Below are 114,000 nucleotides of genomic sequence, written 5' to 3'. Positions count from 1 at the left end.
CATGCAGTGGTACTTCCCGGCCATCCGCGCGATCAGCCAGGCGAAGTACTGGGATGACCTCGATATCCGCTTCCCCATGGCCTACCGCAACACCCTGGTGCGCGAGGCGCGCAATCGCGGCCTGCACTCCAGCTGGGTGTTTGCCATCACCCGCCAGGAAAGCGCCTTCATGTCCGATGCGCGCTCCGGCGTCGGTGCCACCGGGCTGATGCAGCTGATGCCGGCCACCGCCAAGGAAACCTCGCGCAAGTTCGGCATCCCGCTGGCTTCGCAGCAGCAACTGATCGTGCCGGACGTGAACATCCAGCTCGGCGCCGCCTACCTGAGCCAGGTGCACGGCCAGTTCAACGGCAACCGTGTGCTCGCCACCGCCGCCTACAACGCCGGCCCCGGCCGTGTGCGCCAGTGGCTGAAGGATGCGCGTCACCTGGCCTTCGACGTCTGGGTCGAGACCATTCCGTTCGACGAGACCCGCTCCTACGTGCAGAACGTGCTGTCCTACGCGGTGATCTACGGGCAGAAGCTCAACGCGCCGCAACCCATCGTCGACTGGCACGAACGCTTCTTCGACGAGCTCTGATCCCTCCCCCGCCCGGCACCGCCGGGCGGTCTTCATCCCTTCAAGGAAAAGGAAATTCCATGCGCCAGTCGCTCCTCTCCCTCACCGTCCTGGCCGCCGGCCTGCTCAGTGCCGATCTGGCCCTCGCCGCCTGCGAGAAACCGCGCAACGCCTTCGACAGCGTGTACTGCCTGAGCACCGAATACGCCCAGGTGGACCGCGAGCTGAACAATGAATTCGGCACCCTGCGCAAGATGCTCAACGACGGCCAGAAGGCCGCACTGAAGAAGAGCCAGATCGCCTGGATCAAGGACCGCGACGCCCAGTGCAGCTACGAGCGCGACGGCGGCTATTTCGTCAACCTGCAGTGTGCCGTGGACAAGACCAACGAGCGCCTGGTCGTGCTGCGCGAGCGTGAGCGCGAGTGCCAGAGCACCGGTTGCGTCGACAGCAAGCTGTAAATCCCGCGTCATCCGGCGCGCCCGTCCGGGCGCGCCGCCTCAGCGTCGTTCCAGCGTTATTCCAGCACTTCCACCGGCATGCCCAGTTTCAGCTCGCCACGGTTCTCCGCCAGCAGATTCTGGCCGAACAGAGCCTCGCCATTGACGTTGCGATAGCCCAGCAGGGTCGCCAGCGGCTCGCGGGCGGCATCGCGCTCGCCGGTGTGCGGGTCGATGGTGGTAAGGATGCAGCGCGAGCAGGGCTTGGCCACCTTGAAGGTGACGTCGCCGATGCGGATGCGTTTCCAGCCGTCTTCGGCGAAGGGTTCGGCGCCGGTGACCACCAGATTCGGGCGGAAGCGCAGCATCTCCAGCGGGCGACCGACCTTGGCCGACAGATCATCCAGCGAACCCTGGCCGATCAGCAGCAGCGGGAAGCCATCGGCGAAATGCACGTGCTCACCGGGTTCGGCGTAGGCGGTATCCACCTGGCGCGCGCGCTGCTCGGGCATCTGCACCAGGCGCACGTCGCGGCCGAGGAAGCTGCTCAGCCACTGTGCCGCCTCATCGCCGGCGTCCGGCACTTGCAGCATGTCGCGCCAGATCAGCACGCCGCGCAGGTTGGCGTCGCTTTCAGGCACTGACACGAAGATATCTTGCGCTCCCGGCGCACGCAGGCGCAGACCATGGAAGTCATCCTGCCAGCGCGCCTCGATGCGCCCCATCTGCGGCAGCAGGCGCTGGGTCAGGAAGCGGCCATTGGACGCCTCCACCACCATCCAGCGGCGATCCCCTTCCAGGCCCAGGGCGTCCAGGCGGACGGACTCCAGGGGCTCGTAGGCGGTGGACTTGACCGGGTAGCGGTAGAGCTCGCTCAGGCTGTACATCGGAAGCTTCCTTTCATGCAGGCGGAAGCGACCTTATACGGCGTGGGACGGGCGTCTAGCAATGGGGGCGCATTTGTCGCGGGCATGGCCCGCTCCTACGAAAGCGACGCGGGGCTCATCCTGCAGGAGCGGGCCATGCCCGCGAACCGTCGGCAAGGCCGACGGTCAGGCATTGCGATCAGGCGGGGACTTTCTGCAGCCGACGACGCACCACTTCCACCAACTGGTCCGGCTGGAATTTGGAGAGGAAGTCGTCGCAGCCGACCTTCTTCACCATGGCATCGTTGAAGCTGCCCGACAGCGAGGTGTGCAGCACCACGTAGAGGTCACGCAGGCGCGGGTCGTTGCGGATCTCGGTGGTCAGCCGGTAGCCATCCATCTCCGGCATCTCGGCGTCGGTGAAGACCATCAGCAGCTTGTCTTCCATGTCGTGGCCTTCGTCGGCCCAGCGCTTGAGCTGCTGCAGCGCACGCAGGCCGTCAGTGGCCACATGCAGGCGCAGGCCGAGCTGGCCGAGCGTGTCGCGCAGCTGGGAAATGGCGACGCTGGAGTCATCCACCACCAGCACTTCACGACCACGGGTCTGGCTGAGCAGCTTGTCGTCCAGGCGGTCACTGGAGACGCGGGTGTTCATCGGCACGATCTCGGCCAGCACCTTTTCCACGTCGATGATCTCCACCAGGCGGTCTTCCACCTTGGTGATCGCCGTCAGGTAATGCTGGCGGCCGGCGCCACCGGGCGGCGGCTGGATCGACTCCCAGTTGAGGTTGAGGATGCGCTCCACCCCGCCCACCAGGAAGGCCTGCACCGAGCGGTTGTACTCGGTGACGATGATGGTGCTGCTGGCATCCGGGGTCAGTGCGCGCATGCCGATGGCGCGCGACAGGTCGATCACCGGCAGGGTCTGGCCGCGCAGGTTGATCACCCCGCAGATCATCGGGTGGCGCTGCGGGATCAGGGTCAGGCGCGGCAGCTGCAGCACCTCCTGCACCTTGAACACGTTGATCGCGAACTGCTGCCGCCCGGCCAGGCGGAAGACCAGGATTTCCAGGCGGTTCTCGCCTACCAGTTGGGTGCGTTGATCGACAGTGTCGAGAATACCGGCCATGCCTGCTCCAGATTCGGAATGAGTCGTGCGGGAACGCTATCGGCCGCATCTGGCGAAACAAGATACTGGCCGTGCGCCATCATGCACGACTTGCCCGGTCCGGGCCAGACCGATCAGCCCTTCGGCGTGCAGAGCCGCCCAGTGGCCGAGAGCAACGGGGAATCCGCCGGCAGGTGCATCGAGAGCGCCGCCGGGCGCACCTCGAAGCGCAGCTTGCGGCCCTCCAGCGGCTCGCCATCGAGGTTGACGTCCAGCCACTCGCGAGCCTCCACCTCGACCCAGGGCACCCGCGCGCGGATGAACACATCCTGGGTGCCGAAACCGCTGCCGAGCAGTGCGCCGAGCGTGCCGACCATGTCCTGCGGGGTCGGCAGGATGCTCACATCCAGCAGCCCGTCGTCCGCCGTCGCCTGCGGGCAGAGCACGTGCCCGCCACCTGCCTGCCGGCCGTTGCCGATGCCCAGGGCAAGGAACTCGCCTTCCCAGCTGAAGTCCGGCCCGGTGAATCGCCCCTGCGCCGCGTGCACCTCGGAGAAACGCGTCAGCCCGGTGAGCAGGTAGGCCGCGCCGCCGAGCAACTTCTTCAGGTCTTCCGGGGTATTGGCCGTGACCTTCGAGCCGAAGCCACCGGTAGCCATGTTGAGGAACATCTGCCCATCCACTTCGCCCAGGTCGATGGGCCGTGCCGGCACGTCCAGCAGCGCCAGCGCGGCAGCCGGCTCCAGCGGCACGCCGGCAGCGCGGGCGAAATCATTGGCGGTGCCCAGCGGCAGGATTGCCAGGCTGGCCTTGCCGCCGGCCTGAGCCAGCGCCTCGGCGACATCGCGCACGGTGCCGTCGCCGCCGCCAGCGATCAGCGTCGTGTAGCCCGCCGCCAGCCCCTCCTCCACCAGCCGCCGGGCGTCGCCGCCCTCCCAGGTCACCCTGACATCCAGCGCCCGACCCGCCTCGCGCGTGGCCAGCACGGCGGCGCGCACCTCGTCGTTGGCGGCTTGCTTGCCATGCAGGATCAGCAGGGCCTTGGGTTGCGTCATGGCGGGTTTCCTCCCGGTGAGTCCATCGGATATGGACTCAGACTAGCGCGAGGGGATTTCCTCCCACTTGATTTGCCGCTCAGGCCGGATAGCCGGTGATCTCCCGGATGCTCTGGTACAGCGGCTTGAGCTGCTTGTACATGCGCTGGTAGACCTCGCTGTACAGCCGCTCGTAGGTGCGCTGCGCCTCGGGGCTCGGGTGGAAGACCTCGCCGACGCGGGTCATGGCGGCGATGGCGCTGGTGAAGTCCGGATAGAGCCCCAGCCCCACCGCGCAATCGATGGCCGCGCCCAGGCCGGATGCCTCGTAGACGTGCGGGCGCTCTGCCGGCAGGCCGAAGATGTCGGCGGTGAGCTGCATCGCTGCGTCACTCTGCGATCCGCCCCCGGCCACGCGCAGGCGCTGGATGCGGGTGCCGGAGCGCTTCTCGATGCGCTCCTTGCCCTGACGCAGCGCGTAGGCGAGGCCTTCGAGGATGGCGCGGTAGATGTGCGCGCGGGTATGCACGTCGCCGAATCCGATGATCGAGCCCTTGGCTTCCAGCCCCGGCTCGCGGATGCCCGGCGTCCAGTAGGGTTGCAGCATCAGGCCCATGGAGCCGGCGGGCACGCTGTTGACCAGTTCGTCGAACAGCTTCTCCGGCTCGACGCCCAGCTCCTGCGCACGCTGCATCTCGCGCAGGCCGAACTCGCGCTTGAACCAGCTGACCATCCAGAAGCCGCGGTAGATCATCACCTCGGTGTTGAAGTGATCGGGAATCGCCGCCGGGTACGGCGGGATCAGCGGAATGGTCTCCAGGTAGCGCGAGCGGGTGGTGTTGATGGTCGCGGTGGTGCCGTAGGACAGGCAGGCCACGGTCGGATCGATGGCGCCCGCGCCGAGCACCTCGCAGGCCTTGTCGGCGCCGGCGGCGATCAGCGGCAGGCCTTCGGGAATCCCGGTCAGGCGGCTGGCCTCGGCGGTGATCCCACCGAGCTTCTCACCCGGCTTGAACAGCTCCGGAAGCTGCTCGCGGCGCACGTCCAGCACCTGCCACTTCCAGTCGCGCGGCGCCGCCCATTGCAGCTTCTTGTAGTCGAACGGCAGGTAGGCAACGCTGCAGGCGACCGAGTCCACGTAGCGTCCGCACAGGCGCTGGGTGAGGAAGCCCGAGAGCAGCAGCACCTTGTGCGTGCGCTGGTGGATGTCCGGTTGCTGCTGGGCGACCCAGTTCACTTCGGCCTGGGTGCGGAAGTAATCCACTGCGCCCTGCGCGCCCACCAGCTTGAACAGCCAGCCCCAGGGCCCCTTGATCGACCCTTCCAGTTCGGCGCGGCGCTGGTCCAGCCAGATGATCGCCGGGCGCAGGGCCTGGCCGGCCTGGTCGACGTGGATCACCGTGCCGCGCTGGGTCGTCAGCGAGACGCCACAGATGCGGCTGCGATCAATGTCCACGCTGGCCCACAGCCGCTTGCAGGCTTCGCCCAACTGTTCCCAGTAGTAGTCCGGGTGCTGTTCGGCCCAGCCGGGCTGCGAGGAAAAATAGGCTTCCAGCTCGACCTTGCCCTTGCCCACCAGGTTGCCCTGGAGATCGAAGAGCAGCGCGCGCACGCTCTGGGTGCCGTTGTCGATGGCCAGCAGGTAGTTCTTGTTATCCATGGGGCTCTTGGTCAATGAGACGTCGGTCAGATTGGAAGGCTGTAGCAGCGACGCCACAGCGCCAGATAGTCCTGTTCTTCACGTTTCCAGCGCGGGTCGTCCCAGCCCAGGCGTGGCTGGCACAGCGCGCGAATTCTCGGCAGCTCGTGGGCGCCGCCTTCGGCCAGCAGCAGGCCAACGCGGGTACGGCGCAGCAGCAGGTCGTCCAGATGCAGCACCAACTCGCCTTCCGCCGCCCAGGCCAGTTCGGCCCAGAGTGAATCGGTATGGCCGATGCACTCGCTGCCCACGGTTTTCAGTACCCGCGCCAGCTCCGGCAATGCGCGGCCATGACGACCGCGCAGACGGGTCTGTTGCAGCGGAGTCAGCCCGGGCAGATCCACTGCGTCGACAGGTTCGAAGACCTGTTCTCCCGCCGCCTCCAGCGAGCGCTCCAGCATCGGTGCGCAGGCGGCGAGCACCTCCAGCGCCAGCAGGCGGAAGGTTGTGAGCTTGCCGCCGGCCAGGGTTACGCAGCCGGGCTCGACCCACAGCGCATGTTCGCGCTTTTCATCCGAGGGCTTGAGCGACGGTGCGCCATCGCTGACCACCGGGCGCACGCCGGCCCAGGTGGAGCGCACGTCTGCCGCGCTGATATGCGCAGACGGGAACTGCTGCGCACAGGCCGCCAGCAGGTAATCCACTTCCTCGCGGCTGATGGCTGCGTCGTCGTCCAGTGTGTCGCGGTGATCGAGGTCGGTGGTGCCGACCACGGTCGCGCCTTCCCAGGGGAAGACGAACACCGGGCGTTTGTCCTGCCCGTGCATGAAGCTGAAGGCGTGGGCAACCGGCAGGCGCCAGGCCGGCAGCAACAGGTGACTGCCGCGCAGCGGGCGGATGTGCTCGCTACTGTGTTTCTGCCGCAAGGCATCGGCCCAGGCGCCGGTGGCCAGGGCAACGGTGCGCGCACGGAAAGTGAAGCGTTCGCCACTCTCGCTGTCCTCGGCGACCAACCCCTGCACTCGACCGTCGCGGCGATCCAGCTCGATCACTTTCAGGCCGTTCAGCGCTTCGCCGCCTTCAGCGCGAGCCTCTCCGAGCACGCGCATCACCAGGCGTGCGTCGTCGGTGACTGCGTCCTGGAAGCGCGTGCCGCCGAGCAGGCGATCTTCCCTCAAGCCCGGCGCCAGGTAACGCAGCTCTTCCAGGCGATAGAACAGATGATTGCGCCGCCCCGCCAACGCGTCGTAAAGCGACAGCAGCGTGCCGAACACGCGGGGGCCGGGGAAGCCGCCCTGGTAGTGCGGCATGATGAAGCTCAGCGGATCGACCAGCCCCGGCGCCTCGCCCAGCAGGCGCTGGCGCTCGCGAACCGAATCGCGGGTCAGGCCGAACTGGCCCTTGGCGATGTAGCGCAGGCCGCCATGGACCATCTTCGAAGAGCGACTGGAGGTGCCCCAGGCGAAGTCGCGCTGCTCGACCAGCAGGCAACGCCAGCCGCGCCGTGCGGCTTCACGGAGGATGCCGGCACCGGTGATGCCGCCGCCGACCACGATCAGGTCCCAGTCGCGCTCCGCCAGCTCCGGCAGCGCCTTGGCGCGCCACGTCGCATTCCAGCCCATGGGCTCAGTCCTGCAGCAGAGTGCCGGGGTTCAACCGGCCGGACGGGTCGAAATGCCCGGCCAGCGCCTTGATCGCGGCCATGCCCAGCGGGCCCTTCTCCACCGGCAGATAGGGAGCGTGGTCCTTGCCCACGCCGTGCTGGTGGCTGATGGTGCCGCGATTGTTGGCGATGGTCTGGCTGGCGGCGTGCTTGAGCTTGCGCCAGCGCTCGTGGGTTTCCGCGTAGCTGGCCGCCGGGCGGAACACATAGGTGGTGTAGATGCTCGAGCCCTCGCCGTAGACGTGGGACAGGTGGGTGAACACGTGCACGCGCTCGCCCTCCGCGGCCAGGCCATCGCGCAGGCTGGCTTCGATGCGGTTCAGCAGGTTGTCGACGTTGGACCAGTCGGTGGCGGTTTCCAGGGTATCGACCACATAGCCGTTCTCCCACAGCGCCTCGCGCAGGTAGGGGAAGCGGAAGCGGTTCTGCGCCCACTTCCTGCCCAGCAGGGTGCCGGTGAACACGCCGCCGAAGGCCTTGAGAATTCGCCGCGCGGCTCGCAGCGAAGTCGCGTTCTGGGCACGGTCGCCGGTGACGCCAAAGGTCAGCATGCACTTGCCCTCGGCCGCACCGCGCAGCTTCAGGTAGCGCTCCAGCCAGGCAATCTGCCCCGGATGACCGGCCAGCGCGAGCTGGGTGGTGGTTTCCACGGCGTTGGACAGACGCAGCATGGACAGCGGTACACGCGCCTGCACCAGGGTACGGATGCCTTCCAGCGCCTGCTCCCACGACGGCAGGAACACCGCGTAGAAGCGCTCGTCCTCGGCGATGCGCGTGACCCGCACCTTCACCGACGACAGAATGCCGAAGCGGCCTTCGGAGCCCATCACCACTTCGCGCAGGTCGGGGCCGGCGGCGGATGCCGGGAAGGTCGGGATGTCCAGGCTGCCGGCGAAGGTTTCCAGGGTGCCGCCAGCGAACAGTTGCTCGATGCGCCCGTAGCGCAGCGACTGCTGACCGCTGGAGCGGCTGGCGACCCAGCCACCGAGGGTGGAGAGCTCCCAGGACTGCGGGAAGTGGCCCAGGGTATAGCCACGGGCGCGCAGCTGGCTTTCCACCTGCGGGCCGTTGGCGCCGGGGCCGAAGGTGGCGATCAGGCTCTGCTCGTCCAGCTCCAGCAGGCGGTTCATGTGCTCCAGGGAAACGGTGAGCACCGCCTTGTCGGAGGTTGGCGGGTTGATGTGGCCGGCCACCGAGGTGCCGCCACCGTAGGGGATCACCAGGCAGTCCCAGAGCTCGGCGAACTTCAGCAGGTCGCGGATCTGCTCGGCGGTCTGCGGGTAGGCCACGCCATCGGGGAACACGCCGAACTCGCCTTCGCGCATCGCCAGCCAGTCCGGCAGGCTCTGGCCACGGGCGTGCAGCAGGCGGTCGCGGGCCTCGCGCCCCACCAACGGATGCTCGGGCAGGCGCGAGGCCGGCACCTTGGCCAGCACCTGTTCCAGCGTCGCGTCCGGCAGCGTCAGGCCGGGGCCAACCAGTTCGGCGAGAAAATCACGCCCGTTGCCGGGCAATTCCACCACCGTCGTTTCTTCACCCCAGCCGTTCCAGCGTCGCATGCCCGCTCCTTCTTGTTCAGGGTCTGAACCCGCTAATTCGATTGCTATTTCGGTGCCGCTTGATGGCTGCCTATACTAGCCAGCCGCCCTGCCCTGTCACTGTCGGATCAAGACAGGCGCAGTTGCCGATCGAGACACCGAAGAACAAGAACTCACGCCATGCATTCCCTCGGCTATACATCCGTCCCCGCACTGCTGAAATACCTGCGCCACGCCGAGTCTCTCGGCATGGACCTGGACGTCGCCCTCCAGGCGGCGGGCCTGGAACGCTCGCAACTGAGCGACAACAGCCAGCGCCTGCCCAGCGAGGCCCACGAGCGCCTGCTACAGCACCTGTGCGCGCACTCGGGCGATCCATTGTTCGGCCTGCACTCGGCGCGCTTCGTGCAGCCGGGCTCGTGGAGCGTGCTGGGCTACATCACCATGAACTGCGCCAATCTGGGCGAGGCCATGGGCCGCATCATTCCCTACGAGAAGCTGGTCGGCGACATGGGCGTCAGCCGCCTGGAGCCAGGCGAAGGCCACATCAAGCTGATCTGGAACTGCCGCCACGAGGCCGCGCAGATCCGCCGGCACATGGTGGAAAACGTACTGGCTTCCTGGCTGCTTTATGCGCGCTGGATCGCCGACACCAACGGCTCGCCGCAGGAAGTCTGGTTCGAACACGCACAGCCCGAGGGCGCCGACGTCACCGAATACGAGCAGTTGTTCGGCTGCCCGGTGCGCTTCGAACAACCCTTCAGCGCCCTGCTGGTGCCCATGCAGTTGCTCAGCTACCCGCTGCGCCAGGCCGACGCCAACCTGCTGCGCACCCTGGAAGAGCACGCCCTGGCGCTGATGGCCGAACTGGACGACGACGAGCCGCTGCCGCTGCGGGTGAAGAACGCCCTGCGGCTGCTGCTCAAGGACGGCCTGCCGCGCAAGGAGCGCGTCGCTGAGCGCTTCGAGATGACCGTGCGCACCCTGCAGCGCCACCTGCAGCAGGCCGGCACCAGCTACCAGCAGATCCTCGATGAACTGCGCCAGGAACTGGCCGAGCATTACCTGGTGCACAGCGACCTGCCGATCCAGGACATCGCCCAGTACCTGGGCTTCACCGAGTCGCGCTCGTTCCACCGCAGCTTCAAGGGCTGGACCGACCAGACGCCCGGCGAGTATCGCCAGCAGCATAAAAAAACGCCGGTCTGAGACCGGCGTTTTTCATTGCGTTCCTGGCGCTCAGTCCAGCAGTTCGCTTAACGGAATGAAGGTCAGCCAATCGCCTTCGGCCAGCGTCATCCCCTCGCGCACTTCCGCCAGCCCCTCGGCCCAGGCGGCGCTGCGCAGCACACCGGAGCTCTGGTTGGCATAAGGCACCGCACGGCCATTCTCCAGGCGCGCGCGCAGGTACTCGCGGCGGTTGCCCGGCTTGGTCCAGTTGAACCCGGCCGGCACCTGCAGGCGCAGCGGCTCGACTTTCTGCATGCCGAGGCGACGCATCAGGTACGGCCGCGCCAGCAGCGCATAAGTCACCAGGGTGGAGGCAGGATTGCCCGGCAGGCCGATCACCGGCACCTGTTGGTAATGGCCGACGGTCAGCGGCTTGCCCGGCTTGATCGCCAGCTTCCACAGCGCCAGCTCGCCCGCTTCACGCAGGGCCGCACCGAGGAAGTCCGCCTCGCCGACGGAGACGCCGCCGGTGGAAAGGATCAGGTCCACGTTGGACAGGCCGGACAGGGCCGCACGGGTGCGCTCCAGGTCGTCCGGGAGGATACCGGCGTCCACCACCTCACAACCGAAGCGCTGCAGCCAGGTGCGCAGCAGGTGACGGTTGCTGTTGTAGATCTGCCCGAGCGCCAGCGGCTTGCCCGGTTCCACCAGTTCATCGCCGGTCGACAGCAGCGCCACGCGCGGACGACGACGCACAGTCAGCTCGGCCTGGCCGAGCGATGCGGCCAGGCCGATCTCGATCGGGCCCAGGCGCGTGCCGGCCGGCAGCACACAGTCGCCCTTGCGGGTTTCCTGGCCTTGCGGGCGTACGTGCTGACCTACCTTGAGCGCTTCGAGGAAACGCACGCGGCCGTCTTCCAGCACCTCGACGTTTTCCTGCATCTCGACGCAATCGGCGCCGCCAGGCACCGGTGCGCCGGTAAAGATGCGCACGCAGGTGCCCGGCAGCAGCGGCTCGCCCGCCTGCCCGGCGAAGATTTTCTGGCTGACCGACAGCGGCTCGCCCTGCCAGTCGGCCTGGCGCAGTGCATAGCCGTCCATGGCGCTGTTCGGCCACGGTGGCAGGTCCAGCCCGGCGAGCAGCGGCCCGGCGAGCACGCGGCCGTCCGCTTCGCTCAGCGGTAGGGCTTCGGTATCGAGGATCGGCGACTGTTCCGCCAGGCTCAGCAGGCGCGCCAGGGCGTCCTCGACCGGGAGCAGGCCGGGTTTGTCGCAGCAGCTCATCCGCGGCTCTCGCAGGGCGCCGCCTTCTTCAGGTGCGGCACGAAGTTGCACGGGCGGTGGCTGGCGTCCAGTTGCTCGCCGAGGATGCCGTCCCAGGCGGTGCGGCAGGCGTTGGTGGAGCCCGGCAGGCAGCAGACCAGCGTACCGTTGGACAGGCCGGCCAGCGCGCGGGACTGCACGGTGGAGGTGCCGATGTCAGCCACGGAAATCTGCCGGAACAGCTCGCCGAAACCGTCCACCACCTTGTCCAGCAGGCAGGTCACGGCCTCCGGGGTGCTGTCGCGGCCGGTGAAGCCGGTGCCGCCGGTCACCAGCACGACCTGCACTTCGTCCTCTGCGATCCAGGTCGCGACCTGGGCGCGGATGCGGTAGAGGTCATCCTTGAGCAGGACGCGGGCGGCCAGGTTATGGCCGGCGGCCTTCAGGCGGTCGACGAACAGCTGGCCGGAGGTGTCGGTTTCCAGGGTGCGGGTGTCGCTGACGGTTAGGACGGCGATGTTCAGCGGGACGAATGGCTGCTCGGCCTTGTGGCTCATGATGAGGGCCCTTGCTTGTGAGGTTGGAATGCGCGGTGTTATATCACAGGCCCGCCCCGGAGACCCTGACATGCCACAAGCCCCGCTGCCCCTCTGTTCCGTCCTGATTCTCGCCGGAGGCCGCGGCCAGCGCATGGGCGGCCAGGACAAGGGCCTGCTGGAGTGGCAGGGCCGCCCGCTGGTGAGCTACGCCGCCGCCCTCGCCCGCCCTTTCAGCGACGACCTGATCATCTCCTGCAACCGCAACGCGGACGTCTACGCCGGCTTCGCCGACCGTCTGGTACAGGACGACAGTGCGGACTTCCCCGGCCCGCTCGCCGGCATCCGCGCGGGCCTGGCCAGCGCGCACCATACCCACCTGTTGGTACTGCCCTGCGATGCGCCACTGCTGGACGCCGACCTGCTTGAGCGCCTGCTGCGCGCATCGGCCGCAGCGCCGGACGTCGTGCACATGCTGCGCTGCGGCACGCAGTGGGAACCGCTGTTCAGCATCATCCCGGTGGCGCTGCGCGCCCGGATAGAGGAAGCCTGGAACCAGGGCGACCGCAGCCCGCGCCATGTTTTCTCGAACCTCGGCCTGCAGGCGGTGGATTGCCCGGCCAACGACCCGCGACTGGCCAATCTGAACACCCCGGAGCTGCTCTATCACGCCCGATAGCGACAGAGTCGAAAATTTTCCGGGAACTATGCTGCAAGGCACCCGGTCAGACTTTTCGTACTTTTTTGTTCGCTCATCAGGAGATTCACCCATGAACAAACGGATGCTTCCCGCCTTCCTGCTCGCCCTGGGCTTTAGCGTGCTCGCTGGTTGCTCCACTCCGTCCGTCATCACCCTGAACGATGGACGCGAGATTCAGTCGGTCGACAAACCCAAGTACGACGAAGAATCCGGCTTCTATGAGTTCGAACAGCTGGATGGCAAAACCGCCCGCGTGAACAAGGATCAGGTACGGACCGTCAAGGACCTCTGATTCGCCCGGCGGTGAAAACGCCCCGCAGGCCCTGAGCGGTCTGCGGGGCGTTGGCGTTTTCACGGGGGCGAAAAGATTTTTCAAATATTTTTCGCTAACCCCTTGTGCATCAAAAGTTTTTCGGTAGAATGCGCGCCATCAAACGGAGCGTAGCGCAGCTTGGTAGCGCGTCTCGTTCGGGACGAGAAGGTCGCTGGTTCGAATCCAGTCGCTCCGACCAAATCCCGAAAAACCCGCCTAACGGCGGGTTTTTTATTGCCTGCGACTTTTCCCCAGAAGTAGTCACAGGCACAAAAAAGCCCGTCCACCAGGACGGGCTTTTTCATGGGCGAATCAGAGCTGACCGGACTTGCGCAGCGCGACCTGCGACAGGGCGCTCCAGTCCCGCTCGCCATCACCGTGTGCGATGGCTTCGAGCAGATTGTCACGCAGAAGGCTGGCGAGTGGCAGCGGCACGCGCTGCTCATGCCCGGCCGACAGCGCCAGGCCAACATCCTTGAGCCCCAGCACCAGGCGGAAGCCGGCCGGGTCGAAGCGCTGCTCGGCGATCTGCGCGCCGTAGTTGCGGTACACCGGCGCGTTGAACAGCGTGTTGCCCATGATTTCCATGAACTCGCCCGGCGCCACGCCGTAGGTCTTCACCAGCGCCGCGCTCTCCCCCATCGCCTCGATAGCGCTGGCGATCATGAAGTTACCGGCAATCTTCACCGCGACCGCGCGCAGCGGGTCGTCGCCCAGCGGCCAGGTCTTCTGCCCCAGCACGTCGAGTACCGGCTGCGCCTTGGCGATGGCCGCCTCGGGGCCAGCCACCAGGATGTTCAGCTTGCCGGCGGCGGCGACATCCGTGCGCCCGAATACCGGCGCGGCGACGAACTCGACGCCCTGCTCGCGGTGCAGCTCGATCAGCTCACCGACGAAGGCGGTGGACAGCGTGGCCATGCTCAAGTGCACCAGGCCGGCCCTGGCCGATGCCAGGGCACCGCTGTCGAGCAGCACGGCGCGGGTGGAGGCATCGTCGGCCAGCATGGAGATCACCAGCTCGACATCGAACGCCTGCACAGGGGTGGCAGCGGCGATCGCGCCCAGTTCCACCAGCGGCTCGGCGGCGCCGGGCGAGCGGTTCCACACGACGACCTGGTGGCCGGCCCTGATGAGGTTGGCAGCCATGGCAGCACCCATGCCGCCCAGTCCGAGAAATCCGATCTTCATTGCAATGCGCCTCGCATCGGTTGATTGAGGAGAGGGAAAGCCGCCGAAATCTTCAGCAGCCGAGGAAAGCGGCGACCTGTGCGGCGTCGAAGGGCCAGTTGAGCTCTGCGCCGGAATCGCAGCGACGCAGCACGGGAATGCTCAGGCCGTATTGCTCGACCCATTCGTCGCGGTCGGCGATATCCACCAGTTCGACCAGCAGGCCGTGTTCGACGAAGGGCATCAGCACCGCCTCGGCCACTTCGCAGAGATGGCAGCCAAGGGTGCCGAAGAGCTGGCATTCCGGGGGCAAGGTGGGCTCCTGGGTTGGCGACATGGGTTCAGACTCCGGCGTGCTTGAGCAAAGTGTCGGCCACGGCGCGGGCTTCTCGCCCCTGCTGCGCCGGGCCCTGCATGTGCGCCATCACCAGCACGCCTTCGAGCAGGTATTGCAGCTGGCGCGCCAGGGCTTCCGGCTCCGGCGCCCCCAGGTGCAACAGCTGGGCCGCGAAGAAGCGGCCAAGGAAGGCCTTGTGCTCGGCGGCCTGCTGGTGGATGGGGTGTTCGCGGTCGTGGAATTCGCCGGCGGCGTGGATGAAGGCACAGCCGCAGAAGTCCGGGCCGTTGAGCACTTCCTGCAGGCCGTCGAAGACCGCCAGGATCGCCTCGCGTGGCGCGAGGATGCGTTCGGCGACTTCCATGCGCTCGACCATGCGGGCGTGGCGCTCTTCCAGCGCCGCCATGATCAGCTCGTCCTTGGACTTGAAGTGCTTGTACAGCGTCATCTTCGCGACGCCCGACTCGGCGAGGATGCGGTCGATACCGGTGGCGTGATAGCCCTCGCGGTAGAACAGATCCTGGGCGGTGGCGAGCAGCAGCTCGCGTTTGCTGGATGCCATGGCATTACCTCCTGACCGGACATTATGCGCGAGGCTCGGCGCCCGTGGGGAGCGAGAGCGGCAGCGCCAGGTCGAATAGCGGACGGTCATTTCGCTTGAACTATACAGACCTGTCTGTCTAATATCTATTCCACCACTCCACCGCAGCCGTCCCACAACAACATCGCAAAGGACTCCCGCCATGAAACTCCATGACGTCGCGCTTTCCGGAAACTGCTACAAGGTTCGCCTGTTCCTCGGTCTTATTGGCCAGAAGGCCGAGCTGCTGCCGGTGGACCTGATGGCCGGCGCGCACAAGCGCCCGGCCTTCCTGGCGATCAACCCGCGCGGCCAGGTGCCGGCGCTGGAGGATGGCGAACTGCGCCTGGGCGATTCCCACGCCATCCTCGCCTACCTCGCCCGGCAGTACGCCGAGCCGCACTGGTACCCGCAGGACGCCGTCACCCAGGGGCGCATTGCCAACTGGCTGAGCTTCTCGGCCAACGAGGTGCAGCACGGCCTGGCGATGGCGCGGGTGATCCAGCTGTTCAAGCGCCCCGGCGACCTGGCCGCCGCGCAGGCCAAGGGCCGCCACGCACTGGAGTTGCTGGACGCTACTTTGGCCGACCACCGCTGGCTGGCGCAGACGGACAAGCCGAGCATCGCCGACATTGCCGTCTACCCCTACGTCACCCTGGCGACGGAAGGTGGTCTGGAGCCATCCGGCTATCCCTATGTGCAGGACTGGCTGGCCCGCGTGCGCGCCCTGCCCGGTTACGTCGCGCAACCCGCCTTCTGATTTTCTTCTGACTGGCCACGCCGCCGCTTGCACGGCGGCGCGTCCCTCCGCTCACCGAAAAGGAAACTCCGATGCGTCTGCCATCCCTGCTGCTGGCCGGGCTGTTCGCCCTCGCCTGCCTGAATGTCCAGGCCGCCGACCTGCGCTTCTCGTTGATCCGCACTTCCGGTGTCACCACCCTGGATGCGTTCACCGTGGCCGGCGGCAACTGGACCGAGAAAGTCCCGATGAACCACACCGCTGTGCTGATCCAGCACCACGCGGCCACCTTGTTGTTCGACACCGGCCTGGGCAGCCAGGCGGACGCACAGTTCAAGCAGGACATGCCCTGGTGGGACAAGCCTCTGTTCCAGTACGAAGGCCTGAAACCGGCACGCGAGCAATTGCAGGGCAGTGGTATTTCCATCGATCGGATCATCCTGTCCCATGCGCACTGGGACCACGCCTCGGCGCTGTCGGACTTCCCAGAAATCCCGGTCTGGGCAACCTATGACGAAATCAACTACGCCCATATCGCCCAACCGCCGGCAGTGTTCCCCAGCCAGTTCCGCCATCCGGTGAAATGGGTGCCCTTCCAGTTCGATTCCGGCCCCTTCCTGAGCTACGACCGCAGCCTCGACCTGTTCGGCGACGGCAGCCTGGTCCTGGTGCCCATGAGCGGCCATACGCCGGGCGCGGTAGGGCTGTTCATCACCCTCGACGACGGCCGACGCTACTTCTTCAGCGGCGACACCACCTGGCGCCTGTCCGGCTTCACCGGCCCCCGCGAGAAGTTCTGGGTCAGCCGCAAACTGGTGGACAGCAACCGCGACCAGACGCTGGCCGAAGTGGCCCGCGTCCACGAACTGATGCTTGCCTATCCAAAGCTCACCGTTGTCCCCGCCCACGATGCCCAGGTGCAGGACAAACTCGGCTACTACCCCCACTGGATTCAGTGAAAGCCACGCCCGCCGCCCCCCAGCGCTTCAATAGCCAGCTTACTAATCAGCGACTAAGGTCTAAGAGTCGTCAACATTCGGTAATGATTTAGTAGATAGGCTGTAACAGATTGACATGCCGACCCTGATCCAGTCGGCATCATCAAACTGCCCCAAGCGCTCGAGGAGACAATAACAATGAGCAAGACCCCGATCGCCCGTGCCGTGGCTTTGGCCGCGCTGGGTACCAGCTTTATCCTTCCGACACTCGCCCACGCTGACTTCATCAAGGACAGCAAGGCCACCGTCGAACTGCGTAACTTCTACTTCAACCGCGACTTCCGCCAGGACAGCCCGGCCCCTGCCCAGAACAAGGCCGAGGAATGGGCCCAGGGTTTCATCCTCAAATATGAGTCGGGTTACACCGACGGCACCATCGGTGTCGGCGTCGACGCCCTGGGCACCCTGGGCCTGAAACTCGATTCGTCGCCTGACCGCAGCGGCACCGGCCTGCTGCAGCGCTCCTCCAGCGACAAGCGCGCCGAGGACAGCTACGGCGACCTGGGCGTTACCGCCAAGCTGCGTGCGTCCAAGACGACCCTGAAGGGCGGCACCCTGATGCCGAAGATGCCGGTGGTGCAGTTCAACGACACCCGCCTGCTGCCGCAGACCTTCAGCGGCTTCGCCCTGAACTCCGCTGAGCTTGACGGCCTGACCGTCGACGGCGGTCGCCTGTACCAGGTCAACCAGCGCGATTCCTCGGACTACGAGGACATGACCATCACCGGCGGCGGCAAGCGCAACATCAAGCTCGGCGATAGCCTCACCTCCAACAAGTTCCTGTTTGGCGGCCTCACCTACAAGTGGACCGACAGCCTGAGCACCAGCTACCACTACGGCGGCCTGGAAGACATCTACAAACAGCACTACCTGGGCCTGATCCATGTGCTGCCGATCGCCGACAAGCAATCGCTGAAGTCCGACATCCGCTGGGCCAAGTCCGATGACGATGGCGGCAGCAACGTCGACAACAAGGCGCTCAACGCCATGTTCACCTATGCCCTGGGCTACCACGCCTTCGGCCTCGGCTACCAGAAGATGAGCGGCGACACCGGCTTCGCCTACATCAACGGCACCGACCCCTACCTGGTGAACTACATCCAGATCGGCGACTTCGCCAACAAGGACGAGAAGTCCTGGCAGGCGCGCTACGACTACAATTTTGCCGGCCTCGGCATCCCCGGCCTGACCTTCATGACCCGCTACGTGAAAGGCGACAACATCGACCTGATCACCACCGACGGCGAAGGCAAGGAATGGGAACGCGACACCGACATCGCCTACGTCTTCCAGGACGGCCCGCTGAAGAACCTCGGCGTGAAGTGGCGCAACGCGACCATGCGCACCAACTACACCAACGATTACGACGAGAACCGTCTGATCGTCAGCTACACCATGCCGCTCTGGTAACTCCCGCGGCGTGACGAAAAAGCCCGGCATCTGCCGGGCTTTTTCTTTGCCTCACCATGGAGCAATCAGTCCTGGCTGAGCGCTCCGATCTTATGGATCGACAGGTCGGCGCCGTAGTACTCCTCTTCCTTCGTCAGGCGGATACCCACAGCCGCCTTCACCAGGCCGTACACCAGCAGGCCTCCGGCGAAAGCCACCGCCACACCGAGCAGCGTGCCGATCGCCTGGCTGGCCAGGCTGACCCCACCCAATCCGCCCAGCGCCTGCTGACCAAAGATGCCGCAGGCAATGCCGCCCCAGGCGCCGCACAGGCCGTGCAGCGGCCAGACGCCCAACACGTCGTCGATCTTCCAGCGTACCTGGGTCGCGGTGAACGCCCAGACGAACAGCGCGCCGGCCAGCATGCCGGTGGCCAGGGCGCCGATGGGGTGCATCAGGTCGGAACCAGCGCAGACCGCCACCAGTCCGGCCAGAGGGCCGTTGTGCAGGAAGCCCGGGTCATTGCGACCGACCAGCAGCGACGCCACGGTGCCGCCGACCATCGCCAGCAAAGAGTTCACTGCCACCAATCCACTCGCGCCCGCCAGCGACTGCGCACTCATGACGTTGAAGCCGAACCAGCCGACAATGAGAATCCACGAACCCGCCGCCAGGAACGGAATGTTCGACGGCGCGAAAGCGACCAATCGCCCCTCGCGGTACCGGCCATTGCGCTGCCCCAGCAGAACCACCGCCGCCAGCGCCAGCCAGCCGCCGAAGGCATGCACCACGACGGAGCCGGCGAAATCATGGAAGGCAGCGCCGAATTCGGCCTTCAGCCAGGCCTGGAAGCCGAAATTGCCGTTCCAGATCAAGCCCTCGAAGAACGGATAGACGAAGGCCACGATCAGCGCCGTAGCGCACAACTGCGGGCCGAACCGGGCACGTTCGGCGATGCCGCCGGAAATGATCGCGGGGATCGCCGCGGCGAAGGTCAGCAGGAAGAAGAACTTCACCAGCGCGTAGCCGTTTTCGTGCGCCAGCGTCGCCGCCGGCTGCAGAAAAGTGACGCCATAGGCGATCCAGTAGCCGATGAAGAAATAGGCCAGGGTCGAGATGGCGAAGTCCGAGAGGATCTTCGACAGGGCATTCACCTGGTTCTTCAGGCGCACCGTGCCCACTTCCAGGAAGGCAAAGCCCGCGTGCATGGCCAACACCATGACCGCGCCCATCAGGAGGAACAGCGTGTTGGAACCGTGGACCAGCGTCTCTACGGCACTATTGAGGTTTTCCATCGCTACAGGCAGCCCCGGAGGTCAAGGGGAAAGCACCAAAACGGCTCGCGGCGACCCTGCGTCGCACCACACTGAAGCAGCGGCGCACCACAGAGGAGCCGAGCGCTGAACCAGCATGGCTCACAAGCCATCCGACCAGCTTCGCAATTTCTTGTACTTCCTTATGTTTTTCAGTGGTTTGAGCTCATATCCCCGGCCGTTTCAGACACCGGGAACGCCCCGCCATGGGGCGCTCAGCTCTCCATGCGCACCAGAGAAATGCAAGCGGCATACCACCGGAGCAGCATTCAGCGGCTAGGCTTCAACTCGCACGCGAGAGCGGCCCCATGATGAATTTATGAGAAACTTTCCAGCGACCCTGGGGCTCGAAAACTAGGAACCTCAACCCGCACAAGGAGCATCACATGCCTCGCAAGACCGCAGTGAACGCCGCCAAGGATGAACTCCTGGCCGAATTCCAGGCCCTCGTCAGCGACACCGAGAAACTCCTGCAGAGCTCGGCTGACCTGGCTGGCGCCGAAGCCGACCAGATGCGCGCGCAGATCCATGAGAGCCTCAAGCGCGCCCGCGATGCCATCTATTCCACCAAGGACTCCGTGCGCGACCAGGGCAAAGCCGCCGTGGACGCCACCGAAGACTATGTCGGTGATCACCCGTGGCAGGCCGTGGGTATCGCCGCCGGTGTCGGCTTCCTCCTCGGCCTGCTGGTCAGCCGGCGCTGATCGATGAGCGACGGAATGGACGCCGGGCCGAAGTCCTCGGCCAACTCCCCTTCCCCGCGGCGCTTCGGCGCCGCGGTCCTCGGCCTGCTGCACGGGCACGTCGAACTGCTCGGCATCGAGCTGCAGGAGCAGAAGACCCGCACCGTGCAGATGCTGCTGATGGCCGGCCTGGCGCTGGTTTTCGCTCTGCTCCTGCTGGTCGCCCTGTCGGTGCTGGTGCTGATCCTGTTCTGGGACAGCTACCGTTTGCAGGCCGCCATCGGACTGTGCCTCTTCTATGTCGGCGGCAGCCTGTTCTGCGCCTGGCGTCTGCATAGGCTGGTCAACGACGAAAGCTCGCCGTTCAGCGCCACCCTCGAAGAACTGGCCCGTGACCGGGAGCGACTGTTGCCATGAGCGAAATGCCCGACGCCCGCAACCTGACCCGCGCCGAACTGCGCAAGGCGATCGTCCGCCTGCGCCTGGAAATGCAGCGCCAGCAGATCCGCCAGGAAGGCGAACTGCTGCTGCAACCCCTGAAACAGGCACGCAATCTCGGCCAGAACCTGCGCAGTGGCCTGGGCGGCAGCACTCCGCTGTGGGGCGCTGGCGGCGCCGCAGCCCTTGCCCTGCTGTTCGGCCGCAAACGCCGCTGGGTGCGGCTGCTGCGCGTAGGGATCGCCCTGCTGCCGATCCTCCTGCAGATGCGCAGCAAGCCCGAACCCAAGGACCCGCCCGCCCCCTCGACGCACCTCTGACGTCTAGACTGGCCACATTCTTGCTAAGTGACAGTGAGCTGCGCGCGAGCGCTTCCCTGTCACGCCACTAAGGATGTGTCCCTTGATCGACGGGCAACCCATCGCCTGCTTCCAGCCCTTCATCGACACCGCGACCGGCCTGATCGCCGGTGTCGAAGCACTGGGCCGGTTGCGCCAGGACAACGGTGATCTGCAATCGGTCGGCCCGCTGTTCTTCAACCCGCGAGTCGGCCTGGCCGAACTGCGCCGTCTCGACCGGCAGATCCGCGACGCCGCCCTCGCCCGCATCCACGAAGCGCCCAAGGACTGGTTCCTCAGCCTGAATATCTCGCCGCGCTGGATCAGCCGCCTGCGCCCGAACCAGCCGCTGCCCAGCCTCAAGCAACTGCAACAACAGGGCGTACCACCGGAGCGCGTAGTCTTCGAGATCACTGAACTGGGCGGTGCCCACCAGCGCCTGCCGGAAGTAGTGGCTCGCTACCGTGATGCCGGCGCGCGCATCGCCATCGACGACTTCGGTGCCGGCTACTCGCAGCTGGACCGCGTACTGGCGTTGCAGCCGGACATCCTCAAGCTGGACATGCGTCTGTTCCAGGAAGCCGCCCGCGGCGGCCCCAGTGGCGAAGTGGTGAAGGCGCTGGCGCAGATGGCGGAGAAGACCGGCTGCTGGATCATCGCCGAGGGCGTGGAAACCGAAGACGAAATGGACTTCGCCCTGGAGTGCGGCGCACGCTACGTGCAAGGCTTCCTGTTCGCCAAACCGGCTCTGGAGTTCCCTGCCAGCGACGCCTTCCGCGAAGCCTTCGCCCAGCGCCGCGACCACTATGTGCATCGCAAGCTGCAGGAGCGCTCCAACCTCATCCAGCTGCGCCAGCAACTCTCCGAACTGATGAACATGCTGCGCCCCTGGGCCGAAGGCGGCGCCATGCTCAGCAGCCTGCCGCCGGCGCCGGATTCCTTCAGCCGTCTGCTACGCATTTACCAGTGCGACCGCCACGGCACCCAGACTTCGCCGAACCTGGAATGGAACGGCCTGTTCTGGAAGGAGAACCGCCGCTACCTGGGCCACAACTGGTCCTGGCGCCCCTACTTCTACCAGTTGCTCGCCGAGGGCTGGGAAGAGCGTCGCCTGACACTCTCCAACACTTATCGCGATGCCACCACCAACCAGTACTGCATGACCGCCGGCCAGTTCATCGACCAGGGTCGACGCCTTCTGCTCATCGATATCGACGCCGAAGGCCTCTAGCGCCGCGATTGAGATTGCCGGCGCGAACGGCTAGCGTTGCCGGTAACTCTCTGGATTGCGGAAAGAAGAATGGATTGGCACACCCTGCTCCCCCGGGAGCGCCTCGGCAAACCGGTGCACAGCAGCGCCGAACTCGGCCGCAGCGCCTTCCACAAGGACCACGACCGCATCATCTTCTCCGGTGCCTTCCGCCGCCTGGGGCGCAAGACCCAGGTGCACCCGGTATCGAGCAACGACCACATTCACACCCGCCTGACCCATTCACTGGAGGTCGGTTGCGTCGGCCGCTCACTGGGCATGCGCGTTGGCGAGATCATTCGTGACCGCCTGCCGGAATGGTGCGACCCCGGGGACATGGGCGTGATCGTCCAGTCCGCCTGCCTCGCCCACGATATCGGCAACCCGCCCTTCGGCCACTCCGGCGAAGACGCCATCCGCCACTGGTTCCAGCAGGCTGCCGGTCGTGGCTGGCTGGATGGCATGAGCGACGGGGAACGCTCGGATTTCCTGCACTTCGAGGGCAACGCCCAGGGCTTCCGTGTCCTCACCCAACTCGAATACCACCAGTTCGACGGCGGCACACGCCTGACCTACGCCACCCTCGGCACCTACCTGAAGTACCCCTGGACAGCACGCCACGCCGACTCTCTTGGCTACAAGAAGCACAAGTTCGGCTGCTACCGCAGCGAGCTGCCACTGCTGGAGCAGATCACCCAGAAACTGGGCATGCCGCAGCTGGAAGATGAACGCTGGGCGCGCCATCCGCTGGTCTACCTGATGGAGGCCGCGGACGACATCTGCTACGGCCTGATCGACCTGGAAGACGGTGTGGAAATGGAGCTGCTCGACTACAGCGAAGTGGAAGCGCTGCTGCTCGACCTGGTCGGTGACGATCTACCGGAAACCTACCGCCAGCTCGGCCCGAAGGACTCGCGCCGGCGCAAGATGGCGATTCTGCGCGGCAAGGCCATCGAACACCTGACCAATGCCGCAGCCCGCGCGTTCGTCGAACAGGAAAAGACCCTGCTCGCGGGAAGCCTGCAAGGCGACCTGGTAGAGCACATGCATGGCCCCGCCAAGCGCTGCGTGCAACGCGCGAAGGCGATGGCGCGAGAGAAGATATTCCAGGACAAGCGCAAGACCCTGCACGAGATCGGCGCTTACACCACCCTGGAAATCCTGCTGAACTCTTTCTGCGGCGCCGTGCTGGAGCAACACCGCCAGAGCACGCCGTCATTCAAGAACCAGCGCATCCTCGACTTGCTGAGTCACTACGCGCCGGACCCGAGCTGGTCGCTCTATCGCTCCTTCTTGCGTGTAACGGATTTCATCGCCGGGATGACCGACAGCTATGCCACCGAGATGGCGCGCGAGATGACCGGCCGCTCCAGCCCGAGCTGAAGCGGCCGCGCGGGCTAGGCGGCCAGCTTGCGCAATTGCTGCAGCAAATCGTCCTGCAAGGTCGCCATCGCCTGCTCCACCGCCAGTGCCCGGTTGCCCAGCTCCCGGCTGTCGAGACCATCCTTGCAGCCACCTTCAAGCTTGCTGCAGAGGTCCTGGAGCGTGTCCGCATTGACCAATCGCGCTGCGCCCTTCATACGGTGGGCCAGATCGGCAAGCTGCTTCCAGTCGCCGGCCTCCCAGAGCGGCCGGACCTGGTCGATATCGATCCGGTTGCTGCTGTGCAACTCCTCCAGCAGACGGCGGATCAGGCCAGGATTTCCGCCGGTCATCTCCCGTAGGGGCTTCAGGTCGAAGCCATCGACCTGCTTCTCCACAGATTCCTGATCGTCGTGAGCCGCTGACAGCTTCGGCACTGCATCCAGCCGCACACGCAGGTTATCCAGGCCTATGGGCTTGAACAGGCAGTCATCCATGCCGGCCCGCCGACAGTTCTCGATCTCGTCGGGCTGGGCGTTGGCGGTGAACCCGAAGATCACACAGGGTTCGGCTTCCATCTCCGCTTCAAGCTCGCGAACCCGCCGAGCCAGGCCATAGCCATTGAGCACCGGCATATTGCAGTCGGTGATCAGCAGATCGAAGTCACCCGGATGCCACAGCTGCAGTGCCTGGGAGCCGTCGGAGGCGACCTCGACCTGATGCCCCAGATGCTCCAGTTGCTGGGTCAGCAGCATCCGGTTGGCCACATGGTCGTCGACCACCAGAACCTTCAGCGAATGGGCGGTCCTCGGGACCATCACGGCCGGCCCAACTTCGCATTCGGGCAGGCTTTCCAGGGTCTGCAGCAACAGGCGCACCGTGACCGTGGTGCCCTCGCCGGGACGGCTTTCCATGCGTACGGTGCCGCCCATCATCTCCGCCAGCTTGCGGCAGATGGTGAGCCCCAGCCCCGTACCACCTCGACTGGCATCGCCACTGCGGGCCACCTGGCTGAAAGGCTCGAACAACTGGCGCTGTTCATCCTCGGAAATGCCGATCCCACTGTCCTGCACGCTGACCTCGAGGGCCAGGCGCTCGCCGGCGACACGCTCGCCGTAGACGCGAATCTTCACATGCCCGAAGTCGGTGAACTTGATGGCGTTACTGACCAGGTTCGACAGAATCTGCTTGAACCGCAAGGGATCGATCAGCACGTCACAGGCGGCTTCCGCCTCGATTTCCATCCTGAGCTCCAACGCTTTCTGCCGCGCCAGCCCATCGAACACGCGCGCAACGGACTCCACCAACTCGCGCAGGTGGGCGCGCTCCGGCATCAGCGTCAGACGCCCGGATTCGATCTTGGCCACATCGAGGATGTCGCCGATCAGCGTCAGCAGAGAACGCGCCGAGTCGTAAGCCACCTCGACTGGCTCCCGCTCCCAATGCCCCTGATCCGCGCGGGTGAGCGCCAACTCGAGCATGCCGATCACCGCGTTCATCGGCGTGCGAATTTCATGGCTCATGGTAGCGAGGAAGGTACTCTTCGCGCGGTTGGCTTCCTCGGCCAACTCCTTCGCCGCTTCCAGCTGGTGGTGCAGCCGCTCGCGCTCGGTGACATCGATCCAGCCCGTGACTACCCCGGAGATATCACCACCCGACCCACGGTAGGGAGTCGCCCAGTAATGTATTTCCCGAACTTCGTTGTGAATCTGCAGGACCAGATCGGAGGCCACTTTCCCGTCCTGCTCCATGGCCTGCTGATGAATCAACTGCAACGCTAGCGCGTCAGGCGCCTGCAGCCAGGGGTAATCGACGACGCGGGAACCTTCCACCGACTCGCGCGGCATTCCGGTTTCCTTCAGGAAGCCGATATTGCAGGTAACCAGCCGCCCTTCACGATCACGTACCGCCACCGGCTGAGGAATACCATCGATCAATGCACGCTTGAATTCGAGGCGGTAACTGAGCTCTTTCTCCGAATCCCGGCGCCGGCGCACCTTGCGCCAGAGCCACCCGTTCCACAGCAACACGATGAGCAATGCCAGCGCTGCCGCCCAGGCAAGCTGGATGAACTGCTTGCGGTAGCCCTGCCAGACGCTGTCCGGCCTGTCCACGCTGGCAGACCAGCGGGTAGTGATATTGCTCAGGTCTTCGGGCGCGATGGCCAGTAACGCCTTGTTCAGGATACTGAGCAGCTCCGGGTCCGACTGTGACACCGCCAGCGAGAACTGTCCGGGCTCGCGGTCCAGGGCCAGGGCGATCTTGAGGTCCGGGTAATAGCGGGAGATCAGGTAGTTGGCCGACGACAACAGGTGAATGCCGGCGTCCACCTTGCCTTCACTGACCATGGACAGGTCGTCGACATTGTTCTCGACCTCCAGCAGTTTCACCCGAGGGTGGCGGGCACGCATGAAGTCCGCGATGACCGAGCCCCTGGGGACGGCGACAGTGTGGCCATCGAGATCCCCCAGGCTGTGCAACCAGTCGCTCCCCTCTGGAACCAAGACAACGAAGGATGCGGTCATGTAGGGACGTGTGAAACTCAGCCATTCCTCGCGCTGCGCCGTTGGAGTCAGCGCCGCGATCACGTCGGCCTTGCCCGTACGCACCTGCTCCAGCATCGCCGTGACGCTGGCCTGCGGGCGTACATCAAACTCGATCCCGGTTCGGCTCTGGACCAGCTCCAGCAAATCGGCAGCGATTCCGCGGAACTGGCCCTGGGCATCGAAGAACGAAACAGGAGCCAACGCCTGATCGATCACGACTTTCGGTCGCGGGTGACGGTCCACCCAGCGTTGCTCCTGAGGCGTCAGGATAAGGCGCTGGCCGGCAATGGGGCTGCTTCCGCCCGGACTCCAGCGACGCTGAATGGCCGTCTCGCCCTGTCGCGGAATCGCATTCAGGGTATGGTCGATGATGTCCAGCAACGTCCGATCGGATGCATTCAGTGCAAAGCTGAAACCCTGGCCGTTGAAGCTGGCAAAGTTGAGCAGTTTGAGATTGGCCAGGTATGCCTGGCTGATCAGGTACTGCGCACTGAAGGCATCGCCGACGAACAGGTCCGCCTGGCCGAAAGCAACCGCTTCCAGTGCACGGCGCACCGACTGATAGCTCTGTACAGTGGCGCCGGCCAGGAACCTGTCCCGATCATTTGCCGGGAAGTAGTCGGTGACCACCGCAATGCGTTTGCCGGCGAGTTGCTCACTACTTTCCAGACGCGTGCCTTCCGGCCCGATGATGACCGGCTGGTTGGAAAAGTACGGTACGGACAGCACAACGTCCGGTCGCGCAGCCTCATACCCCGTGGCACGGCTCAACAGGTCGATTTCTCCGCGAGACAGCGCGGCCACGGCGGCATCCCTGTCAGGATAACGTCGTACTTCAATTCGAACATTGAGCGAGTCGGCAATGATTCCTGCGACGTCGGCCGTGATGCCCTCAAGGTCCGTGCCGCTGCTGGTGATATCGAACGGGGCGTAATCGGGTGCGGTCACGCCCAGGCGCAGCGTACGTTTGTCCCTGAGCCAGTGCCAGTCGGAGTCGCTGAGTTGCACCTTGACTGGCTCGTCGCCCGAACGAGCCAGCAGGTTGATCGAGGTCCAATCGTGCTGCTCCGCCATCACCCATCCGCAACAGACGAGTAGCAACACACTGACGATGAAGCGGAAGCGGCACATCAAACACCTCAGACCAGCGCGTTCCGCTTGGCGAACTCGATCAGGTCAACCAGCGAATGAGCATTGAGCTTCAGCAGCAGCCGGGTCTTGTAGGTGCTGACCGTCTTGTTGCTGATGAACATCTGTTCGGAGATTTCCTTGTTCGAATAACCGTTAGCGAGGTACTGGAGGACAGCCATCTCACGATCCGAGAGGCGCTGGATCAGCTCCTGATCGTCCATCTGTCCATTGTTGCGACGAGTCTGGCGCACCGCCGTGCTGGGGAAGTAGTTGTAGCCGGCGACCACAGCGTTGACGGCGCTGATCAGTTCGGACAAACCGCCTTGCTTGCAGACGAAGCCTGATGCACCCGCCTGCATGCAGCGCATGGCGAACAGCGAGGCGCTCTGCCCGGTCAGCACCAGCACCTTGAGTGGCAGCTCGAAGGCAGAGATACGGCTGATCACCTCCAGGCCATCAAGCCGGGGAATACCGATATCCAGAACGACCAGGTCGGGAATCAGGTCCTTGACAAGCGAAAGCGCGTCCACGCCATTGTCGGTTTCACCAACGATGACATGGCCTTCCTTTTCCAGCAGCACACGCATTGCCATGCGAATGACTGGGTGATCATCGACAATTAGAACTTTGCTCATCAGCTTCCTCCCTCAGACCCTTCTTAAAAATGTCCTTCGGTAAGATATATGCAGAGCCAGCGCTGTCGAGATTACCCACCCTCAATATTGACCATTAGAGGGCTTTCCTACACAACATCTAAATAATTCCTACAAGTAACCTTAAATATTTTGACGTCACCTCAAAATAGGCAAGGAATTTCTGATGAGAGACGAGCGAAAATCTGACCACGATTCCTGACAATTCGCTTCCCTATCGCTGCTTATCCCATCTACCGAACGCTCGATAGGAGCCTGAGCCTTCCTCGCGACCCGCCCTCCATCACTCCGCCCGCGGGATCAGCGCGCCTTCCCGGCAGCCATTGAAACTACACCACCCGCTCTAGATCAGCTATTTAGCCATAGCTCAGCCTGGCCGCAGTCATTGACGCACTCCTCCAACGCTGCCCTTGATCACACTTTCTGTCGGCCGCCGTCTGACAAGCACCCTGCCTCTTCCCCTCGCCAGACAGATCAGCTATCGAACACTGAACAGTTAATTCAACCCCTCTTCAGTAAACCTCAGCAATCAGGATAAACATGGAACATCCCGAACAAGATCAAATCGTAGAACCAAATAATTACCCAGAATAAACAAGCACAAGAAAGCCCTTCGCCGGAAAACTTAAAACTCACTCAACCAGGTAACCAGCCCGACACATTGACTCATCAACTTACCCATCGGCAATCAAGCTGCATATCGATCGACACACCGAAGATGGAAAGCACCAAACTTATCAACTGCAATTGTCGATCCCCCTGACAGCCTGGAGTTTCTTACGTGCAGGAAAACAAATTCAGCATCCTGATAGTCGAAGACCATCCCTTCCAACTGATCGCTACGCAAATGCAATTGAACAGACTGGGATTCTTCCGATTGACGCCCGCTCTCGATGCCAGTGAAGCGCGTGAGGAGTGTGCACGTCGCAACGAACCTTTCGACTTGCTGCTCTGCGATATCAACCTGCCGGACACTGACGGCATAGAACTGCTCGGCGAACTGGCCGAAGCCGGTCATATTCGCCACGCAGTCTTCCTGAGTTGCCGAGATGCCGATGAATTGCAGGCCTTGCGCAGAACCCTCCGCGACCAGGGACTACGCGTCCTGGCCTGCCTGTCCAAACCACTCGATGAGTGGGCGCTGATGGAGTCCCTGGCAGCGGACGAGAGCCTCAGACTCAGGATGCGGGCAGATTGACTGGCTGGTCCGGGTACCACGCATCGATCAGCGAGCTGAGACTGAAACCTGCGAGCTCCGGCTGCTGCTTGAGCCATCCGTCGATCAACTCGCGCTGCTCCGCACTCACCGAGCCGCGCCGAGCAAGGCAGATGAACCCGTACTCGTCGCAACCGCTATAGACCAGGTCGTTGGGTTCGACCGCGACACCTGCAAAACGCTTGATGAATGCGTCAATAGCCTCTTCGCTCGTTCCTTCCTTGTACAGAAAACTCAGTTCGAAGCCGAGTTCCTGGAACTCATCGACACACAACTTCTTGCGTAAACGACGGGAACGATGGGTCGCCATCTGAATCTCTCCTCAGGAGGGCTTTCGCCGCTCGATGCACGGGTGTGTCCGGAACATATCCGGGACTTGCACGAACAATGACTCGACAAACCTCTCCGAGACGACTGGCATCCGAAGGCCAGCGCATCCTCGAACGGCTTGCGGCATAATGTGCCGCAGCTCCCGGTCCAACAGGGAGTATTTCATCTGTAGTGTTGCGCTTCATCTTTTCATTTTTTCAAGTCAATGCCCGACCACTGGGATGTCATCTTTTCTATGTTCAAGTCTCTGCGTGTCCTCGCTCTCGCTACATTGTTGCCATTCGCCTTGCCGGCCGTTGCCCAGATCAACTCCACCCTGCCCGAGCGCGTACAGAAGGCGCTGAGGGCCAGCAAGCTCACCGACGACGCCCTGTCGCTGGTGATGATTCCCCTGGAAGGTCCCGGCAACGCCACCTATTTCAACGCTGACGTCTCGGTGAACCCGGCGTCGACCATGAAGCTGTTCACCACCTATGCTGCCCTGGAAATGCTCGGCCCGACCTACCAGTGGCAGACCGAGTTCTATACCGACGGCCAGCTCAAGGACGGTACCCTCAACGGCAACCTCTACCTCAAGGGCGGCGGCGATCCGAAGCTGAACCTGGAGAAGCTCTGGCTGATGATGCGCGACCTGCGCGCCAACGGCGTGAACAAGGTCACCGGCGACCTGGTGCTGGATCGCAGCTATTTCAACATCCCGCAATTGCCGGTCTTCAACGACGACGGCGGCGACGACAACAAGCCGTTCCTGGTCGGCCCGGACTCGCTGATGATCAACCTGAAGAGCGTGCGACTGGTGATCCGCACCGAAGGCAGCAAGGCCACCGTGCTGATGGACCCACCGCTGGCAAACGTGCGCATCGACAACCAGATCCAGGTGAGCAAGGCCGCAGCCTGCCCCGCCTGGCCGAAGCTGCGCTTCAACCCGGTGACCCAGTTCGACGGCACCTCGCTGGTCGCCACCGGGCAGATTCCCCAGGGCTGCAGCGCCCAGACCTACATGTCCCTGCTCGAGCACCCTGCCTACACAGCCGGCGCCGTGCGCGGCATCTGGCAGGAGCTGGGCGGCAGCATCCTCGGCAAGGACCGCGAAGGCACCGTGCCGAAGAACGCCACCCTGGTGGCTCGCGCCATGTCTCCGGACGTCGTGGAAATCATCCGCGACATCAACAAGTTCAGTAACAACACCATGGCCCGCCAGCTGTTCCTGTCAGTCGGCCGCCAGTATCGCAATGGTGCCGACGCGGACGATGCCCAGGCTGCCCAGCGGGTGATCCGCCAATGGCTGGCGCGCAAGGGCATTACCGCGAGCCACCTGGTGATGGAGAACGGTTCGGGCCTGTCCCGCGACGAGCGAGTCAGCGCCCGCGAAATGGCGGCCATGCTCCAGGCCGCGTGGCATAGCCCCTACGCCGCGGAGTACATCTCCTCGCTGCCGATCGTGGCGAAGGACGGCACCATGCGCAAACGCCTGCGTGGCACGCCCATGGCCGGAGAAGCCCATGTGAAGACCGGCACCCTGAACACCGTGCGCGCCCTCGCCGGCTTCAGCCGCGACGCCAACGGCCGCACCTGGGTCGTAGTGGCCATCCTCAACAGCAACCGGCCGTGGGGGGCCTCGTCGATCCTCGACCAGGTGTTGCTGGACCTCTACAGCAGCACCAAGCACTGATCCCCACGCGAACCCCGGCCAACTGGCCGGGGTTTTCGCATCAGGCTTCGACCTTCTCCAGACGATCCCGCCCCAGCCGCTTGGCGCGATACACCGCGCGGTCCACCTTGCGCATCAGGTCGTCCGCGCTTTCGCCGGGGCTCCAGGAGGCAACGCCGAAGCTTGCCGTCACCACGCCGACACCCTCCATCGGCTGCCCGCGCAAGGCCTTCCAGAGCGCCTCCGCCAGTAGCCAGGCCTGGTCCGTGGTGCTTCCCGGGCAGAGCACCACCAGTTCCTCGCCACCGATCCGGCAGAACACATCGACTTTGCGCAGGCGCTGCGCAATGCGTTGACACAGGGTGACCAGCACGATATCGCCCGCCTCGTGGCCGAAGCGGTCATTGATGTCCTTGAAGTGGTCGATATCGAACATCACCAGCGACAACGGCTCGCCATTGCGGGAACAGCGCGCCATGGCCTGATCCAGTTGCTCCTTGAAATAGCGGCGATTGTGGATGCCCGTCAGTGCGTCGGTGACCGACAGGCGCCGCAACTCCATCTCCGCCTCCTTGCGCCGGGTAATGTCAGTGGCGATGCCCAGATACGCCGTGGTGTTGCCCGCCGAATCGCGCACACCGGTAATGATCAGGTTGATCTTCAGTTGCCGGCCATCACGGCGCACGCAGGTCCACTCGTGCTCCTCGTGCCCCTCGCCCACGAGGGCGCCGACGACGTCGAAGCCGCGAATCTCGCGCCCGAGGATGCTCGACAGGTCCTGCGCGCGGCGACGGATCTCGTCCCTGACGAAGACATTCTCCGGCACCGGCCGCCCGATCACTTCCTGGGCGCTGTAGCCGAACATGCGTTCGGCGCCCACATTGAAGCTGCGCACGAAGCCACGCAGATCGGTCGAGACGATGGCAACCTGGGTCGCCGCATCGAGCAGGCCGTGCAGGCGACTGTTGACCTCGCCCAGCTCCAGCTCGGCAGCCTTGCGCGAACTGATGTCGGTCTGGGTGCCGATCATGCGTCGCGGCGAACCATCGTTGTCGCGCTCGACCACCTGACCGCGATCCAGCACCCAGAGCCAGCGCCCACTCTTGCAGCGCAGCCGGTGCTCACTCTGGTAAAGCGAGGATTCGCCGCGAAGATGCCGTCGCAGCGCCTCGCAGCGCACGTCCTTGTCATCAGGATGGACCCGGCTCAGGCTCTCGTCGGTGGTCGTGCCCACCTCGCTGTCGCGGTAGCCGAGCATGGCCTTCCAGGCATGGGAATAGAACACGTTGCCGGTATCCAGGCTCCAGTCCCAGACACCGTGGCCGGCGCTGTCCATGGCGAAGTGCAGGCGCGCTTGATTCTCCTGCAGCTCCAGCTGGTTGGCCCGCAACTCGGCGGTGCGCTCGTCCACCAGCTGCAAGGCCCGCTGGCGCTGGCCCAGCAGTGCCAGCACATATCCCGCCAGCAACAGCGAAGTCAGCCCGCCCGCGAACGCCACCCAGAGCTGCGGATGCCCCTGGTTGCGCCGCAGAAAGTCGCTGGAAGGTTCGACGCGCACCAGATAGTCACGACCGGCAAAAGGCAGGTGTCGCTCGGAAACCAGTCCTGCCGTCTGATCAGCCGCTACCTGGCTGCGATACAACGGCACATCCGGACGCGGGTCGCCGGCATCGCGCAGTGTCAGCGCCAGCTGCTCACCGCGCGCTTCCGAACCCTGTTCGATGAGCAGGCGGTAGCTGATCGCCGCCAGCAGGATGCCCTGGATTCCGACGCGGGTTTCGGCTGTCGGGCTGGGCGTCGTACTGCTGCGATAGAGTGGCGCCGCCAGCAGCAGGCCGGTGGAGTCCGCCGGCGGCGCACCAGGCAGGACCACGGGCATCGAGGCAGCCACCGAGCGCGTCTTCATCACACGCTGGGTCAACTCACGCCCCGGCAGGGTCGAGTTCAGATCCAGGCCCAGGGGCATCTCCTCCAGATACTCGGAAGCACCATAGAGGACGGGAAAATAGCGCTCGCGCACCTGCGCCGGAATCGGCTGGCCCTGCAGGTCCAGCTCGAAAAGCATGTAATCGAGCATGCCGGCATCATGGGCGCGGGCTTCAAAGGCGTCGCGCTGACGCTGATCCACGCGCGGCAGCCAAGCGTACCCCAGCGTGTCGCCCAGCAGTGGGCTGACGAAGTGCTCGAACTCCTCACGGGAAACGTTCGTGGAGTTCTCAAAGAAGCGCTGGATCGACTCCAGCTCGCTCTGCTGATTCGATAGCCGCTCGCGCACGCGCTCGATCCGCTCGTTGGCGGCGAGGGAAAATTGCTGTTCCAGAAAGGTGCGGGCGTTGCGCCACACACTCCAGCCGAGCAGCGCCGTCAGCAAGAGGCCAGCCACCAGCACGACGCCGGCGGCACGCAGGGCCTTCTTCTGGCTGGCGACTCCCTGAGCGGCGGGCAACTGCTCATAGGCCGGCAACTGAGTCATGCGCTTTCCCAACTCTCAGGGTGACTCAGTTTTTATAGCAGCCGATGGCCATTTGCCCAGCTTTGGCACGACGCACGGCCCAGGCCGCGCGCCGCTCGGGCCTCAACGTACGCTGATGCGCCAGGCGCGGTGGATCTTGCTGTTGCGGGCAAAATCCTGGTCCAGCGTCTGGGCGCTGATTTCCTCGACCTGGTAACGCGCTGCCAGCCCTTCATCCAGTTCGAACTTGCGGAAGTTGTTGGAGAAGTACAGCACCCCGCCCCTGGCCAGTCGCGCCATGGCCAGGTCGATCAGTTCAACGTGGTCGCGCTGCACATCGAAAACGCCTTCCATGCGCTTGGAGTTGGAGAAGGTCGGCGGGTCGATGAACACCAGGTCGTATTCGCCGCGGTCCTCGCGCAGCCACTCCATGACGTCGCTCTGCACCAGGCGTTGCTTGTCGGAGAAGCCGTTGAGCGACAGGTTGCGCCGCGCCCAGTCCAAGTAGGTCTTCGACAGGTCGACGCTGGTGGTGCTGCGCGCATCGCCCTTGGCGGCATGTACGGTGGCCGTGGCGGTGTAGCAGAACAGGTTGAGGAAGCGCTTGCCGGCAGACTCGCGCTGGATGCGCAGGCGGATCGGCCGGTGGTCGAGGAACAGGCCGGTGTCGAGGTAGTCGGTCAGGTTGACCAGCAGTTTCACGCCGCCCTCTTCGACTTCCATGAAGCGGCCTTCGGCGTTCTGCCGTTCGTACTGCTTCTTGCCGGTCTGGCGCTCGCGACGCTTGATCACGATGCGCTCAGTGGGAATGCCCAGCGCCTGCGGCAACGCGGCGAGCGCGTCGAGCAGACGGATCTGCGCCTTCTCCGGGTCGATGGACTTGGGCGCCGCGTATTCCTGCACGTGAGCCCAGTCGCGGTAGAGGTCCACGGCCAGAGCGTACTCGGGCATGTCGGCGTCATACACCCGGTAGCACTCGATCTTCTCCTTGCGCGCCCACTTGCCGAGCGCCTTGACGTTCTTCTGCAGGCGGTTGGCGAACATCTGGCCGCCTTCGCTCAGGCGAGCCTGTTCGATCACGGCGGCGCCCTGAGCCGGAGCGGCATCGCTGCGTTCGCCACGCTCGCCGGTCACGAACTGGCGCGGCTCCACCTCGAGCATGATCAGCTTGCACGGCAGAGCGCCGTTGAAGAAGGCGTACTGCTTGTGGCTGCGGATGCCCATGCGCTTGCCGAGCTCCGGCGCGCCGGTGAACACGCCGGCGCTCCAGCCCAGGCAGCTCTGGCGCAGACGCTCGCCCAGATGCTGGTACAGGTACAGCAGGCTCGCTTCATCACCCAGGCGCTCGCCGTAGGGCGGGTTGCAGATGATCAGGCCCTTCTGGCCCTTGTCCGGGCGTGGCTCGAAAGTGGCCAGCTCACCCTGGTAGATCTTCACCCACTCGGCCAGGCCGGAGCGTTCGATGTTGTTGCGCGCCGGCTGGATCAGGCGCGGGTCGGCTTCATAGCCGCGAATCCACAGCGGAGTCCTGGCAAGGCCCGCCTCGGCACGCTGCTGGGCTTCCTCTATAAGCTTCTTCCAGATCGCCGGCACATGGCCCAGCCAGTTGCTGAAGCCCCAGCGCTCGCGCTTGAGGTTTGGCGCGATGTCGGCAGCAATCAGGCCGGCTTCGATGAGGAAGGTGCCAACGCCACACATCGGGTCAGACAATGCGCCGCCTTCAGCGGCGATCTTCGGCCAACCGGCGCGGATAAGGACCGCAGCGGCGAGGTTTTCCTTCAGCGGCGCGGCGCCCTGCTGCAGGCGGTAGCCACGCTGGTGCAGGCTGTGGCCGGAAAGGTCCAGCGACAGCACGGCCTGGCCGCGATCCAGGTGCAGGTGCACGCGGATGTCCGGGTTGACCTTGTCCACGGTCGGCCGCTTGCCGAACTCGGCACGCAGGTTGTCGACGATGGCGTCTTTCACCTTCAGCGCGCCGAAGTGGGTGTTGTCGATGCCCGAGCCCTTGCCGCTGAACTCCACCGCGAGGCTGCCGCCGGCATCCAGGTGGTCGCTCCAGGATACGGCGTTGACGCCCAGATAGAGGTCTTCGGCGTTGCTCACCGGGAAGCGCGAGAGCACCAGCAGCACACGGTTGGCCAGGCGCGACCAGAGGCACAGGCGGTAGGCCGTCTCCAGGTCGCCCTTGCCGCGAATGGCCGAAACCTGGGCGCGCGCCTCGGTCAGCCCGAGCGCCTGGGCTTCCTCCAGCAACAGGCCATCGAGCCCTTTCGGGCAGGTGAGGAAGAGATCGTGCAAATCCGACATGCAAATAGTTCCCGGGCCGCAGCCCTTTCATCAAAGCCGCTTATGGCCTTGTCGGCCACCTTGGGTTCATTCGAGTGAACCCAGGCGACCCCTGTAGTCATTTTCAGGGATGGACCGGCTACCGGCCTGCGGCCTCGCGTCGCAGAAAGTCATCCCACTCGTCGGAACGAGAGGTGGTCTCAATTAGACACACATTCCTCTTGATCCTCGGCAAGCTCCCGCCCCTGGCGGGTTATGCCGTACTGGCATTTTGCAAACCGGGCGAACCTTATGGCCCAAACCCATAAGAGTTACGTCCTTATGACAAATTGGTCATTCACAGCCCCGGAACCTTTAGATAGAACTCGGGGTAATCCTTCACCGCAATGGTGTCGGGCGGGGCGCGTCACGCCGGCAATGCGCCCCATTGGCGGAATATTCCGCCCGGCCTCCCTGGGGGGCCAACGGGACATAACAGTCAACAAGTGAGGGCAACACCCTATGAGAAGACTTAAGCGTGATCCGTTGGAAAGAGCCTTTTTGCGTGGTTATCAGCACGGCATTACTGGAAAATCTCGCGACCTCTGTCCGTTTACCCATCCCACTACCCGGCAATCCTGGCTCAACGGCTGGCGTGAGGGCCGCGGCGACAACTGGGATGGTTTGACCGGCGCCGCCGGTATTCAACGAGTGAACCAATTGCAGCACGCAACAGGCTGAATCCAGGGTCACCCACGACTTCCCCAAGCCGCCCCATCCGGGCGGAAAAGGGCGCAAGCCCAAGGGCTCCGAAAGGAGCCCTACTTATTTCTGCTACCTGTCCTTACGCCCGCTTGGCCGCCGCAATGGCGTCCACCGCCTCGCGGATCAGTGCCGGGCCCTTGTAGATGAACCCCGAATAGATCTGCACCAGGCTCGCACCCGCAGCGATCTTCTCCGCCGCATGCGCGCCTTCGGTGATGCCGCCGGCGGCGATGATCGGCAGACGGCCGCCCAGCTCACCAGCCAGCACCTTGACGATATGGGTACTCTTCTCGCGCACCGGAGCGCCCGACAGGCCACCCGCCTCGTTGCTGAACGGCAGGTGCTCGACGCCTTCGCGGCCCAGGGTGGTGTTGGTGGCGATCACCGCGTCCATACCCGACTCGATCAGCGCAGCGGCGACCATCGCGGTCTCCTCATCACTCATGTCCGGCGCGATCTTGATCGCCAGCGGCACCCGGCGGCCGTGCTGCACGGCCAGGTCTTCCTGGCGCAGGCGCAGCGCTTCGAGCAGTTGCTTGAGCGAATCGCCGAACTGCAGGCTGCGCAGGCCGGGGGTATTCGGCGAACTGACGTTGACCGTGACATAGCTGGCGTGGGCGTAGACCTTGTCCAGGCAGATCAGGTAGTCATCGACCGCGCGCTCGACCGGGGTGTCGAAGTTCTTGCCGATATTGATGCCCAGCACGCCCTTGTACTTGGCCGCCTTGACCCGTTCGATCAGGTGATCGACGCCGTGGTTGTTGAAGCCCATGCGATTGATGATCGCGGTAGCTTGCGGCAGGCGGAAGATGCGCGGCTTGGGGTTGCCCGGCTGCGGACGCGGGGTGACGGTGCCGATCTCGACGAAACCGAAGCCCAGCTGGGCGAAGCCGTCGATGGCATCGCCATTCTTGTCCAGGCCGGCGGCCAGCCCCACGGGGTTGGCGAACTCCAGCCCCATGACCTTTACTGGCAGGCTTTTGGGTGCTTGCGTCAACAGCCCGTTGAGGCCCAGACGGCCACCCGCGCCGATCAGGTCGATGGACAATTCATGGGAGGTTTCCGGGGAGAGCTTGAACAGGAGCTCGCGGGCCAGGCTGTACATGGTCGGGCATCGGTCGGCAAAATGGGGCGCTATTATAGCCAGCCCGTCCTCGCTCACGCGAGGCGACGCAGCGCCAGCAGCCGCCCGGAATCGTCGAATTCCAGCTCGAAGCTGCCGTGAACTCCGGAGTGAGTGACGAATGGACGCAGGTGATGCGCCGGCAGATTGACCCGCCGACCATCACGACCGGTCACCTGGACCCGATTGGCATGCCCGCGATAGAGCGCTTGCAGCCGGTCCGCCGACAGGGATATATCCAGCACAACGCAAGCCATGGAGGCCTCCAGCAAGTGAAGGAAAGAATTTTGCCACAACGCATGCGCCCAACAGCGCCAGGGTTTTCTATGCTTAGGGCAATTCGCCGCGCATCGGGCCCGGCGCTTCCTGCACTGACCAGCCGGCCATCGGGAGTCTTGCGTCGTCCATGAGTCAACCACCTCGCCCCCGCAGCGTGACCAGCCGGCTGGCCGCCCTCGCCCAGCGCCTGGGCATCGGCAGCGCCGATGGGCGCAACGTCGCCGAACGCAGTCGGAGCCTGTCCCTGCCCTTCGAACCGCTGCCGGACTGGCCTGCCGGCCTGGGCTGGCATTCCGGCGCGCCGCTCTACCGGCTGATCGACCTGCCGCGTGGCGCGCTGTCCGGGCCGGTGCAGGAAGACAAGGCGCGCATCCATAGCGTTCTCAAGCGCCTGGTGGCCTGCCACCGCGAAGAGCATCCCGCCGTCGATATTCGAAGCATCGATGGTCTCTGCTGCCGCAGCCTGCTCGACAGCCCCCTGGCGGGGCTCGAAGAGCTTTCCAACTGCGAGCAGTGCCGCAAGGTGCGGATCATCAGCTACAACGACTTCACCAAGGTGCTGGGAGTAGCCCTGCCCGGCTTCGAGCGCAAGGCACCTCTGCAATTGCGCAGCGCAGGCTGGCACGGCGCGCGGTTGTTCTGGGACGACGACAATCACCCCTGCGAACTGGCCAATGCGGTGGTCTACGCCCGCCGCCGTGGGCTGGAGATCATCCTGCCCGCGAACATCCAGCGCTTCGAACTGCAAGTCACGGTACTGGATGAGCTGGAGCGCGACTTCCACATCCTGGCCATGCCGGCCAAGGCCTGGAGCGACGCGTCGTTCATGGAGCTGTTGCTGGAGACCGGCATGCCCTATGCCCGTTTCGGCCTGTTCAACTCGGAAACCCCGGAGAGCCTGCTGCTGCCTCGGGACCATCCGCAGTCCGATGCCTTCGGCCAGGGACTGCGGGAGGCTGGCGCGCCGGATGTGATCGCCTACCTGCGCCGCGCTGGCAAGGCGGGTTGACCCGCAGCGTCACTCCTCGAGCGCATCCTCACCGAGCTGGCGCTCTTCCTCGTCCAGGCTTTCCAGCACCTCATGATGCCGGGCTCGCCACTCTTCCAGGCTGAGCCCCAGGGTCGCCAGCAGTTGCGGATTGCTCTTCACCAGGTAGACCGCCGCGCGCTGGGCGGAGTCCTCCACCTTCCAGTTCACCTCGTCCGAATCGATCGGCGCTTCATAAGTGATCCAGCGGGCGAAGTCCGGGTACACGCTGCAGACCTTCTGGAAATCCAGGTCACGCATGCGCTGGTTGCCGTACTCGATGTTCTCCACATCCTTGGCCTTCATGCCGACCGTCTCGGCGAAGGCGCGGCGCGACAGCCCGGTCAACGAGCGAAGCGCCCGTAGTCTTTCTCCCGCAGTAAACAGGAAACGTTTCTTCATCATGCGTCATCCATCTCCGAGACTGCCAAAGCCCGGAAAAACACCCTAACAATTAGGATAAATTCGCGATCCAGGCCGTAGCGGAGGCCGTGGATCAAAGCGACGGGATGGTGCGGGACACAGCATGAACGATGAAAGCGGATTCAGCCCTGACCTGCTCGCAGGTGGCTATTACGTGACGCCTCAGCGCTTTGCGGAGCTGGTCGGTCTCAAAGATCGTCCCGCCATTGTGCAAGGCTGGATCGATGAGGGGGCGATACCGACACGCCGCCTGGGCGGCCAGGTTCTCGTCGACCTGGGCGCCCTGCTGCTGATGACCCAGCCGGATCAGGCCTGATCCGATTCCTGGGCGGCCTGCAGCGCCGGTACGGCGGGAATGCCGATGTCCACGCAGAGTGCCAGGACGCGCTCCAGGTCATTGCGGTAGACCAGCACGCACTGCAGTTCGGTATCCAACGGCTCGCTGAAGTCCACGAGCACGTAGCCGCCTTTTTCCGGGTAAAGCGCGCCGAGCTGGGTCTGGATGCGGTTCAGCGCGGCCAGCGGCTCAGTCTTGCGCAGTTGCTTGGCCTGCAGCACAAAGCTCACGCTCGGGTCGAAGGAAGCGCGGATCTCGCCGAACAGCTCTTCAAAGCTGTCGCCCATGAACAGCACGATTTCCGGCAGGCTGCCCACCACCACCCACTCACCCAGCGGGATGGGGAAGTCCTCGTCGTAATTGATGTCCGGATTGGCGGCGAGGAAGGCCGCCGGATCGGCGTAGGCCTGCGAAGCTTCGTCGGCGATCTGCTGGATCTCCTCTTCGCCCAGGCAGCCGGAGCTGATCAGCGTAAGAAGTTCGGCAAGTTGCGCTTTCATGGGGAGGTCCTGCAGAGAGATGAACAGCCGGAAAGGATATCCGTATTCGCTGTAAAACGCCGCAGCCGGGAACTTTCTGTCAGAAAAAGGCGTCCGAAGTCGCCAGAAACGATACCCACTATTGAACGGGATGATTTCTGCTCGCTTCGAGCGGTTGATAGCCTGACAACCATCCCGAACCAGCCTGCGTGTGAAAACCATGAACCGTGCCCTCGCCCTTCTCTCCATGACCCTGCCTTTGTGGCTGGTGGGCTGCGCCAGCCAGCCGGCGCCGCAGCAAGAGCCCTACAGCGATGAGCAAGTGAAGTCCTTCGCGCTGAAGATGCTGGGTGCCAGCAACATGTCCGACGAGCTGTACGCCAAGTACCGTCGGGCACTGACCGAGCCGCACGAGGATGGGCGGAGCGGGAGCTGATCCTGCTGGTTGTCACTGTTATCCGCTCCGTTCCTACAGAAACGGAGCTTCTCCGCGAAGCCATCGCGGCGGAATGCGCTCCTCCTCTGGAATTCTGAAGTCCTACGTGCCTACTGATTGGCACGCTCTTACCTTGATGTTCGCGAGCAAGCTGCGTCCTGCCGCTGCCACCGGCGGGTGCTTTCGTAGGATGGGTCGAGCCTAGACGATACCCATGCTGTCGGTGCGCCGGATCGATGGGTATCGCTACGCTCCACGCCATCCTACGGTGGCGCTCCATCGTGATGCTGGTGCGGGGCACGGCATGGCCCGCTCCAGCAGGATTCCCCTCATAGCCGAAAAAAAAGCCCCGCATGAGGCGGGGCTGGAGCATGAAAAGGCTTTAAAGGCGTTGAGTGTCAGACCGGGCAGGAGCCCTGCTGGTTGCTCTGCGCCAGGTCGAGCAGCTCGCGGTTGGCCACGGCGTACATGGCGTAGTCGGTGCTGGTGGAAGCCCGCAGCTCGACGAGCATGGCGCGCCAGCGGGCCACCATCGGGGCGTGCTGGTCCAGCCAGAGCGACACGCGCGCATCGATCTCCGCCGGGCCGTCCTGCATCTGCAGCACGGAGACGGTGATCGCCCGCTGCTGCCAGTCCAGGTCGTCGCGGAAGGCTTCGCGGGCCAGCGCCTGCCAGTTGTTCTCCACCGGCAGGGAGCTGATCTGCTGCAGGTACCAGGTCAGTTCCAGCTCGCTGCCCAGGGCGAAGTAGGCGCGCGCCACGTCGGCCGGGTCGCGGCCGGTGACGTCCGCCGCTTCGATGATCGGCAGCAGGGTGTAGAGGTGGCTGGTACCGGCGACCATGCGCGCCAGCAACTCAGGCACGCCAGCGTCGACGTAAGCCTGGTAGCGTGCCTGCCACAGCTCGCGGGTCGGGCCTTCGAGCAGTTCGTTGAGTTTCAGGCCCAGGGCGGCGATACGCGGGCCGAAGTGCGCGACGTCGCGGGCGGCGTCCTGCTCGTTGCGACGGCTGCGCAGGAACCAGCGGGTCGCGCGGCGGCCCAGGCGCATCAGTTCGTCCATCAGGGTCAGCTGCACTTCCGCCGGCACCTGATAATCCAGCGCCTCGATCTGGCGGAACCAGTGCGGCAGATGGAAGACATCACGCACGATAACGTAGGCACCTGCGACGTTCGCCGGCGTCATGCCGGTGGACTCCTTCAGGCGCTGCACGAAGGTGATGCCCATGTGGTTGATCAGGTCGTTGGCGATCTGCGTGCTGACGATCTCGCGCTTCAGGCGGTGCTTGCGCATGGCCGGGCCGAAGGTGTCGACCAGGGTCTGCGGGAAGGCCGTCTCCATGTCGCGGGTCAGGTAGTCGTCGTCCGGCACCAGCGAGCCCAGCAGCTGCTCCTTCAGATCGATCTTGCTGTAGGAAATCAGCACGGCCAATTCAGCGCGAGTCAGACCCTGTCCGGCAGCGATACGCTCGGCGAGGCCTTCGTCGGTGGGCAGGAATTCCAGCGCGCGGTCCAGCTTGCCGCGGCCTTCCAGGTCGCTCATCAGGCGCTTGTACTCGGCAATGCGCTCGCGGGCGCGGCGCTCGGCCAGGGACAGCGCCTGGGTCTGCTTGTAGTTGTTGCCCAGCACCAGGTCGGACACCTGGTCGGTCATTTCCGCCAGCAGCTTGTTGCGCTGCTTGCTGGTCATGTCGCCGGCGGTCACCACCTCGTTGAGCAGGATCTTGATGTTCACCTCGTGGTCGGAGCAGTCCACACCACCGGCGTTATCGATAAAGTCGGTGTTGCAGGCGCCGCCATTGAGGCCGAACTCGACCCGCGCCAGCTGCGTCATGCCGAGGTTGCCGCCCTCGCCCACCACTTTCACCCGCAGGTCGCGGCCGTCCACGCGCAGGCCGTCGTTGGCCTTGTCGCCGACGTCGGCATGGGTTTCATCGCTGGACTTCACGTAGGTGCCGATGCCGCCGTTCCACAGCAGGTCCACCGGCGCCTTGAGCAGCGCGTGGATCAGCTCGGTCGGGGTCAGGCGCTCTGCATCGATGTCGAAGCGTGCGCGCACTTCCGGGGTCAGGGTGATGCTCTTGGCGCTGCGCAGGAAGATGCCGCCACCGGCGGAGATCAGCGAGGCGTCGTAGTCGGCCCAGCTGGAGCGTGGCAGGTTGAACAGGCGCTGGCGCTCGGCAAAGCTCGCCGCCGCATCCGGGTTGGGGTCGAGGAAGATGTGCATGTGGTTGAACGCAGCAACCATCTGCAGCTTGTCCGACATCAGCAGACCATTGCCGAACACGTCGCCGGCCATGTCGCCAATACCGATGACGGTCACATTGTCCTTCTGCACGTCGATGCCGCGCTCGCGGAAGTGGCGCTGCACCGAGACCCAGCCGCCACGGGCGGTGATGCCCATGCCCTTGTGGTCGTAGCCGGCGGAGCCGCCGGAGGCGAAGGCGTCGCCGAGCCAGAAGTTGTAGTCGGCGGAGATGCCGTTGGCGATGTCGGAGAAGGTCGCGGTGCCCTTGTCCGCCGCCACCACCAGGTAGGGATCGTCCGGGTCGTGGCGCACCACGTTGGCCGGCGGCACGATCTGGCCTTCCTTGATGTTGTCGGTGATGTCGAGCAGCCCGGAGATGAAGATGCGGTAGCAGGCGATGGCCTCGGCCTGGATTTCATCGCGGCTGCCGCCGACCGGCAGGCGGCGCGGGATGAAGCCGCCCTTGGCGCCGGTGGGCACGATCACCGCGTTCTTCACCTGCTGCGCCTTCACCAGGCCCAGCACCTCGGTGCGGAAGTCCTCCTCGCGATCGGACCAGCGCAGGCCGCCACGGGCCACGTCGCCGAAGCGCAGGTGCACGCCTTCCACGCGCGGGCAGTAGACGAAGATTTCGAACTTCGGCGTCGGCCGCGGGATTTCCGGGATGGCCTTGGGATTGAACTTGAAGCTGAAGTAGCTCTTGTTCTGCCCGGCGGCGTCCGGCTGGTAGAAGTTGGTGCGCAGGGTGGCCTTGATCAGGTCGAGGTAGCGCCGCAGGATGCGGTCCTCGTTGAGCACCTGGACATCGTCCAGGGCGGTGAGGATGGCCTGCTCCAGCTTCTGCTGCTTGTCTTCCAGGTCCTCGGCGGTGAGCTTGCGGGCCAGGTAGAAGCGGGTCTTGAACAGGCGCACCAGTTCGCGGGCGATATCCACATGGGCGTTCAGCGCGCTGGCGATATAGCCCAGGTCGAAGCCCAGGCGAATCTGCTTGAGGTAGCGGGCGTAGGCGCGCAGCAGCGCCACGTCGCGCCACGGCAGGCCGGCGGTCAGCACCAGGCGGTTGAAGGCGTCGTTCTCGGCATCGCCGTTGACGATGTGGACGAAGGCGTCCTGCAGGGTCTCGTTGAGCTCCTGGATGTTGACGTCCAGGCCTTCGGCGTAGGTGAAGGCGAAGTCATGGATCCAGTATTCGCGGCCGTTGGTGTGGCGCAGGCGGTAAGGGAACTCCCCGAGCACGCGCAGGCCGAGGTTCTCCAGGATCGGCAGGACGTCGGACAGCGCCAGCGGCGTGTCGGCGTGGTACAGCTTGCAGTGCAGCTGCTGCTCGCCCTGGGCCAGCGGCTGGTAGAAGCTCATCACCAGCGGGCGGCTTTCGGACAGGCTGGACAGGTGCTGCAGGTCCACCACCGCGAAGTGCGGGGCGAAGCGTTCGCGGTAGCCCGCCGGGAAGCCTTTCGGGAAATCTTCCAGCAGGTTGTTGCCCTGCCCTTCGCCGAAGTTCTCCAGCACCAGCGCGGCGTAGTCGTCCTGCCAGGAGCGGCAGGCCTGGATGGCTTCCTGCTCAAGCTGGGCGGCGTCGACGTCGATGCGGTTCTTCGGGTCGACGCGCAGGATGAACTGCACGCGGGCCAGCGTGGACTCGGAGAAGAAGGTCCAGAACTCGCAGTCGCTGGCCTTCAGGCGCTCCATCAGCACCTGCTGGATCTTCATCCGCGTTTCGGTGGAATAGATGTCGCGCGGCACATAGGCCAGGCAGTAGGCGAAGCGGCCGTACGGGTCCTTGCGCAGGAACAGGCGGATCTTGTTGCGTTCCTGGATCTGCACGATGGACATGGCGGTGTTGTACAGCTCGTCCACCGGGGTCTGGAACAGGTCGTCGCGCGGCAGCACCTCGAGGATCTGCGCCAGCTCCTTGCCCAGGTGCGCCTTGCTGTCGAAGCCGGAGTTCTTCAGCACCGCAGCGACCTTGCCACGGATGAACGGGATGTCGAACACGCTCTCGGCGTAGACCGCCGAGGTGTACAGGCCGAGGAAGCGGAACTCGCGGACGACCTTGCCCTTGGCATCGATTTCGCGGATCGAAACGTAGTCCGGGTAGGCCGGACGGTGCACGCGGCTGGGCTGCGAGGCCTTGGCGAAGGACAGCAGCACCGGCTCGCGCAGGTACGCGACCGCGTAATCCTCGATGTGCAGGTCGTCCTTGTTCAGACCGGCGCGCAGGGTGCGGGTCAGGCCGAGGAAGGCCTTCTCGTCGTACACCAGGTGGCCGCCGTCGGCCTCTTCCTGCACGGTGAATTCTTCATAGCCGAGGAAGGTGAAGTGGTTGTCCAGCAGCCATTCGAGGAAGGCGCGCACCTCGGCGGTCTCTTCCGCACGGGCCTTCGCCTTGGATTTGCCCAGCCAGGCCAGCAGCTCTTCAGCCTTGGTGCGCATGGCCGGGAAGTCGGCGACGGCCAGGCGGACTTCGCCGAGCACGTCCAGCAGGGCCTTCTCCAGGGTGCGCAGTTCGCCGGCCTGGGAGACACGGTCGATCTCCAGGTACATCAGCGATTCCTGGTGCACGTCCTTGCCGGTGCTGTTCTTCGGCAGGATTTCCAGCAGCTCGCCCTTGGCGTTGCGACGCACGCTGAGCACGTTGGTCTGCAGGGTGTGGATGCTGTAGCCGCGGCGGTTCAGCTCCATGCGCACCGAGTCGACCAGGAACGGCTGGTCGGGGTGCAGCACCTGCACGGCCGTGTGGGTGGACTGCCAGCCGTGCTTTTCGTAATCGGGGTTGTACACCGCCACTTCAGGCTGCGTGGGGTCGAAGCGTTCCAACAGGCGCCAGGAAGACAAGGTGCAGCCGACCAGGTCGGACAACCTGCGCTGGGTCAATTCGTCGAGGGAGATGAAGCCGAAGAACTGCTCGGCGAACAGGGCCACTTGTGGCAGACCCTTGTCGTCGACGTGCTGCGCCAGGGCCGCTTTCAGTTGTTGCTGGAAGTCGGCTTTGCTGGCTGCGGTGAAGAACGCCATGTTGTTACTCCGCTGGGCTCGTTTTGTTGGATTGAGCGTAGAACGCATATCGTCTTGTGTCGGGCCACAGGTATAGACGGGCAGTGTGACCCTCGATTGACAGCCCCGACCGGGCGGTCACCGATCCCACCGAGCTTATCGGGAGTCACCCGGCGCTGGCTTACGGGGCTGCGACATATTCGGTCAACGGCATGCAGGCGCCATGTCCACGCAGAGACGACCGATTTCGCAGTACGATCGTTCCGCATCTGCCACAGGAAATATCAAAGCGCTATCATGGCGATTCCTGCCCTGGAACGGACGCCATGCAACGCCACCCGCCCCTGCACCGCCCATTGCTGCGCCACCTGGACAACCTGCTGGTCACCCTGCTGGGCGTGGCGCTGCTGGTGCTGGCCTGGCTGTTCCTTGACGAGGCCGTGCGGCCGCTACTGATCGGCGCCGTCCCGGTCTATCTCGGCGTACTGCTGCCGCGCATCGTCGGCCGCGCCGAACGCCTGCGCCGTGTCGAAGCTGCGCGCGAGCGCTCGGTGCGCGAGTGGGGCTTCTGCAGCCGCGACCGCAACGGCCCGTGGATCAACTACATCGACTTCCCGCTGGTCTGCGAGGACCCGGTCTTCGACGGTCGCTTCTTCTATAGCGAGTGGCTGGTGGTGCACGACGGCCGCATCATCATCAACCCCGGCCCGGCGCGGGTAGACCTCGCCGCTGGCACCGTCGGCTACGACTTCGGCTGCAACCGCACCTACGCCTGGGACGGCTGCTCGCCGAAGGTGCCGTTCTTCTGGGTCGCCACACTCGGTACGCCGGACTGGTGGGAACACCTGGAAAGCGTGCAGTGCCTGCGCCATGGCCAGCAGAAGGAGCGCGTGATGTTCTGGCCGGTTGCACACCACGCCAGCCTGGTGCATGACGCGCTGTACCAGTTCCTCAACGTTGCCCCGGTGACCAAGGCCGAGGCGGACGAGCTGTTCCACCGCATGCTGTTGCGCGCCGGCATGCCGCGCCTGGTGGCCTGGGTCTACCGCTTCGCGGTGGTCCATGGCGGCGCGCGCGACATGCGCCGCCAGCGCAACCCCAATACCTCGCTGCGCTGCCTGACCCCACTGCCCGGCCTCGAAGTCCATCGGGAACCACTAGCGCCGCACAAGGCTCGAAGCGCAGCGCTGCAAGAGTGACGGCCGATGCAGTAAAGTAGGCGGCCCGACAGCCCCACCCTTCGTCCAGGAAATCCACGCGATGGAACATCGTGAGTCGCTCCTTGCACTGCGCCAGTATCTCTCCAGCCAGATCCTCGGCCAGGAAAAGCTCATCGAGCGGCTGCTCATCGCCCTGATTGCCGACGGCCACCTGCTGGTGGAAGGCGCACCGGGGCTGGCCAAGACCAAGGCGATCAAGGACCTGGCCGAAGGCCTGGAGGCCGAGTTCCACCGCATCCAGTTCACCCCCGACCTGCTCCCGGCCGACATCACCGGCACGGAGATCTATCGCCCGGAAAACGGCAGCTTCGTGTTCCAGCAGGGGCCGATCTTCCACCACCTGGTGCTGGCCGACGAAATCAACCGCGCGCCGGCCAAGGTGCAGTCCGCCCTGCTCGAAGCCATGGCCGAGCGCCAGGTCAGCGTGGGCCGCAGCACCTATGACCTGCCGCCGCTGTTCCTGGTGATGGCGACGCAGAACCCCATCGAGCAGGAAGGCACCTACCCGCTGCCCGAAGCCCAGCTCGACCGCTTCCTCATGCACGTGAAGATCGGCTACCCGGAAGCCTCCGTGGAGCGCCGCATCCTCCAGCAGGCCCGAGGCGAAGCGCTGCATGGCGAGACCAAGCCGGAGCGCCGGGTTACCCAGGAAGCCATCTTCGCCGCCCGCCACGAAATCCTTGGCCTGTACATGGCCGACGCCGTGGAGGAATACCTGGTGCAGCTGATCATGGCCACGCGCACCCCGGCCAAGTACGACGCCGAGCTCGCCGAGTGGCTGTCCTACGGTGCCAGCCCACGCGGCTCCATCGCCCTGGACCGCTGCGCACGCGCCCATGCCTGGCTGGCCGGACGCGACTTCGTCAGCCCCGAGGACATCCAGGCGATGCTCTTCGACGTGCTGCGCCATCGCCTGATCCTCACCTTCGAGGCGGAAGCCGCCGGGATCGACCAGGACCGTGTGGTCCAGCGCATCCTCGACGTGGTCGCCGTCGCCTGACATGCACAACGTCCTGGCGCCCGGCGTGGCCGTCTCGCTCGGCGAGCTGATCGAGATCCGTCACCGCCTGCGCGAAGTCCAGCTGTTCTCGACGCCCTCGCGGCGCAGCCCGTTGATCGGCCTGCACCACTCGCGCCTGCGCGGCCGCGGCGTGGACTTCGACCAGGTGCGCGTCTACCAGGCCGGCGACGACGTGCGAACCATCGACTGGCGCGTCACCGCGCGCACCCAGGAGCCGCACACCAAGCTGTTCCATGAGGAACGCGAGCGTCCGGTGTTCGTGCTGGTCGAGCAGAGCGCCCGGCTGTTCTTCGGCTCCGGCCTGTGCTTCAAGTCCGTACTCGCCGCGCGCGCCGCCGCCTTCGTCGGCTGGGCCGCGCTGGCGCACAATGACCGCATTGGCGGGCTGGTGTTCACCGACAGCGAATGCCACGAGATCAAGCCACGGCGCAGCAAGCAGAGCCTGCTGCAGTTGTTCAACCTGATCGTGCGCGCCAACAACGCCCTGCTCGCCGGCTCCAACCTCAGCCACACTGGCGACGGCTTCGGCATGGCCCTGCGCCGCGCCCGCGAGGTGCTGCGCCCCGGCAGCCTGATCATGGTGATGTGCGACGAGCGCGCGCTCAGTGACGTCGCCGAGCAACAGCTGTCCCTGCTGGCGCGCCACACCGACCTGGTGATGTTGCCGGTGTCCGACCCGCTCGACCATGCCCTGCCCGCCGCCGGCCTGTTGAGGTTCGCCGAGGGTCAGGCGCAGCTGGAACTGGACACCCACATCGACGAGCAACGCCTGGCCTACCGCGCCCTTGGCGAAGCGCGCCGCGAACGCTGGCAGCGCCTCGCCCTGCGCCTTGGCGTGCCGCTGCTGCCGCTGACCACCCAGGAAGAACTGGTGGAACAACTGCGCAACCTGCTGGAACAGCACCAGCCGGGCTACGCGAAATGAATCCCCTCGACCAGCTGCAACCGCTGATCGAACCCGCTGCGGTGCCCTGGTGGCCGCCGGCGCCGGGCTGGTGGCTGCTCGCCGCGCTGGTGCCGCTGCTGCTCTGGGGGCTCTGGCGCAACCGCCAGCGCTGGCTGCCCAGGCGCAAGGCCAAGGTGGTTGCCGAGGTGGCACTGGACCCGCTGCGCGAAGCCGCGCTGGAGGAACTCAAGCGCCTGCCACGCCCTTACGACCGCGCGCCGGCCGGCCCCTGGCTGCAATCGCTCAATGGCCTGCTCAAGCGCCTGTCGCGCGCCCGCTGGCCGGAGAGCCACAGCCATACCCTGAGCGGCCGCGCCTGGCTGGCCTTCCTCGATACGCGCTGCCCGGCCGCCGGCCTGACCCGCTGGATGATCCTGGTGGAAGGCGGCTACCGCGCCGAGTGCAAGCTGGACGACAAGGCCATCGACGGCCTCGCTGCATCGGTGGAAACCTGGGTGCGCAAGCATGTTTGAGTTCGCCTGGCCCTGGATCTTCCTGCTCGCCCCGCTGCCCTGGGTGATGCGCTTCATCCTGCCGCCGGCCGACAACGGCGAGGCGGCGATCAAGGTCAGCTTCCTCAAGGAACTCGAAGGCCTCGCCGGCCGCCGTGCCCGCGCACGCCTGCCGGCGTGGCGCCAGCAGGCGCCCTTCGCCCTGCTCTGGCTCTGCCTGCTGCTGGCCGCCGCGCGCCCGCAGTGGGTCGGCGAGCCGCTGCCGATCCCGGCCACCGGCCGCGACCTGCTGGTGGCGGTCGACGTCTCCGGCTCGATGGATTACGCCGACATGACCTGGGACGGCGCGCCAGTCAGCCGTCTCGACCTGGTAAAGAAACTCTTCGGCGACTTCATCGAGGGCCGCCGGGGCGATCGTGTCGGATTGATTCTGTTCGGTACCCGCGCCTACCTGCAGGCGCCGCTGACCTTCGACCGCCACACCGTGCGCATCTGGCTGGACGAGGCGCTGATCGGCATCGCCGGCAAGGACACCGCCCTGGGCGACGCCATCGGCCTGGCGGTCAAGCGCCTGCGCCAGCGTCCGGCCGAGAGCCGCGTGCTGGTACTGATCACCGATGGCGCCAACACCGCCGGCGAGATTTCCCCGCAGACCGCCGCCAAGCTCGCTGCCGAAGAACAGGTGAAGGTCTACACCATCGGTATCGGCGCCGATCCCAAACAGGGCGGCGTCGCCGGGCTGTTCGGCCTCAATCCGGGGCTGGACCTGGACGAACCGACACTCAAGGCCATCGCCGAAAGCACCGGCGGCGAATACTTCCGTGCGCGCAACGGTGAAGAGCTGCAACGCATCTCCGACAGCCTCGACCAGCTCGAACCGGTGGAACAGAAGCCGACCCAGGCACGCCCGGCCATCGCGCTGTACCGTTGGCCGCTGCTGCTGGCCCTGCTGATCAGCGCGGCGCTGGTCGTCGGAACGTTGTGGCCGCCCGAGGACTGGCGCTGGCCGGCCTGGATGGCGCGTCTGCAGAAGGAGCGCCGGCCATGAGCCATTTCTGGCCGCACCTGCTGCACCCGCTCTGGTTGATCCTGCTGCTGCCGCTCGGCTGGCTGCTGTGGAAACTCTGGCACCGCGAACGCCGCGCCGGCCGCTGGCAATTGCTGCTGCCACCGGCCTTCCATCCGTGGCTGCTGTCCGGCGGCAGCGGCCGCCATGAGCGCCGCCCATGGATCTACCTCGGCATCGCCTGGCTGCTGGCCGTGCTCGCCCTGCTCGGCCCAAGCTGGGAGCAGGTGGAGCAACCGACCATGGAGCGCAGCGACCCTCTGGTGGTGGTGCTGGAACTCACCCCGCAGATGCTCGCCACCGACCTGAAGCCGACGCGCCTGGAGCAGGCCCGGCACAAGCTGCTCGACCTGCTGCAGAGCCGCAGCGACGCGCAGACCGCCATCGTCGTCTACGCCGGCAGTGCCCACACGCTGGTGCCGCTGTCCAATGACCTGGGCACCGCGCGCAACCTGCTGGACGCCCTGAAGCCGTCGATCATGCCCGAACCTGGCGAGCGCGCCGACCTTGCCGTGGCCCAGGCGCGCCGACTGCTGGACAACGGCGCCGAAGGCAACGGCCGAATCCTGCTGATCACCAGCGCGCTGGACGCCCGCGAACGCCAGGGCATCCGCCAGGCCCTCAAAGGCAAGGGCAAGGACCTGCTGCTGCTCGCCGTCGGCACCCCCGGCGGCGCGCCCATCGCCCAGGAAGACGGCACCTTCCTCAAGGACGACCAGGGCAACATTCTCGTGCCGCGGCTGGACGAAAACTCGCTGCGTGCCTTCGCCACCGACATGGGCGGACGCTTCCAGCGCCTGCGCGCCAGCAGCAGCGACCTGCGCTCCCTCGGCCTGCTGGACAGCACCCAGGGCCTGCAGGTGAGCGAGGAAGATGCCCTGCTGCGCCTGCAACGCTGGGCCGACCAGGGCTACTGGCTGCTGTTGCCGCTACTGCTGCTCGCCGCCTGCGCCGGCCGACGCGGCTGGCTGTTCAGCCTGCCGCTGTTGCTGCCGCTGCTGTGGGCGCCGCCGCAGGATGCCAACGCCTTCGAGTTCAACGACCTCTGGCTGCGGCCGGACCAGCAGGGCCAGCGCCTGCTCGACGCGGGGCACCCCGCCGAAGCCGCCGAGCGCTTCGACGACTTCCGCTGGAAAGGCCTGGCGCTGTACCGCGCCGGCGACTACGTCGACGCCGCCCAGGCCTTCGCCCAGGGCGATGAGGCCGCAGACCACTACAACCGCGGCAACGCCCTGGCGAAACAGAACGAGCTGGAGGCGGCCATCGACGCCTATGACCAGGCGCTGGAGCGCGAGCCCGAGCTGGAGTCGGCCAAGCGCAACAAGGCGCTGCTCGAAGACCTGCTGCGCCAGCGCAAGGACAACCCCGCGGGCGATGGCGCCGACCAGCCGCCGCAGCAGAACCAGGACCCTGCCCAGAGCAGCGATCCCCAGGCCGCCAAGCCGCAGGACCAGCAGCAGGAGGAAGAACATTCCAGCGAACGCGACTCGCAGCCGGCGCCGGCGGCGAAGAACTCTTCGCAGGAAGCCGACCGCCCCTCCGCCAGCCACAGCGACAAGCCCGGCGAGGACGCCCGCGAAGAACAGGAAACCAACCCGGAAGATGCCGGTCCACTAGGTGACGAGCGCCGTCAGGCCCTGGAACAGTGGCTGCGGCAGATTCCCGACGATCCGTCCGAGCTGTTGCGCCGCAAGTTCTGGTACCAGCAACAGCAGCAGCGCCAGGAACCCAACCCATGAAAAGGCTGATCTGCCTGACCCTGCTCTGCCTCGTCGCCTTCCGCGCCGAGGCCAGCCTCACCGCCAGCGTCGACCGTGCCCGCCTGAACCAGGGCGAGAGCGTCGAGCTGACGCTGGAATCCGACGACCCCACGCTGTTCGGCAAGCCCGACCTGAAGCCGCTGGACGAGCAGTTCGTGGTGCTCGGCACCCGCCAGGTCAACCGCCTGACCACGCTCAACGGCAAGTCCCAGGCCACCACGCGCTGGATCATCACCCTGCAGCCGCGCAACGAAGGCAAGGTGGAAATCCCGCCGATCCACCTGGGCGGCAATGCCAGCGAACCGATCAGCCTCGACGTGCTCAAGGCCGAGGACAGCGCCGAGGGCCAGAAGCTCGCCCCGGTGTTCATCGACGCCAGCGTCGACCGAGAGGAAAGCTGGGTGCAAGCTCAGGTCATCCTCACCCTGCGCATCTACCACTCCGTGTCGCTGTACGACGACAGCAGCCTCAGCCCGCTGCGCATGAACGACGCCCGCGTCGAGCAACTGGGTGAGGCGCGCACCTACGAGAAGGACATCAACGGCGTTCGCCACGGCGTAATCGAAGTGCGCTACGCGATCTTCCCGCAGAACAGCGGCACCCTGGAAATCCCCGGCCAGACCTTCAACGCCACCCAGGTCGCGCAGCGCCGCAACGAGGACAACAATCCCTTCGGCCCGCCAACGGGCAAACAGATTCGAGTGGTCTCGCCGAGCATCCCGCTGCAGGTCGATCCCAAGCCCGCCGATTACCCGAAAGACGCACCGTGGCTGCCTGCCCGCTCGCTCAGCCTGACCGAGACCTGGAGCCCGCAGCCGGAAGAGGCCAAGGCCGGCGAGTCGCTGACCCGCAACATCATGCTGCGCGTGGAAGGCCTCTCCAGCGCCCAGCTGCCGCCGCTGCCCATCAGCCTGCCCGAAGGCCTGCGCCATTATCCGGACCAGCCGCAGCTGGCCAACGAGGCCAGCGACCAGGGCATGATCGGCAGTCGCGAAGAGCGTGAAGCACTGATCGCCGACAAGGCCGGCCCGGTGGAGCTGCCGCCGGTGGAAATCGTCTGGTGGAACACCCAGGAGCGCCGCGTCGAGCGCACCAGCCTGCCGGCGCGCACGCTGCAGGTCGCTGCCAACGCACAGCTCGAAGAGCACGCCGAGCCCCCCGCCGCGCCCAGCGAAGCGCCGGTCAGCGACACGCTGCTGTGGCCCTGGCAGCTCGCCTGCGCCCTGCTCAGCCTGACCACTCTGCTCGGCTTCGGCCTGTGGTGGCGCGCCCGTAGCCAGCCGGCGGTGATCCGTGTGGCGCAGGCTGGCCCCAGTACCCGCACGCTGCTCGACGAGCTGCGCCGCGCCTGCCAGGCCAACGATTCCCACGCCACCCGCCAGGCGCTGGACGCCTGGGCCCGCCAGCAGCCGGAAACCCTGGCCGACATGGCGGCGCGCTTCGTGCCATTGTCCGATGCGCTGGACGGTCTGAACGGCGCGCTCTACAGCGACAGCGAAGGCGGCCGCAACTGGCAGGGCGAAGACCTCTGGCGCGCCATCCGCACCCTCCCTGGCGCCGACCCGGACGCGCCACCAGCGCCGGAAGCCAGCAGCCTGCCGCCGCTCTATCCACGCTGACAGCTATGCTGGAGGCATCCCCGCCAGAGGTGCCTCCATGCCCGCCCACCGGCTGATTCCAGCGCTGGCTGCCGGCCTGCTGCTGATCTGCAACCTGCTCCAGGCAGCCCCGCTGAGCACTGCCGAGGTCCTGCCACCGCCCCAGCCACTGCAGGGCCCCGGCGGCTCGAACTATGTCCACGCCGACGTGCGCCAGTGGCACTTCACCACCGACGGCAACGAGTACTGGGTGTTCACCCCGGACCGCCCGGTCCCGCCCACGGCGCCCGTGGTGGTCTTCACCCACGGCTGGAGCGTCATGCAGCCCGACCTCTACCGCGCCTGGATCGAGCACATCGTCCGACGCGGCGCCATCCTCATCTACCCGCGCTACCAGGCGACGCTGAAGACGCCGGCGGCGGAGTTCCTGCCCAACGCCGCCGACTCCGTGCGCCGCGCTCTCGCCGATCTGCAGGCAGGCAAGCTGGGGGTGAAGCCGCAGCTGGAGCACGTCGCCTATATCGGTCATTCGGCGGGCGGCCTGATCGCCAGCGGGCTGGCAGCCTCCTGGCAACGCCTCGGCGTGCCACAACCGCGCGCGCTGATGGCAGTTGAGCCGGGCAAGAGCAGCGGCCCGCGCTGGCGGCAGGTGCCACTGGAACCACTGGCAAACATTCCCGCCGGCACCTTGCTGCTGGCTGTTTGTGGTGATGAGGACGAACGCGTCGCCTGCGATGACGCGCGACGCGTCTACGCGGAGAGCACCCAGGTCGCATCGCGCGACAAGGACCTGCTCCTGCTGCGCAGCGACCGCCACGGCAGCCCGCCGCTGCTGGCCAATCACGCAGCGCCGACCGCGCCGCGTTTCGATCCGCGCTACCCGCCCAGCGACTGTTCCAGCTGGCTGCTCAACCGCGTGCAGGAACGTGTGAAGCAGCGGCTCAAGCAGGGGCAACCCTCGGCGCACAATGCTCTGGCCACCGATGCGATGGACTGGTTCGGACCGTGGAAGTTGTTCGATGCGCTGTGCGATGCGGCCTTCTACGGCCAGGACCGCGACTACGCGTTGGGCGGCGGGCCGGCGCAGCTGTCCATGGGGCGCTGGAGCGATGGAACTCCGGTCAAGGCGATCCAGCGGTTGTCCCAATCCCGCCCCTGATGGTTCGGGCGCAGGGCGGGTTCGCGAGCAAGCTCGCTCTCACGAAGAGCCACGCCGCTCTGGCTCTGATGAGACTTCCAGAGAAACATCCGCACGCGCTGAATGCCCCGTTCAACGAGGGTATTTTTCGCCTAAGCGAAAAACCGGATGTCCGGGGCAAGACCTTTGCCTTCTTTGGGTGGGGCGGCCATCCGTCGTTTGCCAAAGAAGGTCGCCCGAGGGGGAGAAACACGGAGTCCACGCGCATGCTGAAGCGGCGCCGAAATACCCAAGTCGAAGCAGCAAACCTGCAACACCAGAAAAACGTCGGCCCTGCCGACGGATCGCGGGCATGGCCCGCTCCTACAGGGCCCAGTCGACTCAGTTGGCGCTGCTCTCCATCACCGCGCCCTTGAACACATCGTCCAGCGGCACCTGGTAGCCGATGGCAAGGCGGTTGGTCTCGTTGGCCATGGCCACCACCGCCATCAGCTCGCCGAGCATGGCGTCGTCCATCCCGGCCTTGCGCGCCGCGGCGCCGTGGGAGCCGATGCAGTAATTGCAGTTGTTGGTGACGCTGACGGCGACGTAGATCAGCTCCTTCACCAGCGGATCGAGCTGCCCCGGCCCCATGACTTCCTTGAGACTTTCCCAGGTGCGCTTGAGCGTCTGCGGATGGTTGGCGAGGGCCTTCCAGAAGTTGTTCACCCAGTCGATCTTGCGGGTCGCCATGATGTCGTCGTAGACGTCACGGACTTCAGGACTGGCTTCGGCGTACTCGATGAGCTGGAAGGACATGGGGTCTCCTAACGGAAAGGAATAAGAAAAGCAGAATTCAGAATTGGATGGCGGATCAGACGATGGAGAAAGATAAGGCGCTTTCTCCCATCCCCGTCAAGGAATCAGACCCATGCAACGCCTCCCCGCCCTGCTCTTCACCGCCGCCCTGCTACCCGCCGCAAGCCAGGCTGCCCAGCCCGGCCTGTGGGACACCTACGCCAGCCTCAAGCAACACACTTTCGTCGACCTGACCCACTCGTTCGACAACAACACGCCGCACTGGAAAGGCTTCGAACCCATGGGCCGCAAGACGCTCTACACCGTGGACAAGGATGGCTTCCAGGTGGAGCTGTACAGCCACGTCGGCCAGTGGGGCACCCACGTCGACCCGCCGGTGCACTTCCACAAGGGCCTGCGCAGCGTCGACCAGCTCGATGTGAAGGAGCAGTTCCTGCCGCTGGTGGTGTTCGACATCCATGAACAGGTGGCGAAGAACCCCGACTACGTACTCACCCTCGCCGATGTGAAGGCCTGGGAGGCCAGGCATGGTGCGGTACCGGAAGGCTCCTTCGCGGCGCTACGCACCGACTGGTCCCAGCGCTGGCCAGACCAGGCGAAGATGCAGAACCAGGACGCCAAGGGCGTGGCGCACTATCCGGGCTGGAGCAAGGAGGCGCTGGTGTACCTCTATGAGACGCGCAAGATCACTGCATCGGGCCACGAGACCACCGACACCGATCCGGGCATCGCCACCAGCAAGGACGACTATTCGCTGGAGTCCTACATCCTGGGCACCAACCACTACCAGATCGAACTGCTCGCCAACCTCGACAAGGTGCCCGAAGCCGGCGCGCTGGCGGTGGTGAGTTTCCCGAAGATTGCCCAGGGTACGGGCTTCCCGGCGCGGGTGTTTGCGATTCTGCCGTGAGGGCGGCCCTTACGAAGAACATAAAAAAACGCGGCCCGAGGGCCGCGTTCTTTATTGCTCGAGCGTCGATCAGTGAACCAGGATCGAAGCCTTCTTCTGACGCACCTTCTCCGGGTTGATCAGGAAGCGCGCCAGCGCCGGCAGCAGCCACAGGGCGCCGAACATGTTCCAGAGGAGCATGAAGGTCAGCATCAGGCCCATGTCGGCCTGGAACTTGATCGCCGAGAAGATCCAGGTGGCGACGCCAATGGCCAGGCACAGGCCGGTGAACAGTACTGCTTTGCCCGTGGACTTCAGGGTCTCGTAGTAGGCTTCCTGCAGGGACAGGCCCTGGCGCAGGAAGGACTCCAGGCGGGTGTAGATGTAGATGCCGTAGTCCACGCCGATACCCACGCCCAACGCGATCACCGGCAGGGTCGCCACCTTCACGCCGATGCCCAGGGTCGCCATCAGCGCGTTGCCCAGTACCGAGGTGAGGATCAGCGGCAGCACGATGCACAGGGTCGCGGCGAAGGAGCGGAAGGTGATCAGGCACATCAGCGCAACGCAGATGTACACCAGGATCAGGATGGTCAGTTCCGAGTGCTTGATCACGTCGTTGGTGGCGGCCTCGATACCGGCGTTACCGGCGGCGAGCTTGAACTTCAGGTCGTCCTTCTCGTTGGCCTTGGCGAAGTCCTGAACGACGGCCACGGCGCGGTCGAGAGTCTCGGCCTTGTGGTCGTTGAGGAACACCAGCAGGGGTGCCAGCGAGCAGTTGCTGTTGAACAGGCCTTCGGCGCGGCTGATGGAGTTGTTCAGCACGTCCTGGTTGCGCGACAGCGACTCCCACTTCAGGTTGCCTTCGTTCATGCCCTTGATCATCTGCTTGGAGACGGTGACCAGGGAGATGGCCGACTGCACGCCCTGGGTGTTCTCCAGGCGCCAGGCCAGCTCGTCGATGGCGGACAGGGTCTTGTGGGTGGAGCAGCCTTCGGCCTCGGACGCCACCATCACCACCAGCACGTCGGAGCTGGTCGAGTAGTTGCGGATGATGAAGTCGTTGTCCAGGTTGTAGCGCGAATCCGGACGCAGTTCCGGCGCGCCCTGGTCGAGGTCGCCGATCTTCAGGTGATGGCCCTGCCACATGCCGCCGGCGAACATCGCCAGGGCAATGACCACGGAAATCGGCGCCACCGACGGGCTGGCGAAGTTGGACAGCGCACGCCAGAAGGGATGGTCGCGCACGGCGTCTTCCTTGCTGCGCTGTACCGCCTTCTTGCTGATGCCGATGTAGGAAATGGCAACCGGCAGCAGGATCAGGTTGGTGAACACGATCACCGCCACGCCGATGGACGCGCCGATGGCCAGTTCGCGGATCACGCCGATGTCGATCACCAGCAGGGTGATGAAGCCGACGGCGTCCGCGAGGATCGCGATCATGCCCGGCAGGAACAACTGGCGGAAGGTGCGGCGGGCGGCCAGCAGCGGGGTTTCCGCGTCACTGGACTGCAGGGCGATACCGTTGATCTTCTGCACGCCATGGGAAATACCGATGGCGAAGATCAGGAACGGCACCAGCATCGAGTACGGGTCCAGCCCGAAGCCGATGATGTGCAGCAGGCCCAGCTGCCAGATCACCGCCACCAGGGTGGTGGACAGCACGGCGATGGTGGAGCGCACGCACTTGGTGAACCACAGCAGCAGCACCAGGGTGATGACGAAGCAGATGCCGAAGAAGCCGACCACCATCAGCAGGCCGTCGATCAGGTCACCGACCTTCTTGGCGAAGCCGGTGATGTGGATCTTCACGTTGGGGTTCTGCAGCTGGTACTTGTCGCGGATCTTCTCTTCCAGCTCATGGGAGAACTGGCGGTAGTCCAGCTTCATCAGCTTGCCCTGGTCCTTCGGGTCCGGGTAGACCTCCAGCAGCGGCACGTCGACGATGCTCGACTTGAAGTTGTTGGCCACCAGGCGGCCGATCTGGCCGGACTTGAGCACGTTGTTGCGCAGCAGGTCCAGGGCCTTGGCGGAACCGTCGTAGGTCTGCGGGATCACCTCGCCACCGGCGAAGCCTTCCTCGGTCACTTCGGTCCAGCGCACGCTCGGGCTCCACAGCGACTTCATGCCGGAGCGGTCGACGCCAGGGATGTAGAAGACCTCGTCATGGATCTGCCGCAGCGTCTCCATGTATTCCTTGGTGAAGATGTCGCCATTCACCGCTTCCACCGAGATGCGCACGGTGTTGCCGAGGTTGGCCAGGTCGTTGCGGTGCTCCAGCATGTTCTGGATGAACGGGTGCTGCAGCGGGATCATCTTCTCGAAGCTGGTGGACGGACGCACTTGCGTGGCCGACCAGGCGAGGAAGACGGTCACCAGCAGGCACGCGATGATCACGAACGGCCGGTGGGTGAAGATGATGCGTTCCAGGAAAGTCGCCTTGTCCTGTTGATGCTTGTTCAGAGCGTTCATTGCGGCTCCCCGGCTTATTGTTGTTCTGTCAGCTCGGCGCCGGTCGCCGAAGCCAGGTGGATACCGCCCTGGCCGACCAGGACCAGGTTGCCATTGCCGGCCGCGCTCACGCCCGCGAGGGACAGGCGATCCGGACGGTTGACGACACTGAAGCTCACGCCGTCGTCCTTGCTCTCCAGCACGCTGCCGCCATGGCCGACGACGACGATGGTGCCGTCATCCAGCAGGCTGCCTTCGGAGAGGCCGAACTCCAGCTCGCCGCCGTTGGCGGTGGGCAGGCTGACCTGCTGCCAGGTGCTGCCGAAATCGGTGGAGCGGAACAGGTGGCCGCGCAGGCCGTAAGCCAGGACGGTGCCGACCTGGGTGGTGCCGGTGGCGCCGAACAGCGAGCCTTCGTACGGGCCCTGGAGTTTTTCCCAGGTCTCGCCCCAGTCCTTGGAGCGGAACATGCTGCCCGCCTCGCCGACCACGAACAGGCCGGAATCCTTCACCGCCGTGATGGCGTTGAGGTGGAACTGGTCTTCGTTGTCCAGGCGGTCGCTGACGTCTTCCCAGTGCTGGCCGCCGTCGGTGGTTTCCAGCAGCGCGCCATAGGCGCCCACGGCCATGCCGTGGTTCTCGTCCTGGAACCAGATGTCCAGCAGCGGCGCTTCGCGCTTGAGGTCCTCGAACTGGCGCACCCAGGTGGTGCCGCCATCGGTGGTGGCCAGGACCTGGGCGTCATGGCCGACGGCCCAGCCCTTCTTGTCGCTGATGAAGAACACCGAGGTCAGCAGCTGGCGGGTCGGCACGGTGGCCTGGGTCCAGCTCTTGCCTGCGTCGTCGGAATAGAGGATGTGCCCGTGATCACCCACCGCGATCAGCCGCTTGCCGGCATGGGCAATGCTCAGCAGCAGGCTGCTGGAGGCCTTGGCGGAAACGATCGAGTTGGAATCACTGGCGGCGTCCGTTGCGGCAACGGCATGCAGCGGAGCCAGGGACATCATCAGGAAGGAAAACGCGCCGAGCAGGGAAACCGTCTTGCGCGACATCGGGAAGGAGCTTCGCACTCCCGATACGGGCTGCTCGCTCGAAGTGCGCCACAGGGGCTCACGCATATGCCTTTACCTCTTTTTCTTATGCAGGCGGTATGTAGTTTGGAGCTATATAGCCAGCCTTTTCCGAGGCTGACAATTAACGGCACGTTATCTTTTGTTAAGCCCTGGCCGCTTCACTCGAAAGGATGACTGCGTTTTGCCATCTCAGCCGAAAGGCGCGCAGCTGGGGGCTTTCAGCGGGTTGAGCGGTAACACTTTTCGTCTCCGCCCTACAGGGTCTGGCGACTTTTCGACCACAAATGAAAAAGCCCGCCGAAGGGCGGGCTCTTTCAGGCATGACACGAACTCAGCGGGTGCCGCGGCGACGCAGTGCGGACGGGCTGAAGTAGGAGTCGTCCGGTACGGCCTGGCCGAAGTCGATGGTGCTCGGCTCTTCGTTGTCCAGGTTCTGTACGTGGTAGCGACGGGCCTGCAGGTCGTGGAAGGTATCCAGAGCGGTCCAGGTGGTGGGCAGCTCGTAGTAGTTCTTCAGGTAGGCCAGCGAAACACGCCACAGCTCGCCGCGACCGTCGTACTGGTCGACTTCGGCGGCACCCCAGCTGTCTTCGTCCAGGAACAGCACGCGCTTGGAGTAGATGTGGCGCGAGCCCGGCTTCAGGGTGCCTTCGACGACCCACACGCGGTGCAGTTCGTAGCGGGTGTACTTCGGGTTCAGGTGGCTGGGGGTCAGCAGATCCTTGTACTTAACCTCAGGGCTGGAAACCTTGTAGTTGTTGTACGGGATGTACATTTCCTTCTTGCCGATCAGTTTCCACTCGTAGCGATCGGGCGAACCGTTGAACATGTCGGTGTCGTCGGCGGTACGCAGGCCGTCAGCGGCAGCGATCGGAGTGTCGTAGGCCAGGTTCGGCGCACGGCGCACGCGGCGCTGGCCAGCGTTGTAGCCCCAGGCCTGACGCGGCTCCTTCACCTGATCCAGGGTCTCGTGGACCAGCGCGGCACCACCGGCCAGGCGAGCCGGGCTCTTGGTGAACGACAGGTAGTAGAACAGCAGGTTGTTCAGGTCAGCGAAGCTCTTGCCCTGGACGTAGTACTTGAACAGTGCTTCCTGCTGCGAGGTCACCAGCGAGTAGTCACCATTGCGCTGCACGGCCACTTCGGACGCACGACGCACGATGAAGGTACCGCGGTAACGAGCGATGTGGTTCCACACCGCCTCCACGCCGCTCTGCGGGATCGGGAACGGGATGCCGCCGAAGGCATCGACGAAGCCGTTGCCGCCCTCGGCCAGCTTGGCGCTGGTGGCGTTCTTCAGGGTGTTGTCATACACCCACTGCGGTGCCGAACCACTGCGGCGGCTCGGGTACACCGGCATCTGGAAGGTGTCCGGGTAGGTGGCGAACAGCGCCAGGGTGCCCGGCGTCAGGTTGGCCTTGTACTGGTCCAGGTTCGCCTTGGTGATGGTGTACAGCGGCTTGTCGGCGGCAAACGGGTCGATGTGGTGCTGGCCCGGCTTGTAGCCGGCCGGCGCCTGGGTGATGCCACCGGTCCAGGCCGGAATGGTGCCGGCGGCGTTGCCGGCCTTTTCCGCGCCCATCGGGGTCAGGGTCGACTGCAGCTTGGCCGCGTCCTGCGGGGAAACCGCTGCCAGGGCGCTGCCGGCCGACAGGGCCAGGGCCACTGCGGCGCCAACCAGGGTACGCATGTTGCGCATGTTGCTTCTCCGTGAGGTGTGCGCGGCGGGTACTTCTGAACCCCGCCGCGCGGCTTTCATAGGATCTGTTTTCGTTAGAACGAGTACTTGACGTTGAAGCCCACGTTGTCGCGGTCGCGTGCGGCGTTGTTCTGCCCGGCGCCGTAGAACTCGGTGTATTGCAGCTCGGCTTCCAGGGCGTTCAGGTAGGTCGCCTTGACGCCCAGGGTGTAGGCCTTGCGGCCTTCGATGAAGTTGCCGGTCTGGTAGGAGTTGCCTTCGAAGTCGTCCTTGTAGACGGCGTAGGGCGAGATGTTCACGCCGGCGAAGACGTCGTTCCAGGTCCCCGACAGCAGCAGGGTGTAGCCGTAGGCGTTCTTGTTCACCTGATCGTCGCGGTCGTAGCCGGAGATGTAGGCGCCGTTGCTGCGGCCGGAGTAGTAGCGGGTGGTGCCGTCGTACGCGGTGTATTTCAGGTCGCTGCCGCGCAGGTGCTCGGAGGCCAGTTCCGCCACGCCCATCAGCGAGTCGAAGGACAGCGAGGGACCGAAGTTGTAGATGGTACCCAGCGAGGTGTTGAAGGCCTCGACGCGCTCGTAGTTGTGGATCTGGTCGCTCATCGAAACCTGGCCGCCACCGATATTCACGGTCTTGCCGCTGGCCAGACCCGGAGCCTGGACCAGCAGGTCGCCGAGCAGGTCGTTGGTGGTGGCGATGCCGATCGGCAGGTTCGGACGGTAGGCCAGCTCACCGAACACCGAGGCATCGCCCACGGTGGTGTTGAAGCTGAAGCCGTACATGCGGATGTTCTCGACGTACTCGCGACGGGCGTTGACCTGGTTGGCCACGTCCACGGAGGTCGCGCCGTTGACCAGGCTCAGCACCTGGCCGGCCAGGGCGTTGCCGCCGCCTGCTGCCGAGACCAACTGGTCGTAGGAACCGAAGCCGCCAATACCGGCCAACTGGTCGAGGTTCACGCCAGCGTAATCGCTGTTCAGGTCGGCGTAGATGGTCGGCTCTTTCGAGTGGTAGTTGACGAAGTAGAAGCCGAACTCGGTGGAGTTCAGTTCTTCGGCCACGTAGTGGAAGGCGACGCCGAACTGACCATCGTTCTTGGCGTTGATGTCCTTGCCGACGTTGGCGACCTTGAACACCCCATTGGAGTCCAGGTAGCTGGTGCCCTGCAGGCCGCCCACATTAGCGGCAGACAGCTGCGGGTAGAGCGTCTGGAACAGCGGGTTGGAGAGCGCGCCCACGGTGGTGTAGGCGGTGTTGCCACCATCGGCGAACAGGTCGGTTTCGGAGAAGAAGGTGCCGACCGGATCGATGCGGGTCTCTTTCCAGTTCCACTGGTAGAAGGCGTCCATCGACAGGTTGTCGGTCAGGCCGATGTTGAAGCTCGCGGCTTCAACCGGCATCAGCACTTCCTTCAGTTCGGCGCCCGGCAGGCGGAACTTGGCGGCGTCCACCGGGTTGGTGGTGTTGACGCCACCACGGTAGAAAATGCCCTCGCCCCAGTTGAACACCTGGCGGCCCAGGCGCGCGGTCAACGGATGGTCGGCCACATCCCAGTTGCCATAGACGTAGGCATCGAGGATCTCGGCGCGGTTGCCGGCGGCGTCACGGGTCTCGCTGGTGAAGCGGTCGCTGTTGGGGTAGGTCTGGCTCGGCTGCGCCGGGTGGTTGTTGTCGTAGTAGTCGTTGCGCTTATCCATGATCTGGGTGTCATAGAAAGCCGAACCACGTACGAACAGGCCGTAGTTCTTGTAGGTCGCTTCCAGGTCGGAAGTGATCTTGTACACCTCGGAAACCAGGCCGGTGTCGAAGTTGCGGTTGCCGTCGTTGCCGTTGATGTCGTTATTGGTCTTGTCCTGACCCTGTACGCGCCACAGCGAGCCGTAGGAAACGGTGCTGTCCAGCGAGCCGGTCACCTCGTTGTCGAGGAAGCTGAACTCCACGGCGGTCGCCGGGGCGGACATCAGCAGAGGCAGGATGCCTGCCAGGGCGAAGCCCGCACGAGCAGGCGCATAACGCAAGACGGGCTTGCGAACTGGGATTTCCATTAGGACTCACTCCATGGACTGATCATTCTTTGGCGGTGCCGCCACTGCGGGCGGTTCACCGTTTTCAGCCGTTATTCCACGGCCTTGTTGTCGTCGATCTGAAGGAAACTCCCCCAAGGTGCTCGACATGCCTCCCGCCCCATCGGACGGGCAAAGGCTAAGCGGGGTCCGTCGGTGCAACCCCAGTGCCAACAGCACCGATGTATCCGATTCTGCTTACAAAAAATAAAGAATCTGCGCGCTACTTTTTGTGACTGGTCGTTCACTGATCAAATCAAGTGGCTGATTGCGCCATTTGACACCCCTGATGGCGCAATCGGCCCCTGAAGGCGCGACGCAGACACATCGGGGTTTTTCGCCCAATATCACAAAGCGATAAGAATGATATCGGTTAATTTCGATAGGTAACAAAAAGGTGTTACCAACAAAAGTTGGTAACACCTTTTCGAAAGTGCATTGCGCCCCTGGGACGGGGCGCGGCGGGTGTGTTACGCGAGGCTCTTGCTGACCACTTCGTATACATCGCTGGACAGCTCGCCGGACGCGAGGATGCGTTCCAGCTCGGCCTTCATCAGCGCCTGACGCGTCGGCGCGTACTTGCGCCAGCGGGTCAGCGGGGTCAGCAGGCGCGAGGCGATCTGCGGGTTGAGCGCGTTGAGGGTGATGATCTGGTCGGCCAGGAAGCGGTAGCCGGCGCCGTCTGCGCGGTGGAAGTTCACCGCGTTCTGGTTGGCGAAGGCGCCGATCAGCGCGCGGATCTTGTTCGGGTTCTTCAGGGTGAAGGCCGAATGCTTCATCAGTTCCTGTACACGCTCCAGCCCGCCCGGCAGGGTGCAGCCGGCCTGGACGCTGAACCACTGGTCCATCACCAGCGGGTCGTCCTTGAAGTAGTCGGCGAACATCGCCAGCCCCTCGGCCTTTTCACTCTCGAAGGACGAGTTGACCAGCACGGCCAGCGCGGTCAGGCGCTCGGTCATGTTGTCGCAATCCTTGTACTGCTCCTGGCAGGCAGCGAGCACCTCGGCCTTGCCGCTCTGCATGAGGTAGGAGAGAGCGATGTTCTGCAGGCTGCGGCGGGCGATATGCGAAGCCTCGGCGACGTAGGCGGTCTCGCGGGACTGCTTGCGGTGGGCCTGGTAGCGCTCCCACAGCGGCTCGTGCAGCGCCGCACCGATCTGCTGGCGGGCGAACTCGCGGGCGGCGTGGATGGCCTCGACATCAGCCACTTCGCTGATCTCGGTGAGGTACGCCTCGCTGGGCAGCGAGAGCATCTCGGCGACCATGGCCTGGTCCAGGCCGGTATCCAGCAGCAAGGTTCGGAAGGCGGTGATCAGGCGATCATCCAGGACAAGCTTCTCGCCACGCTGGTGCTGGCCGATCAGCTCCTGCAGGACTTGTACGGACAGCTGCTGGCCGGCTTCCCAGCGGTTGAAGCCGTCCTCGTCGTACTGCATGAGGAACATCAGCTGGTCGCGGTTGTACGGGAAGCTCAGTTTCACCGGCGCGGAGAAACCACGCAGCAGCGACGGCAGCGGCTTCTCGGCGAGGCCGACGAAGGTGAACGATTGTTCGGCCTCGGTGACCTGCAGCACGCGATCGCTGCCATGGGCGTGCTCTTCGCCCTGCAGGCGCAGCGACAGGGCGTTGCCCAGCTTGTCGATCAGGCCCATCTGCACCGGAATGACGAAGGGCTGCTTCTCGCTCTGCCCCGGCGTGGCCGGGCAGCTCTGGCGGAAGGTCAGGGTGTAGCTCTGCGCGGCGGCGTCGAAGCTCTCCTCCACCGCCAGACGCGGGGTGCCGGACTGGCTGTACCAGCGCTTGAACTGGGTCAGGTCGACGCCGTTGGCGTCTTCCATGGCCTTGACGAAGTCGTCGCAGGTCACGGCCTGGCCGTCATGGCGCTCGAAGTACAGGTCGGTGCCCTTGCGGAAGCCGTCGGCGCCCAGCAGGGTGTGGATCATGCGCACCACTTCCGAACCCTTCTCGTAGACGGTCAGGGTGTAGAAGTTGGAAATCTCGATGAAGGAATCCGGGCGCACCGGGTGCGCCATGGGACCGGCGTCCTCGGCAAACTGGTTGGTGCGCAGGAAGGCCACGTCCTCGACGCGCTTGACGGTGCGCGAGTTCATGTCGGCGGAGAACTCGCTGTCGCGGAACACGGTGAAGCCTTCCTTGAGCGACAACTGGAACCAGTCGCGGCAGGTCACGCGGTTGCCCGACCAGTTGTGGAAGTACTCGTGGGCGACGACACCTTCGACGCGCTGGTGCGCGGCATCGGTGGCGGTCTCGGCCTTGGCCAGTACGCAGCTGGAGTTGAAGATGTTGAGGCCCTTGTTCTCCATGGCGCCCATGTTGAAGTCGTTGACCGCGACGATCATGAAGATGTCCAGGTCGTACTCGCGGCCGTAGACCTTCTCGTCCCAGCGCATCGAGTTCTTCAGGCTGTCCATGGCGTGCTGGACCTTGTCGATGTTCTCCGGCTCGACATAGATGCGCAGGGTGACTTCGCGCTCGCTCATGGTGGTGAACTGGTCTTCCACGCACCAGAGGTCACCGGCGACCAGGGCGAACAGGTAGGCCGGCTTCTTGAACGGGTCCTGCCAGGTCGCCCAGTGGCGGCCGCCCTCTTCCGAGCCGCTGGCCACCGGGTTGCCGTTGGAGAGGAGCACCGGATACTGGTGCTGCTCGGCCGACAGCGTGGTGGTGAAGCTGCTCATCACGTCCGGGCGGTCGAGGTAATAGGTGATCTTGCGGAAGCCTTCGGCTTCGCACTGGGTGCAGAACATCTTGCCGGACTTGTACAGGCCTTCCAGTGCGGTGTTGCTTTCCGGGTGGATGCGCACGGTGCTGTCGACGGTGAAGGTCTTCGCCGTCGGCTGCAGGGTCAGGTGGTTCTCGTCCTGCTGGTACTGGCCGGCTTCGAGGGTCTGGTCGTCCAGCGCCACCGACAGCAGCTCCAGCTGCTGGCCGTCGAGCACCAGCGGCGGCAAGCCGTCGCCGCGCTCCGGATTGCGGCGCATCACCAGCTGGGCGTGGACCAGGGTGTGGTCCTCGTACAGCTCGAAGGTCAGGTTGGTCTCGTCGATCAGGTACTCGGGCGCCTGATAATCCTTGAGGTAGATGACTTTCGGTTGCTCGGTACGCATGGCTTTTGGCCCCTTGGAAGGCGGCAGGCGGGATGGGCCGGCCGGAGGAATACTGACTCTAGCGATTGGGAACGGCGCGGGCGAGTCGGGAACGCATCTATCCCTAGATGCGTTCCTCGTGCCGAAAATTCAATGCAGGTTCGATCAGGCGCTGATGGCCAGCTGGTACGCGGTGAACTTGCGCACGTTGATCACGCCGGTATCGAAGATCAGGTACTGGCCCTTGATACCCTGCAGGGTACCCTCGACCACCGGCGTCTTGTCCAGATCGAAACTGGTGATCTTGGGCAGGTAGGCCTCCACCGGGTAGCTGATCTCGATGGGGTCCATGTCGATCACCGGCTGGATCGCCTGCAGGCCGAAGCGCTGCTGCAGCGCGACGATGCCCTCGGCGCAGGCATCGAAGATCTGCTCGCGGATGGCTACCAGGTCCAGCGGCTCGGCCTCGCCCTTGAGCAATGCGCGCCAGTTGGTGCGGTCGGTGACCTGGCTACGCAGCAGGTCCTCGACGAAGCCGGACTGCTGGCGGGTCGCCACGCGCATGATCGGCAGCGCCTGGCGCGCGCCCTGGTCGATCCAGCGGGTCGGCACCTGGGTGGCGCGGGTGATGCCCACCTTGGCTCCCGAGGAGTTGGCCAGGTAGACCACGTGATCCGTCATGCAGAAGCGCTCGCCCCACTCCGGCTCGCGGCAGGAGCCGTCCTCGAAGTGGCACTTCTCCGGGCTCATGATGCAGCTGTCGCATTGCGCCAGCTTGGTGAAGCACGGGTAGCAGTAGCCCTGGGCAAAGCTCTTCCTGGTCTTGCGCCCGCAGTGGCAGCAGTTGATCTCGCCCAGGTACTCCAGGCGCACGGTCTTGCCGATCAGCGGGTTCACCGGGACCTGCGCATCACCCAAGCGGAAGGCGTACTGCACGGGGCTTTCCAGGCGCGCCGACATCTTGTCCAGGGCGCCGCGTCCAATCTCTTGCATCAAAACCCTGCCATCAGTGCAGCGAATTGGAGGAGAAGAGGATGTTCGGGATCGGCTCGGCGTGGGATTCGCAGGCCTGCGGGCCCATGTAGCCGGTGCGCTGGTCCTCGGGCAGGTTGTCCATCTCCCAGGCGATCATGGCCTGCAGCGACAGCTCCTTCTGCTCCTGGGACAGCTTGCGGCCGTCGGGCCACTTGCCGATTTCCACGGCCAGCTTGAGGCTCTCGTAGATTTCGGGGGTGATGTTCTCGATCATTTCGGCGAAGGACGACATGGGCCGGCTCCTGCAGGGGAAAAACGAAGCCGGCATTCTACCGGGCGAAAGCGCTGTGCGCACGAACGCCGGTCAATCGGTTGCGCGGCTCCCGTTCATCCAGGGGCGCTTTCGTAGGATGGCGTGGAGCGAAGCGATACCCATCGATCCCAGCACCGACAGCATGGGTATCGCCTAGGCTCCACCCATCCTGCGAAGTCGCCAGCCGGCAAGGATCGGCCGATGATGAGACGCCGCAATGCGGCTCAGCGCGCCGCGCGCCGAGCCAACAGCCCGCCGACCAGACCACTCAGGCAACCGGCCACCAGCCCGCCGACGTGGGCGCCGTTGGCGATGGAGCCGAAGCCGAGCAGGTCGATCACCCCCGACAGGCACACCAGCAGCCAGATCAGCATCATCGCCACCACGCCCCTGGGCAGGTGATAGGCCGGCGTCGGCGCCATGCGCTGGAAGATCCAGCAGTGGCCGAGCAGTCCGTAAAGCACGCCGGACAGCCCACCGAACAGGCTCGGCCCGCTGAAGCCGTACTGCACCAGGTTCGACACCAGGCCGAAGCCCAGGCTCAGCCCCAGCAGCATCCAGGCGCCCTGGCGATACTCGATGCGCCGGCCCAGCTCCCAGTACCACATGGCGTTCATCGCCAGGTGCAGCCAGCCGAAGTGGATCAGCATGGGCGTGAACAGGCGCCACCACTGCCCCTGCGCCAGCGAGTCGGACAGCGGATAGAACAGCGCGCGATCCTCGCCGACCATCTGGAAATTCTGGAAAGTGAACCAACGCAAGGTCTCGGGGGAGGTGCCCAGCAGAGTGATGGCCGCCACCACGAAGGTCACCAGCAGCACCGCCGCCGTCATGCGGCTCATCTTCAGTTGCTGGACGAAACCCGGGCCGCGGCGCAGGGTCTCGGCCTGCACGGCGAATTGCGGGTCACCCTGCGGATAACGCTCGTAGAGCGTGCGGACCTGCTCCGCCAGTTGCGCGTTGGGCACCCAGAGCACCTGCTCGCCGGATTCCTCGCTGACCCGGAACGGCACGTTCAGGCGCTGCAGCAGGGTGACGAACTGCCCCAGGTCGACCGCCGCAGGCAGTCGCATTGCTTCAATCGCGCTCACTCATCGCCCTCCGGACGCTTTACATCCACCCAAACGAACTTGTTGCGGTCCAGCCGCGTTTCCTCGTCCAGCCGGTAAGCCGCGAGCTTGCCGTACATCACTGCGCTGTAGTCCAGGCAGGCGAGGTTCGGGCGGATCGGCGCCGGGGTGCCGCGCCGCCAGTAGTGGCCGACGAACAGCAGCGGCTCGTCGGGGCCGTAGGTGAGTAGGCGGGACTTCTGCTCCTCGCTCAGGCGCTCGCTGGCCACTTCGTCAGGCAGCGCGTCGGGCTGGAACACGATGTCGCCGTAGGTTTCCGGCGCGCGGTCTTCTTCCCAGAACTTGGTGCGGAAGAAGGCGCGGGTGAAACCGTCGCTGCCGGTCAGCGTCAGGCCGTTGGGCAGGCGCATGTCGGTGCCGCGCAGCAGGCGGTCGCAAGCCTGCTGGGCAAAGCTGCCCGGCTCGGCAGTGGCCATGAGGAAGGCTTCGTCGATGCGCCCGTCAGGAAACTGCTGGCGCAGCGTGTCGATCACGTCGTGGTCCCAGCAGGCGTGGACCATGCGGAAACGCCCGGAATCGAGGAACAGCGGCATCTCCTGGAACCAGCCGAGGAAGTCGCGCCAGTCCGCCGGGTGGCCTTCGAACTGCTCCAGCGTCTCGCGGATCAGCCGGGCATGGCGAGGCGTGTGCTCGCGCACGTACTGGCGGCCACTGCCCGGCGCGGCGGGCGTGGACCAGCCGAGCGCGTTGAATTCATGGTTGCCCATGATGCACAGCGCCTCGCCGGCGGCGACCATGTCGTGCACTCGGTGCAGCGCCTCACGGATGCGCGGGCCACGGTCGATGAGGTCGCCCAGGAACAGCGCCTGTCGCCGCGCATGTCGCCACACGCCACCCTGCGAGCGATAGCCGAGGCGCTCCAGCAGATGGTCGAGGGTGTGCGCGCAGCCGTGGATATCGCCGATCAGGTCATAGCCACGTGCGGGGTCGAGTTCCATCACTCGCTGCTCCCGAGGCGGCTGCCCCAACCCAGCTTGGTCCGGCAGACCTCGTAGTAGTTGTGGTCGATGGGATGGATCAGGCGCAGCTTCTGCGGCTTCTTGCTCACCGTGACGGTGTCGCCCGGCGCGCAGGTGAAGTGGTTCTGGCCGTCGCAGGACACCTGCGGGTAGATCTGCATGTTCGGTGAGACGACGATCTTCAGCTCGCTGTTGCCGTCGACCACGATGGGGCGGCTGGACAGCATGTGCGGGTACATCGGCACGACCACGATGGCATCCAGCTTGGGATGCATGATCGGCCCGCCAGCGGACAGCGCGTAGGCGGTGGAGCCGGTCGGGGTGGCGACGATCAGGCCGTCGGCCTTCTGGCTGCAGACGAACTGGCCATCGATGTACAGCTCGAACTCGATCATCCGCGTGGACTTGCCGGGGTGCAGCACCACGTCATTCAGCGCGTCGCCCTGGCCGATGGATTCGCCGTGGCGGCGCACCAGCGCGTCGAGCAGGAAGCGGCTTTCGACGATGTACTGGCCGCCGAGCACTTCGGCGACCTTGGTTTCCAGTTCGTCAGGGCGGATATCGGTGAGGAAGCCCAGGCTGCCGCGGTTGATCCCCAGCACCGGCACCTTGTGCCGCGCCAGGGCCCGCGCGGCGCCGAGCATGCTGCCATCGCCGCCGACCACGATCACCAGGTCGCAGATCTCGCCCATGATCTTCCGCGAGCAGGTCTGCAGGCCGTGGCCCGGCAGGACCTCGGCGATGGTGTCCTCGAGGATCACGTGCAGGTGGCGCTCGGTGAGGAATTTCTTCAGCCGACGGATGGTTTCCAGAACCTGGGTGCTGCCCAGGCGGCCGATGATGCCGATATTGCGAAAGGGTTCCATGGGACTCCGGACGGCGTTGCGCTACTCGAATGGCGGAATTATGGGCGAAAGGCGGAAGCAGCGGCAAACCGCAGCGTGGCCGGAGCGGGTGCGCAGCGGCTAGTCTTGGGGCATGACCGACTTCACCGCCCTGCTCGACGAGCTGCTGATCGACCTGCGCCAGCCGCAGGTTCGCGACCTCGCCTGGACGCTGCTCTCGCCGCCCCTGCTGCACTCCGGCAGCCCGGCGCTGCGCCATCCGTTGAGCGCCAGTCGCTGGTACTCGCAGCCCGAACTGCTGGCTGACTGGCTGCGCGCCCAGGAGCGCTCGCCGGGCGAACTGCTGGCGCAGCTCGAGTCCGCGCCGCACCAGCGCCTGGGCCGCTACTACGAACGGCTCTGGCAATACGCCCTGGAGCGCGCGCCGGACCTGCGCCTGCTGGCGGCCAACCTGCCGGTGCGCGACAACGGCCAGACCCTCGGCGAGCTGGACCTGCTGCTGGAGGACGATGACGGCCTGCATCACCTGGAACTGGCCATCAAGCTCTACCTCGGCCCCAGCGACGACGGCCCCGACTCCTGGCTCGGGCCGGGCGCCGAAGACCATCTGCTGCGCAAGATCGAGCACTTCTACCAGCACCAGCTGCCACTCTCCGCCACCGTCGAAGGGCTTGCTGTGGTGCGCGAGCACAGCGATGCCGAGCCGCGGCCTGGCCTCTGGCTCGGCGGCTACCTGTTCTATTCCTGGCCGACACCCTGCCCGCCACCCGCGGGGGCCAGCGACAACCACCAGCGCGGCCGCTGGCTGCATCGGCGCGCCTGGCCAGCCTACCAGGCGCAGCAGCCGGATGGCTGGCAGGCGCTGTCGCGCAAGGGCTGGCTATCCCCGGCCGCCGAAGATGAAAGCTGGAGCACGGAGCGCTTCGCCACTTGGCTGGCAGAATTGCCGGAAGACGGCTTCCCGCAGATGCTGGCGCGCATGGAGTTCCATGAAGGGCGCTGGCGGGAGCAGGAGCGCCTGTTCCTGGTGGGTGACCGCTGGCCACGGGTGCACAGCGGCTATTCGCGCTGAGCCGCCAGTGCCTTCAATTGCTCATCCAGCGCCCGGCGCCCCTGCAGACCGCCGCTGTGGATGGCAACGATGCGGGCACCGCGCGCGATGCGCCCCGCCGCGATTTCATCGTGCAACGCCAACAGCAACTTCCCGGTGTACAACGGCTCCAGCGGCACGCCGCACTCGGCTTCGGTCGCCAGGATGAAGCGCGCCAGCGTCGCGTCGATCCGCGCGAAGCCCCCACGGCTGGCATCCAGCAAACGGTATCCGACATCGCTGGAGCCACCCTCCCTTAACAGCTCGGGCACCTGTGTTTCGATACCGTGCCCCGGCGGCACCGCCAGGGCGCCGACCACCGGATGCGCTCCCCCCTCGCCGAGCACCAGGCCGGCCAGGGTCGTGCCAGTGCCGCACGCCACCCAGAGCTGCTGATAGTCCCCCCAGCCGAGAGCACCGAGTTGCCCACGAATCTGCGCAATCAACGGCGAGCAGCCCTGCGCACCGGCAAGCCCGCCGCCGCCCTCGCCCACCGCCAGCAACTGCGGATAGCGTTCGCGCCAGGGCGTCCAGAAGTCGCTGTCGTGCCGTCGGCGATAACCCCCGTAGCCGAGCCAGTGGAGCTGCATGCCGAGCTGGCGCAGATCGGCCACCGTGGGATTTTCCTGCTCGTCTCCACGCAGCAATCCGACGGTCTCGAAGCCGAAGCGCGCACCGGCCGCCGCAACCGCGTGCAGGTGATTGGAATGGGCGCCGCCCAGGGTCATCACGCCGCTCAAGCCGAGGTCGGCGGCCTGCTTCAGGTAAGGCGCGAGCTTGAACCATTTGTTGCCGGAGACCTGCGCATCCACGAGGTCCAGGCGCAACAACGCCAGCTCGACGCCGGCGCGGTCGAGCCATTCCAGGTGGACGCGTTGCAGGGGGGCTTCGGGGCGCCAGTCGGGGAACCGCACGGCGCCCCGGTCAGCCGGTGGTGACGCTGCGCAGCCGGCCGGCGGTCTTGTGCCGGGAGCAGCAGTTGCTGTCGCCTTCGACGAAGCGGCCGGGGGTTTCCACGCGGTCGATGGGCATGGCGCAGCGTTCGCCGTTGGACAGGCGTCCTTCGCAGGCGGGTTGCTGGTAGTGGGCGAGCCAGCTGCGGTACTGGTCTTCGGCGACGAAGCACTTGGCCGCGGCGTAAGCCATGGGGTTTTCCTGGTAACGGGCGACATCCTGCAGCGACAGGGTCAGATGACCGGCGCCGGGATGGTACACCACGAAGATCACCCCCATGCCGGCCAGGCGCTCCAGCATCGAGCTGTCGGCCGCCTTGGCCGCCAGCGCATCCAGCTCCAGGCGCAAGCCCTCAGCGCCCTGCTGCAGCTGCCCGGCGAGCTCGCGCAACTGGGCGGTTTCCCCGCGCAATTGCTCGGCTTCCTGGCGCAGCTGCTGGTTCTCCTGCTTCAACTGCTGGTCCAGCTCGTTGCGGTAGCTCAGCTCGACGTCGCGGACGGAAATCTGCTCCTTGTAGCGAGCCTCCAGGCTGGCCAGGCGGGTACGGGATTCCTCCTCGATCTGCTGGCGCAGTTGCTCCAGCTCGTCACGGCCGCTTTCTTCGATATGGCGCAACTGTGCGGTCAGCTCCTCGCGTCCGCGCTGGAAGCCATTGGCCTGGCCATCCAGTTCACGGCGCAGGCCGGCGTTGATCTCTTCCTCGCGCTTCAGGCCTTCGCGCAGTGCGGCGAGCTCGGCCTGCAGCACCTTGACCTGCTCCTGCGCGCCGAGCTTCAGGCGACTGAGTTCCTGCTCGTGCTGCTGGCTGATCTGCGACAGGCGGGTTTCATGCTGGCCGAGCAGTGCGGCGGTCTTCTGCTGGTGCTCCTCGAGCATCGCGCGGGCGAGCTTCTCGGCCTCCTCGCGGGACTCCTCGGCGGGTGCATACCACTGGTGCTCGTCGGCCATCTGCAGGCGCGCGAGCTCCACGGCGGCAGGCTCTTCTTCCACCAGCACACCGAGGTTGTTGCGCTTGATCGATTCGCGCAGCTGCACCAGATGGTTCTGGGCGGCGTCGAGAGTCGGGTCCCACAAGTGCATCTGGTGCCAGGACACCGGGCACTGGCTGCGGCAGGCCAGGCGGATTGGCCCGGCGCCCATGTCGGGGCCACGGCCGGCACGGTCGGCCAGGTTGCGCAGCGGCAGGTTCCAGCCTCTGTCGGCTTCGCCCTTCTCGTCGAAGTCCAGGTAGAAGAACACCACGGCCTTGACCAGCAAGCGCGGGTTGATCAGCACATAGGCGAGTTGCATCTGCTGATCGGCGTATTCCGGCATCTGCACGACGTTGTCGAGCAGCGCCTCGAATTCGGGGTAGAGCATTTCCCTGCAGACGCCACGGTCGTTGAAGAAGACCACGGCTTCCACCATTTGAGGCTTCTTCTGCATGCTCATCGATTGACCTCTGGGCTGGTGCGGGAGGAAGTCTGAAAAAAGGGTCTGTCAGAAATGCAGCACCCAGACAGCGGGAAAATCCCGACATCCGAGCAAGTCTAGGGGAATTAATGTCGCAGGCAATGTGACTCGGTTGGCACCCGCCCCGGCGGTTGGGCCGGGCGGTTAACCGGTTGGAGAATTCTGTGACGCGGTTGGATTTCTGGAGGGATATCCGGGCCCGGAAGGGAACTTTTCCGGGCCCGGCTTTGTGATACGGATCTCAGCCCACTCAGGATTCGGCCTGATCGGGCTTCAACCGAATCAGATTTCGGCAGCGAGGCGCGAACCCTGGTTGATGGCGCGCTTGGCGTCCAGCTCCGCAGCCACGTCGGCGCCGCCGATCAGGTGCACGCTCTGGCCTGCAGCGACCAGGCCGTCGTGCAGTTCGCGCAACGGGTCCTGGCCGGCGCAGACAACCACGGTGTCCACCGGCAGCACCTGCGGTTCGCCGCCGGCGATGCTGATGTGCAGGCCATCGTTGTCGACCTTGAGGTACTCGACGCTGTTGAGCATCTGTACCTGCTTGTTCTTCAGGCCGGTACGGTGGATCCAGCCGGTAGTCTTGCCCAGGCCGTCGCCGACCTTGGACTTCTTGCGCTGCAGCAGGAACACCTGGCGCGCCGCAGCGTGTGGATGCGCCTGGATGCCGGCGATACCGCCACGGGCATCCAGGCTCTCGTCGATCCCCCACTCCTGCCAGAAGGCATGGCGATCCAGGCTGGTGGATTCGCCGGCATGGGTGATGAACTCGGAGACGTCGAAGCCGATGCCGCCGGCGCCGATCACCGCCGCGCTGTTGCCGACCGGCTTGCGCTCGAGGATGGCATCCAGGTAGCTGATCACCTTGGCATTCTCGATACCCGGAATGGCCGGGGTGCGCGGCACGATGCCGGTGGCCAGGATGATCTCGTCGAAGCCGCCCTCGACCAGGTCGTCGACGCTGACGCGGGTATTCAGCTGCAGGTTCACACCGGTGGTTTCCACCTTGCGCTTGAAATAGCGCAGGGTCTCGTAGAACTCTTCCTTGCCCGGCACGCGCTTGGCGACGTTGAACTGACCGCCGATCTCGCCGGCGGCGTCGAACAGGGTCACCTCGTGGCCACGCTCGGCCGCCACGGTGGCGGCGGACAGGCCGGCGGGGCCGGCGCCGACCACGGCGATCTTCTTCACGTGGGTGGTCGGGATGTAGTTCAGCTCGGTCTCGTGACAGGCACGCGGGTTCACCAGGCAGCTGGTCAGCTTGCCGCCGAAGGTGTGGTCCAGGCAGGCCTGGTTGCAGCCGATGCAGGTGTTGATCTCGTCGGCGCGGCCTTCGGCAGCCTTGTTGACGAAGTCCGGGTCAGCCAGGAACGGACGGGCCATGGAGACCATGTCGGCGTCGCCTTCGGCCAGTACCTGCTCAGCGATTTCCGGGGTGTTGATACGGTTGGTGGTGCAAAGCGGGATGCTGACTTCGCCCTTGAGCTTGGCGGTGACCTTGGTGAAAGCCGCGCGCGGCACCTTGGTGGCGATGGTCGGGATACGCGCTTCGTGCCAGCCGATGCCGGTGTTGATGATGGTCGCGCCGGCCTTTTCGATGGCCTTGGCCAGCAGGACGATCTCGTCCCAGGTGCTGCCGCCTTCCACCAGGTCGAGCATCGACAGGCGATAGATGATGATGAAGTTCGGGCCTACGGCCTCACGCACGCGGCGGACGATTTCCACCGGCAGGCGCATGCGGTTCTCGTAGCTGCCGCCCCAGCGGTCGGTACGGTGGTTGGTGTGGGCGACCAGGAACTGGTTGATGAAGTAGCCTTCCGAACCCATGATCTCGACGCCGTCGTAGCCGGCCACCTGGGCCAGGCTCGAGCAATTGACGAAGTCGGCGATCTGCTTCTCGATGCCCTCTTCATCCAGCTCGCGCGGCTTGAACGGGTTGATCGGCGCCTGGATGGCGCTGGGCGCGACGGACTTGGGGCTGTAGGCGTAACGGCCGGCGTGGAGGATCTGCATGCAGATCTTGCCGCCCGCTTCGTGCACCGCCTGGGTGACGATCTTGTGCTTCTCGGCTTCTTCGACGGTGCTCAGCTTGGCCGCGCCGGAATACACGCCGCCCTCCTCGTTCGGGCCGATGCCGCCGGTGACCATCAGGCCGACGCCGCCACGGGCGCGCTCGGCGAAGTAGGCCGCCATACGCTCGAAGCCCTGGGGCTTCTCTTCCAGGCCGGTGTGCATGGAGCCCATCAGGGTGCGGTTGCGCAGGGTGGTAAAGCCCAGGTCCAGCGGTGCGAGCAGGTGCGGGTAAGTGGCGGTCATGGTTCCTCCGGCATTCACGATGATGCCGCGCCCTCAGCCTGCGGGGGCAAGGCATGGGGCGCGGTCGGTATGGGGCAGACTCTAAGGAGCGCACCCTCGCCGCTCAATGATCGTAAATGACAAGTTACTGACCAAAGATGACACCCCGTCTTGGCAAGGCCCGGCTCAACCCCTACCCTGTGGTGCATCCCATGAGTACCCGTCCTTTATGCGCAAGCTGATCTTCCTCGTCCTGGTCATCCTCTTCGCCGGTTATGCCGGCTGGGCGGAGCGCCGCCCGGTGGGCCACTACCTGTCCGACCTGCGCAGCGAAGTCTCGCTCAACCAGGGCCAGCCGTCCGAACGCGGCAACCTGCTGGGCGTGCAGCCGGAGCTGTTCACCCAGGACTACCAGAGCGTCGAGCGCCTGCGCCTGAAGTTCCATGCCTACCTGGCCAAGGCCCGCGACGAAGGGCTGATCAACCCGCGCACCGTGGTGGTCTTCCCGGAACACATCGGCACCTGGCTGGTGGCCGCCGGCGAGAAGCCCGAGGTCTACCAGACCGAGCACCTCGCCGAGGCCATGGAATGGATGGCCGCCAGCAACCCGCTGAAACTGGCGCGCGGCTGGCTCGGCGCCAAGGGCGAAGACCGCATGGCCGACGCCCTGTTCCGCATGAAGGCGGTGGACATGGCCCACGACTACCAGACGCTGTTCGGCTCTCTGGCGAAGGAGTTCAGCGTCACCATAGTCGCCGGCTCCATCGTGCTGCCCAACCCGCGCATCGTCGAAGGGCAGATTCGCACGGGCAACGGCCGCCTCTATAACGTCAGCCAGGTCTTCGGCAGCGACGGCCTGCCGCTGGGCAAGCCGCAGCGCAAGCTGTTCCCCATCGACGACGAGAAAGGCTTCACCCGTGGCGGCGACGCCGGCGACCTGCAGGTCCTGCAGACCCCGGCCGGGCGCCTGGGCGTGCTGGTCTGCGCCGACAGCTGGTACCCGGCCAGCTACAGCGCGCTGGCCGCGAACAAGCCTGACATCATTGCTGTACCGGCCTTCCTTACCGGCAACGGCAGCTGGAGCAAACCGTGGAAGGGCTACAACGGCGGCGCGACGCCGAACGACGTGACGCTCAAGCCCGGCGAACTCTCCGAAGGTGAAGCCTGGGAACGCCTGGCGCTGGCTGGCCGTCTCGGTGAGAGCGGCGCACACGCCGGCATCACTGTGTTCTTCCGTGGCCATCTCTGGGACCTGGGCAGCGACGGTCGCAGCCTGGTCGTGAATGGCGACAGCCATACCCTGGCGCCCGACGGCGCCGGCGCGCGTCTGATCAACCTCTGGCTATGAATCGCCCGACCATGCGTCTCGGCGACCTTTCGGTGGGTTTTGTCCACAGCCTCGCCGACGCGCTGGCGGAAAGCGGCGTCGCCCCGCAGCCCCTGCTTCAGCAATACGGACTGGACGCGGCACGCCTGGGTGAACCCGGCGCGCGCCTGTCGATCCCCCGCTACATGCGCCTCGGCCACGCGGCCATCCAGCAGAGCGGCGACCCCGCCCTCGGCCTGCGCATGGGGCAATTGAGCCGACCAAGCCAGAGCGGCCTGGCTGGCGTCACCGCCGCCCAGGCACCCAACCTGCGAGCCGCCGCCCGCGCGCTGATCCGCTTCGAGCCGCTCTACGCGCAGAACTACCGCGGCCAGAGCAGCTTCATCGAAGACGCCAGCGGTGCCTGGCTGCGCTTCTACTCCATCAGCCCGTACAACGCGTACAACCGCTTCGTGGTGGATTCGGTTCTGGCCGGCTGGGTGAGCATGCTCGGCAGCATCGGTGCGCAGCCGCTGCGCCCGGAGAAGGTCGAGATCGAGTACCCGGCACCCGCCTGGGCGTCACGCTTCGAAGAGAGACTTGGCTGCCCGGTGGAGTTCGGCGCCGAACACAACCAGCTACGCCTGGACCAGGCAACACTGGCGCGCGCCAACCCGGACCACTGCCCGAGCACCTGGCGGCAATTGCTGGATATCTGCGAGAAGGAACTGGAGCAACTGACCCGCACGCGCAGCCTGCACGAGCGTGTCGCCCAGTTGCTGGGACCGATGCTCAACGGCCGCGAACCGGACCTGGAGGAAGTGGCCGCGCGGCTCAAGCTGCCGACCTGGACACTGCGTCGCAAGCTGGCCGAGGAAGGCACGCAGTTCCGCAGCATCCTCAACGACACCCGGCGGGACCTGGCGATGATCTACATTCGCGACACCGACCTGGCCTTCGGCGAGATCGCCTACCTGCTCGGCTTCGCCTCCGCCGAGGCCTTTCAGCGCGCCTTCAAGCGCTGGAGCGGGCAGACCCCCGGAGAATTCCGCCGCGCTCAGCGCCACAGCGCCTGATCACATTTCCGTGGCGTCGTCAGCCGGCTCCGGCAGATCCTGTTCCACCGCGTGCAACTCCAGCAGTTCTTCCTGATAGTCGTCCATTGGCTTTTCTCCTGACCGTTCGATCCGGTTTTAGCAAAGACCATGGGAAAAAAGCTAGACGGCAAAGGTGAAGGACCTGTGACAGCGTCTTACAGAAGGACTGTGGGAATTTTCGGGCGGAAACGAAAAAACCCTCAGGTACTGCTACCTGAGGGCTTTCGAATATGGCGCAGCGGACGGGACTCGAACCCGCGACCCCCGGCGTGACAGGCCGGTATTCTAACCGACTGAACTACCGCTGCGTGTCGGTTGGACTTTCGTCCGGTACAGCAACCTCCTTGCGCCTGGAGTGAATCACTCGACAAGCCGGTTCGGGGTAGGAACCAAGGAGGGGGAAATGGCGCAGCGGACGGGACTCGAACCCGCGACCCCCGGCGTGACAGGCCGGTATTCTAACCGACTGAACTACCGCTGCGCGTAACTTGCGAGAGTGGTGGGTGATGACGGGATCGAACCGCCGACCCTCTGCTTGTAAGGCAGATGCTCTCCCAGCTGAGCTAATCACCCTTCGTCTCGAAGTGGGGCGCATTCTACAGCCGGCAGAACCTAAGTCAATGCCCTGATTGAAATTTTTTTCATTTCTCGCGAAAAAAGTTCGGCGCACCGGCGCCGAGCTCGGTGCGGCCCCAGGTTCGCGAGCAAGCTCGCTCCCACAGAAGAGCTCCGGCGCCAATCCTGCAGGAGCGAGCTTGCTCGCGAACAGACCAACACCTGCACTCCCCGGCGCGGGCCGGAAATGAAAAAGGGCGACCCTCGGGCCGCCCTCCTCTTCCCCACCCCGACACTCAGTCGAGGTAGATCATCTTGCGCGTCATGCCGCCGTCGATCACCAGCTCCTGGCCAGTGACGAAGCCGGCACTGTCGCCGATCAGCCAGGCCACCGCCGAGGCGATGTCCTCTACCGTGCCGACACGGCCGACCAGGTGCTGGTCATGATCCAGCTCGGTCAGCGGCTCGGCCTCGCGCTCGCGCAGGTCGCGGGCATCGATCCAGCCGGGGGAAATCGCGTTGACGCGGATATCCGGGCCCAGGCTGCTGGCCAGGGCGTGGGTCAGCGACAGCAGCCCGCCCTTGCTCGCCGCGTAGGCCTCGGAATTCGGCTCGGACTGGTGAGCCCGAGTGGAAGCGATGTTGACGATGGCGCCGCTGTGCGCGCGCAGGTACGGCGCACAGTGCTTGGCCAATAGCATCGGACCGGTGAGATTCACCGCCAGGGTACGGTTCCACTCGTTCAGGCCCAGGCTTTCCAGCGCCGTGTTGTGCGGCCGGGCGATGGCGGCATTGCTCACCAACGCATCCAGGCGGCCAAACTGGCCGATCAGCTCGGCCACGGCCGCAGCGACCTGCCCTTCACTGGCCACGTCCAGCGCGATGAAGCTGGCGCGCTCACCGAGCGCCGCAGCCACTTTCGGGCCGCGCTCGCGGTCGATGTCCGCCAGCACCACCTGCCAGCCCTCGGCGACCAGCCAGGCAGCGACACCCAGGCCGATGCCGTGTGCTGCACCGGTGACCAGCACCACCTGGCCGTTGCCGAGGGCGTCCATTACGCTCACAGCGCCGCCAGGCCTCGCGCCAGGTCGGCCTTGATGTCATCGACATCTTCCAGGCCCACGGCAACGCGGATCAGGTTGTCACGGATGCCGGCGTTCTCGCGCTCCAGCGGCGACAGGCGACCGTGGGAGGTGGTGGCCGGGTGGGCGATGGTGGTCTTGGTGTCACCCAGGTTGGTGGTGATGGAGATCATCCGGGTGGCGTCGATGCAGCGCCAGGCTGCGGCCTTGTCACCCTTCACCTCGAAGCTCACCACCGCGCCGAAGCCCTTCTGCTGACGCTTGGCCAGCTCATGCTGCGAGTGACTGGGCAGGCCAGCGTAGTAAACGCGCTCCACGCCCGGCTGCTGCTCGAGCCACTCGGCGACCAGTTGCGCCGAGGCGCTGTGGGCCTGCATGCGCACGCGCAGGGTTTCGAGGCCCTTGATGAAGATCCAGGCGTTGAACGGGCTGAGCGTCGGGCCGGCGGTACGCAGGAAGCCGACAACCGGCTCCATCTGCGCGCGCCGACCGGCGACTACGCCGCCCATGGTACGGCCCTGGCCGTCGATGTACTTGGTCGCGGAGTGAATCACCACGTCCGCGCCCAGCTTCAGCGGCTGCTGCAGCGCCGGGGTGCAGAAGCAGTTGTCCACCGCCAGCAGCGCGCCCTTGGCATGGGCGATCTCGGCCAGCGCGGCGATATCCACCAGCTCGGCCAGCGGGTTGGACGGCGACTCGACGAAGAACAGCTTGGTGTTCGGCTTGCAGGCCGCTTCCCAGGCCTTCAGGTCGCTCAGCGGCGGGTAGTCCACCTCGATACCGAAACGCTTGAAGTACTTCTCGAACAGGCTGATGGTCGAGCCGAACACGCTGCGCGAGACCAGTACGTGGTCGCCAGCACTGCACAGGCTCATCACCAGCGAGAGGATGGCCGACATGCCGGTGGACGTGGCCACCGCCTGCTCGGCGCCTTCCAGCGCGGCGATGCGCTCCTCGAAGGTGCGCACCGTGGGGTTGGTGTAGCGCGAGTAGACGTTGCCCGGCACTTCACCGGCGAAACGCGCGGCCGCATCGGCGGCACTGCGGAACACATAGCTGGAGGTGGTGAACAGGCCTTCGCCGTGTTCAGCCTCCGGGGTGCGGCGTTGCCCGGCGCGCACTGCGAGGGTGTCGAAACCGACGCCCTCCAGGTCGCTGTCCAGCCGGCCGGCTTCCCAATCCTGAGCCATGCCCTGCTCTCCCTATTCGTGTCTGAATCAGTCGTTGTACAGATCGATGATGGCGCTGACCGCGGCACCCTTGGTCTTGGTGGAGTCGTTGCGCGCCTGGTCGATCTTGTTCAGATAGGCTTCGTCGACGTCACCGGTGACGTACTCACCGTTGAACACGGCGCAGTCGAAGTGGTCGATCTTGATCTTGCCGCCCTCGGTGGATTCGATCAGGTCCTGCAGGTCCTGATACACCAGCCAGTCGGCGCCGATCAGCTCGCCGACTTCCTCGGTGCTGCGGTTGTGCGCGATCAGCTCGTGGGCGCTCGGCATATCGATGCCGTAGACGTTGGGGTAGCGCACCGCCGGAGCGGCGGAGCAGAAGTAGACGTTCTTCGCGCCGGCCTCGCGGGCCATCTGGATGATCTGCTTGCAGGTGGTGCCGCGAACGATGGAGTCGTCCACCAGCATCACGTTCTTGCCGCGGAACTCCAGTTCGATGGCGTTGAGCTTCTGGCGTACCGATTTCTTGCGCGCGGCCTGGCCGGGCATGATGAAGGTACGGCCGATGTAGCGGTTCTTCACGAAGCCTTCGCGGAACTTCACGCCCAGGCGGTTGGCCAGTTCCAGCGCGGCGGTGCGGCTGGTGTCCGGGATCGGGATGACCACGTCGATGTCGTGGTCCGGACGCTCGCGGAGGATCTTGTCGGCCAGCTTCTCACCCATGCGCAGACGCGCCTTGTAGACCGAGATGCCGTCGATGATGGAGTCTGGACGCGCCAGGTAGACGTGCTCGAAGATGCACGGCGCGTACTGCGGGTTGGCCGCACACTGGCGGGTGTAGAGCTTGCCGTCTTCGGTGATGTACACCGCTTCGCCCGGCGCGAGGTCGCGGATCAGGGTGAAGCCGAGGACGTCCAGGGCCACGCTTTCCGAGGCGATCATGTACTCCACGCCGTTCTCGGTGTGACGCTGGCCAAAGACGATCGGGCGGATCGCATGGGGATCGCGGAAGCCGACGATACCGTAGCCGGTAATCATCGCCACCACGGCGTAGCCACCCACACAACGGGCGTGCACGCCGGCAACGGCGGCGAACACATCTTCCTCGGTGGGCTGCAGCTTGTTGCGCACCGCCAGCTCATGGGCGAACACGTTGAGCAGCACTTCCGAGTCGGAGTTGGTGTTCACGTGGCGCAGGTCGGATTCGTAGATTTCCTTGGCCAGCTGCTCGACATTGGTCAGGTTGCCGTTGTGCGCCAGGGTGATGCCGTAGGGCGAGTTGACGTAGAACGGCTGCGCCTCGGCGGAGCTGGAGCTGCCCGCGGTCGGGTAGCGCACGTGTCCGATGCCGATCTTGCCGACCAGACGCTGCATGTGGCGCTGCTGGAAGACGTCACGGACCAGGCCGTTGTCCTTGCGCAGGTACAGACGGTCGTCCTGACAGGTGACAATCCCCGCAGCGTCCTGGCCACGATGCTGGAGAACGGTGAGCGCGTCATAGAGCGCCTGATTCACGTTCGACTTGCCCACGATACCGACGATGCCACACATGCGACGCAACCCCTAGTTGGTGTTCAGGCTAAAACAATTCCATATTCGGCAGTATCCACCGGACCTGCCGTAGCGGCGACGGCTACCCGTCGCCTCCGCCCGCCCGTCACTGGGCCGGCAGCAAGCCACCCACTCCGGAAGGCGGAGTGATGGTAACGCCGGACATCCACTGCCCGGCAAAAGTCAGGATGAAGTTCTTCGACCAGTCGGCGACCATCAGGAAATGCGGCATCAGCACCGATTGCTGCCACCACGGGTCCTGTTGCACCGGCGCAAGGCTCAGCAGACCGACCAGCAAAACCACCAGCAGCACGCCACGGGCGCCACCGAACACCATGCCGAGCACGCGGTCGGTGCCGGACATGCCGGTCACCCGCACCAGCTCGCTGATGAGAAAATTGACGAGCGCGCCCAGCAGCAGCGTGACGACGAAAAGAAGAGCGCAGGCGGCGATGACACGCCCCGAGGGCAGCTGAATGTAGGGTGCGAGATGCTCGGCCAGGGCGCCGCCAAACATCCAGGCGACCGCACCGGCTACGATCCAGGTGACCAGCGACAGGGCTTCCTTGACGAAACCACGACTCAAGCTGATCAGGCTGGAAACGACGATGATGCCGATCATCGTCCAATCGACCCAGGTAAATGCCACGTTGCGGCCCAGAAACGGAAAGGCCCCGCATTTTAGCAGAGGCCTTCGATTTAGAAGAGCCCCAGTTTGACATGGGGCTGATTGAGAGAAGCTAACGAACGGGTTCAGCCACGCTCTGGCTGGAAACGCACCACGAAACCATTGAGTTTCTGCTGCTTGCCGAGCTGGTCGCGCAGGCGATCCGCCTCGGCGCGTTCGACCACAGGGCCGACAAAGACGCGGTTCATGCCGTCGAAACTGCGCACGTAGGCGTTGTAGCCCTGGCTGCGCAGCGACTTCTGCAGTTCATCGGCACGAGCACGGTTGGACAGGCTGGCCAGTTGCACGGACCAGCTCACTGGCAGGTTGTTGCTATCCAGACGCTGGGCCGGCTGTTGCGCTGGAGCGGCAGGAGCGGCGGCCTGGGCAGGCTGCTGCGCCGGCACGGCCGGTTTGGGAGCAGCCGGCTGCGGGGCCGGAGCCTTGGGCTGCGTCGGCTGAGCCTGCTGGGTCGGCAGACTGGCGATGGGCGCGGAAGGCGCCTGCGCCGGAGCCGCTTCGGCCGGCGGCACGGCGTTATCCGCATCTTCGGCCTGCGGCTCGGGAACTTCGGTGGGTTGCACTTCGACGGTAGGCATCGCCGGCGGCTTGGGCATCACCGGCGCTTCGACCACCACCTGGCGTACATCATCCTCGCGGGAGAACAGCATCGGCAGGAAGATCACAGCCAGTGCCAGCAGCACCAGCGCTCCGACTACCCGCTGCTTGAGCCCCTTATCGAGCAACGCCATGCACAACTCCCCTTAGGTCTACTTATTGAGCAGCCTTGGCGAGCCACTCCAGGGCATCCGCCACGCTGTAGAACGAACCGAACACCAGAATCTCATCATCGGTGCCCGCCGCATCGCACTGCGCCACCAGCGCCGCGGCGATATCGCCATGGCCACTGACCTGCGCCCCGCGTGCCTGCAGCGCGGCCTCCAGCTCTGCGGCCGGACGGCTGCGCCCGGTGGGCAGCGGCGCGACGGCCCAATCCTGCACCAAGCCGAGCAAGGGTTCCAGTACGCCGTCGAGGTCCTTGTCCGCCAGCAGGCCGAACACCGCGTGGCGCACACCCTTGGGCGGCGCCGCACGCAGGCGGCTGGCGAGGTATTGCGCTGCGTGCGGATTATGCCCGACGTCGAGCAACAAGTGGCGCTCTTCGCCATGCCATTGCACGGTTCGGCGATCCAGGCGCCCGGTCACGCGGGTGCGCTGCAGTGCGGAGACCAATTGCTCGGACTGCCACGGCAGGTCCAGCAAGGCATACACCTGCAAGGCCAGCGCCGCATTCTCCATCGGCAGGTCGAGCAGCGGCAGGTTGTGCAGGCTCAGCGCCTCGCCGGTGGCGGAACGGCCGCGCCAGTGCCAGTCGCCCTCGCCCATCGCCAGGTCGAAATCACGCCCGCGCAGAACCAGCGGCGAGCCGAGCTTGCGAGCCTGCTCCATGATCGGCGCTGGCGGCTCCAGATCACCACAGACGGCAGGCTTGCCGGCGCGGAAGATACCAGCTTTCTCGAAAGCCACGCTTTCGCGGGTGTTGCCCAGCCAGTCGGCGTGATCGATGCCGATGCTGGTGACCGCCGCGACGTCGGAGTCGATCAGGTTGACCGCATCCAGGCGACCGCCCAGGCCGACTTCCAGCACCACTGCATCCAGGTTGGCGCGCTCGAACAGCCAGAAGGCCGCGAGGGTGCCCATTTCGAAGTAGGTCAGGGAGATTTCGCCGCGAGCCGACTCGACTGCGGCGAAGGCTTCGCAGAGTGCCTCGTCGCTGGCTTCGACGCCATCGATGAGCACGCGCTCGTTGTAGCGCAGCAGGTGCGGCGAGCTGTAGACGCCGACGCGCTGGCCCTGCTCGCCGAGCAGGGCGGCGAGGAAGGCGCAGGTGGAACCCTTGCCGTTGGTGCCGGTGACGGTCACCACGCGGGGCGCGAGGCGCCCCAGGCCAAGCCGGCCAGCTACTTCACGGGAGCGATCCAGCCCCATGTCGATTGCCGTGGGGTGGAGTTGTTCGAGATAGCTGAGCCAGTCGGCAAGGGTACGTGGGGTCATCCTGCGAGCGCGGCACTTGGAGTGTGGGTGAATTTGGCCAGCAGGCTGGCGAGCCGCTGACGCATTTCCGAACGGTGGACGATCATGTCGATGGCGCCGTGCTCCAGCAGGAACTCGCTGCGCTGGAAGCCCTCAGGCAGCTTCTCGCGCACGGTCTGCTCGATCACCCGCGGGCCGGCGAAGCCGATCAGCGCGCGCGGCTCGCCGACGATCACGTCGCCGAGCATCGCCAAGCTGGCGGAAACGCCGCCGTACACCGGGTCGGTCAGCACGGAAATGAACGGGATGCCCTCTTCGCGCAGGCGGGCCAGCGCGGCGGAGGTCTTGGCCATCTGCATCAGGGAGATCAGCGCTTCCTGCATGCGCGCGCCACCCGAGGCGGAGAAGCAGATCATCGGGCAACGGTTTTCCAGGGCGCAGTTGGCAGCACGCACGAAGCGCTCACCGACGATGGAGCCCATGGAGCCGCCCATGAAGGAGAACTCGAAGGCGCTGACCACGACCGGCAGGCCCATCAGCTTGCCGCTCATGGAGATCAGAGCGTCCTTCTCGCCGGTGTCTTTCTGCGCGGCGGTCAGGCGGTCCTTGTACTTCTTGCTGTCGCGGAACTTCAGGCGATCCACCGGCTCCAGCTCGGCGCCCAGCTCCTCGCGGCCTTCCTCATCGAGGAAGATATCGATGCGCGCGCGGGCGCCGATACGCATGTGGTGATCGCACTTGGGGCAGACGTCGAGGGTCTTTTCCAGCTCCGGACGGTACAGCACCGCCTCGCAGGACGGGCACTTGTGCCACAGGCCTTCCGGTACCGAGCTCTTCTTCGCCTCGGAACGCATGATGGAAGGGATCAGCTTGTCTACCAGCCAGTTGCTCATGCTCTCGTCTCCAGTGCAGCGGCACGGCGCGATGGGTTGCGCGTGCCCCTGAGCAAATTCATCGTCGCGGTTCCGACCTCAAGGCCGGAACCCCTCGCAAACAAAGGCGCCGCCTGGGGCGTCGCCACGGATACAGCACTCGATGCGGGTCGCCGATGGACAAGACTGCCAACACCGACAACTCCCAGCGCCACCCACGGGCAGCGATTGGGTAGTGGACGGCGGCAGGCCGCTCGTCGTCACATGAAGATTCAGCGTCACGCCACCGAACGACACTGCGCGATGAAATCGCGGATCTTCTGCGCATCCTTGATGCCCTTGCTCGCCTCCACCCCGCCGCTCACATCCACGGCGTAAGGGCGCACCTGGGCAATGGCATCGGCCACGTTGGCGACCGTCAGGCCGCCGGCCAGGATCAACGGACGCTGCACATCCTTCGGCACCAGCGACCAGTCGAAAGCCAGCCCGGTTCCACCAGGAATGCCCTCCACGTAGGTATCGAGGAGGAAGCCACTGGCCTGCGGATACTTCGCGATCTGCGCCGCCACGTCGTCGCCCGGCTTCACGCGCAGGGCCTTGAGGTAGCGCTTGTGCCAGCCGGAGCAGGCCTCGGGCGTCTCGTCACCATGGAACTGCAGGACGTCCAGCGGCACCGCATCGAGGATTTCCCCCAGCTCGCAGCGACTGGCATCGACGAACAGGCCGACGGTACTGACGAAGGGCGGCAGCGCAGCGACTATCGCCCGCGCCTGCTGGATGCTCACCGCGCGCGGGCTCTTGGCATAGAACACCAGGCCGATGGCGTCGGCCCCCGCCTCGGCGGCGGCCAGGGCATCCTCGACTCGGGTAATACCGCAGATTTTGATGCGAACGGCGGACAAGATGCAGCAACCTTCAGGCAAGTGATCGATCGATGGTAGCAAATGACCCCGGCATCGTCAGCCGACGATATCCGGCAAACTTGAAAGGAAATGTGGCCCCACATACCGCTCGGGCAGCACGAACTCCTCCGGGTACTCCACGCCCACCAGGTACAGCCCGTAAGGGTGCGCGGTGATGCCGCTGGCGCGCCGATCGCGCGCGGCCAGCGCTTCGGCCGCCCATTCCACCGGGCGCTCGCCGGCGCCGATGGTCATCAGCATCCCGGCAAAGTTGCGCACCATGTGATGCAGGAAGGCATTGGCGCGGACATCCAGCACGATGAAGCGCCCGTGCTCGATCACCTCGAGGTGGTGCACCGTCTTGATGGCCGACTTGGCCTGGCACTGCACCGCGCGGAACGAGGTGAAGTCATGGGTGCCGACCAGCGCGCGGGCCGCCTCGCGCATGCGCGAGACATCCAGCGGGCGGTGGTTCCAGGTGACCTCTTCGGCCATGTGCGCCGGGCGGATCTGGTCGTTGTAGATCACGTAGCGATAGCGCCGCGCCATGGCAGTGAAGCGCGCATGGAAATGCGCCGGCATCACCTTGGCCCAGGTCACGCTGATGTCGTTGGGCAGGTTGGCATTGGTGCCCATGACCCAGGCGATGAGCGAGCGCTCGGCGGTGGTGTCGAAATGCACCACCTGCCCGCTCGCATGCACCAGCGCATCGGTACGACCCGCGCACATCAGGGATACCGGATGGTCAGCCACCCGGGACAGCGCTTTTTCCAGCGCGCCCTGCACGGTCGGTACACCATTTTCCTGGCGCTGCCAGCCGCGATAGCGCGAGCCTTTGAATTCGACGCCCAGGGCAATCCTGGAAACGCCAACGGCGGCCGATTCGGCCGCCGCTGAGGGTACTGCTTCAATCATCTATCTGGAGCCTTCCGGCTCAGGCGATACGCCCGAGCAGTTCGCGAGCTTCCTGCTGCTGGTTGTCGTTACCCTCGGTGATGACTTCATCGAGGATGTCGCGGGCGCCTTCAGTGTCGCCCATGTCGATGTAGGCACGCGCCAGGTCGAGCTTGGTGGCCGCTTCGTCGGCGCCGGAGAGGAAGTCGAAATCGTCTTCGTCGTCAGCACCTTCGCCCGGCAGGTCCAGATCGCTGGCGGCGAAGCCTTCGTCTGCCAGCGGCTCGACCGGAGCCTGCGGCTCTTCGTTCTGCCCGGAGAGACGGTCCAGCTCGGCGCTGACCTCGTCCAGTTGGGCGGCGAAGCTGTCGTCGGCCTTGGTCGGCGCCGGCTCGTCATCCGCCAGGGACAGGTCGAAATCGTCCGGCAGGTCGTCGGCTTGCGGCGCCTTGCTCTCGATATCCAGGGTGAACTCCTCGGGGCTCACGCCGGACAGCGATGCGGTGTCGTCGTCCAGGCCCAGCAGGAAGTCATCTTCCGCCGAAGCCAGGGTGGATTGGGTATCTTTCTCCAGATCCTTGTCCAGGTCCAGGGAGAAGTCGCTCAGGTCATCGACCAGCGACGGAGCCTCGACCTTGGCAACCGGCTCTTCCGGCAGATCCAGATCGAAGGCGAAGTCGTCCTCGGCCTTCGCGCTTGGAGTCACGGCCGGCGAACCGCCCAGGCTCAGGTCGTCGTCCAGGTCGAAGCTGCCGAAGGACAGTTCGTCGTCCTGCTGCGCGACCGGAGCGGCGGGCTTGTCGTCACCCAGTTCGAGGTCGTCCAGCGCCAGGTCGAAGGCGTCATCCAGATCACTGTGCGACTGAGTGGCAGGCTCGGCGGCCGGCGGAGTCGGCTCCACTTCGAAGTCGTCCAGGCTGAACCCATCGAGGTCGTCGTCAGCAGACGCTGCGGCAGCAGCAAGACCACCACCCACGGCAGCGAGGGTGACCATGCCTGGGTAACGGGATTTCAGTTGCTCGACCTGCGGCTCGGCGCCGCCGATCTCACGCAGTTCGTTTTCCTGACGGGCGAAACCTTCGCGATCACCGATCTCGGCATAGACCTCCATCAGCTTCAGGCGCAGGTCGGTACGCTGCGGCTCGTCGTAGATGGCACCCTGCAGCAGTTCGGCAGCCTGGTTGAAGCGGCCGTAGGCGATGTAGATGTCTGCCTCGCCCAGTGCATCGCTGGTCTGCGCAGCCACACGCTCTGGCGCAGCCTGAGCCGGGGCGGCAACCTCGGCGGCCGGCGGCACGACCAGGGCATCCAGCTCGCTGCCGGCAAGGGTCAGGTCGTCATCGAGATGCGGCTCGTCATCACCGGCGTAGGCAGCGAGGCTTTCCTGCTCCTTGGCGGCGCGACGGCGGGAAATGATCATCAGCAGGACCAGCAGGGCCAGCAGCGCGCTGCCGGCGATGGCACCCAGCCAGATCGGATTGGCGAGAATCTCGTCCACGATGCCGGTCTCGGCCTGCTCGACCGGTGCGGCAACAGGAGCGGGAGCCGGTTTCGGCTTCTCCGCTTCCGGCGCGGGGGTCGCTGCGGCAGGAGCCGGTGCGGGCGCCGGAGCCGGTTGCGGTTGCGCCTCGGCGGCAGGTGCCGGCGGGGTGCCTGCGTCGCCACCCGGAGTCGGCGCAGCCGGTTGTTCTGCGACGGCCGGAGCCGCCGGAGTCGCGGGCTGGGCAGCCGAATCGGCGCCCGGCACGGGAACCGGAACGGCGCCATTGGCGGCAGCAGCCTTGTCGTTGCCCAGTTCGTTCTGCAGCTTGGCCAGTTGGGCATCCTTGAGCGCGATGAGCTTCTGCAGCTTGTCCATCTGGCTCTGCAGGTCGGTCATGCGGCTGTTCAGCTCGTCGTTCTCGCGACGGGTGCTGTCCAGGCTTTCCTTGGTGACGGCCAGCTTGTCAGCGACGGCCTGGCCGTCCTTGCTGCCCTTGTCGCCACCCTTGGCCTTGCCATTCTCACCAGAGAGCAGGCGCAGGCTGTCCTTGGTTTCGGCCTGGGCCGGAGCGTTACCGGCATTGGCGCGCGGCGTGGCATCCAGCTGACGGGCGCCGCCGGTGGGCAGGCTGCGGCCTTCGCGCCAGGCGGTGTACTGCTGGTTGACCTCGGTCACTGCAGCCGGCTGGGTGCGCGCCTTGATCTGCTCGGCATCGGGCAGACGCAGCACCTGGCCGCTCTTCAGGCGGTTGATGTTGCCGCCGAGGAAGGCATCGGGATTGAGGTCCTGGATCGCCAGCATGGTCTGCTGGACGGAAACGCTGCCATCCGGGCGCGCACGAGCGGCGATTTCCCAGAGGGTGTCATTCTTGCCGGTGCGGTACTCGTTGCCTTCCAGGCGACGAGCCGGCGCAGGCGGAGTAGCGCTGGGCGCGGGAGTCGCACGCGGCGCGGCTGTGGCGGACGGGCGCACTACCGGAGCGGGCACGGCCATCGGCGCGCGCGGCACGGCGGCGGCGGTCTGCGGCGAATACAGCGGCGGGTCCAGCAGCACGGTGTACTCGCGCAGCAGACGGCCATTGGGCCAGAGCACTTCCACGAGGAAGTTCAGGTAGGGTTCCTGCACCGGCCGGTCGGAGGTCACGCGGATGACGCTCTTGCCATTCGGCTTGACGATGGGCGTGAATTTCAGCCCGGTCAGGAAGTACTGACGGTCGACGCCGGCCTTGTTGAAATCCTCCGGCGAAGCCAGCTTCGGGATTACCTCGGCCGCGGACAGGTCTCGAACTTCGACCAGCTCGATTTCGGCATCCAGCGGCTGGTTCAGCGCCGAACGCAGGTGGATATCCCCCAACCCCAACGCATGCGCCATGCCCGAGGTCAGTGCCGAAGCAGCTGCGATTGCCTGCACCAGTTTGCGAAGCCGGACCATATATTAATCCCTTGTTTTAATAGCTTTTTTCTGGATTAGAACAACGTCTAACGGGCGCCGCTGCCCACTACACCTTCCGTTTTCACGGCGGTGCTCTCCCCTGTCAGCGACGTTCCCGGCCAGTATTGCCAAGCTAGAATACTTCTTCAAATATTCGGTAAGTATCTTTTACAGATAGTGTTTTATCAACAATTCGCCCAAGTTCACAGCATTTAGGGCTGCGCCTTTTCTCACATTATCTGACGCAATCCACAAATTCAGTTCGCACGAATCTGTCAGACCGGTCCGTAGGCGACCGACGTAAACACTATCCTGCCCCTGTGCATCACCGATGACAGTCGGGTAATCGCCTTCCAGCAGCTCGATGCCGTCCGCCGCATCCAGGGCAACGCTGACTGCCGCCAGGGAAACCGGCGCTGCCGTCCTGATGGAAAGCATCAGGGTATCGCCGAAGAATACCGGCGCCAGACTGCAGGTAACGCTCAGGCCATCCTTCAGCTCGGGGAACAGCACAGCGAGCTCTGCCGCGATGCGGCGCTCGACCACGGAATAACCCTGCGCATCGACGTCGCCCAATTGCGCCAGCATGTTGAAGGCGAACTGGCGATCCACCAGTCGCGGCTCCAGCGGACGAGCATTGAGCAGCTCCGCGGTCTGCCGCGCCAGCTCCTGCACACCCTCGCGCCCCAGTGCGGAAGCGGACAGGCAGGCGCTCACAGTGACCTGGCGAAGCTCCAGCACGCCACGCAGCGCGGCAAGCACTTCGGCAACCTCGGCGGCCGGCGCTGCCGGGGCGGCAATCACAGCGGGCAGCTGCAGGGTTTCGACAGCCTCAGCATTCACGCAGGCCTGGGCCAGCAGCGCGGCGGCATTGCTCAGCGATGCACCACTGAGATCGATCACGCTGCAACCGGCGGCGCTGGCACGGGCGGCGCAATCGGCAGCGGCCTCGGCGCCTACGGAAAGGAAGGCCAGGCGCACCTTGGCGAAGTCGAAATCATCGAGCTTGCCGACCCGGATGTTGCGCCCGCGGAAGGCAACCGACTTGCCGGCGGATTCGCCGCTGGCCAGCAGATACAGGTTGGCGACGGGGAAGTCGCGCTCTTCCAGCAGTTCGACCAAAGCCTCGCCAACGAGTCCTGTGGCGCCTACTACGGCGATGTCGAGTGTTTCAGGCATCCGGTGTCTCACAATCGGTGGGTAAAGTAGCGCAGCACTTTACTGCCCCCACCGGCGGCGAAGCAATCGAGGGCTCCGCCGCCTATCGCCGCAGATCAGGGGCGCGGCGCACCGTCCGTAGCCTGGGCGGTCAGCGGCGCCGTCACCTGGGCGACGCCCCCGGCTGCAGCCTGCGGATTGCCTGCCTGCGGAGCGGCCTGGGTCTTGGCCCGATCCTGCTCGGCCAGACGCGCAATCAGGCCGGCGATCTGCGAGTCCTTCAGCTCGATCAGCTTGTTCAGCTTCTGGGTCTGGCTCTCCAGGTCGGAAATCCGGCTGCGCAGTTCATCGCCCTCGCGACGGGCGCTGTCCAGACCTTCCTGGGCCACGGCCAGTTGCTCGGCCTCGACCTTGCCCTTGTCCTTGCCCGGCTGGCCGGAGATCAGGCGCAGGTTGTCGCGCTCTTCGGCCTTTGCCGGCGCGCTGCCCGCCTCCGCCTTGTGGGTGGCGTCCAGCTGGCGCCCCTGCTGGGCCAGTTGCGGATTGCGCTTGGCTTTCCACTCGGAATTCTGGGTTTCGACATGGGCCACTGCCTGGGCGTGGCTCTGCTCGCGAACCTGCTGTTCGCTGGGCAGGCGCAGCACCTGGCCGACCTTGATGCGATTGACGTTGCCGTCGACGAAGGCATCCGGGTTCATGCGCTGGATCGCGGCCATGGTCTGCATGACCGAAACACCGCTGGACGGACGGTTGCGCGAAGCGATGTCCCACAGCGCGTCGTTGCGCTGGATGCGATAGCTGTCAGCCGGCGCATTGGCGACCGCCGGCACCAGCGGTTGCGCCTGCGGCGCGCGAACTGCAGCCACCGGCGCGATGGCCGGCGGCGTCACGGGACTGGCCACATAGGTCGGCGGGTCCAGCAGCAAGGTGAATTCGCGCACCAGGCGACCCTGCGGCCAGACCACCTGCAGGACGAAGTTCACGTAGGGCTCGCGAATCGGCTTGGACGAGCTGACATGAATGACGCCACGGCCGTTCTTGCCAACGTCGGGCGTGAACTTCAGCCCGCTGGTGACCACGTTGCGGTCCACACCCAGGCGCTCGAAGTCATCTGCCGAGGCAAGACTCACCACCACCTCCTCGGAGCTCAGGTCAGCCACGCCGCGCAGGTCGATATTGGCCGAGAGGGTCTGCCCCAGCGCTGCCCGCGAGGAGATGTCACCCAGCTCCAGGGCGCCTGCCATGCCCGGCATGAACGCCGCGGCGACTGCCGTCGCCAACCACAATCTGTGTAACCGAGCCATTTTCTCCCCCGCTGCTTGCTTGCCGTCGGCCGGCGCGAAAGGCGCGCCGAAACCTGTCCCCATGGACGGGCTGCGAGGATAACGACTGGTTCCCGGTGGCTTTTCCGGGTGCGTCACAGAAACCGGCGCCAAAGAGCCGACAGTCAGACGGGCTGGCGTTTTTGTGCGGCGGTTCACCTACACACAGGGAACTTCTCGTGCTCCACAAAGCACGACGCCGGCTCAGGGCCGGCGTCGTGGGTGTCACTCAGAGGCGAATCAACGCTCGAGCAGGATGCGCAGCATGCGGCGCAGCGGCTCGGCGGCGCCCCACAGCAGCTGGTCGCCCACGGTGAAGGCGCCCAGGTACTGAGTGCCCATGTTGAGCTTGCGCAGACGGCCGACCGGAACGCTCAGGGTGCCGGTGACGGCCGCAGGAGTCAGTTCGCGCATGCTGATCTCGCGCTGGTTCGGGATCAGCTTGACCCAGGGGTTGTGCTGGCTGATCAGGCCTTCGATGTCCGCGATGGGTACATCCTTGTTCAGCTTGATGGTCAGCGCCTGGCTGTGGCAGCGCATGGCGCCGATGCGCACGCAGATGCCGTCCACCGGGATCGGGTTCTTGAAGCGGCCGAGGATCTTGTTGGTCTCGGCCTGGCCTTTCCACTCTTCGCGGCTCTGGCCGTTGGGCAGTTCCTTGTCGATCCACGGGATCAGGCTGCCGGCCAGCGGCGCGCCGAAGTTCTCGGTGGGCATGGCGTCGCTGCGGATGGCTTCGGCGACCTTGCGGTCGATGTCGAGGATGGCGCTGGACGGGTTGGCCAGGTCATCGGCGACGGAAGCGTTGATGGCGCCCATCTGCTTGATCAGCTCGCGCATGTTCTGCGCGCCGGCACCCGAGGCCGCCTGGTAGGTCATGGCGCTCATCCACTCGACCAGGCCGGCTTCGAACAGGCCGCCCAGGGCCATCAGCATCAGGCTGACGGTGCAGTTGCCGCCGATGTAGTTCTTGGTGCCGGCATCCAGCGAGTTGTCGATGACCTTGCGGTTCACCGGGTCGAGGACGATGACCGCGTCATCCTGCATGCGCAGGCTGGAAGCGGCGTCGATCCAGTAGCCCTGCCAGCCGGCTTCGCGCAGCTTGGGGAAGACTTCGCTGGTGTAGTCGCCGCCCTGGCAGGTCAGGATGACGTCGAGGGTTTTCAGTTCCTCGATGCTGTAGGCGTCCTTCAGGGAGGCAATGTCCTTGCCAATGGACGGACCTTCGCCACCCACGTTGGAGGTGGTGAAGAACACCGGCTCGATCAGGTCGAAGTCCCGCTCTTCCAGCATCCGCTGCATGAGCACCGAACCCACCATGCCACGCCAACCGATCAGACCTACACGCTTCATCGCTACTACACCTTCAAATATTTAGAGGGCCGTCGTTCCCGCCTTCGTACAAGAGCGCGGGAACGAGCGAGCCGGACAGATTACAGATTCCGCAGTGCTGCGACTACCGCGTCGCCCATTTCGCGGGTACCGACCCTGGTGCAGCCTTCGGACCAGATGTCACCGGTACGCAGGCCCTGGTCGAGCACCAGGCTCACGGCCTTCTCGATGGCGTCGGCGGCGGCGCCTTCGTTGAAGGTGTAACGCAGCATCATCGAGACCGAGAGGATGGTCGCCAGCGGGTTGGCGATGCCCTTGCCGGCGATGTCCGGCGCGGAACCGTGGCAAGGCTCGTACATGCCCTTGTTGTTCGAATCCAGCGAGGCAGAAGGCAGCATGCCGATGGAGCCGGTGAGCATGGAAGCCTCATCCGACAGGATGTCGCCGAACATGTTGTCGGTGACCATCACGTCGAACTGCTTGGGTGCGCGGACCAGCTGCATGGCGGCGTTGTCGACGTACATGTGCGACAGCTCGATGTCCGGGTAGTCCTTGGCGACTTCCTCGACCACTTCGCGCCACAGCTGGCTGGAAGCAAGGACGTTGGCCTTGTCCACCGAGCACAGCTTCTTGTTGCGCACGCGAGCCATGTCGAAGCCGACACGGGCGATGCGGCGGATTTCGCTTTCGCTGTACGGCAGGGTGTCGTACGCCTGGCGCTCGCCGTTCTCCAGCACGCGCTGCTCGCGCGGTTGGCCGAAGTAGATGCCGCCGGTCAGCTCGCGCACGATGAGGATGTCCAGGCCGGCGACCACTTCGGGCTTCAGGCTGGAGGCATCGGCCAGTTGCGGATAGAGGATGGCGGGACGCAGGTTGCCGAACAGGCCCAGTTGCGAGCGGATCTTCAACAGGCCGCGCTCGGGGCGGATGTCACGCTCGATCTTGTCCCATTTCGGGCCGCCCACGGCGCCCAGCAGCACGGCGTCGGAGTTGCGCGCGCGCTCCAGGGTCTCGTCGGCCAGCGGTACGCCGTGCTTGTCGATGGCGGCGCCGCCGATCACGTCTTCGGTCAGCTCGAAGCCCAGGGCGAACTTGTCGTTGGCCAGCTCCAGCACCTTGACCGCTTCGGCCATGATTTCCGGGCCGATGCCGTCGCCGGGGAGAACCAGAATCTGTTTGCTCATCTTTCTGCTCACTTTTTGAAAGTCGCTTGGCAAATAAAGCCGCTTGGCAAATAACGTAACGCCCCGGATGGCTCGCACCATCCGGGGCGGTCAGAACCTTGAGATCAGCGCTCCGCCCAGAGCACCAGCACGTCGGTGCTGAAGGAACCCTCGGCGTCGATCTCGAAATACTCGCGCACCTCGTCGCCCATCGAAAGCTGCAGGGCACGAATGGCCTGGCGCATCACCTCGGGGGTGCGCATGCGCTCGACCCAGGAAGTGAACTCCAGGCGCAGGCGCTGGCGCTTCTGCGCAGTCACCGCAAGACCCGTCTCACCCACTAAACGCGCCCACTCCGACGGGGAGTAGTCACGCACATGGCTGGTGTCGCGCAAGACCTCGACAGTCTGCAGATAGGTGTCCAGCAGAGGCAAGCCCGGCGCCGCGACATCGATGAAGCAGACCACGCCGCCCGGCTTGAGCACCCGGCGCACTTCGCGCAGCGCCTGGCCGACATCCCGCCAGTGGTGCGCGGAATAGCGACTGAAGACGAAGTCGAACTCACCATCCTCGAACGGCAGCTGCTCGGCGGCACCACAGCGCGTGGCGATGTTGCCCAGGCCGCGCTCGGCGGCGGCCGAGGCCACCACGTCGAGCATCTGCTGGGACAGGTCGTAGGCCACCACCTCGCCGGCCAGCGGCGCGACGTTGAAGCTCACATGCCCTGCCCCGCACCCCAGATCGAGCACGCGCGCACCGGTAGTCGCCGACAGTCGCTCGCGCAGCTGGGCGAATTCCTCGCCCTGGGCGTGTACGGCACTGGTCAGGTAAGCGTTGGCCTGGGCGCCGAACTGGCGCTGGACCACTTGCTCGTGGCGACTCTCGGTCATGCTGCTCTCCTTACAGAGTGATGCGGCGCCGCTCAGGCGTCGCGGAACAACCAGGGCTGCTGCTGCTTGTAGCCGCCTTCGAAACTGCGGATCGCATCGGCGTCCTGCAGGGTCAGGCCGATGTCGTCCAGGCCGTTGAGCAGGCAGTGCTTGCGGAACGCGTCCACGTCGAAGCTGTACTGCTTGCCGTCCGGGCGGGTCACGGTCTGCGCGGCGAGGTCGACGGTCAGTTGGTAACCCTCGGTGGCTTCGCACTGGGCGAACAGCTCGTCGACTTCCTCGTCCTTCAGGATGATCGGCAGCAGGCCGTTCTTGAAGCTGTTGTTGAAGAAGATGTCGGCGAAGCTCGGCGCGATCACGGTACGGAAGCCGTACTCGTCCAGCGCCCACGGCGCGTGCTCGCGGGAGGAGCCGCAACCGAAGTTCTCACGGGCCAGCAGCACGCTGGCGCCCTGGAAGCGCGGGAAGTTGAGGACGAAGTCCTTGTTCACCGGACGCTTGGAGTTGTCCTGGTTCGGCTGGCCCACGTCGAGGTAGCGCCACTCGTCGAACAGGTTCGGGCCGAAGCCGGTGCGCTTGATCGACTTGAGGAATTGCTTGGGGATGATCTGGTCAGTGTCGACGTTGGCGCGGTCGAGCGGCGCAACGAGACCGGTGTGCTGGGTAAAGGCTTTCATGTTCGGTCTCCTCAGGCCTGCATCAATTCACGTACGTCGATGAAACGACCGGTCACGGCAGCCGCGGCGGCCATCGCCGGACTCACCAGGTGGGTACGACCACCGGCGCCCTGGCGGCCTTCGAAGTTGCGGTTGGAGGTGGAAGCGCAATGCTCGCCACTCTCCAGGCGGTCCGGGTTCATCGCCAGGCACATGGAGCAACCCGGTTCACGCCATTCGAAGCCGGCTTCGATGAAGATCTTGTCCAGGCCTTCCTGTTCGGCCTGGGCTTTCACCAGGCCCGAGCCCGGTACGACCAGCGCCTGCTTCACGGTGGCGGCGACCTTGCGGCCCTTGGCCACGGCGGCGGCAGCACGCAGGTCTTCGATGCGCGAGTTGGTGCAGGAGCCGATGAATACGCGATCCAACTGGATGTCGGTGATCGCCTGGTTGGCGTTCAGGCCCATGTACTTGAGGGCACGGACGATGGAATCGCGCTTGACCGCATCGGCTTCGGCCGCCGGGTCCGGCACGTTCTGGTCGACCGCGAGGACCATCTCCGGGGAAGTCCCCCAGCTGACCTGCGGCTTGATGTCCTCGGCACGCAGCTCGACGATGGTGTCGAAGTGCGCGTCGGCGTCGGAAACCAGGTCACTCCAGGCTTCAACAGCCTTGGCCCAGTCGCTGCCTTGCGGCGAGAACGGACGGCCCTTCACGTATTCGACGGTCTTCTCGTCGCACGCCACCATGCCGACGCGAGCGCCCGCCTCGATGGACATGTTGCAGATGGTCATGCGGCCTTCCATGGACAGGTCGCGAATGGCGCTGCCGGCGAACTCCAGGGCATGGCCGTTGCCGCCCGCAGTGCCGATCTTGCCGATCACCGCGAGGACGATGTCCTTGGCAGTCACGCCGAAGGGCAATTTGCCTTCCACGCGGACCTGCATGTTCTTCATCTTCTTGGCGACCAGGCACTGGGTGGCGAGCACGTGTTCCACTTCGGAGGTGCCGATGCCATGGGCCAGCGCACCGAAGGCGCCGTGGGTCGAGGTGTGCGAGTCGCCGCAGACCACGGTCATGCCCGGCAGGGTCGCGCCCTGCTCCGGGCCGACGACGTGGACGATGCCCTGGCGGACGTCGTTCATCTTGAATTCGAGGATGCCGAAGTCATCGCAGTTCTCGTCCAGGGTCTGGACCTGGATGCGCGACACTTCATCGGCGATGGCCGCGAGGCCACCCTTGCGCTCGACCTGGGTGGTCGGCACGTTGTGGTCCGGGGTCGCGATGTTCGCGTCGATGCGCCACGGCTTGCGGCCGGCCAGGCGCAGACCTTCGAAGGCCTGCGGCGAGGTCACTTCATGGAGGATGTGGCGGTCGATGTAGATGAGCGACGAACCATCGTCACGGCGCTTCACCTCGTGCATTTCCCAGAGTTTGTCGTAGAGCGTCTTGCCGGCCATCAGAGAGTCCTCATCAGCGTCTTTCTATGCCCCTTGGGCTTGTGGGGATGATCCTATGGAAAGGCGCCGAATAACTCAAATTCATATTTTTTATCCAAAGGATTCCCACGAGGAATACGGTGCGTTATAAAAGTCGGGCGCCGCTTCCAGAGCGCAGGGAGTCGACATGGACCTGACCAGCCTCAACACCTTCCTCGCCATCGCCGAATCCGGCAGCTTCTCCGAAGCCGGCGAGCGCCTGCACCTGACCCAGCCGGCGGTGAGCAAGCGCATCGCCGCCCTGGAGAACCAGCTGGGAGTAAGGCTGTTCGACCGCGTCGGCCGCGAAGTGACCCTCACCGAGTCCGGCCGCGCCCTGCTGCCGCGCGCCTACCAGATCCTCAGCGTGCTGGACGACACCCGTCGCGCGCTGACCAACCTGAACGGCGAGGTGAGCGGCCGGCTGGTCCTGGCCACCAGTCACCACATCGGCCTGCACCGACTGCCGCCGCTGCTGCGCGCCTTCACCAAGGCCCACCCGCAGGTGGCGCTGGATATCCAGTTCTGCGACTCGGAAGTAGCCTACGAAGAAATTCTCCATGGCCGCGCCGAACTGGCCGTGATCACCCTCGCCCCGGAAACCGCCGAACCGGTGCGCGCCGTGCCGGTGTGGGATGACCCGCTGGACTTCGTCGCCGCCCCCGAGCACCCGCTGTCGGTGCAGGGCCCGGTATTCCTCGCCGACGTGGCGCGGCACCCGGCGGTGTTCCCCGGCGGCAACACCTTCACCCACCACATCGTGCGGCGCATGTTCGAGGCCGAGGGCCTGACGCCGAACATCGGCATGAGCACCAACTACATGGAGACCATCAAGATGATGGTTTCCATCGGCCTGGCCTGGAGCGTCCTGCCGCGCACCATGCTCGATGACAGCGTCGTGCGCCTGCCACTGCAGGACATCCAGCTCAGCCGCCAGCTGGGCTACATCCTGCATACCGAACGCACGCTGTCCAACGCCGCGCGGGCCTTCATGCGCCTGCTCGACGCCCAGGCGGCCGGGCTTGCGCCTGTCGCGGCCTAACCTCTATTGTTCTGACAGAACTAGAAGAAGGGGCCCGAATGCCCGTCCGCACACCCGTTCGCGTTAGCCGGCCCCACTTGGCCGGCGCCGCCAGACTCAGGGGGAGCGCCGCATGAGCCGCGATCCGCACACGCCCCCGCACGCCTCCGACGGACAGGACAAGTTCGCCAAAGCCTTTCATACCGCGCCCGACGCCATGGTCATCACCGACCGGGACAGCGGAAAATTCCTCGAGCTCAATGCCAGTTTCGTCGACCACTTCGGCTGGAGCCGCGAAGAAGCCCTCGGCCGCACCTCGGTGCAACTCGGCCTCTGGCACAGCCTCGACGAACGCCAGCGGATGCTCGACAAGATCACCGCCGAGCGGCAGATCGACGGCTTCGACGTCACCCTCATCACCCGTACCGGCGAAGTCCGCAGCGCCCGCGTCTACGGCTGCCAGATCGAACAGGACGGCCGCCCCTGCCTGGTGCTGACGGTCCGCGACATTACCCGCATGCGCGCCCAGGAACGCGCCCTGCGTGACAGCCAGGAGCGCCTGGACCTGGCGCTGGACTCCGCGCAACTGGGCATCTGGGACTGGCACATCCCCAGCGGCCTGCTCTACGGCTCGGCCCGCGCCGCCGTGCTGCACGAATTGCCTGACCGGGACTTCCACGGCCCCTTCGGCGAGTTCTTCGCCTGTGTCGACAAGTCCGACCGCCAGCGCATGCGCCAGGCCTACGCCCGGCTCGCCCGCGGCCCGGAGAGCGACTACCAGTTCACCTACCGCGCGCAACTCGACTCCGGCGAAGTGCGCTACCTGGAAAGCCGCGCGCGGCTCTACCGCGACGCCCGCGACAAACCGCTGCGCATGGCCGGCACCCTGCTCGACATCACCGAACGCGTGCTGCGCGAACGCAGCCTGCAGGCCTCGGAGGAGAAATTCGCCAGCCTGTTCCAGGGCAGCCCGGACCCGATCTGTGTGTCGCGAGTGCGCGACGGCGAGTTCGTCGAAGTGAACCCGAGTTTCTGCCGCACCTTCGGCTGGCTCGCCGAGGACATTATCGGCCGCTCATCCCACCAGGTGACTTTCTGGGCCGATCACCACCAGCGCTCGCGACTGTTCGAGCAACTGATGCGCGACCATTCGCTGCAGAACGTCGAAGTGCAGTTCCTCACCCGCGAAGGCCAGACCATCACCTGCATGGTCGCCAGCCGGCTGATCTGGGTCGACCGCCAGCTGTGCATCCTCTCCAGCTTCCGCGACGTCACCCGCCGGCTGCAGGCCGAGGCCGCACTCAAGGCCAGCCAGGAGAAGTTCGCCAAGGCATTCCACTCCAGCCCCGACGCCATCACCATCACCGAGCGCGCGACCGGCCGCTACATCGAGGTCAACGAAGGTTTCCACCGCCTGACCGGCTACCGCACCGACGAGGTGATCGGCCAAACCTCCCTGGGCATCAATATCTGGGCCGATCCCGACGAGCGCCTGAACATGATCGCCGCGCTGAACCGCGACGGCTTCGTCCACCACCTGGAAATGCGCGGCCGCCACCGCGACGGCACGATCAAGACGGTGGACGTGTCGGTAGAACCGATCGAACTGGGCGGGGTGGACTGCCTGCTGCTCACCGCCCGCGATACCAGTGAGCTGCGCGAGGCCGAGGCGCGCATCCAGCACCTGGCCTACCACGACGCCCTGACCGACCTGCCCAACCGGGCCCTGCTGATGGACCGCCTCAAGCAGCAGATCGCCCTGCTGCAACGCCACAGCCTGCGCGGCGCCCTGCTGTTCCTCGACCTCGACCACTTCAAGCACATCAACGACTCGCTCGGCCACTCGGTCGGTGACTCCATCCTGCAGATGGTCACCGCGCGCCTGGAAGCCAGCGTGCGCCAGGAAGACACCGTGGCGCGCCTGGGCGGCGACGAATTCGTGGTGCTGATCACCGGCATCGAGGGCAGCCGCCTGGAAACCGCCCAGCAGGTGCGCCAGCTGGCGGAAAAACTCCGCGACCTGCTGGCCGAACCCATGCTGCTGGACGGCCATCGGCTACAGATCACCCCGAGCATCGGCATCGCGCTGATTCCCGACGACGGCGCGACCCCGGACGACCTGCTCAAGCGCGCCGACATCGCCATGTACCGCGCCAAGGACGCCGGGCGGAACACCGTGCAGCTCTTCCACGAATCCATGCAGCAGGCCGCCAGCGAGCGCCTGCGCCTGGAGAACGGCTTGCGCATGGCCCTCGCCCGCCGCGAGTTCAACCTGCACTACCAGCCGCAGGTGGACGCCCGCGATTCACGCATCGTCGGCGCCGAGGCGCTGCTGCGCTGGCGCCACCCGACTCGCGGCCCGCAATCGCCGGCCAGCTTCATCCGTGTGCTGGAGGACAGCGGGCTGATCGTCGAAGTGGGCCAGTGGGTGCTCGAGGAAGCGTGCCGAACCGGAGCGCGCCTGCTCACCGAGGGGCGCATCGACATCGACAGTTTCAGCCTGAGCGTGAACATCAGCCCCCGGCAGTTCCGCCAGAGCGATTTCGTCGAACGCCTGCTGGCCCTGCTGCACAAGACCCGGCTGCCGCCCAGCCTGCTGAAACTGGAGATCACCGAGGGCATCGTGATCCAGCAACTGGACGACACCATCGCGCGCATGGAGCGCCTGCGCGAAGCCGGCGTGCAGTTCGCCATGGATGACTTCGGCACCGGCTACTCCTCGCTGACCTACCTCAAGCGCCTGCCGGTGGACAGCCTGAAGATAGACCAGAGCTTCGTGCGTGACGCCCCCAACGACAGCAACGACGCAGAGATCGTCCGCGCCATCATCGCCATGGGGCACAGCCTCGGGCTGGAGCTCGTGGCAGAAGGGGTGGAAACCCCGGAACAGCTGGCACTGCTGGCGGAACAGGGTTGCCATCTGTACCAGGGCTACCTGTTCGGCCGACCGGTACCGCTGGAGGACTTCATCGCCCTGCTGCCCCGCAACGATACCCAGCAGGCAACCTGAGGCTCGCTATTGCGCGGGCCGCAACTCCGACATCACCACCATCACCTGGGCCTCGTCGGCTTCGCCGTCGTTGAGGTAGAGGTGGCCAACGCTGCTATCGAAATAGGCCGTCTCGCGCGTCCCGATGCTCACCGACTCGCCCGTCTCGAACTGGATGCGCACACGACCGGCCACCACCATGGCGAACTCCTGGCCGGGGTGGCGGACGTAATCATCGAACTCACCCACCTCGCGGGCAAAGATGCGCGCGTACAGCGGCGTCATGCTGCGCTGCGGGAAATCGCCGGCGATGGGGTAGTACTCGTAGCCGCCGGTGTCGTAACCGGCAGCGTTGTCGATGCCAGTCTTGACGAAAGTCTTCAGTCCCATCAGCCCGCCGACGGACGGCAAAGGGCGGAACAACTGAGCGATATCCACCTGCAAGGCGCGGGCGGCGGCGGCCAGCTTGTCGTAGCTCACCGCCACCTGTGCCAGCTCCATCTTCGACAGGGTGGAAACCGCCACGCCAGACAGGTCGGAGAGCTGTTTCAGGGTCAGTTTCTGCTGCTTGCGAACCGCCCGCAGACGCGCACCGACTTCGTCTCGATCCAGTTGCTGGGGCTTGGGTAGTGCCTGGGCGGTTTCGCTCATGGGACTTCTCGTGAGGGGGCCGACGAAAGTTTACCGGGCCTTGCCTTTCGCGCAAAAATTCTCATATCTTAGATTTCTCACATACGAGAAAATCTGCAGAAGGCCCTTGCAGTGAGCCATTTCGATTTCGTCATCATCGGTGCCGGCATTGCCGGCGCCTCCCTCGCCTACCGCCTTAGCGAGACGCACAAGGTGCTGGTGCTGGAGCGCGAAGAGCAGCCCGGCTACCACTCCACCGGGCGCTCCGCCGCCATGTTCATGGAGGCCTACGGTACGCCGCAGATCCAGGCGCTGACCCGCGCCAGCCGGGCCTTCTACGAGAACCCGCCAGCCGGCTTCAGCGAGCACCCGATCCTCACTCCGCGCGGCTGCCTGTACGTCGGCGGCCCGGAACACCTCGAGCTGCTCAAGCAGGCCGAAGCCACGCCCGGCGTCAAGCGCATCAGCACCGAACAGGCGCTGGAATTCCTCCCCGTCCTGCGCGCCGACGCCATCATCGGCGCACTCTACGAGCCGGACGCCCGCGACCTCGACGTGCATGCGCTGCACCAGGGCTACCTGCGCGCGCTGCGCCAGCGCGGCGGCGAACTGCGCTGCGACCGCGAGCTGCTGTCGGCTGACTATGCCGATGGCGCGTGGACGCTCGAACTCAGCCAGGGCGAAACCGTCCAGGCCGCGCAACTGGTCAACGCCGCCGGCGCCTGGGCCGACTACGTGGCCGAGCGCTGCGGCATCCGTCCGGTGGGCCTGCAACCCTGCCGCCGCACCGCCTTCACCTTCCCGGTGCCCGACGGCTTGGACATCAGCCGCTGGCCGACGGTGATCGGCATCGACGAAAGCTTTTACTTCAAGCCGGACGCCGGCCAGTTGCTCGGTTCCCCCGCCAATGCCGACCCAGTGGAAGCGCAGGACGTGCAGCCCGAAGAACTCGACATCGCCCTGGGCGTTTACCACATCGAGGAACACACCACCCTGGCGATCCGTCGGCCGAACCACAGCTGGGCCGGCCTGCGCTCCTTCGTCGCCGACGGCGACCTGGTGATCGGCCAGGACGCGCAGAACCCGGCGTTCTTCTGGCTGGCCGCCCAGGGCGGCTACGGCATCCAGTCCGCCGATGGTGTGTCGCGCCTGGCCCAATCGCTGCTGCTCGGCCAGCCGCTGCCCGAATCCCTGCGCCAGGAAGGCGTCGACCCCCAGCGCCTGAGCCCGGCGCGCCTGCGTTGAACTCCCCCGGAGACCTTAGAATGAGCGATATCCAGCGTTACCCCAGCAGCCTGCCCTTCCCCTTCTCCCGCGCCGTCAAGGCCGGCGGCTTCCTGTTCCTGTCCGGGCAGATCCCGATGACCGCGGACGGCCAGGTGGTGAAAGGCGACATCCAGACCCAGACCGAAGCGGTGATGACCCGCATCGCCGAAAGCCTGGAAGCCTGCGGCGCCAACTACTCGCAGGTGGTGAAGGCCACCGTATGGCTGTCCGACATGGCGCACTTCGCCGGCTTCAACGAGGTGTACAAGCGCTACTTCGAACAAGGCCTGCCAGTGCGTTCCTGCGTGGCTTCGGCACTGGCGCTGGGCGTGGACGTCGAGGTGGAAGTCCAGGCCTACGTCGGCCAGGCGTGACCCTTTCCGGCCCCGCCGCGAGCGGGGCCGCTCTCATAACAACAACAGAGTCTCGATCATGAAAACCAGTCTCAAGCTCGGCGGGGCCTACATCGGCCTGGTGGTGGGCGTCGGCTTCGCCTCGGGCCAGGAGATCCTCCAGTTCTTCGGCGGCTTCGGCATCATGGGCCTGGCCGGCGCGCTGGTGGCGCTGGCGCTGTTCGCCTTCCTGCTGATGAACCTCTACCAGATCGGCAGCCGTCTGCAGACCCAGTCGCACAAGGAAGCCATGGAGTACATCTGTGGCAAACCGCTGGGCCGCGTCGTCGACCTGATGCTGACCTTCTTCCTGTTCGGCACCATGGTGGTGATGTTCGCCGGCGCCAACTCCTCCTTCGAGCAGCAACTGGGCATCGGCCACTCCATCGGCGGCATGGTCCTCGGCGTGCTGACCATCATCACCGTGTGCCTGGGCCTGAAGCGGGTGATCACCCTGATGAGCCTGATCACACCGGTGCTGATGGTCATCGTGGCCATCATTGCCGTCTACGCGTTGACGCATATCCAGAAGCCGCTGGCGGAGCTGGAGCAGATCGCCCTGGCGGTGCCGCACCCGGCGCCCAACTGGCTGCTCGGCGCGCTGCTCTACGTCTCCTACAACGTCGCCGCCACCGCAGCGGCCGTGGTGGTGATGGGCGGCAGCGTGGCGAACCTGCGCACCGCGGCAATGGGCGGCGTGTTCGGCGGCATCGGCGTGGGCGTGCTGATCCTCGCCATGGCCCTGGTGATGCTGGTGCAGATCGACGTGATCGGCGGCAGCGCCATTCCCACCCTGCTCCTGAGCAACAACATCGCGCCCTGGTTCGGCGATGTGATGCTGGCCCTGCTGCTGGTGAAGCTGTACTGCACCACCAGCGGATTTGCCTACACCCTGGCCGCGCGCTGCGCCGCCTACGGCGTGCCGTTCCGCGTGGCGACCGTGGTCGCCGTGGTGCTGGCCTTCATCGCCAGCCAGGTCGGCTTCGTCAAGCTGGTGGGCCTGGTCTATCCGGCCATGGGTTACCTGGGCTTCGTGCTGATGGCAGCCATCGTCTTCGCCTGGTGGCGCAACCGCTCGGCACCGCTGCCGGATCAGCAGAAGGTCTGATCGGCAGCTGATCGAGGCACCAACGAAAACGCCCGTCTCCTGCGAGACGGGCGTTTTGCCTGGCGGCTACGGCCCGACTGATGCCGGGGCGCTGCTTAGCCTTCGATGGCCGGGTTCTGGCCGTTGATGGCGATCCGCTTGGGCTTGGCTTCTTCCGGAACGATGCGCACCAGCTCGACGCTGAGCAGGCCGTTCTTCAGCGATGCGCCCTGGACCTCGATATGGTCGGCGAGGCGGAACGACAGCTTGAAGGCGCGCTGGGCGATGCCCTGGTGCAGGTAGGTGACGCTCTCGGAAGCCTTTTCGCGCTTGCCGCCGTTGACGGTCAGCACACCGCGCTCCACTTGCAGCTCCAGGTCTTCCTCCTGCAGGCCGGCGGCAGCGATGACGATGCGGTACTGGTCGTCACCATGCTTCTCGACGTTGTAGGGCGGGTAGGAACTGCCGCCTTCACTGCGCAGGGCGGACTCGAACAGATCGTTGAAACGATCGAAGCCGACGGACTGGCGGAACAGCGGGGCGAGGGAAAGGACGTTGCTCATGCGAATCTCCTGAAATTTTCAGCAAGGTATGATCTGGAGCCTGAGGTCAGAACTCCGGTGCGGGACCCGTCTTCGGCCTCCCGCAGGAACATAGATTGGGCTGCGCGAATCCATTTCAAGCCCCCTTCACAACAGGAAGAGTTTCCATGGACAAGGTCATGCTGATCACCGGCGCCAGTCGCGGCATCGGCGCCGCCACCGCCCTGCTCGCCGCCGAGCGCGGCTTCGCCGTGGCGCTCAACTACCGCCGCGAACGTGAAGCGGCCGAAGCGCTGGTCGCGCAAATCACCGCAGCCGGCGGCAAGGCACGCGCCTTCGCCGCCGACGTGGCGAACGAGGAAGACGTGCTGCGCCTGTTCCGCGAAGTGGACGAAGCCTTCGGCCGCCTCGACGCGCTGGTAAACAACGCCGGCATCCTGGAGCGCCAGATGCGCCTGGAAGACATGGACGTGGCGCGCCTGCAGCGGGTGTTTGCAGTGAACGTTACCGGGACCTTCCTCTGCTGCCGCGAGGCAGTGAAGCGCATGGCGCGCCAGCACGGCGGCAAGGGCGGAAGCATCGTCAACGTGTCGTCCATGGCTTCACGCCTGGGTTCGCCCAACGAGTACATCGACTACGCCGCCGCCAAGGGCGCGGTGGACAGCCTGACCATCGGCCTGGCCAAGGAAGTGGCGGCGGACGGCATCCGCGTGAACGCCGTGCGGCCGGGGCTGATCCGGACGGATATCCACGCCAGCGGCGGAGAACCGGGGCGCGTGGAGCGCCTGCAATCGGCGATCCCCCTGGGGCGTGGCGGCGAGGCGGAAGAAGTGGCGCGGGCGATCCTGTTCCTCGCCTCGGACGAGTCCAGCTACAGCACCGGCGGTTTCATCGACGTCAGCGGCGGGCGATAACCTGCAAGAGCGCGACATGCGCGCAATCGCGGGCATGGCCAGCTCCTACAAGGTGTCTGCCGTTGCGTCAGGCGGCGACTTCGATCTCGACCTGCAGCATCCGGTCGAGCGCTTCGCAGTCGTGCTCGCGGCGCACCTGGGCGAACAGCTCCACAGCTTCGGGATAACTGCGGGTAAGCATCCCCAGCCACTGCTTCAGGCGCCCCGGTGCATACCGCGGCGCCAGCTTGCGCCGGGCCTGGCGCCAGAAGTCGTCGAGCAGCACGCGCACTTCCGACCAGGGCATCGGCACCACTTCGCGGCCATCGCGCCACGCGGCGATCTGCCGGGCGAGGTCCGGGCGGGAAACCAGTCCGCGGCCGAGCATGATGTCCGCCACACCGCTGATGGAACGGCAGCGGTGGTAATCCTCCAGCGTCCAGACTTCGCCGTTGGCGAACACCGGCACTTTCACCGCATCGGCCACTTTCGCCACCCACTCCCAATGTGCCGGCGGCTTGTAGCCGTCGGCCTTGGTCCGCGCGTGCACCACCACATGGGCGGAGCCGGCGTCGGCCAAGGCGCGTGCGCAGTCGATGGCGCCGTCCGGGCTGTCGTAGCCCAGGCGCATCTTCGAGGTCACCGGAATGTGAGCCGGCACCGCGCGGCGCACCGCCTCGATGATGCTGAACATCAGCTCGGGTTCCTTGAGCAAAACCGCTCCGCCACGGGACCGGTTCACCGTCTTGGCCGGGCAGCCGAAGTTCAGGTCGATGACCGGAGCACCCAGCTCGCAGGCCTGCACGGCGTTTTCCGCCAGCAGTTGCGGGTCGGAGCCGAGCAATTGCACGCGCATCGGCACGCCGGCGCGGGTACGACTGCCATGCGCCAGCTCCGGAGCGAGCGCCAGGAACGACGACGGCGGCAACAGCCGGTCATTGATGCGGATGAATTCGGTGACGCACCAGTCGATGCCGCCGACGCGGGTCAGCACGTCGCGGAGGATGTCATCTACCAGCCCCTCCATCGGGGCCAGGGCGATCTGCACGGGGGAATCTCGGACTATGGCGAAGGCCGCGGATTGTAGGAAATGCGCCGCGCCGGGAAAAGCGCGGCACGACGGATCACGCGCCGGCGGCCACGGCCTCCGGGGCGAGCAGCGCGCGGCCGTAGCCTTCGATGAACTCCACCGGCATGCGTTTGGGCTTGCCGCTGGACAGCTCGATGCAGACGAAGGTGGTCTGTGCGCGCAGCAGGGTCAAAGCGTCCGCCGGGCGCACCAGCTGGAAGTGGCGGGTCATTTTCAGGCGCTGGTCGGACTGGACGATCCAGGTCGCCAGTTGCAGCTGCTCGCCTTCATAGGCGGCCGCCAGGTAATCCACTTCATGGCGCACCACGGCCATGGCGCGATCCAGCCGGCGGTACTCGGCCAGGTCCAGCCCCAGGCTCTGGGAGTGGCGCCAGGCGCAACGCTCCAGCCAGCTGACGTAGACGGCGTTGTTGGCATGGCCGAGGCCGTCGATGTCCTCGGACTTGACCTCGATGTCGATGACGAACGGGTCGGGCAACTGCCAACTCATGAAGCGTGCTCCAGGCTTGCGGCCAGCGCGATCGCTTCGGCGGCCAGTTGGGTGATCTGGTCCCAGGCGCGGGCGCGGACCAGGCTGGGCGGCGCGATCCAGGTTCCGCCGACGCAGGCGACGTTGGGCAGGCGCAGCACGTTGAGCAGGTTTTCCTGGGTGATGCCACCGGTCGGGCAGAAGCGGATGCCGGAGAAAGGCGCCTTCAGGCTCTTGAGCATCTTGATTGCCGCGTTGCCGTCGGCCGGGAAGAGTTTCAGCGAGCGGTAACCGTACTCCAACGCCACCAGCACCTCGGAAGGCGTCATCACTCCGGGCAGGAACGGGAGTTTCGCGTCGTCGGCGGCGGCCACCAGGCGCGGCGTGCAGCCGGGGCTGACGGCAAACTGCGCGCCGGCATCGCGGGCTTCCTGGAACTGCTCGGTGTGGATCAGCGTACCGGCGCCGACGATCATGTCCGGCAGCCCACGGCGGATTTCGGCCACCGCATCGAGCGCCTGCGGTGTGCGCAGGGTCACTTCCAGCACCCGCACACCACCGTCGTACAGGGCGCGGGCCAGGTCACCAGCCAGCGCCACATCATCGATCACCAATACCGGCATGACCGGGCGCGCCTTCTGCAGCACCCAGTCCAGCGACAGATTCATGCATTCCCCCAATCGACCACCCGCGTGCGCAAGACCTCGCGCCCAGGCCGGGGCGGCCGGAAATGCCCGAAAGTCTACGCCAGCGCGCCGGGCCTGACGACCCGCACCGGGCCATCATGCAACGATAACGACGGCCTTTAGCCGCCGTTATCAGGCCGGTGAATGGCTCAGGAAGCCAGCGCCAGAGGTAAAGGCATCTCGACCTCTTCCAGCAACTCCAGAATGGCTTCGGTGACCACTGCATCCGCCAGTACGCGGTGATGCCCGCCATCCTTCAGGCGCAGCAGCCTACTGCGCGGCCAGGCCTCGTGGATGGCCGTGGCCTCGCCGACCCGCACGTACCGGTCGTCCTCGGCGTGTACCACCAGGCCGGGGAAGTCCAGCTCATAACGCGCGACGTCCAGCTGCTTGGCCGCAATACCCGCGCGCGCCTCGATCATGCGGATGAAGCGCGAGCGTGCCAGCGGCGCCAGGCCGACCATCCTGGAGAAGCCGCGCAGGACTCCCAGGACATTGCTCGGCGCACCGATGGTCACCAGCGTTTCGGTACGCAGGCCCATCTGGGTCGCCAGCAGTGCGCTGGCGCCGCCCATGGAATGACCGATCACGGCCCGCAGCGGCGGCAACTCGCTGGCTGCCTCCAGCAGGGCGCGGGCGAACAGCACGATGTCCGCTTCGTGGCCGGGCGAGCGGCCGTGCCCCGGCCCGTCGAGGGCGATCACGCCATAACCGGCGCCCACCAGCTTCTCGATCAGCGTGGCGAACTGGGTAGGCCGACCTTCCCAACCGTGCATCAACAGCACAGCCGGCCCCTCCCCCCAGCGCAAGGCAGACAACCCGAAACGCAGGGTGACACGCTCGGAGCTGGCCAGCAGCGGCAGCTCCCAGTCACGCGGGGCATATTCGTTGGGCGTCACGAACAGCTGACGCATGCGCTGCGCCGCCCATGTCGGGGCGACGCGGCCCAGGGTGGCATTGATTCCTCGAACCCAGCTCAGACTGTTCATTTGCCGTACCTCCTCAGATCACCGCTTTCTTCGCGGCACGCAGGACACGATCGGACAGGTCGCCGGTGCCCAGGGCACGAGCCAGCGCCAATCCGCCAATCATCAGGGCCATGTCGCTGAGCACGGTGTCAATTTCCTCGGGGCGGCCGGCCAGCGCCGCGACCATCAACTCCACGTGCTCTTCCAGGGTCTGGCGGAAAGCTTCCGGCAGATCGGCGATCTCGTTCAGTGAACTGGGGATCGGGCAGCCCTCCTCCTCGGTATCGCGGTGCTTGCGCGACAGGTAGTACTGCGCCGTCAGTGCACGGCGCTCGGCGAAGCTCAGTTGCGGATCTAAGCGCTTGAGGCCTTCGCGACGCTTGGCGAGCAAGTCGCGGAAGGCCTCCAGCATCAGCGCGTCCTTGCTCTCGAAGTGCGAGTAGAAGCCGCCCACCGTCAGCCCCGCCGCCGACATCACCTCGCCCACGCTGGGGCCGACCGGCCCGTGCTGGAGCAATGCGCTGGTGGCGGCGGAAAGAATGCGTTCGCGGGTCTGGGCTTTCTTGTCGCTCATGGCTGGCTCTCGCTCGGACAAATATTATGGGGAGAATATTATTCTCATAATAAAAATCGGCAAGCAGAAAGCGCGACCGCTGGTCGGAGGAAAATTTTCTGGAGGGAGAAAAACAAAAGGGCCACTGAAAGTCTCAGTGGCCCTATAGGCATCGCAGAGCGATAAAAATGGCGTCCCCTAGGGGACTCGAACCCCTGTTACCGCCGTGAAAGGGCGGTGTCCTAGGCCACTAGACGAAGGGGACATATCCTTCGAAGAAACCCACCTGAGGGTGGATTCTGGCTTCATCCCGTATGGGAATTTGGTGGAGCTAGACGGGATCGAACCGTCGACCTCTTGCATGCCATGCAAGCGCTCTCCCAGCTGAGCTATAGCCCCAGATGACTCTGGCTGACGACGCGAACGCATCGTCGCTGGATAAGTGGCGTCCCCTAGGGGACTCGAACCCCTGTTACCGCCGTGAAAGGGCGGTGTCCTAGGCCACTAGACGAAGGGGACGCAAAACCTTCGATTTCAGTCTTGCCCGGACCAGGCAAGACCTACTGGACTCTTAGTCCATAAAAATTGGTGGAGCTAGACGGGATCGAACCGTCGACCTCTTGCATGCCATGCAAGCGCTCTCCCAGCTGAGCTATAGCCCCAAAGTACCGCTGGATCTACCGTTCCGCTTCGTTCTGTCAGTTCAGTTCGTCGCTGGAACGGGGCGCATCTTAGGGGTGAGGCGAACCCCTGTCAACAACATTTTTTCAGATTTCTTATTTTTTTCTCCCAAAGAACAATCACTTATGTGACCGCCCCGGTTTCCGCGCGGCGAAATCCGCGGCTCGCCTGCCCTCCTCCGGCTCATCCGCAATCACCGGAGCCAGCATGAAAAAGGCCGGACGCTTCGCAGCGCCCGGCCTTTTTCACTGTAGGAAAGAACTCAGGAGCCGATGGCGTCGCGAATCTTTTCCCACTCCTTGGCTTCTTTCTTCGACGCACCGCCCAGCAGCTCCAGGGCCTGGCGCAGGCGATAGCGCGACAGATCGGCGCCGAGTATCTCCATGGCGTCGAGCACCGACACCGAACTGGCCTGGCCGGTGATGGCCGGGAACATCAGCGGCATCACGTCACGCAGCTTGAGGCCGAGGTGCTCTGCCACGGCCTGGATGGTCGCGGTGATGCGGTCCTTTTCCCACTGGCGCAGCGCTTCAAGCTTCCACAGCACCAGTTGCAGGACCTGGCGTACCTGGGTGGCGTCGAGCTTCTTGTGCTCGAACAGCTTGGCGTCCGGTTGCACGCC

98 protein-coding genes and 8 tRNA genes (2 of these 106 only partly in view) are annotated in these 114,000 nt (G+C 65.3%); 38 read left to right on the top strand and 68 right to left on the bottom strand.

Annotated features, from left to right (window positions below; genetic code table 11):
* Together IB273_RS13595 and IB273_RS13590 are read left to right on the top strand one after the other, a co-directional pair.
* Positions 1-580 carry the 3' portion of a transglycosylase SLT domain-containing protein gene (locus tag IB273_RS13595; RefSeq protein ID WP_151187752.1) on the top strand. It extends 1,346 nt beyond the left edge of the window, so only the last 580 of its 1,926 coding nucleotides appear in the window; its start codon lies beyond the left edge, outside the window; it ends in the stop codon at positions 578-580.
* Positions 581-639: 59 nt separating this feature from the next.
* Entirely contained in the window at positions 640-1,020 is a 381-nt protein-coding gene (locus IB273_RS13590) for a lysozyme inhibitor LprI family protein (protein WP_151187753.1), read from the top strand.
* Positions 1,021-1,076: 56 nt separating this feature from the next.
* Here the strand turns inward: IB273_RS13590 and IB273_RS13585 are convergent, their stop codons facing one another.
* From IB273_RS13585 to IB273_RS13560, 6 genes are all read right to left on the bottom strand, one after another.
* A complete protein-coding gene (locus IB273_RS13585) occupies positions 1,077-1,886 on the bottom strand; it encodes an MOSC domain-containing protein (RefSeq protein WP_192224270.1) in 810 nt (269 codons plus the stop codon).
* A gap of 178 nt (positions 1,887-2,064) precedes the next feature.
* Positions 2,065-2,994 (bottom strand): chemotaxis protein CheV, encoded by a 930-nt coding sequence (locus IB273_RS13580; protein ID WP_081519435.1) that lies wholly within the window; start codon positions 2,992-2,994, stop codon positions 2,065-2,067.
* Between the two features lie 113 nt (positions 2,995-3,107).
* Positions 3,108-4,028, bottom strand: a complete 921-nt coding sequence (gene yegS / locus IB273_RS13575) for a lipid kinase YegS (RefSeq protein ID WP_192224269.1) — start codon at positions 4,026-4,028, stop codon at positions 3,108-3,110.
* 79 nt (positions 4,029-4,107) lie between these two features.
* Positions 4,108-5,667 carry an FGGY-family carbohydrate kinase gene (locus tag IB273_RS13570; RefSeq protein WP_192224268.1) on the bottom strand — a complete coding sequence of 520 codons (1,560 nt, stop codon included), beginning with the start codon at positions 5,665-5,667 and terminating at the stop codon, positions 4,108-4,110.
* Positions 5,668-5,693: 26 nt separating this feature from the next.
* Positions 5,694-7,268 (bottom strand): glycerol-3-phosphate dehydrogenase/oxidase, encoded by a 1,575-nt coding sequence (locus tag IB273_RS13565; RefSeq protein WP_192224267.1) that lies wholly within the window; start codon positions 7,266-7,268, stop codon positions 5,694-5,696.
* 4 nt (positions 7,269-7,272) lie between these two features.
* The gene (locus IB273_RS13560; RefSeq protein WP_192224266.1) at positions 7,273-8,868 is read right to left on the bottom strand and encodes an FAD-binding oxidoreductase; all 1,596 of its coding nucleotides are present in this window, start codon (positions 8,866-8,868) and stop codon (positions 7,273-7,275) included.
* 159 nt (positions 8,869-9,027) lie between these two features.
* Between IB273_RS13560 and IB273_RS13555 the strand changes: the two genes are divergently transcribed.
* Entirely contained in the window at positions 9,028-10,056 is a 1,029-nt protein-coding gene (locus tag IB273_RS13555) for an AraC family transcriptional regulator (protein WP_192224265.1), read from the top strand.
* 30 nt (positions 10,057-10,086) lie between these two features.
* Here the strand turns inward: IB273_RS13555 and glp are convergent, their stop codons facing one another.
* Together glp and moaB are read right to left on the bottom strand one after the other, a co-directional pair.
* The gene (gene glp, locus IB273_RS13550) at positions 10,087-11,301 is read right to left on the bottom strand and encodes a gephyrin-like molybdotransferase Glp (RefSeq protein ID WP_192224264.1); all 1,215 of its coding nucleotides are present in this window, start codon (positions 11,299-11,301) and stop codon (positions 10,087-10,089) included.
* The gene (moaB, locus tag IB273_RS13545) at positions 11,298-11,837 is read right to left on the bottom strand and encodes a molybdenum cofactor biosynthesis protein B (protein ID WP_081519428.1); all 540 of its coding nucleotides are present in this window, start codon (positions 11,835-11,837) and stop codon (positions 11,298-11,300) included. The genes glp and moaB overlap by 4 nt, the downstream gene beginning before the upstream one ends.
* Before the next feature lie 70 nt (positions 11,838-11,907).
* Here moaB and mobA point away from each other — a divergent pair, with 70 nt between their 5' ends.
* The 3 genes from mobA to IB273_RS13530 all read left to right on the top strand — a co-directional run bounded on the left by mobA (position 11,908) and on the right by IB273_RS13530 (position 13,028).
* On the top strand, positions 11,908-12,495 hold the full coding sequence (gene mobA, locus IB273_RS13540; RefSeq protein WP_192224263.1) for a molybdenum cofactor guanylyltransferase MobA: 588 nt from the start codon (positions 11,908-11,910) through the stop codon (positions 12,493-12,495).
* Between the two features lie 91 nt (positions 12,496-12,586).
* Positions 12,587-12,808, top strand: a complete 222-nt coding sequence (locus IB273_RS13535) for a YgdI/YgdR family lipoprotein (protein ID WP_081519426.1) — start codon at positions 12,587-12,589, stop codon at positions 12,806-12,808.
* Positions 12,809-12,951: 143 nt separating this feature from the next.
* Positions 12,952-13,028: transfer RNA gene (locus IB273_RS13530), tRNA-Pro, on the top strand.
* Positions 13,029-13,141: 113 nt separating this feature from the next.
* Here IB273_RS13530 and IB273_RS13525 read toward each other — a convergent pair.
* The 3 genes from IB273_RS13525 to IB273_RS13515 are packed head-to-tail and all read right to left on the bottom strand — an operon-like array spanning position 13,142 to position 14,895.
* Entirely contained in the window at positions 13,142-14,017 is an 876-nt protein-coding gene (locus IB273_RS13525) for an NAD(P)-dependent oxidoreductase (protein ID WP_192224262.1), read from the bottom strand.
* A gap of 52 nt (positions 14,018-14,069) precedes the next feature.
* Complete coding sequence (locus IB273_RS13520; protein ID WP_318652484.1) at positions 14,070-14,309, bottom strand: glutaredoxin family protein; 240 nt, start codon at positions 14,307-14,309, stop codon at positions 14,070-14,072.
* A gap of 28 nt (positions 14,310-14,337) precedes the next feature.
* Positions 14,338-14,895 carry a TetR/AcrR family transcriptional regulator gene (locus tag IB273_RS13515; protein ID WP_151187763.1) on the bottom strand — a complete coding sequence of 186 codons (558 nt, stop codon included), beginning with the start codon at positions 14,893-14,895 and terminating at the stop codon, positions 14,338-14,340.
* A gap of 181 nt (positions 14,896-15,076) precedes the next feature.
* Between IB273_RS13515 and IB273_RS13510 the strand changes: the two genes are divergently transcribed.
* The 3 genes from IB273_RS13510 (at position 15,077) to IB273_RS13500 (ending at position 18,060) form a co-directional block, all read left to right on the top strand.
* Positions 15,077-15,673 carry a glutathione S-transferase family protein gene (locus IB273_RS13510; protein WP_192224260.1) on the top strand — a complete coding sequence of 199 codons (597 nt, stop codon included), beginning with the start codon at positions 15,077-15,079 and terminating at the stop codon, positions 15,671-15,673.
* Between the two features lie 71 nt (positions 15,674-15,744).
* Positions 15,745-16,611, top strand: a complete 867-nt coding sequence (locus IB273_RS13505) for an MBL fold metallo-hydrolase (RefSeq protein WP_192224259.1) — start codon at positions 15,745-15,747, stop codon at positions 16,609-16,611.
* Between the two features lie 177 nt (positions 16,612-16,788).
* Positions 16,789-18,060 carry an OprD family porin gene (locus tag IB273_RS13500; RefSeq protein ID WP_081519420.1) on the top strand — a complete coding sequence of 424 codons (1,272 nt, stop codon included), beginning with the start codon at positions 16,789-16,791 and terminating at the stop codon, positions 18,058-18,060.
* A gap of 65 nt (positions 18,061-18,125) precedes the next feature.
* Here the strand turns inward: IB273_RS13500 and IB273_RS13495 are convergent, their stop codons facing one another.
* Positions 18,126-19,334 (bottom strand): ammonium transporter, encoded by a 1,209-nt coding sequence (locus tag IB273_RS13495; protein WP_081519419.1) that lies wholly within the window; start codon positions 19,332-19,334, stop codon positions 18,126-18,128.
* A gap of 404 nt (positions 19,335-19,738) precedes the next feature.
* Between IB273_RS13495 and IB273_RS13490 the strand changes: the two genes are divergently transcribed.
* From IB273_RS13490 to IB273_RS13470, 5 genes are all read left to right on the top strand, one after another.
* Positions 19,739-20,056: a DUF883 family protein gene (locus tag IB273_RS13490; protein WP_045211754.1), complete on the top strand. Its 318-nt coding sequence runs from the start codon at positions 19,739-19,741 to the stop codon at positions 20,054-20,056.
* 15 nt (positions 20,057-20,071) lie between these two features.
* Positions 20,072-20,452 carry a phage holin family protein gene (locus IB273_RS13485; protein ID WP_192224518.1) on the top strand — a complete coding sequence of 127 codons (381 nt, stop codon included), beginning with the start codon at positions 20,072-20,074 and terminating at the stop codon, positions 20,450-20,452.
* Positions 20,449-20,793: a hypothetical protein gene (locus IB273_RS13480; protein ID WP_151187766.1), complete on the top strand. Its 345-nt coding sequence runs from the start codon at positions 20,449-20,451 to the stop codon at positions 20,791-20,793. The genes IB273_RS13485 and IB273_RS13480 overlap by 4 nt, the downstream gene beginning before the upstream one ends.
* Before the next feature lie 82 nt (positions 20,794-20,875).
* Positions 20,876-22,042, top strand: coding sequence for an EAL domain-containing protein (locus tag IB273_RS13475; protein ID WP_192224258.1), 1,167 nt, complete (start codon positions 20,876-20,878; stop codon positions 22,040-22,042).
* 69 nt (positions 22,043-22,111) lie between these two features.
* Positions 22,112-23,443, top strand: coding sequence for a deoxyguanosinetriphosphate triphosphohydrolase (locus IB273_RS13470; RefSeq protein WP_081519415.1), 1,332 nt, complete (start codon positions 22,112-22,114; stop codon positions 23,441-23,443).
* Between the two features lie 14 nt (positions 23,444-23,457).
* On the opposite strand, the gene IB273_RS13465 is transcribed toward IB273_RS13470, so the two are convergent.
* Positions 23,458-27,042 carry a transporter substrate-binding domain-containing protein gene (locus IB273_RS13465; protein ID WP_225610159.1) on the bottom strand — a complete coding sequence of 1,195 codons (3,585 nt, stop codon included), beginning with the start codon at positions 27,040-27,042 and terminating at the stop codon, positions 23,458-23,460.
* Between the two features lie 65 nt (positions 27,043-27,107).
* Entirely contained in the window at positions 27,108-27,734 is a 627-nt protein-coding gene (locus tag IB273_RS13460) for a response regulator transcription factor (protein WP_081519413.1), read from the bottom strand.
* Positions 27,735-28,533: 799 nt separating this feature from the next.
* Here IB273_RS13460 and IB273_RS13455 point away from each other — a divergent pair.
* Entirely contained in the window at positions 28,534-28,950 is a 417-nt protein-coding gene (locus tag IB273_RS13455) for a response regulator (RefSeq protein ID WP_192224256.1), read from the top strand.
* Here the strand turns inward: IB273_RS13455 and IB273_RS13450 are convergent.
* Positions 28,931-29,278 (bottom strand): YggL family protein, encoded by a 348-nt coding sequence (locus tag IB273_RS13450; RefSeq protein WP_192224255.1) that lies wholly within the window; start codon positions 29,276-29,278, stop codon positions 28,931-28,933. The genes IB273_RS13455 and IB273_RS13450 overlap by 20 nt on opposite strands.
* Positions 29,279-29,533: 255 nt before the next feature.
* On the opposite strand from IB273_RS13450, the gene dacB reads away from it, so the two are divergent.
* Entirely contained in the window at positions 29,534-30,970 is a 1,437-nt protein-coding gene (gene dacB, locus IB273_RS13445) for a D-alanyl-D-alanine carboxypeptidase/D-alanyl-D-alanine-endopeptidase (protein WP_192224254.1), read from the top strand.
* A 40-nt stretch (positions 30,971-31,010) separates the two neighbouring features.
* On the opposite strand, the gene IB273_RS13440 is transcribed toward dacB, so the two are convergent.
* Both IB273_RS13440 and rlmKL read right to left on the bottom strand, forming a co-directional pair.
* Positions 31,011-33,422 carry a diguanylate cyclase gene (locus IB273_RS13440; protein ID WP_192224253.1) on the bottom strand — a complete coding sequence of 804 codons (2,412 nt, stop codon included), beginning with the start codon at positions 33,420-33,422 and terminating at the stop codon, positions 31,011-31,013.
* A 102-nt stretch (positions 33,423-33,524) separates the two neighbouring features.
* Positions 33,525-35,708 (bottom strand): bifunctional 23S rRNA (guanine(2069)-N(7))-methyltransferase RlmK/23S rRNA (guanine(2445)-N(2))-methyltransferase RlmL, encoded by a 2,184-nt coding sequence (rlmKL, locus tag IB273_RS13435; protein ID WP_081519408.1) that lies wholly within the window; start codon positions 35,706-35,708, stop codon positions 33,525-33,527.
* A 480-nt stretch (positions 35,709-36,188) separates the two neighbouring features.
* On the opposite strand from rlmKL, the gene rmf reads away from it, so the two are divergent.
* A complete protein-coding gene (rmf, locus tag IB273_RS13430) occupies positions 36,189-36,407 on the top strand; it encodes a ribosome modulation factor (RefSeq protein ID WP_081519407.1) in 219 nt (72 codons plus the stop codon).
* Positions 36,408-36,510: 103 nt separating this feature from the next.
* On the opposite strand, the gene IB273_RS13425 is transcribed toward rmf, so the two are convergent.
* On the bottom strand, positions 36,511-37,536 hold the full coding sequence (locus IB273_RS13425) for a quinone-dependent dihydroorotate dehydrogenase (protein ID WP_192224252.1): 1,026 nt from the start codon (positions 37,534-37,536) through the stop codon (positions 36,511-36,513).
* A 53-nt stretch (positions 37,537-37,589) separates the two neighbouring features.
* On the bottom strand, positions 37,590-37,811 hold the full coding sequence (locus tag IB273_RS13420) for a DUF2835 domain-containing protein (protein WP_081519405.1): 222 nt from the start codon (positions 37,809-37,811) through the stop codon (positions 37,590-37,592).
* Between the two features lie 149 nt (positions 37,812-37,960).
* Here IB273_RS13420 and IB273_RS13415 point away from each other — a divergent pair, with 149 nt between their 5' ends.
* On the top strand, positions 37,961-38,842 hold the full coding sequence (locus IB273_RS13415; protein ID WP_192224251.1) for a DUF6685 family protein: 882 nt from the start codon (positions 37,961-37,963) through the stop codon (positions 38,840-38,842).
* A gap of 9 nt (positions 38,843-38,851) precedes the next feature.
* Here the strand turns inward: IB273_RS13415 and IB273_RS13410 are convergent, their stop codons facing one another.
* Entirely contained in the window at positions 38,852-39,265 is a 414-nt protein-coding gene (locus IB273_RS13410) for a helix-turn-helix domain-containing protein (protein ID WP_225610158.1), read from the bottom strand.
* A 121-nt stretch (positions 39,266-39,386) separates the two neighbouring features.
* On the opposite strand from IB273_RS13410, the gene IB273_RS13405 reads away from it, so the two are divergent.
* Positions 39,387-39,599, top strand: a complete 213-nt coding sequence (locus IB273_RS13405; RefSeq protein WP_081519403.1) for a DNA-binding protein — start codon at positions 39,387-39,389, stop codon at positions 39,597-39,599.
* Here IB273_RS13405 and IB273_RS13400 read toward each other — a convergent pair.
* Positions 39,590-40,120: a hypothetical protein gene (locus IB273_RS13400; RefSeq protein ID WP_192224250.1), complete on the bottom strand. Its 531-nt coding sequence runs from the start codon at positions 40,118-40,120 to the stop codon at positions 39,590-39,592. The two genes, IB273_RS13405 and IB273_RS13400, sit on opposite strands and share 10 nt — an antisense overlap.
* Positions 40,121-40,319: 199 nt before the next feature.
* Between IB273_RS13400 and IB273_RS13395 the strand changes: the two genes are divergently transcribed.
* Positions 40,320-40,535: a hypothetical protein gene (locus tag IB273_RS13395; protein WP_151187774.1), complete on the top strand. Its 216-nt coding sequence runs from the start codon at positions 40,320-40,322 to the stop codon at positions 40,533-40,535.
* 398 nt (positions 40,536-40,933) lie between these two features.
* Here the strand turns inward: IB273_RS13395 and IB273_RS13390 are convergent, their stop codons facing one another.
* Entirely contained in the window at positions 40,934-45,796 is a 4,863-nt protein-coding gene (locus IB273_RS13390; protein WP_192224249.1) for an NAD-glutamate dehydrogenase, read from the bottom strand.
* 305 nt (positions 45,797-46,101) lie between these two features.
* Between IB273_RS13390 and IB273_RS13385 the strand changes: the two genes are divergently transcribed.
* The 8 genes from IB273_RS13385 (at position 46,102) to IB273_RS13350 (ending at position 54,997) form a co-directional block, all read left to right on the top strand.
* A complete protein-coding gene (locus IB273_RS13385; protein WP_192224248.1) occupies positions 46,102-46,974 on the top strand; it encodes a DUF1353 domain-containing protein in 873 nt (290 codons plus the stop codon).
* 61 nt (positions 46,975-47,035) lie between these two features.
* On the top strand, positions 47,036-47,995 hold the full coding sequence (locus IB273_RS13380) for an AAA family ATPase (RefSeq protein WP_045211803.1): 960 nt from the start codon (positions 47,036-47,038) through the stop codon (positions 47,993-47,995).
* A gap of 1 nt (position 47,996) precedes the next feature.
* Positions 47,997-48,941, top strand: coding sequence for a DUF58 domain-containing protein (locus tag IB273_RS13375; protein WP_081519398.1), 945 nt, complete (start codon positions 47,997-47,999; stop codon positions 48,939-48,941).
* Complete coding sequence (locus IB273_RS13370; protein WP_081519397.1) at positions 48,938-49,435, top strand: DUF4381 domain-containing protein; 498 nt, start codon at positions 48,938-48,940, stop codon at positions 49,433-49,435. Before IB273_RS13375 ends, IB273_RS13370 begins: the two co-directional genes overlap by 4 nt.
* Positions 49,428-50,462, top strand: coding sequence for a vWA domain-containing protein (locus tag IB273_RS13365; protein WP_192224247.1), 1,035 nt, complete (start codon positions 49,428-49,430; stop codon positions 50,460-50,462). The genes IB273_RS13370 and IB273_RS13365 overlap by 8 nt, the downstream gene beginning before the upstream one ends.
* Positions 50,459-52,219, top strand: a complete 1,761-nt coding sequence (locus IB273_RS13360) for a vWA domain-containing protein (protein WP_192224246.1) — start codon at positions 50,459-50,461, stop codon at positions 52,217-52,219. Before IB273_RS13365 ends, IB273_RS13360 begins: the two co-directional genes overlap by 4 nt.
* On the top strand, positions 52,216-53,859 hold the full coding sequence (locus IB273_RS13355) for a BatD family protein (RefSeq protein WP_081519394.1): 1,644 nt from the start codon (positions 52,216-52,218) through the stop codon (positions 53,857-53,859). The genes IB273_RS13360 and IB273_RS13355 overlap by 4 nt, the downstream gene beginning before the upstream one ends.
* A 37-nt stretch (positions 53,860-53,896) precedes the next feature.
* Positions 53,897-54,997, top strand: coding sequence for a chlorophyllase/cutinase-like alpha/beta fold protein (locus tag IB273_RS13350; protein ID WP_192224245.1), 1,101 nt, complete (start codon positions 53,897-53,899; stop codon positions 54,995-54,997).
* A 360-nt stretch (positions 54,998-55,357) separates the two neighbouring features.
* Here the strand turns inward: IB273_RS13350 and IB273_RS13345 are convergent, their stop codons facing one another.
* Positions 55,358-55,774, bottom strand: a complete 417-nt coding sequence (locus tag IB273_RS13345; RefSeq protein ID WP_081519392.1) for a carboxymuconolactone decarboxylase family protein — start codon at positions 55,772-55,774, stop codon at positions 55,358-55,360.
* A 112-nt stretch (positions 55,775-55,886) separates the two neighbouring features.
* On the opposite strand from IB273_RS13345, the gene IB273_RS13340 reads away from it, so the two are divergent.
* Positions 55,887-56,684, top strand: a complete 798-nt coding sequence (locus IB273_RS13340) for a cyclase family protein (RefSeq protein ID WP_192209701.1) — start codon at positions 55,887-55,889, stop codon at positions 56,682-56,684.
* Between the two features lie 69 nt (positions 56,685-56,753).
* Here the strand turns inward: IB273_RS13340 and IB273_RS13335 are convergent, their stop codons facing one another.
* From IB273_RS13335 to IB273_RS13290, 10 genes are all read right to left on the bottom strand, one after another.
* A complete protein-coding gene (locus tag IB273_RS13335) occupies positions 56,754-59,135 on the bottom strand; it encodes an efflux RND transporter permease subunit (RefSeq protein WP_081519390.1) in 2,382 nt (793 codons plus the stop codon).
* A 14-nt stretch (positions 59,136-59,149) separates the two neighbouring features.
* Positions 59,150-60,232 carry a WD40/YVTN/BNR-like repeat-containing protein gene (locus IB273_RS13330; RefSeq protein ID WP_192224244.1) on the bottom strand — a complete coding sequence of 361 codons (1,083 nt, stop codon included), beginning with the start codon at positions 60,230-60,232 and terminating at the stop codon, positions 59,150-59,152.
* Between the two features lie 286 nt (positions 60,233-60,518).
* Entirely contained in the window at positions 60,519-61,886 is a 1,368-nt protein-coding gene (locus tag IB273_RS13325; protein WP_081519388.1) for a DUF1329 domain-containing protein, read from the bottom strand.
* Positions 61,887-61,960: 74 nt separating this feature from the next.
* Positions 61,961-63,928 carry a DUF1302 domain-containing protein gene (locus IB273_RS13320; RefSeq protein ID WP_192224243.1) on the bottom strand — a complete coding sequence of 656 codons (1,968 nt, stop codon included), beginning with the start codon at positions 63,926-63,928 and terminating at the stop codon, positions 61,961-61,963.
* 488 nt (positions 63,929-64,416) lie between these two features.
* A complete protein-coding gene (gene pepN / locus IB273_RS13315) occupies positions 64,417-67,074 on the bottom strand; it encodes an aminopeptidase N (protein WP_192224242.1) in 2,658 nt (885 codons plus the stop codon).
* Between the two features lie 144 nt (positions 67,075-67,218).
* On the bottom strand, positions 67,219-68,046 hold the full coding sequence (locus IB273_RS13310) for a DUF2797 domain-containing protein (protein WP_176686373.1): 828 nt from the start codon (positions 68,044-68,046) through the stop codon (positions 67,219-67,221).
* Positions 68,047-68,059: 13 nt separating this feature from the next.
* On the bottom strand, positions 68,060-68,320 hold the full coding sequence (locus IB273_RS13305) for a YeaC family protein (RefSeq protein ID WP_045211838.1): 261 nt from the start codon (positions 68,318-68,320) through the stop codon (positions 68,060-68,062).
* 245 nt (positions 68,321-68,565) lie between these two features.
* The gene (locus IB273_RS13300) at positions 68,566-69,432 is read right to left on the bottom strand and encodes a rhomboid family intramembrane serine protease (protein WP_081519384.1); all 867 of its coding nucleotides are present in this window, start codon (positions 69,430-69,432) and stop codon (positions 68,566-68,568) included.
* Complete coding sequence (locus tag IB273_RS13295; protein WP_151187784.1) at positions 69,429-70,409, bottom strand: metallophosphoesterase; 981 nt, start codon at positions 70,407-70,409, stop codon at positions 69,429-69,431. The genes IB273_RS13300 and IB273_RS13295 overlap by 4 nt, the downstream gene beginning before the upstream one ends.
* Positions 70,409-71,296, bottom strand: coding sequence for an NAD(+) kinase (locus IB273_RS13290; RefSeq protein WP_017519352.1), 888 nt, complete (start codon positions 71,294-71,296; stop codon positions 70,409-70,411). The genes IB273_RS13295 and IB273_RS13290 overlap by 1 nt, the downstream gene beginning before the upstream one ends.
* Positions 71,297-71,408: 112 nt before the next feature.
* On the opposite strand from IB273_RS13290, the gene IB273_RS13285 reads away from it, so the two are divergent.
* Entirely contained in the window at positions 71,409-72,347 is a 939-nt protein-coding gene (locus tag IB273_RS13285) for a DUF1853 family protein (protein ID WP_192224241.1), read from the top strand.
* On the opposite strand, the gene IB273_RS13280 is transcribed toward IB273_RS13285, so the two are convergent.
* The 3 genes from IB273_RS13280 to IB273_RS13270 form a co-directional block, all read right to left on the bottom strand.
* Positions 72,335-73,279, bottom strand: coding sequence for a 1-aminocyclopropane-1-carboxylate deaminase/D-cysteine desulfhydrase (locus IB273_RS13280; RefSeq protein ID WP_192224240.1), 945 nt, complete (start codon positions 73,277-73,279; stop codon positions 72,335-72,337). The two genes, IB273_RS13285 and IB273_RS13280, sit on opposite strands and share 13 nt — an antisense overlap.
* Positions 73,280-73,289: 10 nt before the next feature.
* Positions 73,290-74,750, bottom strand: a complete 1,461-nt coding sequence (locus tag IB273_RS13275) for a chromosome partitioning protein ParA (RefSeq protein ID WP_192224239.1) — start codon at positions 74,748-74,750, stop codon at positions 73,290-73,292.
* A 303-nt stretch (positions 74,751-75,053) separates the two neighbouring features.
* Positions 75,054-77,087 carry an FAD-dependent oxidoreductase gene (locus tag IB273_RS13270; RefSeq protein ID WP_192224238.1) on the bottom strand — a complete coding sequence of 678 codons (2,034 nt, stop codon included), beginning with the start codon at positions 77,085-77,087 and terminating at the stop codon, positions 75,054-75,056.
* Between the two features lie 208 nt (positions 77,088-77,295).
* On the opposite strand from IB273_RS13270, the gene IB273_RS13265 reads away from it, so the two are divergent.
* Together IB273_RS13265 and IB273_RS13260 are read left to right on the top strand one after the other, a co-directional pair.
* Positions 77,296-78,414: a nitrilase-related carbon-nitrogen hydrolase gene (locus IB273_RS13265; protein WP_192224237.1), complete on the top strand. Its 1,119-nt coding sequence runs from the start codon at positions 77,296-77,298 to the stop codon at positions 78,412-78,414.
* The gene (locus tag IB273_RS13260; RefSeq protein ID WP_192224236.1) at positions 78,411-79,448 is read left to right on the top strand and encodes an AraC family transcriptional regulator; all 1,038 of its coding nucleotides are present in this window, start codon (positions 78,411-78,413) and stop codon (positions 79,446-79,448) included. The genes IB273_RS13265 and IB273_RS13260 overlap by 4 nt, the downstream gene beginning before the upstream one ends.
* Positions 79,449-79,700: 252 nt before the next feature.
* Here IB273_RS13260 and IB273_RS13255 read toward each other — a convergent pair.
* The 20 genes from IB273_RS13255 to leuC form a co-directional block, all read right to left on the bottom strand.
* A tRNA-Asp gene (locus IB273_RS13255) sits at positions 79,701-79,777 on the bottom strand.
* A 96-nt stretch (positions 79,778-79,873) separates the two neighbouring features.
* Positions 79,874-79,950: transfer RNA gene (locus IB273_RS13250), tRNA-Asp, on the bottom strand.
* Positions 79,951-79,966: 16 nt separating this feature from the next.
* A tRNA-Val gene (locus IB273_RS13245) sits at positions 79,967-80,042 on the bottom strand.
* A gap of 278 nt (positions 80,043-80,320) precedes the next feature.
* Positions 80,321-81,079, bottom strand: a complete 759-nt coding sequence (locus tag IB273_RS13240) for an SDR family oxidoreductase (protein WP_138215460.1) — start codon at positions 81,077-81,079, stop codon at positions 80,321-80,323.
* A gap of 5 nt (positions 81,080-81,084) precedes the next feature.
* Positions 81,085-82,296, bottom strand: a complete 1,212-nt coding sequence (locus tag IB273_RS13235) for an O-succinylhomoserine sulfhydrylase (RefSeq protein WP_081519375.1) — start codon at positions 82,294-82,296, stop codon at positions 81,085-81,087.
* Positions 82,297-82,323: 27 nt separating this feature from the next.
* Complete coding sequence (gene purF, locus IB273_RS13230; protein WP_081519374.1) at positions 82,324-83,829, bottom strand: amidophosphoribosyltransferase; 1,506 nt, start codon at positions 83,827-83,829, stop codon at positions 82,324-82,326.
* Between the two features lie 106 nt (positions 83,830-83,935).
* Positions 83,936-84,478, bottom strand: a complete 543-nt coding sequence (locus IB273_RS13225; RefSeq protein WP_139791618.1) for a CvpA family protein — start codon at positions 84,476-84,478, stop codon at positions 83,936-83,938.
* Positions 84,479-84,582: 104 nt separating this feature from the next.
* Complete coding sequence (locus IB273_RS13220; RefSeq protein WP_192224235.1) at positions 84,583-85,248, bottom strand: SPOR domain-containing protein; 666 nt, start codon at positions 85,246-85,248, stop codon at positions 84,583-84,585.
* Positions 85,249-85,270: 22 nt separating this feature from the next.
* Positions 85,271-86,551 (bottom strand): bifunctional tetrahydrofolate synthase/dihydrofolate synthase, encoded by a 1,281-nt coding sequence (folC, locus tag IB273_RS13215; protein ID WP_192224234.1) that lies wholly within the window; start codon positions 86,549-86,551, stop codon positions 85,271-85,273.
* Complete coding sequence (gene accD / locus IB273_RS13210) at positions 86,548-87,423, bottom strand: acetyl-CoA carboxylase, carboxyltransferase subunit beta (RefSeq protein WP_192224233.1); 876 nt, start codon at positions 87,421-87,423, stop codon at positions 86,548-86,550. The genes folC and accD overlap by 4 nt, the downstream gene beginning before the upstream one ends.
* 257 nt (positions 87,424-87,680) lie before the next feature.
* Positions 87,681-88,304: a phosphoribosylanthranilate isomerase gene (locus IB273_RS13205; RefSeq protein ID WP_081519369.1), complete on the bottom strand. Its 624-nt coding sequence runs from the start codon at positions 88,302-88,304 to the stop codon at positions 87,681-87,683.
* Between the two features lie 57 nt (positions 88,305-88,361).
* Positions 88,362-89,219 carry a tRNA pseudouridine(38-40) synthase TruA gene (gene truA, locus IB273_RS13200; RefSeq protein WP_081519368.1) on the bottom strand — a complete coding sequence of 286 codons (858 nt, stop codon included), beginning with the start codon at positions 89,217-89,219 and terminating at the stop codon, positions 88,362-88,364.
* Between the two features lie 19 nt (positions 89,220-89,238).
* The gene (locus IB273_RS13195; RefSeq protein WP_192224232.1) at positions 89,239-92,112 is read right to left on the bottom strand and encodes a FimV family protein; all 2,874 of its coding nucleotides are present in this window, start codon (positions 92,110-92,112) and stop codon (positions 89,239-89,241) included.
* A 168-nt stretch (positions 92,113-92,280) separates the two neighbouring features.
* Entirely contained in the window at positions 92,281-93,291 is a 1,011-nt protein-coding gene (locus IB273_RS13190; protein WP_192224516.1) for an aspartate-semialdehyde dehydrogenase, read from the bottom strand.
* Positions 93,292-93,386: 95 nt separating this feature from the next.
* Entirely contained in the window at positions 93,387-94,523 is a 1,137-nt protein-coding gene (locus tag IB273_RS13185; RefSeq protein WP_225610157.1) for a FimV family protein, read from the bottom strand.
* A gap of 309 nt (positions 94,524-94,832) precedes the next feature.
* Positions 94,833-95,945 (bottom strand): aspartate-semialdehyde dehydrogenase, encoded by a 1,113-nt coding sequence (asd, locus tag IB273_RS13180; protein WP_192224230.1) that lies wholly within the window; start codon positions 95,943-95,945, stop codon positions 94,833-94,835.
* 80 nt (positions 95,946-96,025) lie between these two features.
* Complete coding sequence (gene leuB, locus IB273_RS13175; RefSeq protein ID WP_192209704.1) at positions 96,026-97,108, bottom strand: 3-isopropylmalate dehydrogenase; 1,083 nt, start codon at positions 97,106-97,108, stop codon at positions 96,026-96,028.
* Positions 97,109-97,212: 104 nt separating this feature from the next.
* Positions 97,213-97,977: a class I SAM-dependent methyltransferase gene (locus tag IB273_RS13170; protein WP_192224229.1), complete on the bottom strand. Its 765-nt coding sequence runs from the start codon at positions 97,975-97,977 to the stop codon at positions 97,213-97,215.
* Positions 97,978-98,009: 32 nt separating this feature from the next.
* The gene (gene leuD, locus IB273_RS13165; RefSeq protein WP_081519362.1) at positions 98,010-98,654 is read right to left on the bottom strand and encodes a 3-isopropylmalate dehydratase small subunit; all 645 of its coding nucleotides are present in this window, start codon (positions 98,652-98,654) and stop codon (positions 98,010-98,012) included.
* An 11-nt stretch (positions 98,655-98,665) separates the two neighbouring features.
* Positions 98,666-100,093: a 3-isopropylmalate dehydratase large subunit gene (gene leuC, locus IB273_RS13160; RefSeq protein ID WP_081519361.1), complete on the bottom strand. Its 1,428-nt coding sequence runs from the start codon at positions 100,091-100,093 to the stop codon at positions 98,666-98,668.
* A 166-nt stretch (positions 100,094-100,259) separates the two neighbouring features.
* On the opposite strand from leuC, the gene IB273_RS13155 reads away from it, so the two are divergent.
* Together IB273_RS13155 and IB273_RS13150 are read left to right on the top strand one after the other, a co-directional pair.
* Positions 100,260-101,153: a LysR family transcriptional regulator gene (locus IB273_RS13155; RefSeq protein ID WP_017520368.1), complete on the top strand. Its 894-nt coding sequence runs from the start codon at positions 100,260-100,262 to the stop codon at positions 101,151-101,153.
* A 112-nt stretch (positions 101,154-101,265) separates the two neighbouring features.
* Positions 101,266-104,142 carry a GGDEF domain-containing phosphodiesterase gene (locus IB273_RS13150; protein ID WP_192224228.1) on the top strand — a complete coding sequence of 959 codons (2,877 nt, stop codon included), beginning with the start codon at positions 101,266-101,268 and terminating at the stop codon, positions 104,140-104,142.
* A gap of 6 nt (positions 104,143-104,148) precedes the next feature.
* Here the strand turns inward: IB273_RS13150 and IB273_RS13145 are convergent, their stop codons facing one another.
* Entirely contained in the window at positions 104,149-104,772 is a 624-nt protein-coding gene (locus IB273_RS13145) for a helix-turn-helix domain-containing protein (protein ID WP_081519359.1), read from the bottom strand.
* 111 nt (positions 104,773-104,883) lie between these two features.
* On the opposite strand from IB273_RS13145, the gene IB273_RS13140 reads away from it, so the two are divergent.
* The 3 genes from IB273_RS13140 to IB273_RS13130 are packed head-to-tail and all read left to right on the top strand — an operon-like array spanning position 104,884 to position 107,517.
* On the top strand, positions 104,884-105,996 hold the full coding sequence (locus IB273_RS13140) for an NAD(P)/FAD-dependent oxidoreductase (protein WP_192224227.1): 1,113 nt from the start codon (positions 104,884-104,886) through the stop codon (positions 105,994-105,996).
* A 20-nt stretch (positions 105,997-106,016) separates the two neighbouring features.
* The gene (locus IB273_RS13135; RefSeq protein ID WP_081519357.1) at positions 106,017-106,391 is read left to right on the top strand and encodes a RidA family protein; all 375 of its coding nucleotides are present in this window, start codon (positions 106,017-106,019) and stop codon (positions 106,389-106,391) included.
* A 58-nt stretch (positions 106,392-106,449) separates the two neighbouring features.
* Positions 106,450-107,517 (top strand): hypothetical protein, encoded by a 1,068-nt coding sequence (locus tag IB273_RS13130; RefSeq protein ID WP_081519356.1) that lies wholly within the window; start codon positions 106,450-106,452, stop codon positions 107,515-107,517.
* 95 nt (positions 107,518-107,612) lie between these two features.
* Here the strand turns inward: IB273_RS13130 and IB273_RS13125 are convergent, their stop codons facing one another.
* Positions 107,613-108,059 carry an Hsp20 family protein gene (locus IB273_RS13125; RefSeq protein ID WP_081519355.1) on the bottom strand — a complete coding sequence of 149 codons (447 nt, stop codon included), beginning with the start codon at positions 108,057-108,059 and terminating at the stop codon, positions 107,613-107,615.
* Between the two features lie 146 nt (positions 108,060-108,205).
* Here IB273_RS13125 and IB273_RS13120 point away from each other — a divergent pair, with 146 nt between their 5' ends.
* A complete protein-coding gene (locus IB273_RS13120) occupies positions 108,206-108,952 on the top strand; it encodes an SDR family oxidoreductase (protein WP_192224226.1) in 747 nt (248 codons plus the stop codon).
* Positions 108,953-109,019: 67 nt separating this feature from the next.
* Here IB273_RS13120 and IB273_RS13115 read toward each other — a convergent pair whose 3' ends face one another.
* The 10 genes from IB273_RS13115 to gltX form a co-directional block, all read right to left on the bottom strand.
* Positions 109,020-109,979: a tRNA dihydrouridine synthase gene (locus IB273_RS13115; RefSeq protein ID WP_151187805.1), complete on the bottom strand. Its 960-nt coding sequence runs from the start codon at positions 109,977-109,979 to the stop codon at positions 109,020-109,022.
* 76 nt (positions 109,980-110,055) lie between these two features.
* Positions 110,056-110,511, bottom strand: a complete 456-nt coding sequence (locus tag IB273_RS13110) for an acyl-CoA thioesterase (protein ID WP_081519352.1) — start codon at positions 110,509-110,511, stop codon at positions 110,056-110,058.
* On the bottom strand, positions 110,508-111,158 hold the full coding sequence (locus IB273_RS13105) for a bifunctional 4-hydroxy-2-oxoglutarate aldolase/2-dehydro-3-deoxy-phosphogluconate aldolase (RefSeq protein ID WP_192224225.1): 651 nt from the start codon (positions 111,156-111,158) through the stop codon (positions 110,508-110,510). Before IB273_RS13105 ends, IB273_RS13110 begins: the two co-directional genes overlap by 4 nt.
* Before the next feature lie 167 nt (positions 111,159-111,325).
* Entirely contained in the window at positions 111,326-112,165 is an 840-nt protein-coding gene (locus IB273_RS13100) for an alpha/beta fold hydrolase (protein ID WP_081519350.1), read from the bottom strand.
* Positions 112,166-112,178: 13 nt separating this feature from the next.
* Complete coding sequence (locus IB273_RS13095; RefSeq protein WP_192224224.1) at positions 112,179-112,718, bottom strand: TetR/AcrR family transcriptional regulator; 540 nt, start codon at positions 112,716-112,718, stop codon at positions 112,179-112,181.
* Positions 112,719-112,886: 168 nt separating this feature from the next.
* A tRNA-Glu gene (locus IB273_RS13090) sits at positions 112,887-112,962 on the bottom strand.
* Positions 112,963-113,020: 58 nt separating this feature from the next.
* Positions 113,021-113,096, bottom strand: a tRNA-Ala gene (locus IB273_RS13085).
* 44 nt (positions 113,097-113,140) lie between these two features.
* Positions 113,141-113,216, bottom strand: a tRNA-Glu gene (locus IB273_RS13080).
* Between the two features lie 67 nt (positions 113,217-113,283).
* Positions 113,284-113,359, bottom strand: a tRNA-Ala gene (locus tag IB273_RS13075).
* 281 nt (positions 113,360-113,640) lie between these two features.
* Positions 113,641-114,000, bottom strand: partial view of a glutamate--tRNA ligase gene (gene gltX, locus IB273_RS13070; protein WP_192224223.1) — the 3' portion only. 1,125 nt of this gene lie beyond the right edge of the window; 360 of the gene's 1,485 nt are visible here — the last part of the coding sequence; the start codon falls outside the window, past its right edge; its stop codon occupies positions 113,641-113,643.

This window comes from Pseudomonas sp. PDM19, from assembly GCF_014852215.1.
Taxonomy (GTDB): domain Bacteria; phylum Pseudomonadota; class Gammaproteobacteria; order Pseudomonadales; family Pseudomonadaceae; genus Pseudomonas.
Note: the sequence above shows the minus strand (reverse complement) of the source record. Positions and strands in the feature narration are given on the sequence as shown.

Bases quoted from the DNA above. Each gene is read 5' to 3' on its own strand.
- IB273_RS13590 (WP_151187753.1), top strand. From the start codon at position 640: ATGCGCCAGTCGCTCCTCTCCCTCACCGTCCTGGCCGCCGGCCTGCTC.
- IB273_RS13585 (WP_192224270.1), bottom strand. From the start codon at position 1,886: ATGTACAGCCTGAGCGAGCTCTACCGCTACCCGGTCAAGTCCACCGCC.
- IB273_RS13580 (WP_081519435.1), bottom strand. From the start codon at position 2,994: ATGGCCGGTATTCTCGACACTGTCGATCAACGCACCCAACTGGTAGGC.
- yegS (WP_192224269.1), bottom strand. From the start codon at position 4,028: ATGACGCAACCCAAGGCCCTGCTGATCCTGCATGGCAAGCAAGCCGCC.
- IB273_RS13570 (WP_192224268.1), bottom strand. From the start codon at position 5,667: ATGGATAACAAGAACTACCTGCTGGCCATCGACAACGGCACCCAGAGC.
- IB273_RS13565 (WP_192224267.1), bottom strand. From the start codon at position 7,268: ATGGGCTGGAATGCGACGTGGCGCGCCAAGGCGCTGCCGGAGCTGGCG.
- IB273_RS13560 (WP_192224266.1), bottom strand. From the start codon at position 8,868: ATGCGACGCTGGAACGGCTGGGGTGAAGAAACGACGGTGGTGGAATTG.
- IB273_RS13555 (WP_192224265.1), top strand. From the start codon at position 9,028: ATGCATTCCCTCGGCTATACATCCGTCCCCGCACTGCTGAAATACCTG.
- glp (WP_192224264.1), bottom strand. From the start codon at position 11,301: ATGAGCTGCTGCGACAAACCCGGCCTGCTCCCGGTCGAGGACGCCCTG.
- moaB (WP_081519428.1), bottom strand. From the start codon at position 11,837: ATGAGCCACAAGGCCGAGCAGCCATTCGTCCCGCTGAACATCGCCGTC.
- mobA (WP_192224263.1), top strand. From the start codon at position 11,908: ATGCCACAAGCCCCGCTGCCCCTCTGTTCCGTCCTGATTCTCGCCGGA.
- IB273_RS13535 (WP_081519426.1), top strand. From the start codon at position 12,587: ATGAACAAACGGATGCTTCCCGCCTTCCTGCTCGCCCTGGGCTTTAGC.
- IB273_RS13525 (WP_192224262.1), bottom strand. From the start codon at position 14,017: ATGAAGATCGGATTTCTCGGACTGGGCGGCATGGGTGCTGCCATGGCT.
- IB273_RS13515 (WP_151187763.1), bottom strand. From the start codon at position 14,895: ATGGCATCCAGCAAACGCGAGCTGCTGCTCGCCACCGCCCAGGATCTG.
- IB273_RS13510 (WP_192224260.1), top strand. From the start codon at position 15,077: ATGAAACTCCATGACGTCGCGCTTTCCGGAAACTGCTACAAGGTTCGC.
- IB273_RS13505 (WP_192224259.1), top strand. From the start codon at position 15,745: ATGCGTCTGCCATCCCTGCTGCTGGCCGGGCTGTTCGCCCTCGCCTGC.
- IB273_RS13500 (WP_081519420.1), top strand. From the start codon at position 16,789: ATGAGCAAGACCCCGATCGCCCGTGCCGTGGCTTTGGCCGCGCTGGGT.
- IB273_RS13495 (WP_081519419.1), bottom strand. From the start codon at position 19,334: ATGGAAAACCTCAATAGTGCCGTAGAGACGCTGGTCCACGGTTCCAAC.
- IB273_RS13490 (WP_045211754.1), top strand. From the start codon at position 19,739: ATGCCTCGCAAGACCGCAGTGAACGCCGCCAAGGATGAACTCCTGGCC.
- IB273_RS13485 (WP_192224518.1), top strand. From the start codon at position 20,072: ATGGACGCCGGGCCGAAGTCCTCGGCCAACTCCCCTTCCCCGCGGCGC.
- IB273_RS13480 (WP_151187766.1), top strand. From the start codon at position 20,449: ATGAGCGAAATGCCCGACGCCCGCAACCTGACCCGCGCCGAACTGCGC.
- IB273_RS13470 (WP_081519415.1), top strand. From the start codon at position 22,112: ATGGATTGGCACACCCTGCTCCCCCGGGAGCGCCTCGGCAAACCGGTG.
- IB273_RS13465 (WP_225610159.1), bottom strand. From the start codon at position 27,042: ATGGCGGAGCAGCACGATTGGACCTCGATCAACCTGCTGGCTCGTTCG.
- IB273_RS13460 (WP_081519413.1), bottom strand. From the start codon at position 27,734: ATGAGCAAAGTTCTAATTGTCGATGATCACCCAGTCATTCGCATGGCA.
- IB273_RS13450 (WP_192224255.1), bottom strand. From the start codon at position 29,278: ATGGCGACCCATCGTTCCCGTCGTTTACGCAAGAAGTTGTGTGTCGAT.
- dacB (WP_192224254.1), top strand. From the start codon at position 29,534: ATGTTCAAGTCTCTGCGTGTCCTCGCTCTCGCTACATTGTTGCCATTC.
- IB273_RS13440 (WP_192224253.1), bottom strand. From the start codon at position 33,422: ATGACTCAGTTGCCGGCCTATGAGCAGTTGCCCGCCGCTCAGGGAGTC.
- rlmKL (WP_081519408.1), bottom strand. From the start codon at position 35,708: ATGTCGGATTTGCACGATCTCTTCCTCACCTGCCCGAAAGGGCTCGAT.
- rmf (WP_081519407.1), top strand. From the start codon at position 36,189: ATGAGAAGACTTAAGCGTGATCCGTTGGAAAGAGCCTTTTTGCGTGGT.
- IB273_RS13425 (WP_192224252.1), bottom strand. From the start codon at position 37,536: ATGTACAGCCTGGCCCGCGAGCTCCTGTTCAAGCTCTCCCCGGAAACC.
- IB273_RS13420 (WP_081519405.1), bottom strand. From the start codon at position 37,811: ATGGCTTGCGTTGTGCTGGATATATCCCTGTCGGCGGACCGGCTGCAA.
- IB273_RS13415 (WP_192224251.1), top strand. From the start codon at position 37,961: ATGAGTCAACCACCTCGCCCCCGCAGCGTGACCAGCCGGCTGGCCGCC.
- IB273_RS13410 (WP_225610158.1), bottom strand. From the start codon at position 39,265: ATGATGAAGAAACGTTTCCTGTTTACTGCGGGAGAAAGACTACGGGCG.
- IB273_RS13405 (WP_081519403.1), top strand. From the start codon at position 39,387: ATGAACGATGAAAGCGGATTCAGCCCTGACCTGCTCGCAGGTGGCTAT.
- IB273_RS13400 (WP_192224250.1), bottom strand. From the start codon at position 40,120: ATGAAAGCGCAACTTGCCGAACTTCTTACGCTGATCAGCTCCGGCTGC.
- IB273_RS13395 (WP_151187774.1), top strand. From the start codon at position 40,320: ATGAACCGTGCCCTCGCCCTTCTCTCCATGACCCTGCCTTTGTGGCTG.
- IB273_RS13390 (WP_192224249.1), bottom strand. From the start codon at position 45,796: ATGGCGTTCTTCACCGCAGCCAGCAAAGCCGACTTCCAGCAACAACTG.
- IB273_RS13385 (WP_192224248.1), top strand. From the start codon at position 46,102: ATGCAACGCCACCCGCCCCTGCACCGCCCATTGCTGCGCCACCTGGAC.
- IB273_RS13380 (WP_045211803.1), top strand. From the start codon at position 47,036: ATGGAACATCGTGAGTCGCTCCTTGCACTGCGCCAGTATCTCTCCAGC.
- IB273_RS13375 (WP_081519398.1), top strand. From the start codon at position 47,997: ATGCACAACGTCCTGGCGCCCGGCGTGGCCGTCTCGCTCGGCGAGCTG.
- IB273_RS13370 (WP_081519397.1), top strand. From the start codon at position 48,938: ATGAATCCCCTCGACCAGCTGCAACCGCTGATCGAACCCGCTGCGGTG.
- IB273_RS13365 (WP_192224247.1), top strand. From the start codon at position 49,428: ATGTTTGAGTTCGCCTGGCCCTGGATCTTCCTGCTCGCCCCGCTGCCC.
- IB273_RS13360 (WP_192224246.1), top strand. From the start codon at position 50,459: ATGAGCCATTTCTGGCCGCACCTGCTGCACCCGCTCTGGTTGATCCTG.
- IB273_RS13355 (WP_081519394.1), top strand. From the start codon at position 52,216: ATGAAAAGGCTGATCTGCCTGACCCTGCTCTGCCTCGTCGCCTTCCGC.
- IB273_RS13350 (WP_192224245.1), top strand. From the start codon at position 53,897: ATGCCCGCCCACCGGCTGATTCCAGCGCTGGCTGCCGGCCTGCTGCTG.
- IB273_RS13345 (WP_081519392.1), bottom strand. From the start codon at position 55,774: ATGTCCTTCCAGCTCATCGAGTACGCCGAAGCCAGTCCTGAAGTCCGT.
- IB273_RS13340 (WP_192209701.1), top strand. From the start codon at position 55,887: ATGCAACGCCTCCCCGCCCTGCTCTTCACCGCCGCCCTGCTACCCGCC.
- IB273_RS13335 (WP_081519390.1), bottom strand. From the start codon at position 59,135: ATGAACGCTCTGAACAAGCATCAACAGGACAAGGCGACTTTCCTGGAA.
- IB273_RS13330 (WP_192224244.1), bottom strand. From the start codon at position 60,232: ATGCGTGAGCCCCTGTGGCGCACTTCGAGCGAGCAGCCCGTATCGGGA.
- IB273_RS13325 (WP_081519388.1), bottom strand. From the start codon at position 61,886: ATGCGCAACATGCGTACCCTGGTTGGCGCCGCAGTGGCCCTGGCCCTG.
- IB273_RS13320 (WP_192224243.1), bottom strand. From the start codon at position 63,928: ATGGAAATCCCAGTTCGCAAGCCCGTCTTGCGTTATGCGCCTGCTCGT.
- pepN (WP_192224242.1), bottom strand. From the start codon at position 67,074: ATGCGTACCGAGCAACCGAAAGTCATCTACCTCAAGGATTATCAGGCG.
- IB273_RS13310 (WP_176686373.1), bottom strand. From the start codon at position 68,046: ATGCAAGAGATTGGACGCGGCGCCCTGGACAAGATGTCGGCGCGCCTG.
- IB273_RS13305 (WP_045211838.1), bottom strand. From the start codon at position 68,320: ATGTCGTCCTTCGCCGAAATGATCGAGAACATCACCCCCGAAATCTAC.
- IB273_RS13295 (WP_151187784.1), bottom strand. From the start codon at position 70,409: ATGGAACTCGACCCCGCACGTGGCTATGACCTGATCGGCGATATCCAC.
- IB273_RS13290 (WP_017519352.1), bottom strand. From the start codon at position 71,296: ATGGAACCCTTTCGCAATATCGGCATCATCGGCCGCCTGGGCAGCACC.
- IB273_RS13285 (WP_192224241.1), top strand. From the start codon at position 71,409: ATGACCGACTTCACCGCCCTGCTCGACGAGCTGCTGATCGACCTGCGC.
- IB273_RS13275 (WP_192224239.1), bottom strand. From the start codon at position 74,750: ATGAGCATGCAGAAGAAGCCTCAAATGGTGGAAGCCGTGGTCTTCTTC.
- IB273_RS13270 (WP_192224238.1), bottom strand. From the start codon at position 77,087: ATGACCGCCACTTACCCGCACCTGCTCGCACCGCTGGACCTGGGCTTT.
- IB273_RS13265 (WP_192224237.1), top strand. From the start codon at position 77,296: ATGCGCAAGCTGATCTTCCTCGTCCTGGTCATCCTCTTCGCCGGTTAT.
- IB273_RS13260 (WP_192224236.1), top strand. From the start codon at position 78,411: ATGAATCGCCCGACCATGCGTCTCGGCGACCTTTCGGTGGGTTTTGTC.
- IB273_RS13240 (WP_138215460.1), bottom strand. From the start codon at position 81,079: ATGGACGCCCTCGGCAACGGCCAGGTGGTGCTGGTCACCGGTGCAGCA.
- IB273_RS13235 (WP_081519375.1), bottom strand. From the start codon at position 82,296: ATGGCTCAGGATTGGGAAGCCGGCCGGCTGGACAGCGACCTGGAGGGC.
- purF (WP_081519374.1), bottom strand. From the start codon at position 83,829: ATGTGTGGCATCGTCGGTATCGTGGGCAAGTCGAACGTGAATCAGGCG.
- IB273_RS13220 (WP_192224235.1), bottom strand. From the start codon at position 85,248: ATGGCGTTGCTCGATAAGGGGCTCAAGCAGCGGGTAGTCGGAGCGCTG.
- folC (WP_192224234.1), bottom strand. From the start codon at position 86,551: ATGACCCCACGTACCCTTGCCGACTGGCTCAGCTATCTCGAACAACTC.
- accD (WP_192224233.1), bottom strand. From the start codon at position 87,423: ATGAGCAACTGGCTGGTAGACAAGCTGATCCCTTCCATCATGCGTTCC.
- truA (WP_081519368.1), bottom strand. From the start codon at position 89,219: ATGATTGAAGCAGTACCCTCAGCGGCGGCCGAATCGGCCGCCGTTGGC.
- IB273_RS13195 (WP_192224232.1), bottom strand. From the start codon at position 92,112: ATGGTCCGGCTTCGCAAACTGGTGCAGGCAATCGCAGCTGCTTCGGCA.
- IB273_RS13190 (WP_192224516.1), bottom strand. From the start codon at position 93,291: ATGCCTGAAACACTCGACATCGCCGTAGTAGGCGCCACAGGACTCGTT.
- IB273_RS13185 (WP_225610157.1), bottom strand. From the start codon at position 94,523: ATGCCGGGCATGGCAGGCGCCCTGGAGCTGGGTGACATCTCCTCGCGG.
- asd (WP_192224230.1), bottom strand. From the start codon at position 95,945: ATGAAGCGTGTAGGTCTGATCGGTTGGCGTGGCATGGTGGGTTCGGTG.
- leuB (WP_192209704.1), bottom strand. From the start codon at position 97,108: ATGAGCAAACAGATTCTGGTTCTCCCCGGCGACGGCATCGGCCCGGAA.
- IB273_RS13170 (WP_192224229.1), bottom strand. From the start codon at position 97,977: ATGACCGAGAGTCGCCACGAGCAAGTGGTCCAGCGCCAGTTCGGCGCC.
- leuD (WP_081519362.1), bottom strand. From the start codon at position 98,654: ATGAAAGCCTTTACCCAGCACACCGGTCTCGTTGCGCCGCTCGACCGC.
- leuC (WP_081519361.1), bottom strand. From the start codon at position 100,093: ATGGCCGGCAAGACGCTCTACGACAAACTCTGGGAAATGCACGAGGTG.
- IB273_RS13155 (WP_017520368.1), top strand. From the start codon at position 100,260: ATGGACCTGACCAGCCTCAACACCTTCCTCGCCATCGCCGAATCCGGC.
- IB273_RS13150 (WP_192224228.1), top strand. From the start codon at position 101,266: ATGAGCCGCGATCCGCACACGCCCCCGCACGCCTCCGACGGACAGGAC.
- IB273_RS13145 (WP_081519359.1), bottom strand. From the start codon at position 104,772: ATGAGCGAAACCGCCCAGGCACTACCCAAGCCCCAGCAACTGGATCGA.
- IB273_RS13135 (WP_081519357.1), top strand. From the start codon at position 106,017: ATGAGCGATATCCAGCGTTACCCCAGCAGCCTGCCCTTCCCCTTCTCC.
- IB273_RS13130 (WP_081519356.1), top strand. From the start codon at position 106,450: ATGAAAACCAGTCTCAAGCTCGGCGGGGCCTACATCGGCCTGGTGGTG.
- IB273_RS13125 (WP_081519355.1), bottom strand. From the start codon at position 108,059: ATGAGCAACGTCCTTTCCCTCGCCCCGCTGTTCCGCCAGTCCGTCGGC.
- IB273_RS13120 (WP_192224226.1), top strand. From the start codon at position 108,206: ATGGACAAGGTCATGCTGATCACCGGCGCCAGTCGCGGCATCGGCGCC.
- IB273_RS13110 (WP_081519352.1), bottom strand. From the start codon at position 110,511: ATGAGTTGGCAGTTGCCCGACCCGTTCGTCATCGACATCGAGGTCAAG.
- IB273_RS13105 (WP_192224225.1), bottom strand. From the start codon at position 111,158: ATGAATCTGTCGCTGGACTGGGTGCTGCAGAAGGCGCGCCCGGTCATG.
- IB273_RS13100 (WP_081519350.1), bottom strand. From the start codon at position 112,165: ATGAACAGTCTGAGCTGGGTTCGAGGAATCAATGCCACCCTGGGCCGC.
- IB273_RS13095 (WP_192224224.1), bottom strand. From the start codon at position 112,718: ATGAGCGACAAGAAAGCCCAGACCCGCGAACGCATTCTTTCCGCCGCC.